Source organism: Candidatus Nitrospira bockiana (assembly GCF_965152565.1).
Map to the genome: position 1 here is coordinate 3273684 of NZ_OZ224215.1, position 109314 is coordinate 3382997.

General features: G+C 66.1%; 117 protein-coding genes and 1 other RNA gene (2 of these 118 running past the window's edge). 31 read left to right on the top strand and 87 right to left on the bottom strand.

Annotated elements, in window-relative coordinates; genetic code table 11:
- The 13 genes from ACWHYV_RS15895 to ACWHYV_RS15955 all read right to left on the bottom strand — a co-directional run.
- Positions 1 to 210, bottom strand: the 5' portion of a protein-coding gene (locus ACWHYV_RS15895; RefSeq protein WP_447977471.1) for a hypothetical protein. It extends 135 nt beyond the left edge of the window; only the first 210 of its 345 coding nucleotides appear in the window; the start codon lies at positions 208 to 210; its stop codon lies off the left edge, out of view.
- A 123-nt stretch (positions 211 to 333) separates the two neighbouring features.
- Positions 334 to 528: a hypothetical protein gene (locus ACWHYV_RS15900; protein ID WP_447977472.1), complete on the bottom strand. Its 195-nt coding sequence runs from the start codon at positions 526 to 528 to the stop codon at positions 334 to 336.
- Positions 529 to 627: 99 nt separating this feature from the next.
- On the bottom strand, positions 628 to 1416 hold the full coding sequence (locus ACWHYV_RS15905) for a DUF547 domain-containing protein (RefSeq protein ID WP_447977473.1): 789 nt from the start codon (positions 1414 to 1416) through the stop codon (positions 628 to 630).
- A gap of 28 nt (positions 1417 to 1444) precedes the next feature.
- On the bottom strand, positions 1445 to 2272 hold the full coding sequence (locus ACWHYV_RS15910) for a DUF3047 domain-containing protein (protein WP_447977474.1): 828 nt from the start codon (positions 2270 to 2272) through the stop codon (positions 1445 to 1447).
- Positions 2260 to 3804 carry a mercuric reductase gene (locus ACWHYV_RS15915; protein ID WP_447980737.1) on the bottom strand — a complete coding sequence of 515 codons (1545 nt, stop codon included), beginning with the start codon at positions 3802 to 3804 and terminating at the stop codon, positions 2260 to 2262. Before ACWHYV_RS15915 ends, ACWHYV_RS15910 begins: the two co-directional genes overlap by 13 nt.
- Before the next feature lie 38 nt (positions 3805 to 3842).
- Complete coding sequence (locus ACWHYV_RS15920) at positions 3843 to 4574, bottom strand: TVP38/TMEM64 family protein (RefSeq protein ID WP_447977475.1); 732 nt, start codon at positions 4572 to 4574, stop codon at positions 3843 to 3845.
- 286 nt (positions 4575 to 4860) lie between these two features.
- Entirely contained in the window at positions 4861 to 5142 is a 282-nt protein-coding gene (locus ACWHYV_RS15925; protein ID WP_447977476.1) for a zf-HC2 domain-containing protein, read from the bottom strand.
- 1 nt (position 5143) lies between these two features.
- Positions 5144 to 5893: an RNA polymerase sigma factor gene (locus ACWHYV_RS15930; RefSeq protein ID WP_447977477.1), complete on the bottom strand. Its 750-nt coding sequence runs from the start codon at positions 5891 to 5893 to the stop codon at positions 5144 to 5146.
- The gene (locus tag ACWHYV_RS15935; protein ID WP_447977478.1) at positions 5890 to 6156 is read right to left on the bottom strand and encodes an STAS domain-containing protein; all 267 of its coding nucleotides are present in this window, start codon (positions 6154 to 6156) and stop codon (positions 5890 to 5892) included. The genes ACWHYV_RS15930 and ACWHYV_RS15935 overlap by 4 nt, the downstream gene beginning before the upstream one ends.
- A gap of 181 nt (positions 6157 to 6337) precedes the next feature.
- Complete coding sequence (locus ACWHYV_RS15940; protein WP_447977479.1) at positions 6338 to 9205, bottom strand: sigma 54-interacting transcriptional regulator; 2868 nt, start codon at positions 9203 to 9205, stop codon at positions 6338 to 6340.
- A 46-nt stretch (positions 9206 to 9251) separates the two neighbouring features.
- Complete coding sequence (locus ACWHYV_RS15945; RefSeq protein WP_447977480.1) at positions 9252 to 9518, bottom strand: anti-sigma factor family protein; 267 nt, start codon at positions 9516 to 9518, stop codon at positions 9252 to 9254.
- A gap of 14 nt (positions 9519 to 9532) precedes the next feature.
- Positions 9533 to 10795, bottom strand: coding sequence for a hypothetical protein (locus tag ACWHYV_RS15950; RefSeq protein WP_447977481.1), 1263 nt, complete (start codon positions 10793 to 10795; stop codon positions 9533 to 9535).
- A 92-nt stretch (positions 10796 to 10887) separates the two neighbouring features.
- Entirely contained in the window at positions 10888 to 11379 is a 492-nt protein-coding gene (locus ACWHYV_RS15955; protein ID WP_447977482.1) for a HugZ family pyridoxamine 5'-phosphate oxidase, read from the bottom strand.
- A gap of 93 nt (positions 11380 to 11472) precedes the next feature.
- On the opposite strand from ACWHYV_RS15955, the gene ACWHYV_RS15960 reads away from it, so the two are divergent.
- Entirely contained in the window at positions 11473 to 12036 is a 564-nt protein-coding gene (locus ACWHYV_RS15960; protein ID WP_447977483.1) for a hypothetical protein, read from the top strand.
- Between the two features lie 46 nt (positions 12037 to 12082).
- On the opposite strand, the gene ACWHYV_RS15965 is transcribed toward ACWHYV_RS15960, so the two are convergent.
- Both ACWHYV_RS15965 and ACWHYV_RS15970 read right to left on the bottom strand, forming a co-directional pair.
- Positions 12083 to 12337, bottom strand: coding sequence for a hypothetical protein (locus tag ACWHYV_RS15965; protein WP_447977484.1), 255 nt, complete (start codon positions 12335 to 12337; stop codon positions 12083 to 12085).
- Positions 12338 to 12377: 40 nt separating this feature from the next.
- Positions 12378 to 12827, bottom strand: a complete 450-nt coding sequence (locus ACWHYV_RS15970; protein ID WP_447977485.1) for a TOBE domain-containing protein — start codon at positions 12825 to 12827, stop codon at positions 12378 to 12380.
- Between the two features lie 190 nt (positions 12828 to 13017).
- Here ACWHYV_RS15970 and ACWHYV_RS15975 point away from each other — a divergent pair, with 190 nt between their 5' ends.
- Both ACWHYV_RS15975 and ACWHYV_RS15980 read left to right on the top strand, forming a co-directional pair.
- Positions 13018 to 14064, top strand: a complete 1047-nt coding sequence (locus ACWHYV_RS15975) for an NAD(P)-dependent alcohol dehydrogenase (protein ID WP_447977486.1) — start codon at positions 13018 to 13020, stop codon at positions 14062 to 14064.
- A 409-nt stretch (positions 14065 to 14473) separates the two neighbouring features.
- Positions 14474 to 15001, top strand: coding sequence for a hypothetical protein (locus tag ACWHYV_RS15980; RefSeq protein ID WP_447977487.1), 528 nt, complete (start codon positions 14474 to 14476; stop codon positions 14999 to 15001).
- Positions 15002 to 15124: 123 nt separating this feature from the next.
- On the opposite strand, the gene ACWHYV_RS15985 is transcribed toward ACWHYV_RS15980, so the two are convergent.
- From ACWHYV_RS15985 to ACWHYV_RS16000, 4 genes are all read right to left on the bottom strand, one after another.
- Positions 15125 to 16228, bottom strand: a complete 1104-nt coding sequence (locus ACWHYV_RS15985) for a glucose 1-dehydrogenase (RefSeq protein WP_447977488.1) — start codon at positions 16226 to 16228, stop codon at positions 15125 to 15127.
- A 153-nt stretch (positions 16229 to 16381) separates the two neighbouring features.
- On the bottom strand, positions 16382 to 17032 hold the full coding sequence (locus ACWHYV_RS15990) for an MOSC domain-containing protein (RefSeq protein ID WP_447977489.1): 651 nt from the start codon (positions 17030 to 17032) through the stop codon (positions 16382 to 16384).
- 78 nt (positions 17033 to 17110) lie between these two features.
- Entirely contained in the window at positions 17111 to 17317 is a 207-nt protein-coding gene (locus ACWHYV_RS15995) for a DUF3565 domain-containing protein (RefSeq protein WP_447977490.1), read from the bottom strand.
- A gap of 49 nt (positions 17318 to 17366) precedes the next feature.
- Positions 17367 to 19070 (bottom strand): tetratricopeptide repeat protein, encoded by a 1704-nt coding sequence (locus tag ACWHYV_RS16000; protein WP_447977491.1) that lies wholly within the window; start codon positions 19068 to 19070, stop codon positions 17367 to 17369.
- Positions 19071 to 19375: 305 nt separating this feature from the next.
- On the opposite strand from ACWHYV_RS16000, the gene ACWHYV_RS16005 reads away from it, so the two are divergent.
- The 3 genes from ACWHYV_RS16005 (at position 19376) to ACWHYV_RS16015 (ending at position 21759) form a co-directional block, all read left to right on the top strand.
- On the top strand, positions 19376 to 20482 hold the full coding sequence (locus ACWHYV_RS16005) for a dipeptide epimerase (RefSeq protein WP_447977492.1): 1107 nt from the start codon (positions 19376 to 19378) through the stop codon (positions 20480 to 20482).
- A gap of 159 nt (positions 20483 to 20641) precedes the next feature.
- Positions 20642 to 21541 carry an NAD(P)-dependent oxidoreductase gene (locus ACWHYV_RS16010; RefSeq protein WP_447977493.1) on the top strand — a complete coding sequence of 300 codons (900 nt, stop codon included), beginning with the start codon at positions 20642 to 20644 and terminating at the stop codon, positions 21539 to 21541.
- Complete coding sequence (locus tag ACWHYV_RS16015; protein ID WP_447977494.1) at positions 21529 to 21759, top strand: tetratricopeptide repeat protein; 231 nt, start codon at positions 21529 to 21531, stop codon at positions 21757 to 21759. The genes ACWHYV_RS16010 and ACWHYV_RS16015 overlap by 13 nt, the downstream gene beginning before the upstream one ends.
- A 285-nt stretch (positions 21760 to 22044) precedes the next feature.
- On the opposite strand, the gene mddA is transcribed toward ACWHYV_RS16015, so the two are convergent.
- From mddA to ACWHYV_RS16045, 6 genes are all read right to left on the bottom strand, one after another.
- On the bottom strand, positions 22045 to 22815 hold the full coding sequence (gene mddA, locus ACWHYV_RS16020; RefSeq protein ID WP_447977495.1) for a methanethiol S-methyltransferase: 771 nt from the start codon (positions 22813 to 22815) through the stop codon (positions 22045 to 22047).
- A gap of 31 nt (positions 22816 to 22846) precedes the next feature.
- On the bottom strand, positions 22847 to 23404 hold the full coding sequence (locus ACWHYV_RS16025) for an OsmC family protein (RefSeq protein ID WP_447977496.1): 558 nt from the start codon (positions 23402 to 23404) through the stop codon (positions 22847 to 22849).
- 103 nt (positions 23405 to 23507) lie between these two features.
- A complete protein-coding gene (locus ACWHYV_RS16030; protein WP_447977497.1) occupies positions 23508 to 23942 on the bottom strand; it encodes a hypothetical protein in 435 nt (144 codons plus the stop codon).
- 210 nt (positions 23943 to 24152) lie between these two features.
- Complete coding sequence (locus ACWHYV_RS16035) at positions 24153 to 26114, bottom strand: sigma-54-dependent Fis family transcriptional regulator (protein WP_447977498.1); 1962 nt, start codon at positions 26112 to 26114, stop codon at positions 24153 to 24155.
- A 58-nt stretch (positions 26115 to 26172) separates the two neighbouring features.
- Positions 26173 to 26484 carry a hypothetical protein gene (locus tag ACWHYV_RS16040; RefSeq protein ID WP_447977499.1) on the bottom strand — a complete coding sequence of 104 codons (312 nt, stop codon included), beginning with the start codon at positions 26482 to 26484 and terminating at the stop codon, positions 26173 to 26175.
- Positions 26485 to 26534: 50 nt separating this feature from the next.
- Complete coding sequence (locus ACWHYV_RS16045) at positions 26535 to 27812, bottom strand: cation:proton antiporter (protein ID WP_447977500.1); 1278 nt, start codon at positions 27810 to 27812, stop codon at positions 26535 to 26537.
- Between the two features lie 293 nt (positions 27813 to 28105).
- On the opposite strand from ACWHYV_RS16045, the gene ACWHYV_RS16050 reads away from it, so the two are divergent.
- On the top strand, positions 28106 to 28624 hold the full coding sequence (locus tag ACWHYV_RS16050) for a hypothetical protein (protein WP_447977501.1): 519 nt from the start codon (positions 28106 to 28108) through the stop codon (positions 28622 to 28624).
- A gap of 70 nt (positions 28625 to 28694) precedes the next feature.
- Here the strand turns inward: ACWHYV_RS16050 and ACWHYV_RS16055 are convergent, their stop codons facing one another.
- From ACWHYV_RS16055 to ACWHYV_RS16080, 6 genes are all read right to left on the bottom strand, one after another.
- Entirely contained in the window at positions 28695 to 28820 is a 126-nt protein-coding gene (locus ACWHYV_RS16055) for a hypothetical protein (RefSeq protein ID WP_447977502.1), read from the bottom strand.
- Positions 28821 to 28931: 111 nt separating this feature from the next.
- On the bottom strand, positions 28932 to 29666 hold the full coding sequence (gene mtnC / locus ACWHYV_RS16060) for an acireductone synthase (protein WP_447977503.1): 735 nt from the start codon (positions 29664 to 29666) through the stop codon (positions 28932 to 28934).
- A complete protein-coding gene (locus ACWHYV_RS16065; RefSeq protein ID WP_447977504.1) occupies positions 29659 to 30186 on the bottom strand; it encodes a 1,2-dihydroxy-3-keto-5-methylthiopentene dioxygenase in 528 nt (175 codons plus the stop codon). Before ACWHYV_RS16065 ends, mtnC begins: the two co-directional genes overlap by 8 nt.
- Positions 30140 to 30814 (bottom strand): methylthioribulose 1-phosphate dehydratase, encoded by a 675-nt coding sequence (gene mtnB, locus ACWHYV_RS16070; protein ID WP_447977505.1) that lies wholly within the window; start codon positions 30812 to 30814, stop codon positions 30140 to 30142. Before mtnB ends, ACWHYV_RS16065 begins: the two co-directional genes overlap by 47 nt.
- A gap of 135 nt (positions 30815 to 30949) precedes the next feature.
- A complete protein-coding gene (locus ACWHYV_RS16075; RefSeq protein WP_447977506.1) occupies positions 30950 to 31150 on the bottom strand; it encodes a hypothetical protein in 201 nt (66 codons plus the stop codon).
- Entirely contained in the window at positions 31147 to 31491 is a 345-nt protein-coding gene (locus ACWHYV_RS16080; RefSeq protein WP_447977507.1) for a hypothetical protein, read from the bottom strand. Before ACWHYV_RS16080 ends, ACWHYV_RS16075 begins: the two co-directional genes overlap by 4 nt.
- 182 nt (positions 31492 to 31673) lie before the next feature.
- On the opposite strand from ACWHYV_RS16080, the gene ssrS reads away from it, so the two are divergent.
- The 3 genes from ssrS to ACWHYV_RS16095 all read left to right on the top strand — a co-directional run bounded on the left by ssrS (position 31674) and on the right by ACWHYV_RS16095 (position 32378).
- Positions 31674 to 31749: non-coding RNA, 6S RNA (gene ssrS, locus ACWHYV_RS16085), on the top strand.
- A 174-nt stretch (positions 31750 to 31923) separates the two neighbouring features.
- On the top strand, positions 31924 to 32106 hold the full coding sequence (locus ACWHYV_RS16090) for a hypothetical protein (RefSeq protein WP_447977508.1): 183 nt from the start codon (positions 31924 to 31926) through the stop codon (positions 32104 to 32106).
- On the top strand, positions 32106 to 32378 hold the full coding sequence (locus tag ACWHYV_RS16095) for a hypothetical protein (protein WP_447977509.1): 273 nt from the start codon (positions 32106 to 32108) through the stop codon (positions 32376 to 32378). The genes ACWHYV_RS16090 and ACWHYV_RS16095 overlap by 1 nt, the downstream gene beginning before the upstream one ends.
- A gap of 88 nt (positions 32379 to 32466) precedes the next feature.
- On the opposite strand, the gene ACWHYV_RS16100 is transcribed toward ACWHYV_RS16095, so the two are convergent.
- From ACWHYV_RS16100 to ACWHYV_RS16115, 4 genes are read right to left on the bottom strand one after another with little or no spacing between them, the layout of a single operon-like run.
- On the bottom strand, positions 32467 to 33834 hold the full coding sequence (locus tag ACWHYV_RS16100; protein ID WP_447977510.1) for a cytochrome P450: 1368 nt from the start codon (positions 33832 to 33834) through the stop codon (positions 32467 to 32469).
- On the bottom strand, positions 33825 to 34127 hold the full coding sequence (locus ACWHYV_RS16105) for a hypothetical protein (protein ID WP_447977511.1): 303 nt from the start codon (positions 34125 to 34127) through the stop codon (positions 33825 to 33827). Before ACWHYV_RS16105 ends, ACWHYV_RS16100 begins: the two co-directional genes overlap by 10 nt.
- 1 nt (position 34128) lies before the next feature.
- Positions 34129 to 35016 carry an MBL fold metallo-hydrolase gene (locus ACWHYV_RS16110; RefSeq protein WP_447977512.1) on the bottom strand — a complete coding sequence of 296 codons (888 nt, stop codon included), beginning with the start codon at positions 35014 to 35016 and terminating at the stop codon, positions 34129 to 34131.
- Between the two features lie 56 nt (positions 35017 to 35072).
- Positions 35073 to 36209, bottom strand: coding sequence for a PAS domain S-box protein (locus ACWHYV_RS16115; protein WP_447977513.1), 1137 nt, complete (start codon positions 36207 to 36209; stop codon positions 35073 to 35075).
- Between the two features lie 277 nt (positions 36210 to 36486).
- Between ACWHYV_RS16115 and ACWHYV_RS16120 the strand changes: the two genes are divergently transcribed.
- The 5 genes from ACWHYV_RS16120 (at position 36487) to ACWHYV_RS16140 (ending at position 42680) form a co-directional block, all read left to right on the top strand.
- Positions 36487 to 37149, top strand: a complete 663-nt coding sequence (locus ACWHYV_RS16120; protein ID WP_447977514.1) for a polysaccharide biosynthesis/export family protein — start codon at positions 36487 to 36489, stop codon at positions 37147 to 37149.
- A 142-nt stretch (positions 37150 to 37291) separates the two neighbouring features.
- Positions 37292 to 38425: a FecR domain-containing protein gene (locus tag ACWHYV_RS16125; RefSeq protein ID WP_447977515.1), complete on the top strand. Its 1134-nt coding sequence runs from the start codon at positions 37292 to 37294 to the stop codon at positions 38423 to 38425.
- A 121-nt stretch (positions 38426 to 38546) separates the two neighbouring features.
- Positions 38547 to 39710, top strand: a complete 1164-nt coding sequence (locus ACWHYV_RS16130) for an SEL1-like repeat protein (protein ID WP_447977516.1) — start codon at positions 38547 to 38549, stop codon at positions 39708 to 39710.
- Positions 39711 to 39752: 42 nt separating this feature from the next.
- Complete coding sequence (locus ACWHYV_RS16135; protein ID WP_447977517.1) at positions 39753 to 40670, top strand: formylglycine-generating enzyme family protein; 918 nt, start codon at positions 39753 to 39755, stop codon at positions 40668 to 40670.
- A 96-nt stretch (positions 40671 to 40766) separates the two neighbouring features.
- Positions 40767 to 42680: an acyl-CoA dehydrogenase family protein gene (locus ACWHYV_RS16140; protein WP_447977518.1), complete on the top strand. Its 1914-nt coding sequence runs from the start codon at positions 40767 to 40769 to the stop codon at positions 42678 to 42680.
- A 114-nt stretch (positions 42681 to 42794) separates the two neighbouring features.
- Here the strand turns inward: ACWHYV_RS16140 and ACWHYV_RS16145 are convergent, their stop codons facing one another.
- The 10 genes from ACWHYV_RS16145 to ACWHYV_RS16190 all read right to left on the bottom strand — a co-directional run bounded on the left by ACWHYV_RS16145 (position 42795) and on the right by ACWHYV_RS16190 (position 53077).
- Complete coding sequence (locus tag ACWHYV_RS16145; protein WP_447977519.1) at positions 42795 to 42926, bottom strand: diguanylate cyclase domain-containing protein; 132 nt, start codon at positions 42924 to 42926, stop codon at positions 42795 to 42797.
- Positions 42923 to 44035, bottom strand: a complete 1113-nt coding sequence (locus tag ACWHYV_RS16150; protein ID WP_447977520.1) for a diguanylate cyclase domain-containing protein — start codon at positions 44033 to 44035, stop codon at positions 42923 to 42925. The genes ACWHYV_RS16145 and ACWHYV_RS16150 overlap by 4 nt, the downstream gene beginning before the upstream one ends.
- A gap of 138 nt (positions 44036 to 44173) precedes the next feature.
- Positions 44174 to 44839, bottom strand: coding sequence for an alternative oxidase (locus ACWHYV_RS16155; RefSeq protein ID WP_447977521.1), 666 nt, complete (start codon positions 44837 to 44839; stop codon positions 44174 to 44176).
- A 30-nt stretch (positions 44840 to 44869) separates the two neighbouring features.
- On the bottom strand, positions 44870 to 45559 hold the full coding sequence (locus ACWHYV_RS16160; RefSeq protein ID WP_447977522.1) for a TVP38/TMEM64 family protein: 690 nt from the start codon (positions 45557 to 45559) through the stop codon (positions 44870 to 44872).
- Entirely contained in the window at positions 45556 to 46626 is a 1071-nt protein-coding gene (locus ACWHYV_RS16165; RefSeq protein WP_447977523.1) for a VOC family protein, read from the bottom strand. The genes ACWHYV_RS16160 and ACWHYV_RS16165 overlap by 4 nt, the downstream gene beginning before the upstream one ends.
- Complete coding sequence (locus ACWHYV_RS16170; protein ID WP_447977524.1) at positions 46623 to 48188, bottom strand: GMC oxidoreductase; 1566 nt, start codon at positions 48186 to 48188, stop codon at positions 46623 to 46625. The genes ACWHYV_RS16165 and ACWHYV_RS16170 overlap by 4 nt, the downstream gene beginning before the upstream one ends.
- Positions 48189 to 48321: 133 nt before the next feature.
- Positions 48322 to 49350, bottom strand: a complete 1029-nt coding sequence (locus ACWHYV_RS16175) for an SMP-30/gluconolactonase/LRE family protein (protein WP_447977525.1) — start codon at positions 49348 to 49350, stop codon at positions 48322 to 48324.
- 335 nt (positions 49351 to 49685) lie between these two features.
- Complete coding sequence (locus ACWHYV_RS16180) at positions 49686 to 51347, bottom strand: SMP-30/gluconolactonase/LRE family protein (RefSeq protein WP_447977526.1); 1662 nt, start codon at positions 51345 to 51347, stop codon at positions 49686 to 49688.
- A gap of 199 nt (positions 51348 to 51546) precedes the next feature.
- Complete coding sequence (locus tag ACWHYV_RS16185; protein ID WP_447977527.1) at positions 51547 to 52494, bottom strand: heme-binding protein; 948 nt, start codon at positions 52492 to 52494, stop codon at positions 51547 to 51549.
- 91 nt (positions 52495 to 52585) lie between these two features.
- Positions 52586 to 53077 carry a hypothetical protein gene (locus ACWHYV_RS16190; protein WP_447977528.1) on the bottom strand — a complete coding sequence of 164 codons (492 nt, stop codon included), beginning with the start codon at positions 53075 to 53077 and terminating at the stop codon, positions 52586 to 52588.
- Between the two features lie 146 nt (positions 53078 to 53223).
- Here ACWHYV_RS16190 and ACWHYV_RS16195 point away from each other — a divergent pair, with 146 nt between their 5' ends.
- Positions 53224 to 53478, top strand: a complete 255-nt coding sequence (locus tag ACWHYV_RS16195; RefSeq protein ID WP_447977529.1) for a SemiSWEET transporter — start codon at positions 53224 to 53226, stop codon at positions 53476 to 53478.
- A 49-nt stretch (positions 53479 to 53527) separates the two neighbouring features.
- On the opposite strand, the gene ACWHYV_RS16200 is transcribed toward ACWHYV_RS16195, so the two are convergent.
- The 6 genes from ACWHYV_RS16200 to ACWHYV_RS16225 form a co-directional block, all read right to left on the bottom strand.
- A complete protein-coding gene (locus tag ACWHYV_RS16200; protein ID WP_447977530.1) occupies positions 53528 to 54325 on the bottom strand; it encodes an MIP/aquaporin family protein in 798 nt (265 codons plus the stop codon).
- Positions 54318 to 54518, bottom strand: coding sequence for a hypothetical protein (locus ACWHYV_RS16205; protein WP_447977531.1), 201 nt, complete (start codon positions 54516 to 54518; stop codon positions 54318 to 54320). The genes ACWHYV_RS16200 and ACWHYV_RS16205 overlap by 8 nt, the downstream gene beginning before the upstream one ends.
- Positions 54519 to 54702: 184 nt before the next feature.
- A complete protein-coding gene (locus tag ACWHYV_RS16210) occupies positions 54703 to 57390 on the bottom strand; it encodes an MGH1-like glycoside hydrolase domain-containing protein (protein ID WP_447977532.1) in 2688 nt (895 codons plus the stop codon).
- Positions 57387 to 59402, bottom strand: a complete 2016-nt coding sequence (locus tag ACWHYV_RS16215; protein ID WP_447977533.1) for an amylo-alpha-1,6-glucosidase — start codon at positions 59400 to 59402, stop codon at positions 57387 to 57389. The genes ACWHYV_RS16210 and ACWHYV_RS16215 overlap by 4 nt, the downstream gene beginning before the upstream one ends.
- Before the next feature lie 249 nt (positions 59403 to 59651).
- Positions 59652 to 59837: a hypothetical protein gene (locus tag ACWHYV_RS16220; RefSeq protein WP_447977534.1), complete on the bottom strand. Its 186-nt coding sequence runs from the start codon at positions 59835 to 59837 to the stop codon at positions 59652 to 59654.
- A 124-nt stretch (positions 59838 to 59961) separates the two neighbouring features.
- The gene (locus ACWHYV_RS16225; protein ID WP_447977535.1) at positions 59962 to 61017 is read right to left on the bottom strand and encodes a pectinesterase family protein; all 1056 of its coding nucleotides are present in this window, start codon (positions 61015 to 61017) and stop codon (positions 59962 to 59964) included.
- Between the two features lie 50 nt (positions 61018 to 61067).
- On the opposite strand from ACWHYV_RS16225, the gene coaE reads away from it, so the two are divergent.
- From coaE to thiI, 4 genes are all read left to right on the top strand, one after another.
- Positions 61068 to 61865 (top strand): dephospho-CoA kinase, encoded by a 798-nt coding sequence (gene coaE / locus ACWHYV_RS16230; RefSeq protein ID WP_447977536.1) that lies wholly within the window; start codon positions 61068 to 61070, stop codon positions 61863 to 61865.
- Positions 61866 to 62445: 580 nt separating this feature from the next.
- Entirely contained in the window at positions 62446 to 63372 is a 927-nt protein-coding gene (gene trxB, locus ACWHYV_RS16235) for a thioredoxin-disulfide reductase (RefSeq protein WP_447977537.1), read from the top strand.
- A 353-nt stretch (positions 63373 to 63725) separates the two neighbouring features.
- Entirely contained in the window at positions 63726 to 64670 is a 945-nt protein-coding gene (locus ACWHYV_RS16240) for an IS110 family transposase (protein ID WP_447977538.1), read from the top strand.
- A gap of 30 nt (positions 64671 to 64700) precedes the next feature.
- On the top strand, positions 64701 to 65888 hold the full coding sequence (thiI, locus tag ACWHYV_RS16245) for a tRNA uracil 4-sulfurtransferase ThiI (RefSeq protein WP_447977539.1): 1188 nt from the start codon (positions 64701 to 64703) through the stop codon (positions 65886 to 65888).
- Here the strand turns inward: thiI and ACWHYV_RS16250 are convergent.
- Positions 65791 to 66447 carry a DNA-3-methyladenine glycosylase I gene (locus ACWHYV_RS16250; RefSeq protein ID WP_447977540.1) on the bottom strand — a complete coding sequence of 219 codons (657 nt, stop codon included), beginning with the start codon at positions 66445 to 66447 and terminating at the stop codon, positions 65791 to 65793. The two genes, thiI and ACWHYV_RS16250, sit on opposite strands and share 98 nt — an antisense overlap.
- Before the next feature lie 133 nt (positions 66448 to 66580).
- Between ACWHYV_RS16250 and ACWHYV_RS16255 the strand changes: the two genes are divergently transcribed.
- Positions 66581 to 66892: a hypothetical protein gene (locus ACWHYV_RS16255; protein ID WP_447977541.1), complete on the top strand. Its 312-nt coding sequence runs from the start codon at positions 66581 to 66583 to the stop codon at positions 66890 to 66892.
- A 28-nt stretch (positions 66893 to 66920) separates the two neighbouring features.
- Here ACWHYV_RS16255 and ACWHYV_RS16260 read toward each other — a convergent pair whose 3' ends face one another.
- Complete coding sequence (locus ACWHYV_RS16260; RefSeq protein ID WP_447977542.1) at positions 66921 to 68036, bottom strand: DGQHR domain-containing protein; 1116 nt, start codon at positions 68034 to 68036, stop codon at positions 66921 to 66923.
- A 162-nt stretch (positions 68037 to 68198) separates the two neighbouring features.
- Here ACWHYV_RS16260 and ACWHYV_RS16265 point away from each other — a divergent pair, with 162 nt between their 5' ends.
- The 6 genes from ACWHYV_RS16265 (at position 68199) to ACWHYV_RS16290 (ending at position 75980) form a co-directional block, all read left to right on the top strand.
- Positions 68199 to 68615 carry a hypothetical protein gene (locus ACWHYV_RS16265; protein ID WP_447977543.1) on the top strand — a complete coding sequence of 139 codons (417 nt, stop codon included), beginning with the start codon at positions 68199 to 68201 and terminating at the stop codon, positions 68613 to 68615.
- Positions 68612 to 69577 carry a tRNA epoxyqueuosine(34) reductase QueG gene (queG, locus tag ACWHYV_RS16270; RefSeq protein WP_447977544.1) on the top strand — a complete coding sequence of 322 codons (966 nt, stop codon included), beginning with the start codon at positions 68612 to 68614 and terminating at the stop codon, positions 69575 to 69577. Before ACWHYV_RS16265 ends, queG begins: the two co-directional genes overlap by 4 nt.
- Before the next feature lie 148 nt (positions 69578 to 69725).
- On the top strand, positions 69726 to 71126 hold the full coding sequence (locus ACWHYV_RS16275) for a sigma-54-dependent transcriptional regulator (protein WP_447977545.1): 1401 nt from the start codon (positions 69726 to 69728) through the stop codon (positions 71124 to 71126).
- Positions 71127 to 71252: 126 nt separating this feature from the next.
- Positions 71253 to 73256, top strand: a complete 2004-nt coding sequence (locus ACWHYV_RS16280) for an ATP-binding protein (protein ID WP_447977546.1) — start codon at positions 71253 to 71255, stop codon at positions 73254 to 73256.
- A 50-nt stretch (positions 73257 to 73306) separates the two neighbouring features.
- Positions 73307 to 74584 (top strand): ATP-dependent Clp protease ATP-binding subunit ClpX, encoded by a 1278-nt coding sequence (gene clpX / locus ACWHYV_RS16285; protein ID WP_447977547.1) that lies wholly within the window; start codon positions 73307 to 73309, stop codon positions 74582 to 74584.
- A gap of 73 nt (positions 74585 to 74657) precedes the next feature.
- Entirely contained in the window at positions 74658 to 75980 is a 1323-nt protein-coding gene (locus tag ACWHYV_RS16290; protein ID WP_447977548.1) for a response regulator, read from the top strand.
- Positions 75981 to 76010: 30 nt separating this feature from the next.
- Here the strand turns inward: ACWHYV_RS16290 and ACWHYV_RS16295 are convergent, their stop codons facing one another.
- The 13 genes from ACWHYV_RS16295 to ACWHYV_RS16355 form a co-directional block, all read right to left on the bottom strand.
- On the bottom strand, positions 76011 to 77645 hold the full coding sequence (locus ACWHYV_RS16295) for an SUMF1/EgtB/PvdO family nonheme iron enzyme (protein WP_447977549.1): 1635 nt from the start codon (positions 77643 to 77645) through the stop codon (positions 76011 to 76013).
- Positions 77642 to 78463 (bottom strand): Tll0287-like domain-containing protein, encoded by an 822-nt coding sequence (locus ACWHYV_RS16300; RefSeq protein WP_447977550.1) that lies wholly within the window; start codon positions 78461 to 78463, stop codon positions 77642 to 77644. The genes ACWHYV_RS16295 and ACWHYV_RS16300 overlap by 4 nt, the downstream gene beginning before the upstream one ends.
- A gap of 83 nt (positions 78464 to 78546) precedes the next feature.
- On the bottom strand, positions 78547 to 79047 hold the full coding sequence (locus ACWHYV_RS16305) for a hypothetical protein (RefSeq protein WP_447977551.1): 501 nt from the start codon (positions 79045 to 79047) through the stop codon (positions 78547 to 78549).
- Positions 79048 to 79090: 43 nt separating this feature from the next.
- Positions 79091 to 79252, bottom strand: a complete 162-nt coding sequence (locus tag ACWHYV_RS16310) for a hypothetical protein (protein ID WP_447977552.1) — start codon at positions 79250 to 79252, stop codon at positions 79091 to 79093.
- 22 nt (positions 79253 to 79274) lie between these two features.
- A complete protein-coding gene (locus ACWHYV_RS16315) occupies positions 79275 to 79433 on the bottom strand; it encodes a hypothetical protein (RefSeq protein WP_447977553.1) in 159 nt (52 codons plus the stop codon).
- 31 nt (positions 79434 to 79464) lie between these two features.
- Positions 79465 to 79842, bottom strand: a complete 378-nt coding sequence (locus ACWHYV_RS16320; protein WP_447977554.1) for a hypothetical protein — start codon at positions 79840 to 79842, stop codon at positions 79465 to 79467.
- A 172-nt stretch (positions 79843 to 80014) separates the two neighbouring features.
- Entirely contained in the window at positions 80015 to 80323 is a 309-nt protein-coding gene (locus tag ACWHYV_RS16325; protein WP_447977555.1) for a hypothetical protein, read from the bottom strand.
- Positions 80324 to 80415: 92 nt separating this feature from the next.
- Positions 80416 to 80895, bottom strand: coding sequence for a hypothetical protein (locus tag ACWHYV_RS16330; RefSeq protein WP_447977556.1), 480 nt, complete (start codon positions 80893 to 80895; stop codon positions 80416 to 80418).
- A gap of 181 nt (positions 80896 to 81076) precedes the next feature.
- On the bottom strand, positions 81077 to 81721 hold the full coding sequence (locus tag ACWHYV_RS16335; RefSeq protein ID WP_447977557.1) for a response regulator: 645 nt from the start codon (positions 81719 to 81721) through the stop codon (positions 81077 to 81079).
- Positions 81696 to 82874, bottom strand: coding sequence for a two-component system sensor histidine kinase NtrB (locus ACWHYV_RS16340; RefSeq protein ID WP_447977558.1), 1179 nt, complete (start codon positions 82872 to 82874; stop codon positions 81696 to 81698). The genes ACWHYV_RS16335 and ACWHYV_RS16340 overlap by 26 nt, the downstream gene beginning before the upstream one ends.
- 90 nt (positions 82875 to 82964) lie before the next feature.
- The gene (locus ACWHYV_RS16345) at positions 82965 to 83138 is read right to left on the bottom strand and encodes a hypothetical protein (RefSeq protein ID WP_447977559.1); all 174 of its coding nucleotides are present in this window, start codon (positions 83136 to 83138) and stop codon (positions 82965 to 82967) included.
- 66 nt (positions 83139 to 83204) lie between these two features.
- Positions 83205 to 84146 (bottom strand): hypothetical protein, encoded by a 942-nt coding sequence (locus ACWHYV_RS16350; RefSeq protein ID WP_447977560.1) that lies wholly within the window; start codon positions 84144 to 84146, stop codon positions 83205 to 83207.
- A gap of 229 nt (positions 84147 to 84375) precedes the next feature.
- A complete protein-coding gene (locus tag ACWHYV_RS16355; protein ID WP_447977561.1) occupies positions 84376 to 86775 on the bottom strand; it encodes an endonuclease MutS2 in 2400 nt (799 codons plus the stop codon).
- Between the two features lie 130 nt (positions 86776 to 86905).
- Here ACWHYV_RS16355 and ACWHYV_RS16360 point away from each other — a divergent pair, with 130 nt between their 5' ends.
- Both ACWHYV_RS16360 and ACWHYV_RS16365 read left to right on the top strand, forming a co-directional pair.
- Entirely contained in the window at positions 86906 to 87175 is a 270-nt protein-coding gene (locus ACWHYV_RS16360; RefSeq protein WP_447977562.1) for a hypothetical protein, read from the top strand.
- A gap of 119 nt (positions 87176 to 87294) precedes the next feature.
- On the top strand, positions 87295 to 88737 hold the full coding sequence (locus ACWHYV_RS16365) for an Rqc2 family fibronectin-binding protein (protein WP_447977563.1): 1443 nt from the start codon (positions 87295 to 87297) through the stop codon (positions 88735 to 88737).
- A gap of 58 nt (positions 88738 to 88795) precedes the next feature.
- Here the strand turns inward: ACWHYV_RS16365 and ACWHYV_RS16370 are convergent, their stop codons facing one another.
- Positions 88796 to 89332, bottom strand: a complete 537-nt coding sequence (locus ACWHYV_RS16370) for an FKBP-type peptidyl-prolyl cis-trans isomerase (RefSeq protein WP_447977564.1) — start codon at positions 89330 to 89332, stop codon at positions 88796 to 88798.
- Positions 89333 to 89522: 190 nt separating this feature from the next.
- Here ACWHYV_RS16370 and ACWHYV_RS16375 point away from each other — a divergent pair, with 190 nt between their 5' ends.
- Positions 89523 to 90020 (top strand): response regulator, encoded by a 498-nt coding sequence (locus tag ACWHYV_RS16375; protein ID WP_447977565.1) that lies wholly within the window; start codon positions 89523 to 89525, stop codon positions 90018 to 90020.
- 50 nt (positions 90021 to 90070) lie between these two features.
- Here the strand turns inward: ACWHYV_RS16375 and ACWHYV_RS16380 are convergent, their stop codons facing one another.
- Positions 90071 to 90385 carry an RNA recognition motif domain-containing protein gene (locus tag ACWHYV_RS16380; RefSeq protein ID WP_447977566.1) on the bottom strand — a complete coding sequence of 105 codons (315 nt, stop codon included), beginning with the start codon at positions 90383 to 90385 and terminating at the stop codon, positions 90071 to 90073.
- A 263-nt stretch (positions 90386 to 90648) separates the two neighbouring features.
- Positions 90649 to 91056: a hypothetical protein gene (locus ACWHYV_RS16385; protein WP_447977567.1), complete on the bottom strand. Its 408-nt coding sequence runs from the start codon at positions 91054 to 91056 to the stop codon at positions 90649 to 90651.
- Positions 91057 to 91147: 91 nt separating this feature from the next.
- Here ACWHYV_RS16385 and ACWHYV_RS16390 point away from each other — a divergent pair, with 91 nt between their 5' ends.
- The gene (locus ACWHYV_RS16390; RefSeq protein ID WP_447977568.1) at positions 91148 to 92485 is read left to right on the top strand and encodes an MFS transporter; all 1338 of its coding nucleotides are present in this window, start codon (positions 91148 to 91150) and stop codon (positions 92483 to 92485) included.
- 40 nt (positions 92486 to 92525) lie between these two features.
- On the opposite strand, the gene ACWHYV_RS16395 is transcribed toward ACWHYV_RS16390, so the two are convergent.
- The 18 genes from ACWHYV_RS16395 to ybgF (ACWHYV_RS16480) all read right to left on the bottom strand — a co-directional run.
- Positions 92526 to 93317: an ABC transporter permease gene (locus ACWHYV_RS16395; RefSeq protein WP_447977569.1), complete on the bottom strand. Its 792-nt coding sequence runs from the start codon at positions 93315 to 93317 to the stop codon at positions 92526 to 92528.
- 90 nt (positions 93318 to 93407) lie between these two features.
- Complete coding sequence (locus ACWHYV_RS16400; RefSeq protein ID WP_447977570.1) at positions 93408 to 94136, bottom strand: ABC transporter ATP-binding protein; 729 nt, start codon at positions 94134 to 94136, stop codon at positions 93408 to 93410.
- 98 nt (positions 94137 to 94234) lie between these two features.
- Entirely contained in the window at positions 94235 to 94942 is a 708-nt protein-coding gene (locus tag ACWHYV_RS16405) for a cytochrome c3 family protein (protein WP_447977571.1), read from the bottom strand.
- Positions 94939 to 95433 (bottom strand): molybdopterin-guanine dinucleotide biosynthesis protein B, encoded by a 495-nt coding sequence (gene mobB, locus ACWHYV_RS16410; RefSeq protein ID WP_447977572.1) that lies wholly within the window; start codon positions 95431 to 95433, stop codon positions 94939 to 94941. The genes ACWHYV_RS16405 and mobB overlap by 4 nt, the downstream gene beginning before the upstream one ends.
- Before the next feature lie 55 nt (positions 95434 to 95488).
- Positions 95489 to 96778, bottom strand: coding sequence for a molybdopterin molybdotransferase MoeA (locus ACWHYV_RS16415; RefSeq protein ID WP_447977573.1), 1290 nt, complete (start codon positions 96776 to 96778; stop codon positions 95489 to 95491).
- Positions 96779 to 96847: 69 nt separating this feature from the next.
- On the bottom strand, positions 96848 to 97801 hold the full coding sequence (locus ACWHYV_RS16420; RefSeq protein WP_447977574.1) for an Mrp/NBP35 family ATP-binding protein: 954 nt from the start codon (positions 97799 to 97801) through the stop codon (positions 96848 to 96850).
- Positions 97802 to 97949: 148 nt separating this feature from the next.
- Complete coding sequence (locus ACWHYV_RS16425; protein ID WP_447977575.1) at positions 97950 to 98432, bottom strand: MogA/MoaB family molybdenum cofactor biosynthesis protein; 483 nt, start codon at positions 98430 to 98432, stop codon at positions 97950 to 97952.
- 15 nt (positions 98433 to 98447) lie between these two features.
- On the bottom strand, positions 98448 to 99377 hold the full coding sequence (tatC, locus tag ACWHYV_RS16430; RefSeq protein ID WP_447977576.1) for a twin-arginine translocase subunit TatC: 930 nt from the start codon (positions 99375 to 99377) through the stop codon (positions 98448 to 98450).
- A gap of 22 nt (positions 99378 to 99399) precedes the next feature.
- Positions 99400 to 100902, bottom strand: coding sequence for a DegQ family serine endoprotease (locus ACWHYV_RS16435; RefSeq protein WP_447977577.1), 1503 nt, complete (start codon positions 100900 to 100902; stop codon positions 99400 to 99402).
- A gap of 350 nt (positions 100903 to 101252) precedes the next feature.
- Complete coding sequence (locus ACWHYV_RS16440; RefSeq protein WP_447977578.1) at positions 101253 to 101708, bottom strand: c-type cytochrome; 456 nt, start codon at positions 101706 to 101708, stop codon at positions 101253 to 101255.
- A 329-nt stretch (positions 101709 to 102037) separates the two neighbouring features.
- Entirely contained in the window at positions 102038 to 102907 is an 870-nt protein-coding gene (locus ACWHYV_RS16445) for a helix-turn-helix domain-containing protein (protein ID WP_447977579.1), read from the bottom strand.
- A gap of 5 nt (positions 102908 to 102912) precedes the next feature.
- Positions 102913 to 103599 carry a tetratricopeptide repeat protein gene (locus ACWHYV_RS16450; RefSeq protein ID WP_447977580.1) on the bottom strand — a complete coding sequence of 229 codons (687 nt, stop codon included), beginning with the start codon at positions 103597 to 103599 and terminating at the stop codon, positions 102913 to 102915.
- Positions 103596 to 104510 carry a PfkB family carbohydrate kinase gene (locus tag ACWHYV_RS16455; RefSeq protein WP_447977581.1) on the bottom strand — a complete coding sequence of 305 codons (915 nt, stop codon included), beginning with the start codon at positions 104508 to 104510 and terminating at the stop codon, positions 103596 to 103598. Before ACWHYV_RS16455 ends, ACWHYV_RS16450 begins: the two co-directional genes overlap by 4 nt.
- Positions 104510 to 105403 (bottom strand): S-methyl-5'-thioadenosine phosphorylase, encoded by an 894-nt coding sequence (gene mtnP, locus ACWHYV_RS16460; protein WP_447977582.1) that lies wholly within the window; start codon positions 105401 to 105403, stop codon positions 104510 to 104512. The genes ACWHYV_RS16455 and mtnP overlap by 1 nt, the downstream gene beginning before the upstream one ends.
- Positions 105404 to 105421: 18 nt before the next feature.
- Positions 105422 to 106447, bottom strand: a complete 1026-nt coding sequence (gene miaA / locus ACWHYV_RS16465) for a tRNA (adenosine(37)-N6)-dimethylallyltransferase MiaA (RefSeq protein ID WP_447977583.1) — start codon at positions 106445 to 106447, stop codon at positions 105422 to 105424.
- A 16-nt stretch (positions 106448 to 106463) separates the two neighbouring features.
- A complete protein-coding gene (gene mutL, locus ACWHYV_RS16470) occupies positions 106464 to 108323 on the bottom strand; it encodes a DNA mismatch repair endonuclease MutL (RefSeq protein WP_447977584.1) in 1860 nt (619 codons plus the stop codon).
- Positions 108324 to 108465: 142 nt separating this feature from the next.
- Positions 108466 to 109224: a tol-pal system protein YbgF gene (gene ybgF / locus ACWHYV_RS16475; RefSeq protein WP_447977585.1), complete on the bottom strand. Its 759-nt coding sequence runs from the start codon at positions 109222 to 109224 to the stop codon at positions 108466 to 108468.
- Between the two features lie 57 nt (positions 109225 to 109281).
- Positions 109282 to 109314: the 3' end of a tol-pal system protein YbgF gene (ybgF, locus tag ACWHYV_RS16480; protein ID WP_447977586.1), read on the bottom strand. The gene runs 1476 nt beyond the window's last position; the window shows 33 of its 1509 coding nt (coding positions 1477–1509); the start codon falls outside the window, past its right edge; it ends in the stop codon at positions 109282 to 109284.

Here is a 109314-nt window from a genome sequence, read left to right on the forward strand (position 1 = left end):
CACCAGGGCGAGGTAGGCCTGCGCCTGCCCCCGCAATCCCTCCGCGGAGACCTCACCGGCCGCGATCGCGCGCTCGAGGATGCGCGCGCCAAACGCATGATGTGCCTCTTCTTGCTTGAGTAGCACCCACCGGAGGCGCGCAAACGGGGCGCCGCGTTTGGCGAGCCCTTCTTCGATCCGCGACAGGATCGACTCCCCCAGGCCTTCCAAGATGACCTGTTCGGCCAGGAGGGACTCATACCAATCGCCGCGTGCAAGCGCCGCGTCGAGGAGCGTGCGGCACTCTGCGAGGGGCCGAAGCAGCGGTGCGTCGCCGACCTGGCGCGGGGCGAGTCACGCAATCGCTCCATGGAACACGAGCGCGTGAGCCGCCTCTTGCCGCGCCTGCGAAAGGAGGAAGCGGCGCTGCCGAACATCCGCGGCGAGGTCCGCCTGGGCCCGCGCGCAATCCCTCGCCAGCAGCTCTCCCTGCATCAGGAACGTGAGGAGCCGCGCGATCGGCACCCGCTCGTCAGGCCGAATCACCATGAATAGTGATAAGGGTTATGCGGTCGAGGGGTATGTGGGGAAAAGATGTCCTTTATCCATACCCCTATACCCCTTTATCACATACCTCTCATAACCCATTTACCCCTCTATCCCTCTACCCGCTACCCCGTTGAGGCTCCAATCGTAGTCGAGGAACTCGACCCGATAACCGGGGAGCTCTCGGGCGAGGTCGGGGTCGGACACGTACTGCGCGACGTACTTGAGCAGCGAGCCCGAACGCCGGGCGAAGTCCTGCTCGAACCACCGAAAGATCATCGACAGGTGCGCCACCTTCCGATCGCGATCGAACCGATTCCTGGTCGGATCATTGACGAACGCGCGGGCGCTTGCCTCCAACTGCTCGTTCAGCCGCTCCGCGGAGTAGACCTCGGAACGGAGCTTGGGGCAGGACCGAGAGGCGCAGACGATCGCAAAGTGGACGCGCGGATCCTGGAAATCCGGAATCAACAGGTCCCGTTCCAGATCGTAGAGGTTGATCCGGCGGCCGCCGATCTCGTGGTCGACGCTGATGAAGTACCGGTACCGGCCCCAGAGCGTCCGCGGGGAATACCCATCAAGAATCCCTTTGATCGCATACGCGTTGTAGACGTTGATCCAGAAGGTCAGGCTGTGTGCACGGGACGGCAACGAATTCGGATCGAACCGCGCGAGCCGGCGGAGGTGCAACCGAAAGCGATCGTCACGGGCGATCGCCGGATAATCGACGACGCCGTCGGCGACGTGGGCGTGGAGGACTTCGTTGAAGGGCTGCTCCGAGAAGGCCTCCAGAGGAATGGGATCCCGCGGGGAAAAGGCGCGCGGAGCCGACGAGCAGCCGGCGGCCATCAGCACGATCAGGATGAGTGAGAGACCAGGAGCTGCGCGCATACCACCGTGCGTATAGGAGATTGAACACTCACCGGGCTCGAAAGACGATGTCGCCGTAGTAGGCCGTGGCCGACTCCCCGGTATTGTCAGTGTCGGTCATGATCGCGACCCCCGAGATCATGGTCGGCTCGTCGCCGAACGCGCGCCGGTAGTCCTCGTAGACGTCGCGCTCTTCATCCACCCATTGATTCAGGCGGGCGGCGCCGCTCTCCACCACGATCATGCGCGCGCGGTCGGTGAACGGGTTGGGGACGATGGTCCCCACGGACGCGTGACTTTCCCAGATGTAGTTCAAGGCGGCCGTCGGGGGATATTGTCCGTACACCAGCCGCGCCACCTCGTACTTGGCCTTCTCGAACAAGCCGACCTTCGCCGGATCGTACGCGAACGTGATGTAGAGCCGCGCCGGGTAGTCGTCCCCGTCCTTTCGCGTCACGTCGCCCGCCTGAATGAGATTGCCGATCTTCCAGCGCCATTGGACGACGGGATACTGCCGTGGATCGATCGTGATCTCCCTCGTCAGACCCGACGACGATCGGTTGCTCACCGCTTTCACGACGACGGTGTCTCCGTCCCGCACCAATACATACTCCGTATGCCGTTTGATCTTCGGAAACGTCAACGGCCGCCAGCCGGGCGGCCATTCGGTGCCCGGCGCGGCCTGCGAAAACGCCCCGACCGGCAAGACGCCTCCTTCTTCCGCGGAGACGAATCCGGCCGGCATGGTCGCGACGACCCAAAGAACCCAGCCGGCCAGGAGGCCGAGACCACGGTACGAGACCGGCTTGGATTTGAAACGCACGGGGCCGACCCGGCGACGCCCGAGCCGCCTGCCCCCCTCGTTCATCGGGTCCATTCAAACCACTTGCTCAGCACCCGCTTCTTCCCCTCGGTGAACGTCGTCTTCCGCCAGGCGTTCGCCACCTTCTTCACGACTTCGGCCTGGGTGGGATACGGATGAATCGTGCCGGCGATCGTGCTCAAGCCCAGCCCGGCCTTCATCAGCACGGAGACCTCGTTGATCATGTCTCCGGCATGAGCGGCGACGATCGTGGTGCCCACGATCGTGTCCGTGCCCTTCTTCACGTGCACGCGCGCGAACCCGTCGTCCTCGCCGTCGAGGATCGCCCGGTCCACCTCGTCCAATGTGAAGGTGAAGGTGTCGACCGCCATCCCCTTGGCCTTCGCCTCGGCTTCGTACAACCCCACGTGGGCGATCTCGGGCTCGGTATAGGTGCACCAGGGAATAATCAACGCAGTGGTGCTCGCGTACGCGAGACCGAACGGATGGGGAAACAGCGCGTTCTGGATCAGGATCTGCGCCATCGCATCGGCCGTGTGAGTGAACTTGAACGGAAAACAAATGTCCCCCGCGGCGTAGATCCGCGGATTCGTCGTCTGGAGCCGATCGTTCACCTTCACGCCGCTCGTGGTGTCGTATTCGACGCCGGCCGCTTCGAGGCCCAGCCCTTCGACGTTCGGGGCGCGGCCGATCCCGACGAGGATCTCGTCGACCACGACCTCCTTCACGCCGCCGTTCATCTGGTACTGGAGGACCTTCTCGTTCCCTCGGATGTCGACGCGGGTGACCTTCGCGTCGAACACGAACCGCACCCCGTCCCTCCGCATCTGCGCCTGGACGATCTCGGCCGCATCGGCGTCCTCGCGCGGCAGGATGTGGCCCATGCGCTCGAACAGCAGGACCTCGCTCCCGAACCGGGCAAAGCTTTGCGCCATCTCGCACCCGATCGGTCCGGCCCCGATCACGGCGAGCCGGGGCGGCAGCTCGGTCAAGGAAAAGATGGTTTCGTTGGTGAGGTAGCCCGCCTGCTCGAGCCCGGGAATCGGCGGCGCCGCCGCGCGAGCGCCCGTGCAGATCGCGGCCTTCTTGAAGCGCAGCCGGGCGCCGCCGACCTCGACGGTCTCGGGCCCGGCGAATCGTCCCTCGCCGATGAAGACGTCCACGCCCAGCTTGCGATACCGGTGCGCCGAGTCGGTCTGGCTGATGCGCGCCCGCAGCTTCCGCATCCGGGCCATCGCCGCGGCGAAATCGTACTTGGTGCCGGCCGGGACGTGGAGCCCGAACGCCTCCGCGTCCCGGACCTCCGCCCAGGCGCGGGCCGCGCGGATGACTCCCTTGGAGGGCACACACCCGACGTTCAGGCAATCTCCGCCCATCAGATGTTTTTCGATCAACGCGACCTTGGCCCCCAAGGCCGATGCGATCGCCGCGGTCACGAGCCCGGCCGTCCCCGCGCCGATCACGACGAGGTTGTACCGGCCCTTCGGCTCGGGGTTGACCCATCCCGGCGGGTGCACGTTCTGCACCAGCGCCCGATTATGCTCGTCGTCGGGGAGTACGAGTGTGTGGCCGTCGCGGGGCATCATCATGGCAGGCTCCATCCTCTTCACGACATCCGTCCACATCAGGCCCGGCCACCGCTCACGCGCCGGTAGACGACCGGTACCAGCGCGAGCAGTCCGAGCAACGCAAAGGCACCCAAGACGCGGGGCGAGGCGATTTCGCTCAGCGAGTTGATCGAGCCCAGCTGCCGGCCGGCGTTGGCAAAGACGAAGCTGCCCGGGATGATCCCGATCGCGGTCGCCGCGACGTACGTCCCCACCTGGATCCGGGTGAGGCCCGAGACCAGGTTGACGAGAAAGAACGGAAAGATCGGGATCAGCCGCAACGTCAGCAGGTAGCTGAACGCGTTCTTGGCGAACCCCTCTTGGATCGGGCCCAAGCGGTCGCCGAACTTGCGCTCGACCCAATCGCGCAGCACATAGCGGGCGGCCAGGAATCCCAAGGTCGCCCCGGACGTCGCCGCGACATTGACGTAGAGCGTCCCCAGCACGCTCCCGAATAGAAAGCCTCCGGCCAAGGTCAGGATCGCCGCCCCGGGCAGCGAAAAGGCCGTCTGCACGCAGTACAGCAGGATGTAGGCGGCGACCGCCGACACGTAGTTCGCCTCGGTAAAGGCCAGCAGGCGGTCTCGATTCGCCTTCAGCGCCTCCAGCGAGAGGTACTGCTTGAGGTCGAAGTAGAAAAACGCCAGGACGGCCGCCGCAAAGACCGCCACGAGCAGGATTTTCCCGGCGGCGGAAGGGCGGGCCGTCATGGCCGGCGTCGACTCGATGTTCACCGTTGTGTGGTTCATGTTTCGCTCCTTGCTCATCAGTCTCGGTGGACTCGAGTCCGTTACAGGCATTCGGTCAGTTGAGTCCGTTAGGTCGGTTTGGTCCGTTAGGTCTGTTTGGATGACGGTCTCAACGAACGCTCCGCAGCCTGCACCTCATACTAGATCAGAACCCCCGGCTCTGTCTCCCCCTGGGAAACGTTAGGTCCGTTGTGTCCGTTGACCCCGGAACAGACCAAACGGATCCTACGGACTAAACGGACCAAACCGCCTAACCAACCAAACGGACTTATGAGGCCGTCCGAGCTCACGGGCGCCGGGCCGCCTTGAACCGCCGTGCGAGCTCTTCGCGCACCGTCGGAGGTGGCGGCTGGGGCGGGAGCGCCCCCAGCGTCCGGATACTGTGGCGCATCTGCTGGAGGTAGTTCCGGCAGCCGAGGCAGAGGCCGAGATGCAGGTGAAAGCGGAGCCGTGCGGGCCATCGCATCGTCCCGTCCAGATAATCGGTGACCATGTCGACGAACTCCTTGCAGGTCATCCGCCCCGCCAGGTAATCGAGCACGTAGATCTTGATCTCCTCCCTGGTCATCTTATCGTCCGCCTCCTTCCAGGTACCGTTCCAGTGCGCGTCGCACCCGTGAGCGAGCCCGATGCAGGAGGACCCGCTGGTTCCCCTCGGTGATCGCCAGCAGATCGCACACGTCCTTGGAGCTCAGCCCCTCGACGTCCCTGAGCACGAGCACCTGGCGAAGGTTCGGCGGCAGCGCGGCGATCGCACCTTCGAGATACGCCGTGCCTTCTTTGGTGAGGAACACCTTCTCAGGGGTCTCGTCGTCCCACTGCGCGGGATACGCCTCCCAATAGTCGGCCCAATGTCCCGTGGCCCGAAAGCGGGACGGATCCACGGCCGGCTCGTCGCCGTCCTCGTCGCCGGCGGGAAGCGGCGACACCGACATATGGCGGCTTTCGCGGACCCCCCGCGTCTTGGCCTTGTTCGTCAGGACCCTGAACATCCACGTTTTCACCGAGGACCGCCCTTCGAACCGGTCCAGTCCCTCCAGCACCGCGAGCCATGTTTCCTGGACCACCTCTTCGGCGACCGACTGATCGGCGACGTGCGCACGCGCCAGGCGGATCAGCGAGCCGTGATAGCGATCCACCATCCACGCAAACGCCTGCTCATCGCCTCGCCGCAGCCGTTCGACCAGCTCGGCGTCCGCGGCGGTCGCGCTCCCTTCGTCCGGCCGATCGAGCTCCGCCGCACAGAATCCATCGACGCCCGTCGCCGCCAAATAGGCCGTTCCTTCCATGGCCTCCGCTCTCGCCCTGACCTGACTCATGACTGTCCTCCCCTCAGCAGCGCTTGGAGAAATGCGGGACAATTGACGAGACGCACGGAGCCCTGTCGCATCTTCCTGACCAGGTCGACGCCCTCGCGGTCGATATAGGACACCTGTAAGAGATCCAGCACGACGCGTTTTCCCGCCGCGCTCAACTGCAGGCATTCTTGCTCGAGCAAGGCGACCCACTCCCGGTGGATCTTTCCTTCGAGCCTCAGGCTCACCGTGGCTCCATCGTCGGCGGATCGCGAGATGCGCAACATGCCGGCCTCCGAACGTCGAGATGGCCGTAGACATGGCAAGGCGCGTGCCGATCGGGTGACCCGAGGGGACGAGAACGCGGCCTTGCAAGACGAGGGGTTTTCGGAGGTCGCGGTCAGGACTCCCCGGCCGGCGCCGGATCGACCTCCCAATGTTGTTGGGAACGTCCCAGCGAGGTTGGGACTATCGGCTGCGGACGATGCCGAGCTTCTTCATGCGGGCTTCGAGCGTGGTCGGCTTCAGACCGAGGACCTCGGCCGCCCCCTTCGGGCCGCTGACGCGCCAACCGGTGGCTTCGAGCACGGTAAGGATGTGGGCGCGTTCCTGCTCCTGCTGCGCGTGCGCCAGGTCCTCGAGCGTCGCGATCCGACCGTCGCTCGAGACGGTCCCGCTCTTCGGCGCCCAGTCGCCGAGCTCGAGCCTGGTGCCCGGCGTGAGAATCATGGCGCGCTCGATGACGTGCTCGAGCTCGCGGATGTTCCCCGGCCACTCGTAGGCCTGAAGAGCCGCCAAGGACGCCGGTGAAATGGTCTCGATCTGATTGCCCAGCCGCGCCCCGTACTTGCCGACGAAATACCCGACCAGCAGCGGAATGTCCTCGGTACGATCGCGCAAGGGTGGGAGCGGGATCGGGAAGACATGGAGCCGATAGTAGAGATCGGACCGGAATCGTCCCTCGCGCACTTCCTTCTCGAGGTTGCGATTGGTGGCCGCAATCACCCGGACGTTCACCTTCCACGTCTTCGTGCCGCCCAACCGCTCGAACTCTCCTTCCTGCAGCACCCGCAGCAGCTTGGTTTGCAGATCCAGCGGGATCTCGCCGACCTCGTCGAGAAAGATCGTCCCCTGATCGGCCAACTCGAAGCGCCCGATCTTCCGGGTCAGGGCTCCGGTGAACGCGCCCTTCTCATGCCCGAACAACTCGCTTTCGATCAAGCCCGCCGGAATCGCGGCGCAGTTGACCTTGACCAGCACGCGGTCCTTACGGGCGCTCAGGTCGTGGATCGCGCGGGCGACCAGCTCCTTGCCGGTTCCCGTCTCGCCCGTAATCAACACGGTGGCCTCGGTCGGCGCCACTTTCTCGATCGCCTGGAGCACCTTCTTGATCGCGGCCGACGTCCCGACGATCTCCTTGAAGTTGTGCTCGGTCGCGATCTCTTCCTGGAGATACGTGTTCTGTGCTTCCAGCCGCGACTTCTCCTGCTCCATCAGCACCCGCTCGGTGATGTCGAGAAACATCGTGCGCGTGTAGGTGCCGCTCGGGTCCGGCTTCGACCACCACTGGATCCAGAGCGGCTTTCCCGTGTCCTTGCGGCGCAGCTCGAGCACGACCCCGCTGGTATCGGTGCCTCGGCCGATGGACTCGAACGCCTCGCGCAGGCGGCGCTGCGCCTCGGGCGTGTCGGGAATGAACGACTTCCCGTAGGTGCCTTCGACCTGATCCGGCGCAAGACCCAAAATCTTGAGCGCGGCCCGGTTGGCGCGGATGAAGCGGGAATCGAGGCCTTCATGGACGTACGCGATCGGCGCCTCGTCGAAGAGGTCGCGCAGGCGCTCCTCGCTGTCCTTGATCTGGGCCATCATCCGTTCCCGCTCGAGCTCGGCGCCCGCCCGGACGCCGAAGATCTTGAACACGGAGAGGACGCGCGGATCTTCGCGCATGGGCTTGGTGTCCATCACGGCCAGATGCCCCAGGACGGTCCCGGCGCGGTCCAGCACGGGAATCGCCAGATAGCTCTCAACCTCCAACGCGGCCAGCGCGTCCCGGTGGCGGGGGAACCGGTCCTGCACCCGGTTCGGAAACACACATACGTTCCCGGCGAGGACCTGCTCGCACGGCGTCGAGGCCACGTCATAGTCGAAGTTGTCGAGGAAGCCGTCTCCCTTCCAGAAGGCGAGCGTGCGCACCCGCAGCCGATCGTCCCCGACGAACCTCGAGACGAACGCGTACCGGGCCTCGAGCGCCTCCGCGAGGGTCTTGACCAACGAATTGAAAAACTCCGTGCCCGTCGTCGCAGCCGTCCCCTCGTCGATCTTCCGGAGCGCGAGATCGCTCCGTCGCATCGCCTCCTCGAGCTGCGTGCGGTCGAGCTCCGCCCCGGCCCGCGAACCGAAGATCGTGAAGATCGAGAGGTCCTCGGGGGCGAGCGGCATGGGCTTGACGTCCAAGGCGGCCAGGTGTCCCAATATCCGCCCGCCGGGACCGACGAGCGGAACGGCGAGATAGCTCTCGGCGGCGAGCTTCACCAAATCGGGGTCGCGCGGAAACAGCGCCCGGACGTCTCGCGGATAGTGGCAGACCTCGCCGCGCAGCACGGCCTCGCACGGCGTCCCGTCCAGGTCGTACTCGAAATTCTCCTCGAACCTGTCCCCCGTCCAAAAGGCCAGCGTCTGCACTCGTTGGTCCGATCCCGGGACGAACTCCGACACGAAGGCGTACCGCACGCCGATCGCGGCGGCGAGGTTCCGGACGAGCGAGCCGAAGAACGCCTCCCCGACCGTCGACGCGGTTCCTTCCGCGATCGCCCGCAACGTCCGGTCGCTCCGGTGCAGCCGGTGCTCCAGGCGCATGCGCTCGAGCTCCGCATGGACCCGCGCGGCGAACGTCTTCAGGATCGTCACGGCCCGGGAGGCGTCCGGCATGGGGTTCTCGTCGAGAATGGCGAGATGCCCGAACACGCCGCCCGCGGCATCGGCGATCGGCACGCCGCAGTAACTCACCACCCCCCAGTCGGCGATCACCTGGACATGGGGGTAGAGCGCGGGCAATCGATCGGGATGGTGGACGATCTGTCGCGTGAGGACGACCTCGCACGGGCCGCCGGCGGGCACGGCGAACGAAGGCAGGAATCGGCCGCGCCCCCAGGCGGCGCGGGATCGGAAATGCGTCTCGTCCTCGCTCAATTCCGAGACATAGGCGTACTGGACGCCGAGCGCGCGAGCGAGATGCTGGACCAGCGAGGTGAAAAAGGCCTCACCGACCTGGGCCTCCACGCCTTCCACGATGGCGCGCAGGGCGGCATCTTCCGGAGACGGCGGCCGTTCCATCATCAGCGGCGATCACGAGGATGACAGGTGGCGCCAGCCTAGCACCGGCCTATCCGGAAGGCAACAGACGCGAGCGGGCCGCCTCGTCCTTGGCTTTCCAGGCTCTGAAGTCGGCCATCAGCCGATGACGCAGCGACGGGGGAAGCGGGCGGCCCGGGAGCCCCCGGAGCAGCGCCACCGTCGCGCGCAGTTGCGCAACATAGCGGCGGCAGCCTCCACAGAGCAGCAGATGCGCGTGGAGGCGCACGGAGCGAGCCGGCGGAAGCGCCCCTTCCAGGTAATCGGTCCCCGCCTCCACGAGCTCCCTGCACGTCATCCGCACCTCGCCGCTCACCCGCCCTTCGGGATCGAGATGATGGGCGTCTTGGCGCCCGACACATCGGTCACCGTCATCTGGAAGAGGTTGGCCAGGACCGCGAACGCTTCCTGATTCCAGCTCGGCACCATCCCTTGGCTCAGCGGCACCTTCCGGATGAAATAGGCTTTGCCCTCGAACTCGACCGCGAACTCCGCGTCGGCGGGCGCGCGATCCGCCTCCTCGACGTCGAGGACATGCGCGGGATTTCGCGGGACGAACCCCGTCCGGGGATCGGGGTCCACGTGGAAGCCTGGCTCCTCGGCGATGCCCCGGGCGACGAACGCGAGGATCGCGTTGAAGCTGCGGAGCTGGATCGTGCCGCGCATCGGATAGTCGCCGCCCGGAAAGCCGGGGCGGATGTCGACGAACACGGAGTCGCGGGAGTACCGCTCGATGGCTTCGTTGAGCCGGTGCCGCTCCTCATTGCTCAGCAGCGTCACATCGTAGTTCGTGATCGCGATTCGGCCGACGACCTTCTTGATCAGCGCGGCCGGCCTCCCGTCGGCCGGCATGCTCCAGCGGTACCCGTGCTCGAGCGCGGCCACGGCGTCCGCCGGCGACAGCGGGCGATCGCCCGCCAGCGGAAACGCTTCTTCATAGGTCACCGGCTCGATGAAGAGCCGGCGTGCCTCGTCGAGGCCGGCGAGATGGAGCAGCCGCCGGCGGAACTCCTCATAGGAGCCGCCACGGGAGGCCGCGTTGAACAAGACCCTCCGGCCTCCATGGCTCTCCATAGTGATGGAGCGGGCCATCAGGCGCAGGATCATGTTGATGTCGAAGCCTTGGTGCGCGAGAAACTCGACGTGCGCCTCTTCGAAGGGCCGGAGGACCCGCTTCGTGAATTCCTCCCCGGTGATCGGGATGATCGTGATCGTCGGATTCTCGGCCACCGTCGTGGAATAGTCCAAGGTGATCGGGCGCTGATCCGGGTCCACCGCGCGTCCGATCGAGCCGGAAATTCCGGCATTGACGCGGAAATCAAAGGTGGCCGCGACGCTCGACACCGCCGTGAAATGCAGCGGGCGATAGTGCCGGGCCCGGGCAATGTTGAGCAGGAGCAGCTCCGCCTCCACGCGACTCGTCGTCCGGTCGTATTCCAAGACGGCGCGGTGCATGGCGATCGGGGAGAGGCAGCCGGTCAACCCGCCCAGGGTGAAGAGGAGCACGGCCTGGAGCAGGCGCCGGGCCCTGCCTGGCCAGGCGGGTGTCTCCTCCGGCGGCCGCTCGGTCCACACACGGGTGCCCTCCTCACTCTTGATGTCTCATCAGGCTCAGCATCGTTACACGGGGGCCGACAGCGAGGAGCGTCCCTGCGGACCGAGGACGATCAGGGTCTGGGCGCAGGGCGGCCTTGGTGGCGCCAGGCGGCGGGGGCCTCGGCGAGGGCCGTGTACGCCTGGCCGAAGCCCGCGATGAGCTGGGCGCGCCGCATCGCCAGACGCCAAAGCTGGAAATCCATCAGGCTCATCGTGACGGCCGCCTCAGGGAAGCGGTCGGTGAAGCGACGCGCCAGGGCGGCGTACTTCGGGTCCTCGCGATCCACGGGCCTCGCCGATCCTTCCAAGACAAGCCGGGTCAGGGCGAGCGGGTTCTTGTCGGGGTGATCGGGTTCGACGAGCATGAGCGCCAACCGCGGATTACGCAGCAGGTTCCGGGTATGCGCCGCGAGCGTGCTCAGGTGAACGAGCAGATCCGTCCACCCGTCCAAGACGACAAGGGGAACGGCGGAGGCGAGGGGAAACTCCTCTCCGAGCGTCGCGAGCATCCCGACTCGGCTCGACGCGAACAGGCGCTGGACCTCGGCATCCGGAGCGGTCATGCCGACAGTATAGACGATCCGCGGCTGCGCCCGGGCGCTCAAGCTGGAGCAGGCATCGACCGATACGGCAACAGACCCGCGCAGAGGAGGACCATGGATCAGTCTGACTTGCTCAACGATTTGGGCCGGCTCACCCGGAACATTCAGAAGGCGTTGACGACGCTGAGCGAAAGCAAGGAGCCGATGAACGCGAGCGCCGCGCAGCTCCCGCTCGCGAAACAGTACTTGGCGGATCTCAAGCGCATGACGGAAGAGGGCACGCATGTCGTGATGGACGTGACGGAGGCCCTCCAGGAGGCGCAAGGACGCATTCGTGAAGCCGTGCGCGCCCATCCCGGCGATCGGGCGGTCCAGACGATCGAGGACGTGCTCCGGGAAAACGAGACCCGCTTCGTCCAGATCTTCACCGCGCTGTCGTTCCAAGATCTGGTCGCCCAGCGGATCGCCGCATTATGCCGCCTGTTGGACGACGTCGAAGCGAAGCTCCGGACGGTGATCGACCTGTTCGGCGTCCAGGCAACCGGCACGGACGCGCTGGATGACAGCGAAGCGGGCGCCGTGCTCAAGCGCCTGGCTTCGGCCCGAAGCGCGCTCTCGCAGCTCGTCGTGGACGAGGTCTTCACGGAATACAAATATTCCAGCGACCGCGACGGCTAGATCACGGGTGGCGGGGTCGGGAGGACGCGGGCCTCCGGTGCCGCGCTTACAGCTTCGCCAGGTGGCGGACCGGCAGCGCCGGCTCTATGGTCCAGCCGACCTGCTCCTCCGTCTCCCGCCGGTGCCGATGCTTGAGCTTCAGCATCACCCAGCGCTTCGCCTCCTTGATCGCTTCCTCGTACTCCACGGCCGCCTCGATCGGCCCTAATTGCTCCACCTCCTGATCATCGTAATTGATGAACGTGTCCGTGACCTTCCACCGGTCGCCGACCGGTCCCAGGAGGATCCGCACCTTTACCATGAGGTTCTCCTTCCGCCTTACCGCTGCCCATCAGCGGGTCTCATCCCTTCTGCAGCACGACGTCGGTGGCCTTGACCAGCGCGACGACGCGGTCTTCGGCATTGAGGTGCAGATCCTCGGCGGCTTGCTTCGTGATCGAGGCCGTGAGTTGAAACGGGCCCGCATCGATATTGACGACCGCCATGGCCGCCCCCTTCTGCACGCTCGTGACCCGTCCGGCGATCTGATTCCGGGTGCTCAGCTTGACGTCGCCGGGATCGCCTTTCAGCACGGCCAGCTCGGTGGATTTCACGATCGCCGTCACCGGCTGGTTCGGCTGCAAAGCCAGATCGCTCGCCGCCTGCCTGGTGATGGCCGCCGTCAATCGATGCCCTCCCCCCTCGACGGTCACCACGCTCATCGCCTGCCCATGCTCGATGTGGGTGATCTGCCCGCGGACCTGGTTCCTTGCGCTGATCTGTGGGTTCGCTCGCGTCACAACCGTGGCCATACCCGCCTCCTTTCGGCCTCACGGTAGTCGACCCGGAAAACCCTGTGAACCAGTCGGCCGGCCCATCGGTCGTCCGCCTTCCGTGTACGAAGAAGTGCAGGGGTACTCGGCGGCCGGCCGCCCGAAGCACCTTGCAGCGCACGCTTCCCGCACGTCACAATGCAGGCAAGACATGGAGGAGGACGACTCGATGCCGACGACCAGAGGCTACGCCGCGATGAAGGCGGGCTCGCCCCTCGAGCCCTTCACCTTTTCACGCCGGGAGGTCGGCCCTCACGATCTGCTGATTCGCATCGAGTACTGCGGCATCTGCCACTCGGACCTCCATCAGGTACGGGACGAATGGGGCGGCTCGATCTTTCCGATGGTGCCGGGTCACGAGATCGTGGGGACGGTGGACCGCGTCGGGGACGCCGTCACGGGCTTTCGCGTGGGCGACCGGGCGGGCGTGGGATGCTTCGTCGATTCGTGCCGGAAGTGCGAGCCCTGCCAAAAGGGGCTCGAGCAATACTGCGAGGACCATCTGGTCCTCACCTACAGCGGGACCGAGCGTGATCGCCGGACGCCGACCTATGGCGGCTACTCCACCCAGATCGTCGTGGATGAGCGTTATGCGCTGCGGATTCCCGCGGTGCTTTCCCCGGAAGCCGCGGCGCCGCTCCTGTGCGCCGGCATCACCACCTATTCTCCGCTTCGCCATTGGGGTGTGGGGCGCGGGCACCGCCTGGCCGTCGTCGGACTGGGCGGTCTCGGTCATCTGGCCGTGAAACTCGGCGCGGCCTTCGGCGCCGAGGTCGCCGTCTTGAGCCATACCGACCGCAAACGGGACGATGCCAAGCGGCTGGGGGCCGCCGAATTCTTCACGACCTCCGCGCCCGAGACCTTCTCCTTGCTCAGCCGGCGCTTCGACTTCATCCTTGACACCGTCTCCGCTCCGCACGATTACAACGCCTACCTGGAGCTGTTGAAGACCGACGGGACGATGATTCTCGTCGGCGCACCCGAGACGGCCATGCCCTTGGAAGCGTTCCCTCTGATCCTCCGCCGCCGTCGGCTGGCGGGCTCGCTGATCGGCGGAATTCGGGAAACCCAGGAGATGCTCGACTTCTGCGCATCGCACCGGGTCGCCGCCGACATCGAGGTGATCCCGATTCAGCAGGTGAACGCCGCCTATGACCGCCTGCTCCGCGCCGACGTGCGCTACCGCTTCGTCATCGACCTGAGCTCCCTCGCCTAGCGTCGGGCGGGCGACCACCCACGGAACGGCTCCGCACACCGCGGCGAAGTCGCCGTGTCGGTCCTGCCCGCGACAGAGCGCGTGCGGCCGCCTGCGACCATCGTCCCTCCGCCTTGCACCTACACCCGCCTACTCGCGACACCGATTAATTTCTTAAGTATCTCGGTCTATAGGGTGAGAGGGTAGCGAGGACGGGCGCCCCTGGCTCTAGGAAGGAGCGGGCCATGCGTGACCGCAGTCGGGCACCGCCGGGCTTCATGGCATGCAGCACGCCCGCGAAATGCACGCCCGAGAGGGCTCGGGCACCCTGGACGCGGCGAACGATTGGCTGCTTCCGGCGGCGCGAGGGCGATCATCAGCAGGCCCGCAGCGCGCGCTTGGACGGCGCGAGCCATGACATGAGGCCAACATGGGATACGGTCGAACCCTTCATTCCTTTGCGCTCATCACCTTCCTGGGCCTGTGGGGATGCGGCCACGGGGGCTATGCTTCGGAGGCTGAAACGGCGCAGGTCCATGGACAACGATTTCACGCCTACTTGACCCGGGAACTGGTGGAGGCGGCCGTCCACGAGAACCAAGCGATCGAGCTCCTCGGCGCCCGGCTGAAGGCCAACGCCCAACCCGCGACCGACAGCCGAGCCGTGAGAGACCTGGAAGCACAAACCGCGCTGATCGAACGCTTGCGGGAGCAAGCCGCACAAAATTGGTTCTCGCTGGCTCAATATTTCAGCACCCACCATCGATTTGCTCAGGCCCGTGCCGTCTACCACCGTATCGTGGATACCTACTCAAAGGGCGCGGAGCGGCTGTACGCCGACTACGCGCTCACGGCGCTGCGCGACCTCGACATCCTGACGCTGGACGGGACGGGGGATGACGTACGCGGGCAGCCTGCCTCGCTGTCCGCGCGACAGCAAGACGCCGCCCCGCGATAGCGGCGCCGTCGACGCGGCTGTTGGCACGGCAGCCGGGCGCCGGCGACCTGCGCCCGGCGTTCAGGGGTCGGACTCGGCGCGCGCAGGCCGGCGGGACGCCGAGCGCGGCCGGCGGGGCATAAATCAGGGCCGCCCGACGTTGACGAAGACCTTGATCGCCCCCTTGGCCTCGGTAAGGAGCCGCATCATCTCCCGGTATCGCTCGAGCCCGTCGACCGGGTGGGTGAGGAGCTTCGACAGCCAGCCGGGGAATTCGAGCTCGGCGCGCGACAGATCGTAGACGCCGGCCTCGAAGTAATCGCGGTTGGCATTGACCGTGCCGACCATGACCTTGTTGCCCAGCACGAACCCCAAGTTGATCATGTCGGCCGGCACCTGGATCTGGCGCCCGCCGCCCGTCACGCTGGACAGGATCAACACCCCGTTCTTCCCCAGGTGCTCCATCGCCTCGAAGACGATCGGAGCATGGCCGGTGGCCTCGAACATGACGTCGAACGGCCCGTACCTCGCGGCGGCCTGCCCGAGGGACATCTCCGCCGTCGACACATAGCGCGCACCGAGCTCGGCCAGCAGATCCGAGTTCTTGTATGGTGCGGGGCTTCGGCCAAAGCTCGTCACCTCCAGGCCCCGCATCCGGAGCGACATGGCCGCCAGCAGCCCGATCGTGCCGGCGCCCAGCACCGCCGCCCGCCGGGGCCGCCAAATTTTCAACCGGCGCTGAATCTCGTACGCTTGAAGAATTCCCTTCTCAATGACCGAGGTGGGCTCCAAGAGGACCGCGACGTGCTTCAACCCCCGCGGCACCTTGACGAGGTACTCCGGCTCGTCGACGACGTACTCGGTCAAGTAACCGTGGCGCAGGTTGATCCCGCGCTCATAGTAGACCTCGTCGGTCGTCATGTCGTACTGCCCGATCGCATCGTACGGGCTCGTGCCCGGACGGCGCACCGTCGGGACCACATAGTCGCCGGGCGCAAGCTCGGTGACGTGGTCGCCGACTTCTACGACCCGCCCGAAACACTCATGCCCGATGACGAGGAAGTCGAAGCCCGGCGGCGCCTGGCCGTATTCCGCGGCGTTGATCTCCTTGTCGGTCCCGTCCACGCCGACCTGCAGCACCTGCACCACCACGCCCCGCCCATTCGGAACCTCGGCGAGAGACGGCTTCGGCAACTCGGCCAGGTGCAGTGAATCGGCTTTCCCCGGTAGCACGGCAACGGCTTTCATCTGGTCCTCCGATCCTCTTCGTGTCCGGGCTCGATGGACAGGGCGGTCGCCCGCGCTCCCCTCTTTCTCCCCGGTCCTGGCAGAGAGTCCTTCCTTCGGATCAAACGTTACGACCGAGGTCGAGCGCCGCTTCGGCACAAAGATCGGATGCGGTCAGGAGGTCGTGGGGGCGGACAACCGCGCCGCGAGCCGTTCCCGCCAACCTTCGGACAGGCCGCGAGCCCGCAGCGCCTTCTGGATCAGGCCCCGATTGTCCTGATCGAAGAACATCACGTCCACCAACTCCGCGACGGTCAGCGTTCCCGACTCCATCCCATTGGGTCGGATGGTGTCGCCGGCGGCCACCTCGCCCTCCTCGAGGACTCGGGCGTAGAAGCCCAATCGCCGGCTGTCCAAGAACCGCTTCGGAAAGGCCTGAGATCCCATCTTGGCCCCGAGCTTGTAGCACGGTACCCGCGACTGGCTGATTTGAATCAGAGCCGACCCGATCCGGAACGTCTGGCCGACGCGGACCGCCGCTTCCGTCATCCCTTCCACCGTGAGGTTCTCGCCGAACTGTCCGTAGGCCAGGTCCGTCCGTCCCAACACCTCCGACCAATAGGCGTAATGCTCGGCGGGATAAAGATAGACCGCCTGGTCCACGCCGCCGTGGTTCTCCTGATCGGCCTGGTGGTCGCCGTCCAAGCCGAGCGCGCGGAGCCTGACGGGCCGCGCCACCGGCTCTTTGAAGATGCCCGTCGGAACGGATTTGCCGCGATACGACAAGCGCTTGATCGGCGAGACATTGACGGAGACGAGTTTCATGGGCTCCCCCGACTGGGCTGCGGAGAAAAGGGTCGACGACGCGGTTCAACTCCTATCGTCTCGCACGATGCCCGTCCGTTACAACGACGATTCCGTCCCCGCTTCTTCGCATCGCGTGCAGTTCAGCATCCGCCCCAGATGATCCCTTCGGCCCGCCTCGGTGAGGACCCAGAGGCGGCTGACGAACGGCGGCTGGTGCCGCACGTGCTGTCCATGCCCGCACGCGAGGTCGGCGACCCAGTCCCCGTGCTCATCCTGGTGAAACCCGACGATCGGCTGCTGCACGCGCCTGTCCGCCCTCGATGGGTACTGAGCGCGGTCGCGAGCCGGAGACTCAGCGACCCGCCGGCGACGAAGCCAGGAACGCCTCGAACCGTGACGGGTAGAATTCCAAGTCCGCGTTCGCCCACGCCCGTTGGAACCGTTCCTCGACGGCCTTGGCTTCCTTGTTGGCCTTCCGCGCCCGCAGGCTCTGGGCCAGGCCATACAGGGACCAGGGGTTCTCCGGGGTGCGCCGGAGGTCCTCGCGGAAGACCGCTTCGGCTTCCCGGTATCGGCCGGCCGTCAACAGCACCGCGCCCAACGATTCCCGCACGGGATAGTACCAGTCGGGCGGCTCGTAGTACCGCAGGTCGTCCTGGAACCGGACGGCCTCCTTGAAATGCTCGACGGCCTCATCCATCCGCCCTCGCCTGGCGGCGAGCTGGCCTTCGACGACCTTGGAGGCGATCGTGAGCAGCCGCCGCCCGGAGTTCAACCCGATGATCCGATCGGGCGGCATCTCGTCGACCAGGCGCGAGAGCTGCCGGTGCTCCTGCTCCGCCTCGTCCACGCGCCCCTGGGCCACGTGGGCCAGAGCGCGTGCGTAGTGCCACAGGGCCGTGCTGTACGTCAACTCGCTCGGCGGCGCCGGCTCTGCGAGGACGTCGTCCCATTGACCGAACCGGACCAAGGCGAACAGCAGCGTCGGGACGAAGAACTCGATTTCAGGCACCTGGCGCACCGCGTCGAGCGACACGTTCCGCATCAAGTCCCGGGCGGCCAACCGGGCCTCTCCGCTTCGCCCCTGCATCGTCAGGGCGGCCCACAAGAAATGGATGTTGTGGGGATAGTAGCCGACGGGATAGATCCCCGAGAGCGGCCGGCCTTGGAGGTAGTGACGATCCGCGGTCACCGCGTGGGTGTTGTACTCCGCCGCGTCGGCATAGCGCCCCACCCGGATGAAGATGTGCGACGGCATGTGGACGAGGTGGCCCGCGCCGGGCGCGAGCGAGGGCAGACGCTCGGCGCAAGGGACGGCCCGCTGCGGCTCCCACGCCTCCACGGCATGGATGTAATAGTGGCAGGCGCCGATATGATCCGGATCGCGTGTGAGGACGTCCTCCAGCACGGAGACGATCTCCATCGTCCCGGGCTGCGGCCGGCCGTCCTGCGTCCAGTAATCCCACGGCCGGAGGTTCATCAGCGCCTCCGCCAGCATGGTGGCGGCATCGGTATCCGCCGGATCCTGCTGATGCAGCACCCGCATCGCCGCGGCATAGGCGGCGTCCAAGGCCTTGCGATCGGCGTCGGGCGCGGTCGAGTAGCGCACCGCCAACGCCTCGATGTAGGCCTGCTCGCGCGGGCTCACTTTCTCAGCCCGTCGCCGGGCCTCCTGGATCGCCTCATACGCCCGGCGCTCCTGCTCGCGCCCCATCGGGGCGTTGATGTTCGGCCCCAAGGCGTACGCGATCCCCCAGTACGCCATCGCCGCGTCCGGATCCAGGCGCACGGCTTCCTCGAACGAGCGAACCGCTTCTTCGTGGTTGAAGGCATAGATGAGGCGCAGTCCTTGATCGAAGTACTGCTGCGCCTTCGGGTCGCTCGTCGTGATCGGATGATGCAGCCTCCCGAGGTTGTCGAACAGGATCACCGGTCCCGTCGGTGAGGGATGGCTCTCATGGGGCTCCGGCGGCTCGGATCCGCGAACGGCGGGAGCGCCTATGAAGGACCAGACGAAGAGACAGAGAACGAGCATGAACACGACGGTCGATCGCATGACGGCCTCCTCGAAGGTTCAACGGCTTCTCAGCCGGTGCAGACAGGCTGTGCTCCACAGTAAAAGAACGTCTCCATGACGCGGCACCACGCGCTTCCAACCGTACCCTAGGGCATCCGAGCTTCGCACGCAAGCCGACTTCGCATCTTACGGCCTGGAATCGCGCGTCCTCCTGCGGCACGCTCCGGCAACCGTTGACTTCACCGGACGGGGTCGCTACCGTACGCCGCGACCGCCGGCATGTCTCCTCCCTGACGACCCGTGCCGCTGAGCCGATCAATGAAGCGGGACTCCTCACGATGACCATGTACCGGATCACGCGGATCGAGGTGGATCGTCTCGACGTCCCGATCACGGACGCGTTCGTCGTCGCCACCGGCCGGCTCACGACCGCCCGGAACCTGATCGTTCGGCTCACGCTGGACGGGGGCGCCGTCGGGTATGGGGAGATCGCGCCGTTTCCCGAGGTCGGCGGGAGCGATCGCGAGAGCTGCGAGCGGGCGGCGGCCAAGCTGGCGGCGATCGCCCACGGCGCGACGGCCACCGAGTACAGACGGCTCGGCCGGCTCTGGAGCGAGGCGACCCCGGAGCACCCCGCCGTCGTGTGCGGCTTCGAAACCGCCTTGCTCGATGCGCTCTGCCGGACCTTGGCCCTTCCGCTGTGGGCCCTGTGGGGCGGAGCCGACGTGAGGGCGCGCGAGACCGACATCACGATCCCGATCACGACGGCCGAGCGCACCGTCGAGCTGGCCAAGGATTGGTACGGCCGGGGCTTTCGGTTGCTCAAGACGAAGGTCGGGAGCGACCTCGACCAGGACCTCCGGCGCCTGGAGATGCTGCACCGGCAGCTCCCGGAAGTGGCGATCATTGCCGACGCCAATCAAGGATTCACGGAAGCGGAGTGCCGTCGCTTCGTCCAGGAAGCGCGCCGGATCGGAAGCCGACTCGTCCTGATCGAGCAACCGGTGCAAGGCGACGACATCCAGGGCATGGCGGCGTTGCGACGAGAGCTCGGGATTCCGATCGCCGCCGACGAATCGGCGCGATCGATCCAGGACATCCAACGCCTGGCGGCTCACCGCGCCGCCGATATGATCAACATCAAGATCATGAAAAGCGGCCTCCTGTTCGGCATCGAGATGGCGGTCTTCGCCCGGGCCCTGGGATTTCGCCTCATGATCGGCGGCATGGTCGAGACCCGCGTGGCCATGGGATGTTCCTTCGGGCTCGTGCTCGGCCTTGGAGGCTTCGAGGTTCTCGACTTGGATACGCCTCTCTTGCTCGCGGCCGATCCCGTCCGCGGCGGGTATCAGTACGACGGCCCAACCCTTCGACCCTGGACGGGTCCCGGCTCGGATCTCCGGTTCGACCCCGCGACCCCGCTCGTCCCGGTCGTGTCGTACGGTCACTGATGCGGCGTTCGACCGTCGCCCTCCGGCACCAAGCCGCCCCGCATGGACGCCATGGGCGATCGGCAAGACCGCGCTCGAGGTCCCCGTGTCTCGCTGAGACCGCCCGAGTATGCTAGACTCCCTCCGCTCTCCTTCCTTCATACACGTGAGGCACGCTCGATGGTGAACACGGGGACGACGACCGGGTTCGTGGGCATCGGCCGCATGGGCGCCAACATGGCTCGCCGGCTCAAGGAGCAAGGCGTGGCCGTGACCGCGGTCTACGACGTGGACGCGCGAAAGACAGCCGCGCTCGCGGACGAACTGGGCTGCGAGGCGGCGACGAGCCCGAACCGGGTCGCCGAGCGCGCCTCCACGGTCTTCACCGTGGTCACCGACGACGCTGCGATGCGGCGGCTTTTTGACGGCGGCCGGCCCGATGGGCTGTTGCATCACGCCAAGGACCGCCTGTTCATCAATTGCGCGACCGTGTCCCCGCAGGTCCACGTGGAGGTCGAGCGCGCGGTCGAAGCGCAGGGGGGACGGAGCCTCGAGGCCTGCATGGCGAGCAGTATCCCGCAAGCCCGGAACGGCACCCTGTACCTGATGTGCGGAGGGCGGCCGGCCGCCTTCGAACGGGCAAAGCCCCTGCTGGCGCTCCTCAGCGCACATCTCCGCTACATCGGACCGGCCGGCGAAGCGGCCAAGGTCAAAGCCTTGGTCAACATGGTCATGAACATCAACACGGCCGGGCTCGCCGAGGGACTCGGGCTCGGTGCGGCCTTGGGGCTCGACCTCACGATGTTGCGCGAAGTCTTCGCACAGACCGGTGCGGCATCCCGGGTATTGGAGACCGACGGTGAAGACATGCAGCACCGGGCCCATGACTGTTACTTCTCGGCCGCTCATGCGGCGAAAGATTCGGGGATCGCGGTCTCGCTCGCCGAGGCCGCCGGGCTGGCCCTTCCGCTTGCACGGGCGACGCACGCCCAGTATCAGCGGCTCGTCGCCTTGGGGAACGGCGAGCTGGACAAATCGGCCATCGCCGAGCTGACCTTCAAAGACCGATGCGGTTCTTGACGCCACTGCCCGTCCTCATCCTTCTGCTCGGCCTAGCCGGCTCCGGCTGCTCCGACAACCGAGCACAGGAGCTCTACATGACCGCCCAGTTCGAGGAGCGACAGAACAATCTCACGCATGCCAAGGAGCTGTACCAGGAGATCCTCGCGAAGTACCCCGACTCTGAGTACGCCAAGGCCGCGAGCAGCCGGCTTGCGGCCTTACAGGCGGCGCCATGATCCCCGCTCGTCGCTCTCGCGTATCGCGCCAAACGGTCGCTCTTCGCACCCGCACCCGGTGACCCGTTCCTGCTCCTGACCGCGGTGCATCGGAACATGGCCAACACGAGCGGGACGATCAGCCACAGCAGCCCCTTGGCGAGGAAGAACCCACATCCCGCGAATCCGATTCGCTTCCACCAGCACGGCGGCCGGCGGTCCGGTTTCCCATCGAGGGCACTCGGCCTCATTCGCGCCTCCTTGGAGCATCGGAGCGGCGTCGCGCCGCCCCGATGCCCTTCCCGGCTACAGAGTTGGCGAAGACGCCGTCACGGCGCTCGGCTTGCCATACCGGACCGACGGAATCAGCATCGGCACCCGCTCGCGATACTCGGCGTACGCGCGGCCGTGCACGGCGACCAGATCACGCTCCTCGAACCGAATTGCCAGGAGGATGTACGCCGTCGTCGCGATCGCGAAGACCAGATGCGCGACCGTCATCGTCGGCGTCGCCCAGAACGCGAACAGCCAGCCCACGTACAAGGGGTGCCGGACGTACCGATAGAGCCAGGGCGTCTTGAACGGGAGCGGGGTGTAGGGCTGGCCCTTGAGGTGGAGCCAGACCTGTCGCATCCCGAACAGATCGAAGTGGTTGATCAAGAACGTGGCGACCAGCACGAGCAGCCACCCGAACCCGAACAGGCCGTGGAGTACGGCACGACTGATCGGTTCCTGCACGTCCCAAATGGTCCCGCCCATCGGTTGCCAGAGATGAAAGAGCAGGAGGAGCGCGGCGCTCGAGAAGAGGACGTAGGTGCTCCGCTCGACCGGTTTCGGGATGACGCGGGTCCACCAGCGCTTGAAGGCGGGTCGCGCCATCACGCTGTGCTGGACGGCAAAGAGTCCGAGCAGCAGCAGGTTGATCACGATGGCCTGCCCGACGGGGACCTGCGGCGCGCCGTCGATCGTGCGGGCGACGCCGATGTTCCCGACGAAGGCCAGGGCATAGAGAAACGTCGCCAAGAAGATCACATAGGTGAGGCTTCCGAACGCGAAGGCGATGAGGCGGCTCGTCATGATGTCCTCCTTGTGCAGCGCGCACGGCTCGTTACAGGTTTTCCACGATGACCGAGACGGGCACGGGATTGGAGACGATGTCGAAGACCGGTGAGAACGTGCAGAGGTCCTTCAACGCCTCGGCCGGAGCATCGGATTTCACCCGGAACTCGACGCGAATGCGCTGATAGCCTCGTCGCACGTCCTCCGCAAGCCCCAGGAAACCACGAAGATCCAGCTCGCCTTCCAGGCGGGACTCCACCGCCTCGACCCTGATCCCGCGGGCCGCCGCATGATAGACGAGCGAGGTAGTCAAACAACTGGCGAGGGCATGGAGAACGTATTCCGCCGGGTTGGGGCTGCTATCCTGGCCCAGGAGGATCTCCGGCTCATCGGCCTCGAGCCGGAACGCGTGTGGGTGCGTGACCTCCTGTCCCGCGCCTGCAAACCCGCTGATGGTCGACCGGTTGCGCGATCCATCGACCCACCGGTTCTCCAGACGGAACCTGAACGCCCCGAGACTCGGCGTGCCCGAGACCGCTTGGATGGTCTCCGTCATTCGGTCGACGCTCACGCCATTGACCGTTCCTGTCACCGTTGCCTGTGCCATGACACACCCTCCTTCAGGTTGATGATGACCGATGAGCGAGCGAAACAACGCTTGATCCGCCCTCCGACAGAGCTCTTGCCACCGCATCCCGACTCCTGACGACCTACCGTGACGCTGCAGGGGCGAGCTCCCACCCCTCCTCTTTCGCTCCACTGCAGGACGGGGCGCGGGGAGAGAGCAACACCCGTCGAAGGAGCCGGGCCGACATGGGCTCGAGCCGATTCCAAGGGGCGAGCAACAGCAGGCGGGCGAGGAGGCAGTAGTTGGCCAGCACCCTCGCGGCCGTCCCCACGGCCATCAACCAATACAGGCCGCCCAGCGGAGCCCATTGCCCTGCGAGCAGAAGCCCCAGATAGACCAGACGGACCTGCACGGGAAACGCCGACACCGAGCGCTCACGCGAGAAGAAGTGCGCGAGTTGGACCACGCACAGGGCGATCGCGAGGCTGCCCCCCCACGGGCGACCCGTCAGCCCAACGACCAGGAGCACTATCGTGACCAACCAGTACCACCAACCGATGTCACGCCGCGTCTTCATGTCCCCCTCTGGCTCATGGCTTCTTTTGCCGGGGCTCAAAGCAGGCTGGATGCCAGAAGATCGTGCGAGCGAGGCACAAGAAAATCGAGGAGTTAGGAATCGGCAACGGCGACGCGTCGTCGCGAGATCTCGCCACTTGCGGGATCTCGCGATCGCGCTCGTGGGATCTCGCGAGTGTGGGAGGAGGCCGAGAAGAACGAGAAGAAGGGGTCAGGACGGGCGCTTGATACCGAGGGCTTTCATTCGGGAGCTGAGGGTCGAGGGATTGATGCCGAGCAGCCGCGCGGCGCCCTGTTCACCGGCGACGCGCCACTGGCATGCCTGCAGGGCCGCGAGAATGCTCTCTCGTTCCAAGGCTTCGAGTTCGTTGATCGTCCGAATGCGTGTCGGGGAAGAAGCCGCGGGCGGCGGCTCCGGATCCACGGGCCGGGCCACCTCGGGAAGAGCACGGTCGAAGTTCAGGCGACCATCTCGGGCCGTGATGACCGCCCGCTCGATGACGTTCTGCAGCTCACGGACGTTTCCCGGCCACGAATACGCCCGAAGGCGACGGATGCAGGCCTCGGTGAGGGGCTCGATCGTACGTCCCATCCGCTCGGCCACCCGCCGGGCGAAGGCCGCCGCCAGCCGGCCGATGTCGTCCCCGCGGTCGCGGAGGGGAGGAAGCTGGATGGGAAACACGTTCAGCCGATAATACAGATCCTGGCGGAACCTGCCGTCACGCACCGCCTGATCGAGATCGCGATTCGTCGCCGCCAGCACCCGGACGTCGACGCGCCGGGTCTGCGAGGTCCCGACGGGCTCGAACTCCCCTTCCTGGAGGATGCGAAGCAGCTTCACCTGCAGGTCCACCGGCAGCTCCCCGATCTCGTCCAAGAAAATCGTGCCGCCGTCCGCCAGCGCAAACCGCCCCTCCCGCTTCTTCGTCGCCCCGGTGAACGCGCCCTGCTCGTGGCCGAAGAACTCGCTTTCGATCAGCGTCGCGGGGATCGCGGCGCAGTTGACCTTGACCAGCGGCTTGTCCCCCCGGCGGCTGGCCGCATGGATGGCTCGGGCGATCACTTCTTTTCCCGTGCCCGTCTCTCCGAGAATCAGCACGGTGGCATCGGTGCCGGCGACTTCCGCCACGTCGCGAAGGACGCGCACCATGGTCTCACTCTGTCCGATGATCTCGTCGAACCGATGGAGCGCCTGCAGCTCCTCCTTGAGCAGCTCGGCTTCGGCGGACAGCGACCGGATCTTGCGCTCGGCTTCGAGCCGGTCGTCCACGTTGCGCAGGATGAGGGTGTAGCAGGTGCGGCGGTGCACTTCGAAGCGGGACAGCGTCGCCTCGGCTGGAAACGGGGTGCCGTCGGCGGCCCGCGCTTCGAGTCCGCCCGGGATCCACAGCGCCGATCGTCCGCCGGGCCCGCCCCCCGTCCCTTCCGACGAGGCGCCGTCTTGCAGCGTCTTCATCAGGTCGGCCAGCTTGCGCACGCTCCCCGGCGCCAGAAAGCGCGCGAAGCTCGAGCCGCGCATCCCATCGGCCGTCGTGCGAAACGCCTGCTCCGCGGCGCCGTTGACGTGTGAGACGCAGAGCGCACCGTCGAGCTCGATGATGGCATCCATCGCGCTTGCGACGAGACGCGAGAGCTTTTCTTCCCGCAGGCGGACCTCCGCCTCGGCGCGCAACCGTTGAAGCTCGGCCGCCGCCCGGGCGGCAAAGATCTGGAACAGCGCGTGAACGCGCGGTTCATCCGGAATCGGCCGGCGATCGATCACGGCCATGTGTCCGAGAATTTTTCCATCCACGTCGAGCAGCGGGACGCCCAAGTAGCTGACGGCGCCCGTTTGCTTGATGTCCGGGTCTTCGGGGTACAAGGTCAGGAGGTTGTCGGGGAAATGGACGAGCCGACTCGTCGTGATGACCTGTTCACAGGGCGTGCCGGCGATGTCGATCTCGTAGTCCTGCACCCAGGCGCCGTCCATCCAGAACGCCAACGCCCGCAGCCTGCGGGCATGCTCCAGATACTCGGTCACCCATGCACCGTGCGTCCCGAGCGCCTTGGCGAGGTTCTCGACGACCGCGTGGAAGAAGCGCGAGCCGGTCTCGGTCGCCGTGCCTTCGAGAATCCGTCGAAGCGCGGCGTCTTGGTCGAGGTGTCGAAGCGGGAGCGCGTCGGGCGCGCTCATGGCCGGACTCCTTCAGGCGGGGGAGCTGGAACGACTGAAGCCGCTCCGCACGCGCGTGTCAGCCTTGCCGGGCACTGTCGTCCGGACACGGCTCGACACCGCCGGTCACACCCGTGGGCGCCGAGAAGAGGGCCGAGTCGGGCGGCAGGCACGCCTGCTCCTCGGCGACCGGCACATCGTCCAGAGTCAAGGGCGGGGCGGCAGGGACATCATAATGCTCGCGGACCCACAGGGTCGCGGAGACAAAGATGGCGACGAGCACGTACAACGACAGCACCGCGCCGCCTTTTATGCACCGTCGATTCTTCTCGGCCCGATCCAAGTCACGATCATGGCCGCGTTCGGACCGTGCCAGCTCCCGGATCAGCATGGGAGGAAACTACTGCAAACGCCGGGAACATGCAAGGCGCGAGAGGCGCCTCATCCTTCGACCACATAGCCGGGCGCCTTCTTGATCTGACGCTCCGGCGCCGCGGCGCTCGGTCGAATGAGCTTCCCGAGTGTCAGGCCCTGGACCAAAATGGAGAAGACCACGACGATGTACGTGATCGTCACGATCGCGTCACGCGTGTCTCCCGCCGGGAGCGAGAGGGCGAGCGCGACCGAGATGCCTCCCCGGAGACCGCCCCACGTGAGGATCAGCGTCGCCCGCCGGCTGAGCTCCCGAACCAGGCTGAAGAGCTGGACGGGGACGCCGACACTCAGGAACCGGGCCAGCAGCACGATCGGGATCGCCAGCAGGCCGGCCTCCAGGTACTGCGTCTTGAAACTGAGCACGAGCACTTCGAGGCCGATCAGCACGAACAGCACGGCGTTCAACACCTCGTCCACCAACTCCCAGAAGGTATCGAGATATTCCCGGGTGGTGTCCGACATGCCCCACCGGCGTCCTTGATTGCCGATGAGCAGGCCGGCGACGACGACGGCGATGGGGCCGGACGTGTGCAAGGCGTCGGCGAGCCCGTACAGGCCCATGACGAGCGCCAACGTGATCAGGATCTCCACCTGATGCGCATCGACGCTCTTGATCATCGCGTACGCCCCATACCCGATCGCCAGCCCGAGCGCCGCGCCACCGAGGGCTTCGACGACGAACAGCGTCACGCTCTCCCCGACGGTGACGCCCCCTTTCGTCGCCAGCGCGAACAGGATGAGGAAGACCACGACGCCGATGCCGTCGTTGAACAACGACTCACCCGAGATCTTGATCTCCAGGGCCTTGGGCACCTTGGCCTGCTTCAGGATGCCGAGCACCGCGATCGGATCGGTCGGGCTGATGAGCGCCCCGAAGAGCAGACACATCACGAAGGGAAGATCGAGCCCGAGCCACCCGAACCCCCAGTAGCCGAGCAGCCCGACGATGAGCGTGGACAAGAGGACTCCGGCGGACGCCAACGTGGCGATGATCCACTTGTGGTCGAAGAGATCGTCGAGATTCACGTGGAGGCTGCCGGCGAACAGCAGAAAACTGAGCAGGCCGTGCAGGACGGTTTCATTGAAATCGATGCCGCGGATGAAGCGCTCGGCCTCCTGCTCCACGCCGAACCCCAACTTGCCCAACAGGAGCAGGACGAGCGACATCGCCAGCGCGATCGCCATCAGCCCGATCGTCAACGGCAGTTTGATCCACCGGTGATTGACGTAACTGAATCCGGCGGACAAACAGATCAGGATCGTGATCGTCTCAATCAACGTCATCGTCAACCCCCCGGCGTTGTAACAGAAGCCCCCGCAAAGGGGAAGGGCGGTCTCCCATCTGGCCGTCCACCGTCGGGCGCACCGCCGGTCCGAAAGAGGTCACGCCCCGGGCTCCACGTGAGGTTGATCCGGCACGCTGGTCCGGCACACCATCGACTGCCGCCTGGAGGCCGCCGAAGAGCCCCGCGTCAGAGCGGCCGGCACACGCGCCTGCCGTCCGGCCGATAGGTGACGCCGCGTCGGCTTGGGTATCGTGAATCAGGCGTTGAACTCCCACTCTCGCGGAGGAGGTCATGAACAGGTTGAAGGCGATCATGCACGTTGGGTTCGCGATCATGGTCCTGGGAGCCTCATCGGCTGTGGCCCAAACCGGAGGAGCGGTGGGCGGAGGGCCGAGCGGAGGAGGGGGCTCCGGCGGGGCGATAGGGCCGAGCGGCAACGCCGGCGCCATTCCTCCCGGCGCCGCGACACCGAATCCCGGAGGCCTTTCCGGGAGTCCCGGCGTCGGCACACCCGGCCCGGGAGCGCCGGGAGCAGCCGGTCCGGTCCCCGGCGTCGGCCTCGGCTCTCAGCCGGGAATGTCGTTTGGCGCCCCTCGGTCCGGACTGGAACGAGGGGTCACCGGCAGGCCGGGGGAGTACGGCTCCGGGCTGGGAGCGGATGTGGGAGCCAGCGGCGGTGCGGAGATGGGAGCCGGCTCTCACGTCGACCGTTCGGACATCGGTTCCCGATCATCGTCCCCGTCCTCGACGACGCCGGCGATCGAGCCGGGCCCTTTCGCGAATCCGGGCTCGGGAACGGTTGGTCGGTGAGGCGAGTGGAACGGTCTGGAAGGAAGAGGGGCACGCAGGAGGAGCGCACGAACGAGCGCCGCTGGCCGGATCACCAGAATCGGCGCTCGCTCCACCGCACGGGCCGCATGTAGGCAAAGAGGGCGGCGAACGCACAGATGGCGAGGAAGAGACCGAAGGCGAGCACGAGCGCGGCAGAAGCTTTGAGGTGCTCCATGGTGACGCCCTCCGGAAGTAGCTGGCCTCACTGTACCGCAGGCAGGCGGGGACGGCAATGGACCAATGGTCGTAGACGAGGCCTCGGGCACGGCATCGCGACCCGGACGCCCTACCGGGGCCGGCCGCGACCGGCGGCCGATGCCCGGACAGGCGGAATCTCGAGGCTGGAAAGATCACCGCTCACCGGATGGCGAATCCCGGCTTTTCCCCCCGACCGGACGATGTGGGTCGTGGCCAGACCGGCCGTTCGCGCCGCATCCAATTCGGCTTCGATGTCGGAGAGGAACAGCACGGCCTCCGGACGTTGGTTCCAGTGCTCCACGATCCGACGATAGGAGCCGGCCTCTGTCTTCGCCCCCACCCGGGTATCGAAGAAATGTGAAAACAGGTGGGTGAGATCGCCTTGCGCGGTGTGCGCAACGAGGAGACGCTGCGCCCGTTCCGAGCCGGACGAGTACAAGGCCAGGTCGAGCCCCTTCGCCCGCCACTGCATCAAGGCCGGGAGCACGTCTTCATAGAGCGCCGGCGCAAATGCGCCGGCTCGGTAGCCCTCCTCCCAGATCAATCCCTGGATGCCTTTGAGGCCGGGCTCCTTTCGGTCCTCATCGATCCAGCGGGCGAGGACCCGGGCGAGCTCGTTATCGGTCGGACGAGCGCCTTCCACGCGCATCACCGCGTCGCGGGATCGGTCCAACCAGTGACGAACCTCCGGCTCGTGGCCGCGTGCGCGGAGGAACGACGCGAGGCGCGACTTCGCATACGGGAACAGGATCTCGCGCACGAAGGCGATCGAGGTGATCGTCCCCTCGATGTCCAGCAGCACGCAACGAATCGTCTCACTCACGGTAGCGCTGCTCGATCCCCGAGTCGGTATAGTGCGGCACCCACCCGGCTTGATCGGTGAAGATCCGGATCGCCCGCACGTGCGGCTCGGGCCCCAGATCGAACCAGTGCTTGGTGTTGGCCGGCACCGACAGCAAATCGCCCGCCGTGCAGGTCACCGCGAAGACTTCGTCACGCGGCCGCTCCCGGTGGAACCAGAACACGCCCCGGCCGCTCACGAAGTAGCGGACCTCGTCCTCGCTATGGGTGTGCTCGCGAAGGAACTTGTCCCGGATGACCGTCAGGTTCGGCGTTTCGGGCGTCACGGCGACGACGTCGGCGGTCCGATACCCGCCTTTCGCCATGAAGGGCCTCAACCAGTGCTCGACGGAGGCGAGAACGGCGGCATCGTCCGCGTCGAGGCCGAGCGAAGAGTCCGGCGCCCAGCGCTGATAGAAGACGCCGCGTTCATCGAGAAACGCCCGAATGTCGGCTTCATCCGAGAGAAACAGTCGATGGTCGGGAACCCGTAGCGTAGCCATGGCTTCGTACCTCCCGCTCGCACTCCAAGAGAAATTCGAATACTTCCAGATGTCGCTTGGCCTCCGCCAGGTCCTTCCCCCAGGCATAGAGGCCGTGACCGGCGAGGAGAAACCCGTAGCAGGGCCCTTCCCCGCGAAGCTTGGGCGCAATGACCGCGGCGAGCGCCTCCATGTCCTGGGAGTTTGGGAAGACGGGGAGATCGACCGCGCACGCATGCGTCTCGATGCCTTGGAGTCCCTTGAGCAACTCCCATCCCCCGAGCCGCACGCGGCCCTGCGCTTCTTCCAGCCGGGACAACAGGGCCGCCGGCAGCGAGTGCGTGTGGAGCACGGCGCCCGCGTGCACGGTCTCGTAGAGCATGAGGTGCAGGCGCGTCTCGGCCGACGGCCGGCGTGCGGCGCCTTCCAGGCATCGGCCCTGGCCGTCCACGACGACCACGTGCTCGGGTTCGATCAGTTCCTTGTCCACACCGGAGCTCGTGATCGCACAGACCGCGGGCGAGGCGGCGCCGGGGAGCCGGATGCTGTAATTCGTGCTCGTCCCGGGCGCCCATCCCTTGCGGTAGGCCCACCGCGCCATCTCCGCGAGCTGATCGGCGTACAGCTTGAAATCCAGACACGTCTTCATCGTCCCTGCTCCGTCAACGACGACGTGCTTGTACCGGAACGAGGGCGAGAGAGACACTGGCGGTTCCGCCAGGGAGCGAGGAGCGACGGCCGCAGATTGCCGGGGTGGATCACGGGCCGTCCTCCGCGTTCGGGGTCAATCGCCTGAGCCCACCGACTCGATCGGCGGGATGTTGTAGCACAGCTCGAGGTCGAATTCGTCGATCAGGTCGTTGGCGGCTTCCTTGCCGTGGTCCCCGCGTACCTCTTTCACGATCAGGTCGATGGCCATGCCGGCGTGGGGCCCGAATTGAGCGATCGCGGATTCGATGCGCCGCCGCGCTTCGTCGAGTGTCATGGCCGAGGCTCCTGGACGGGCTTGCAGACGGCCTTCGTCACGTCGCGTCGCCCGTCCTTCCAATGGGTGAAGGTTTCGGTGTAGTAGCCCGTGCGGCGGTGCAGCGAGTTCGTCGAATGGCCGTAATCATCATGCTCCGCCCATTCCAGGTAGGTCTCGTCGAGTCGAGTCAGCGGGTACGACTTCTCGCTGTTGAGGTAGGTCACCGTTTTCTCGCTCAGGTCCACCCGGGCCGTGAAATTGACTTGCCCGTGGCACTCGACGATGAGCACCTCCCCGGCCGCGGCGGAGGACGAGGCGAGAACGGCCACCACGGCCGCTATCACTGTTGGAACGCTCATATCCACCTCCTTGCCGGCCGTTGTCACGCCCCGGAGCGGCTTACGTTACCAGATTGCCCGCCGCCTCGCATCATTTCTCGACGGGCTTTGCACCGACGATGAGGCCTTGACTCCGTGCCGCGGAGAGCATATGTTGACTCGTGGGGAGGAGTTGAACGCGCCCGAGGGAACATTGTCCAACAGGGGGTCGAGCGCTGAAGACGGTGTGCAAGCCCAGCATTGACTGGGAAGCCTAAAGTCCTCACCAAGACCTCCACCGTGACCCAACGCTCTCGCAAGGAGCGTTCTCCTCCCTCTCTTCATACCGTCCCGCGACCTCGTATCGGCGACCTCGTATCGATTGACTTTTGGCCTGTCGTGTTTATTGGATCCCCGTCGTGCACATCTGTTCTATCCGTCGATGTGCCGGAGAATGGCGATGGGTGATTCACCATGTTCTTCATGCACGGCCTCGAGCTCGAGCGGGTCTTCGGTCGGGCCGACTCGTTTGCCCTCCTCGTCGCGGCGCTGACGTTCCTCCTGTGGGCGGGCGGGGCCTGGCTCACCTGGTGGACGCAGGAGCGCCGGCGCCGGCCCCGTGAAGGGGTGTCCCTCGAGCACCGGCGAGCCGCCTGATGACCGGGAGCCGTGAGGACGACGCGGGGACGCGCCGGGCCGACGTCAATCGAGTCGCTCTTTCGCAACTGGCCTTGCGCGTCGTCGTGGGTGTCGAACGCGCGCCGGGGATCGCAGAGCGGCGTCTGATGCTGCTCCGAGCGTTCGGCCATGCCCATCAGCTCAACCCGGCAGTCCCGGAGGATCCCGACATTGCCTTGCTGGACTCGTTGCTCCAGCATCCCGACCGCTTGCTCCATACCCTTGAAGCGCTCTGGACGACCGGTTTTTGAGAGGCTCTCCCCGGGGCGACCAGGCTCGGACGGCCGATCCATGGTCGACCTGGCCGATCCGCTCGATGGCGCTCGTGCATGACCACCTTCATGAAACCCGCTGGATCGTCATCTTGATGCCGTGCCGAGGGCGCAAGGTGATCGCGACCTCCGGCTCGACCGGGTGCCCCGGCACGAGCGCAAGCGTGTAGCGCCGGGCGATGAGCGCCAAGAGCAGCACGGCCTCGAGCATGGCAAAGTGGCTGCCGATGCAGCTCCGTGGCCCGGCGCCGAACGGGAGGTACGCCAGTCGCGGGCTTGATCGGGCCGGCATCGACAGGAAGCGCTCGGGCTTGAAGCCTTCGGGGTCGGGCCACCACGCCGGGTGGTGATGGATGTTGTAGATCCCGACGACGACGATCGTGCCGGCCCGCACCGGATGTCCGCCCAGCGTCGTGTCCACGGCGGCACGCCGCTGTACGGCCGGGGCCGGGGGATAGAGGCGAAGCGCTTCCTCGAATACGGCGCGCGTATAGTCCAATCGCCCCAGAGCCTCGGCCGAGGGGGGCTCCTCACCCAGCACCGACCTCACCTCTGCCGTCACCTTCCGGGCGATCTCCGCATGCCTCGCCAAGAGGTACCAGGTCCACGCCAGCCCGTTCGCGGTCGTTTCGTGTCCGGCGCTGAAGATCGTCACCAATTCGTCCCGGATCTGTCGATCGGTCAGCCCGGGGCCCCCTTCCTCGGACTGGCCGTAGAGCAGCAGATCGAGCACATCGTCATGACGCACCCCGTCCCTCCGGCGGGCCTCGATCAGCCCGTAGATCATGCCGTCGAGCACCGCCGTGGCCCGGCGGAAGGTCCGGTTGTCGGCGGTCGGAATCCACAGGGGCAGACGAAACGGATTATGGAACGCGTTGAAGGCGAAGCGAAGGAGCACTCGCAGCATCGGCTCGAGGGTCCCGATGTGCTCCAGCACGGTCGTCTGCGCCATCGTTCGCGTGATGATCTCCAGCGTCGCTCGCATCATCTCCGAGGCGACGTCGATCGGCTCGTTCGGGCCGTGCGTGTCCCATCGGTCGATCACGCGTTCAGCGACCTCCACCATGCGCCCGACCAGGGACGGCAGGCGGGCCCGATGGAACATGGGCTGGATGAGGCGCCGGTGCCGCCGCCACGTCTCGCCGGTCGCCGTCAACAGGCCTTCACCGAGCACGAGCGCAAGGCCCGTCGGCCGCGCCGGATCGTAGACCTTTACGAAGACGTCGGACTTCTCGAGCAACACTTCCTCGGCGAGGGCCGGGTGGCTGACGAGATAGAACGTGCGCGGGCCGAGCCGAAACCGCACGAGATCGCCGAGCTCACGGTGCCACGCCGCCATCGTTTCGAGCGGCCGGCGGCGGAACTCCGCAAGGTGGCCGATGAGGAAACGGCCCTTCGGGACGTCGCGAGGGTGAAAGGCGGAGGTCAGACCCACTGCTCGCAGGGCAGGACGAAGACGTGAAACGGAACGCCGACGGCTTTGCGCCGACCCTCCAGCTCGCCCTCGAATCGACCAATCCGGGCGCGCAGTCCAGGAAGCCGGTCGTCCGGAACGGCGATGAACAGGATGGTGTTGGCGCCACCCCATGTCACGGACCCGGGGACGGTGCCGGTCGCGCCTTTTCCTTGGACGTTGTCGATTCGGGTGTAGGCGAGGCGCTCCTCCTCGATGAGGCGGAGCACCTCGTCCTCGAACGACGTTCGAAACACCATCATCACCATGTGCATGTCATGCCCTCACGTGCCGTGTTCGAAGCGCCCGAACGGCGAGGAGCCGCGTCAACGCGGCCTGCATCGCCTCGGCGGGAAGCGAGATGCGGTGGCCATGGCCCGGCAGCACCCATTCGAATCGAAGGTCGCGCAAACGTTCCGTGGACGCGTACAGGCGCGATTCCGACCAGACGTACACCGAGGGCATGGCCAATTCGCCGCGGTCGGGCTCCCACCAGAGATGGTCCCCGGTGAACAGGTACCGGTGATCGGCGAACAGCGCCGTGCTCCCGGCGGTGTGCCCCGGGACCGGAACCGCCAAGAGGCCGTCGGCGAGAGGGGACGGAGCCGCCCCGCGGATCAGGCGCTCGACGCCGGGCATGGCCCAGGCATCCGCTTCGTGCATGACGCGGACCGCACCAAACCGCTCGGCATACCGGGCCGCATCCGCGACGTCGTCGGCGTGCGTCAGAAAGATGCTGCGGACTCCGCCCAAACGGGTAAAAGCCTCGACCAGGTGCCCGGTGTAGCGCGGGGCATCGATCAGCCAATTGCCGTCCGGACGTTGGAGGAGATAGCTGTTCGCGCCGAACGATTTCTCGGAATTGAAGCCGTTGTAGTACAGCCCCGGCGCGATCGGGAGGGGGAAGCTCGCACGGGCCGTCCGCAGAGCTGGCTGCTCGGCCCGGTGGGTCCCGATGGAACCGACCGGACAGGCGATGAGCGCTTGATACGCACGGAGGGTCGAGTCGCCGTCGGGCGGTTGACGCCAGACGACCGAGTAGTCGTCCTCCTCGCGAAAGACGTCAGGAGCGAGCTGCCGGCACGTGTCGCAATTGATGCAGGTGGAATCGACGAAGAACGGCCCCTCGACGTTGGCGGGCAAGCGCTTGGCGGGGTGTGCCATGCGGGGGATCGTACACGTCCTCGGCCCGCCGTGCAACGCGGGGCGTCGTCGATCGGCTAGCGACCGGGCCCCGCCGGTGCCCGGCGCTTGAGTCGCTCGAGCTCCTTCTCCAATTCCATCATCTTCAATTCACGGCCGATCACGACGTCCTCGAACTGTTGGAGCTCGGAAACCTTGTCCTGCAGGTCCGCCTTGGACTGTTCGAGCGCATGGACGAGATCCTCGTACTCCCGGACCTTGTCGACCAGCGCGCGATTCAACTTCTGGATCTCTTCCTCGGACTGCCGCCGTTGAATTCCGATCGCGATGTAGTTCGCGATGTGCTGCGCGTCCCGCAGCTCCGCCGCGGTAAACGCGTGGGGCTGGTCGAAGTAGATCATGAACTTGCCGAGCAGTTGGTCGCCCGACAGGAGCGGGATGAACGCCAGGGCCCGGATGCCTTCAGCGAGCAGCACGTCCCGCAACGGTCCGAGTCCCGGTTCTTGCTCCACGTCCGCCATGCTGATGGGCTCCGGGCGGCGGGGGCCCGACCAGGGAGAGTGGCCTTCGACGGCGCGTCGATAGCCGTCGCTCAAACCCACCCACGCCCGAAAGGTCATCCGTCCGGTCCCGTCCATGAGCAGGATCGACACGCGGTCGGCTTTGAGGACGCGTTGGATCGCCAGGATCGCTTGTCGCTGGATCTCTTCGAGCGGGCAGGAGGCGCACAGGCTCTTCGTCAGCTCATACACGGCATGCAGCTCCTCGTACCGCCGCTCGAGCTCCCGCTCGTGCTGTTTGCGCTCGGTAATGTCCCGTTTGATCCCGACATAGCCGGCGATCTCGCCATCCGCGTTCAAAAGGGTAAACGCCGACAGCTCGATCGGCCGCAGGGCGCCCGATTTCGTCCGGCAGAGAAGCTCTCCGCGGTACACACCGTCCCGTTGCAAGGCCGCGATGACGGCGGCGAACTGCTCCTCGCCCATGTGCACCGACGGTCGCTCATGACTCAGCTCCTCCGAAGAGTACCCGAGCAGGGCCGCATGGGCGCGGTTCTGCTGCACGTAATACCCTTGAGCATCGAGAATGCCGATCCCGTCGCTCGAAAAGTGAAAAATGTGCTCGTAGATCGAGGCATCCTTCTCGGGGTGCACGTCGCGCCCTGACACCTCGACGGCACCTTCATTCTTGACCTTCATATTGGCATCGCCCATGGACGTTCTCCTTGAGACGATCGCAACCGCCGCTCGCCGCCCGCCGTAGCAGAAACATCTTAGAGCAAGGGCGCTCGGGAGGTATGTCGGCTCTGATATTACGTACTTGGGGGCGCTTCGGCCGGTGTTCGCCCTGTTGGTCCCCGGCCGTCGAAAGGTCCTTTCCATGCTGCTGCCCGTCCGGTCGCCTTGACGGCTCCCCTGTAAGACCCTCACCGATATCCCGTCAGGGTCACCTCGCTTATGATCGGGCGTGACCGATTGATTGAAGGAGACGATGCGGCGCTCGATTTCCCGACGGGCTCTCTGGCTCTGTACCGGAGTCGCCGTGGCGCTTGGCCGGCCGCCGGCGCCTCCCGCTCAGGCCGTCACGGTCGACTCCCCGTCCATGGGGCGGGCGGCCTCCGAGCGCTCGTCCCCCGTCGTCACCCCCCGCTTTTACATCGGCCCTGAGGACGTGCTGGAGGTCAGCGTCTGGCGCAACCCGGATCTCTCGAAGGTCGTCACCGTGCGTCCCGACGGCCGGATCTCACTGCCGCTCATCGGCGACCTCCGTGCGAGCGGACTGACGCCGAGCGAATTGACCTCTCTGATCACCTCCAAGCTCGCGACCTTCATGGAATCCCCCAACGTCTCCGTGATGCTCCAGGAGGTCAAGAGCTACAGCATTTACGTGATGGGGCAGGTCAAGGAACCGGGGCGGTATTTCCTCAAGAGCAAGACGACCCTGCTCCAGGCCATCACCCTCGCCGGCGGCTTCACACCGGCCGCCGATCGGACCCGCATCGTGATCTTCCGCTGGGCGGGCGGCAACAAGGAGATCAAGCTCAAAGCCAGCTACCCGGACATCGTGCTCAAGGACGGGGCCGACCAGAATATCGTCCTGAAACCCGGCGACACGGTCGTCGTCCCCCCGGAAACCCACGTCATCCTCCATTGAGTCACGGCCCGCCGCCATCCTGGCGGCGGGGCCGCCTGCACGCCGTTCTCAGTAAGCAGTCCTCCGGCGCTCGAATTGTGGAGATGCCGACAGTGCCGGGGCGGGTTTCTCGCTATGCTCTCCTCATCCAGGGGTGCCGCTCATGAGCGCTGCACACAAGTCCGCACAGCTCGCCGGCGTCCTCTTGATTCTCTTCGCCGGCTCGCCCGCTGCCGCCGATCCATTCACGGCACCCATCGGCGTCGTCACCGCAACTGAGGGGAACGTCTACGTCGCACGCACGCGGGAGGCGAAGCCGCGCCCCCTCACGGTCGCCGAGCCCCTCTATGCCGAGGATATCCTCGAAACCCAGCCGCGCAGCCGTGCGCAACTGCTCCTCGACGACGACACCTTGATCGCGTTGGCCGAAGACACCCGCTTGGTCCTCTCCGGGAGCGGCGCATCCGGCCGTCGGGCCCTTCTCGAGCCGGTCCGCCTGGAACGCGGACAAGCACGCGTGCTCGTCTCCCGGGCCACGGGCCTGCGCCCTTCGACGTTCCACCTGCGCGCGTCGCATCTGGAGGTAGCGATTGATCACGCGTACGTCGCGCTTTGGCTCCAGGCCTCGGCCCCGCCGACGATGGATTCGACGGGTCCGGTCGAGCAGCCGGCCGCCGCCGCGGTCGGCGTGGCGAATATCGGCACCATCGGGCAGGTGGAGGTCTCATCCGCCGGTGAAACGATACTCCTGCCTCCGGGATCGTTCTCGGTGGCTGCTGAGCGCATGCGCCCTCAGCCGCCGGTCGCTAGTGCCGACGGCGATGCGGTCCAGAGGGTGTTGGCCGCCACCGAAGTCAAACCGATCCCCAAGCCGGACACGGCACGAGCCCTGGTCGCGGCTCTTGAACAGGACCGCCCCCTGCTCGCGGCGTCCGATGCCGCGCGCGAGGCCGTCGCCATGGCGACAGCCAAGCTCCCGTCCGGGCTTTACACGCCGCCGGCCGTCATCTCGGGCGCGATCCCAGGAGGGAGTCCGGCGACGGGCACGTTCCCCTCTCCGGCTACGACCTCGACCGCTCCCTCATCACCGCCCGCTGCTTCGCCGCCTGTCTTTGCGCCGACTCCGGGTGCGCAGCCTTCTCCGCCGGCCCCCGCTCCGCCCCCGGCCACCGTGATCCCGCCCGCCGCTCCGCCGCCCGCACCGCCGGCAGCGCAGCCTCCTCCGTTTCCCAAGTTCGATCTGGACGACATCGTCGCGAAGCTGAACGGGAAGCATGGGAAGAAAGGGAGGGACTGACCGCGACGGGGCGGAAATCAAGCGGGACAAAGGTCGTATGCCAAAAGACGACTTGCGGGCGTTCTAGACCCTCCCGGATTATGCGGGTCGAGCCATGTGTCACTCCCTCCAACAAGCCTCCATGCCGCACCCCGCCGCCTCCCGTGGTCCACGGGACGGGCGGCCTGCACTCATCCTGTGGCTGTGTGCCATTCTCGGCTGCAGCGTCCCCCTGACCGCCGCGGCCAAGGGCGCCTCACACGCTGACCCCCGCTCCACCCAGCCGGCATCCGTCGCTGCCGAGACCACGGCACTCGCCGAGACCCTCCTTGGGAAAGCCTATGAAGACGGGGCCGGGGTCAAGCAGGACCCTGTCGAGGCGGCGCGCCTCTACCGACAGGCCGCACAGCAGGGCTTCGGGCTCGCCCAGTACTATCTCGGCCTCCTCTATGTGAGCGGACGGGGCGTGCCTCAAGACTACCGGGAAGCAGCCGGCTGGCTCGCCCGGGCCGCCGAGCAGGATGTCGCCGACGCGCAAGTGCTGATGGGCGTCCTGTATTACAACGGGCAGGGCGTCGAGCGCGACTACCGTCAGGCGCTGATCTGGTTTCGACGAGCCGCGACCCACGGCAAGGCCCACGCGCAGTACAGCCTCGGCATGATGTATTCGTTGGGGCAGGGCATCCCCCGTGACGAACCGACCGCCGTGGCGTGGTATCAGGCGGCGGCGGCCCAGCACCATCCCGCCGCGTCGCACAATCTCGCGCTGAAATACTTCCAAGGCCACTCGGTGGCCAAGGACGTCGGGACCGCCCTGCGGCTGTTTCACCAGGCGGCCGAGTCCGGCCTGGCCGAATCGCAGTACGTGCTGGGGCGCCTCTACCTCAACGGCGAGGAAATCGCGCCCGATCATGCGGAAGCGCTCCGGTGGTCCCGGCAGGCGGCCGCCCAAGGACATCCGGGCGGCCAAGTGAGCCTGGGGCTGATGTACGCGCGGGGTGACGGCGTCGCGCAGGATGGCGCCGAGGCCGTGCGGCTGTTTCGTGCCGCGGCCGATCAAGGCGATCCCGCAGGACAACTCAATTTGGCGCTGGCGTACTGGATGGGTCTCGGCGTCACGCCGGATCCGGTCGAGGCGTATCTCTGGGCTACGCTGTCCGCAGACCAACGGAACGAGGAAGCCAAGGAGCTCCAAGCCGCCATCCTCAAGGAGATGACGCCCGCGCAGGCGGTCCGCGCCCGCCGCCTCTCACGGACGACGAAGGCCAAAGTCCTGGCTCCCCTGCCCGCCCATGAGCGCCGGTAGCCGGCGATTGTTTCCCACCCGGCCTTCCTGTATACCAACCCGGTGAGCCGCCCTCGTCCCCGCCGCGTTCGACACACGGGTTCCGTCTCCTTCCAGGCGATCTGGCAGCCGGCCTGCCTTCTCCTCGCCCTCATCAGCCCAGTCCTCGCCGCGCCCGCGCCGTGGCCCGAGCTCGCCCGGCATTTGCAAGAGATCGCGCGGCTGGCGCACGCCGGCCCGATGATCACGATCCCCCCGGGATGGTTCCTGATGGGGACCAACCGAAAAGACGACGATCCCTATGGCTTGGCGACGCAGTACGACAACACCGAGCTGCCCCAGCACCGGGTCTGGCTCGACGGCTTCGCGATCGACCGGGACGAGGTGAGCATCGCGGAATTCCTCGCCCACGTGCAGGCCCGACATCGGCATCCGCCCGAGGAGCTCCAACGCTTGATCTGGCACGTCATCACGGTCCACTACCTGCCCGATCCCGTCATCGCGAGCTGGCCGGTCCTGTACGTGACGTGGGAAGAGGCGGCGGAGTTCTGCGCGGCCCACGGGAAGCGCCTGCCGACGGAAGCCGAATGGGAGAAGGCGGCGCGCGGCCCGGACGGCAATCTCTTCCCATGGGGAGACAGCCCCCCGGAGGCGGGCTTGGCCGTCTTCGGACAGTATCACGTGCACGAAATCCCGCTCGTGGCGGCCGTCAACAGCGGCGAGGACGGGCAGAGCCCGTACGGCGTGCGGCACATGGCGGGGAACGTCGCCGAATGGGTGCACGACTGGTTCGGGTTCGACTATTACTCCGTCACGCCGGATCGAAATCCCCGCGGGCCGTCCACCGGTCGCTACAAGGGCGTGCGCGGCGGCTCGTGGAAAAGCCGGCCGAATCTCTTGCGCACCGCCAGCCGCAACGGCGCCACGCCCGACCAACGCTCGGCGACCGTCGGCTTTCGCTGCGCCAAGTCCCTTCCCTGAGCTCCCGCCCCACACCGGCCGGGCGCCTCGATGCGTTTCCTGGTAGAATCGGACGGAGCCTTCGTCATCGTCGGTTCACCCGTCACGAGGTGACCCATGGCAGAGCTGTTCACGGGATTGGAGCGGATCGAAGAAGCCCGGGAGCGACTCATCGGCTCGAGCTTCATGGCCGGACTCTTCCTCGGCCGGCCCGACTTCTCCCTCCTCCTGCCGCCCCCCGAGCCTCCGGACGAGATCGCCGCCGGCGACGCCTATTGTCGGACGATCGAAGCTTTCCTGCGCCGGGAGGTCGATCCGGACGAGATCGAGCGGACCGGCCGCATTCCCGAGCGGGTCCTCAAAGGTCTCTTCGAGCTCGGCGCCTTCGGCATGAAAATCCCGAAGGAGTATGGCGGCCTCGGGCTCTCGTACACCAACTACGGGCGGGTGCTCACGCTGATCGCGAGCTGGAGCAATATCCTCTCGCTCACGGTCGCGGTGCCCCAGTCGATCGGGATCGCCATGCCGATCCTCCTGTTCGGCAACGAAGAGCAGAAAAAGACCTATCTGCCGCGGGTGGCCCGGCAGGAGATCTCGGCGTTTGCCTTGACCGAACCCGCGACGGGGTCGGATGCCGCGAACGTCCAAACCACCGCCGTCCTCGATGCCGCCGGCCGGCACTTCATCGTGAACGGCGAAAAGCTCTGGTGCACGAACGGCCCCATCGCCCGCTTCATCACGTTGATCGCCCGGGTCCCCGCCAAGCGGGTGCAGCACGGTGCGTCCTGGCGATGGATACCCGTGCGCGCCGGGGAAACGCCGGACGACCGGGTGCACACCGCCTTCATCCTCGACATGACGGCGGCCGGGGTGGCGGTACGCGAACGCTGCCAATTCGAAGGCTGCCGGGGAATCGAAAACGGCTGGATCACCCTGCGCGACGTCCGGGTGCCGACCGACAACGTCATCGGCGAGGTGGGCAAAGGGCTGAAGTATGCCTTGACCATCTTGAACGTCGGGCGCGCGATCAGCATCCCGGCCATCTGTCTGGGGATGGCGAAGCAAGCCTGGCAGCCGACGCTCGATCGCGCACAGTCCCGACGAACGTTCCAAAAGCCGCTGGCCGAGCGTCAGACCCAGCAGATGCGGCTCGGGCGGATGGCGACGGACCTGTTTGCCATGGAGTCGCTCGCCTTCCTGGTCTGGCGGATGGCCGACGCGAAGCGCTACGACATCCGGATCGAAGCCGCCATTGCGAAAATTTTCTGCTCCGAGCAGACGATCCAGTTCCTCAAGGACGCCCAGACGATCTTCGGCGGCATGGGCTACGAGACGGCCGACTCCAAGCGGGTCCGGGGGGAGCCGGCCTTCAACATCGAACAGCTCGTCCGGGACGCCGAGATGTATCGGATCGGCGAAGGGGCGACGGATGTCCTGCGCCCGTTCGTCGCCCGCGAGGGGCTGGCCCCGCACCTGGAGCGCGTGGGATCGTACGTCGGCGGCGGCCGAGCGGGGCGGCCGGGCGAGCTGCTGAAGCTCCTGCGCTACTACGTACCCTGGTACGGCCGGCGGCTCAAGCGGCAAGCGCTCCCCGACCACCCGCCCTTCCGGCATCCGAGGGTCGCGCCCCGGTTGCGGTACGTCGAGCAGGCGAGCCGCCGCCTGGCGCGGGCGATCCTCTACGCCATGGCTCTGCACCGTGAGGCCCTGCGTGACGATCAGGGCCGGCAGAATCGGATCGAAATGGTGGGGGAAGATCTGTTGACGATCGCCGCGACGGCGCTGACCGCGCGGGAGAAGGAAGACCGCACACGGGACGGGTCGGCATGGGAGCTCAGCGATGAGTTCTTCCGACGGGCCAAACGGCGGATCGCGGAGAATATCCGCGGCCTGATTTCCAACGACGACCGCCGCCCGGCCGGCGTCGGCCGACGGGCGGTTCAAGGCGGCTTCGGCTTCCTCTCCGACGGGATCGTCCGCCGGGGCCTCGAGGACTATCGCGAGCCCAAGCCGGCGCGGCCGGCCGACTGACGAGGACTGTATCGAGACCGCGGGGCCGCTGACAGAAGCGGGGCGAGGAGCGGCCCGAGTCATCCTTCACGGCGGGTGAAAGCTCGACACAGCGGAAGCCGCCTCGGTCCCCGCCTAGGCCAAGGCGCGGACCTCGTTACGGCCGGCCTGCTTGGCCCGTTGCAAGGCCTGTTCGGCTTGCCGGAGTACCTGCTCCGGCTTCACGGCCTGCGGCGTCGTCTCGGCGGCCCCGATACTGACCGTCACGGCCAACGAGCCGCTTTCCCAAGGGGCATCTCGAGCGGCGATCGCTCTTCGGAGACGCCGGCGCCAGGGCAGGCGGACCGAGGCCCCTGCACCGCGACCCTGAGCGCCTCGAGACGGGGAAGCACGTCGGTGAGCCGGCGCCCCCGAAAGACGATCACGAACCGGTCGCCTTCGTCGCGGAATACCTCTCCTCCGCGTACCCCCGCGACACACTCCGCCACGACACGCAGCGCCCGGTTCCCCACCGACTCGCGATAGTGGGCATTGATCCGCTTCAGCTCGTCGACGTCCACGACGGCCAGCGCGTACCGCCCCGAGAGCGTGCTCAAGACGGAGCGCAGCGCCTCTCGATCTCCGAGGCCCGTCAACTCGTCGTAGTGACTGACCCGATATTCATCCGCGTAGAGCGCGACGATCAGGATCAGTCCCGCGGTGGCCAGGAAATTCGTCGGCGACCAGCCGCGGCCGGCCCCTTCGAGCGCGAGCAGCACGGCCACGAGCGCCCAGGCGAACCCCCGGTCCAGGCGCCCGCCCCAGGTGCAAAACCGGATCGTCATGAGCGCCAATGCGGCGGCAAACGCCAACACCGACGGCTGGGGCAGCCGGGTCCATTGCGTCCAGCGGGGGTCGGTGAACGCGAAACCAAGGGCCGCCGACACGGCTTCGACCCACCCGGCCTTCGGCGAGCGGCACACCGAGAAGATCAGCATCGCCTGCGCCAGGATCAGGGACAGCCAGAGCAGCTCCCGGCGGACGAGGCGCGCGCGCTCCCGGATCAAGGCAAGCGCCAGAAATTTCAACGGCAGGAGCAAGGCCACCGCCTGGAAGGCGGTCTGCCGCGCGTCCGGCTCCAGATTGGCGATCGAGACGAGCGGCCCGAGCGCGCCGTCGGCGACGACCAGCCACAGCGTGGCAAAGACGACCCGGCTCAGGCCGATGTACCAGGCCAGCAGGACGGCCGCGCACAAGACGACGTAGTCATAGGTCAACACCAACGGGCCGGTCCATGTCGGCAGTCCGGTGGGACGAAGGAAGGCCAGCGCGAGAAGGAGCAGCAGTCCGTCGGGAAACACGATGGTGGTGAGGGACTTCAATGGTGCGAGTCGCATGGTACGCGGGATAGGCTAAGTGTAGCCGAACCGAGGTGGGCGAAAAGCCGCGCATTTCCTCTGCTCCCCGTTACCTGGGGCGTGAGCCCGGCGCGTAGAATGACCGGCGCGACACGGTTCGCGCCGTACCCGTCGCCGCTAGCCGAACCGCGCCATGCCGGCCTTCCGCATGCTCTCCTCCTTGTGCACCCGCTCGTCGTACCCGATCTGCCGGAGCACGTCGGCTATCGTGGGCAGGTCGCCGTAGTCCTTCTTGAACGCGCTCTCGAACGGGACGTGCTCCAGCTCGGGATGCTCTTGGGCGAACGCCATGTATTCGTGCTCCGCATGGTCTTCGAATTCGACGTTCAGCCGGTAGCTCCACTCCGGCTTCAGGACGTAGAGGAGCCAACTGACCTGGTAATACAGGAAGGCGACGACCTGCGGGATGAGCCGATGGCGCAGGAACCCTTCGCGGATCCGCCGCCGGTGAATCCATTCTTCCAGGATCAGCAGATGCCACTGTTCGTTGTCCTGGTGCCGGCGACTCTCCTTGACCCGCTCGAAGATCCGGCGTGCGAAATCCTCGTGCTCGTAGCGGTGGGTGATCGCGATATAGGCGACGTGTTCCCAGGCTTGGTACGGCACCCGGGCGATCAGCTCCAGCACCTTGAACTTGCTCCAGCTCCGCCGCCGTCCGTACAGCACGTCCATCATCGTGAAGAGGACCAGGGCCAGCAGACCCGGGCGATGCCGGGGCGCCGAGAGGGTCTTCGCCTGTTCCTCGCGCAACCGTTCAGCGCTCAGCCGCAGCATGTCGTTCATCTCATCGTTCCTTTCTACGCCGACTCGGTTTCACCGAAGAGTCCCAGGCCCGACCTTTTCGTGACACGGGGCGGTGAGGCCCCGCGCGAACAGGCGGCCGAGAGAGGCCCCCAGCGGCCCGGCGAGTGGGATGATGATCAGGCCGGCGAGCAGCCAGGTCCAGGCGCCCGCGGCCGCACTCTCGCCCAGATAGCTCAGGGCCAGCGTCGGAGGGAGCATGCCGAGGAGCGTGGCGATCGCGAACCACCCGAGCGGGAGGGACGACAGCCCGGCGCCGTAGCTGACCGCGTCGAAGCTGAGCACCGGCAACAAGCGCGACGCGAAGACCAGCAGCATCAGATGCCGGCGGGAACAGCCGAGCCAGATGCGCAGCGGCGGCCCGAGACGCGTGGCGAGCAGGCGCCGGCCGAAGGCCCGGCCGATCGAGAAGCTCGCGACCGCCCCCAGGAGCCCACCCAGCACCGTGTAGAGCGCGCCCCACCCGGGGCCGAACGCGGCTCCCGCGGCAACGGCCAGGGGAAGGTTCGGGATCGGCGCGATCACGACCGCGAGCGCCATGACGGCGATGAAGAGGATCGGCGCGCTGCCGCCCCGGGCCTCTACCAACGCATGCAGATCCTGGCTCGGCACCATACGGTCGAGAGCTGAGCCGTAGGACCAGGCAACGACTGCGAGAAGCGCCGCGCCCACGGCGGCTTTGCAGGTGGCCGAGCGCATCATCGTCCCTGCACAGCCGCGTGACGGTCCTCGGTGGACAGTTGCAACACGTGCCCGTCCGGATCACGGACCATGACGGCCTCGGTGAACCCCAACCTGTTGTCGGTGAAACGGACGACGCCGGGCGAGATGAAGGGCGCGGCGTGCTCGCGCAGCCGCTCCGCCGCCAGCTCCAGCCGCTCGACCACGAAGCGGGTTTGCCAATGCATGAGATCGTTGGCCCGCTCGTCAACGGGGATGGGACGGCCATCGCGGGGCGCGAGGTATTCCAGGCACTCCACCGCCGGACCCGCCGCGCCCTTCAGCGTCGTGATCCGCAACCGGGCTCCGAACACGTTGTTCAGGTGCTCTTGCTCGGTCCCGTAGTTGTCGCTCTCACCGATGACCGTCATGCCGAGCACGTCCCGGTAGAACGCCAGACTGGCTTCCGTGTTCCCGACGACGATCGCCGTATGGTCGATTCCCAAGAAAAGCCGATCGCTGGGACGGTGCCATTTGGGCTGCCCCTTGTCCGGCGGAAACCAGAGCAGCTCCAGGTAATGCCCATCCGGGTCACGGAAATAGAACGCCCGGATACCCGCCGCCTGTCGGTTCCAGTCCGGGATCCGCTGGGGGCCCGTGGACGCGTGCTGGACCTTGTGACGGCGCAGCCATGCATATGCACGGTCCATGTCGCTCACGATGATGGCGATATGCTGGAACCACCGGTCCTGGCTGCGGGTATCGACGGGTACGGGACGGCCCTTGGGGGCCAGATACTCGGTCAACTCGATCATGTCCTCGCCGAGCTTCATGCGTACGACCCGCATCCGCGAGCCGAAGACGCCTTCCAGATGCTCGTAGTCCGCTCCCCACACTTCCACATCCGAGACCGCCTCGAATCCGAGCACCGTGCGGTAGAAGTCGATCGAACGGTCCATGTCGCTCACCGTCATCCCGATCGCCTCCACCGCGACGGCCAGCGGGGCGTTCCGTCCGTCGGCGGCCCACGCCCCGCCCGCCAGCGTGAGGCAGACGTAGCAGGCCGCGAGGGCGACGACATGCCTGACACGCAACGGTGTCCGGCTCATGTTCCGTCATCCTTGCCGTTCAGGCGGCGCAGGAGATGATCGCCCACGCGGAGCGCGTTCGCGATGATCGTGAGCGACGGGTTGACGGCGGAGCTGGACACGAAGAAGCTCCCGTCCACCACGTAGAGGTTGTCGAGGTCGTGCGCCTTACAGGTCACGTCGAGCGCCGACGTCTTCGGATTCCGGCCGAACCGGATCGTCCCGCACTGGTGCGCGGTCCCTGCGATCGGGATCTTCTTCCCGAGATAGAGATACGACGGCAGGAGGCGCTCCTCGCATCCGAGCCGTCCGAGCATGCGCTTGAGCCGTGCCGCCAAACGCCGATGCCCCTCCAGGTTGTTCTCGGTGTAGTGGAGCGCGATGTCGCCGGTCTTGGTCAGCGTCACCCGGTTGCTCGGGTCGGGCAAGTCCTCGGACGTCATCCAGAAATCCAAGGAGTGCTTGGCGAGCACGTCCAACGCCAAGCCGGGGGCGAATGCCGGGGCCCCGGCGCGCAACATCTCCAGATCCTGCTTGCCGACCATCGAGATGTGCCCCATCGGGTAGTCCCAGTCGTCCGACCGGAAGTAGAAATCGTTCAGCCCGATCGTCTTCTGGAACTGCGTCGGGTTGGGCTCTTTGGAGATCGCGAGCAGGACCGAGTTGTTGTGGCACATATAGTGGCGGCCCACGACGTCCGAGGAATTGGCGAGACCGCGCGGATGCCGGTCGTTCGCGGATCGCAGGAGCAGCGCGGCCGAATTGATCGCGCCGCACGAGACGACGACGATGTCCGCCGAATACAGCTCCCGCTCGCCCCGACGCGACACCTCGACCGTGGTCACCCGGCGCCCCGAGCCGTCGGTCTGCAGGCGCGCGACCAGCGCGTCGGTCAACAGGGTGACGTTCGGACGGCTGAGGGCGGGGTCGACGCAGACGACCTGGGCGTCGGCTTTGGCGCCGAGAAGACAGGGAAAGCCGTCACAGGTGCTGCACCGGATGCACCGGCTGCGCTCGGGCTGCTCCTCATCCAGCATGACGCCGATGGGGAGGTGAAACGGCCGATGGCCCATCCTCGTCCAGTCATCGTGCAACCGCTGGATCCGGGGCTCGTGCCGCACCGCCGGGAAACGGTAGGGGGCGGTCGCCGGGGGCTCCGTGGGATCTTCCCCTCGCGTGCCGTGCACGTGGTACAGGCGCTCGGCCTCGGTGTAATACGGCTCGAGGTCCTCATAGGTGATCGGCCATTCGGGCGAGATCCCGCCATGGTGCTTGACCTCGCCGAAATCTTCCTTCCGAAAGCGCAGCAGGGCCGCGCCGTAGACCTTCGTGTTCCCGCCGACGCAATAATGAATGCCGGGATGAAAGGGCCGGCCGTGCTGATCCTCCCACGTCACCTTGGCCTTGTAGCGGCTCTCGACGAAGACGGCCCGGGAGCTCCAGTTGTCCTTCTCGCGCGGGAGATAGCCGCCGCGCTCCAACAAGAGGATCCGCCGCCCGGACGGCGCGAGACGGTACGCCAACGTGCCGCCGCCCGCCCCGGTGCCGATGATGATCACATCGTAATGAATGGTGTTCGCCACGGACGCCTCCTTGGCAGGACGTCGCCCTCACGTGCCGCGCCGGCGTCGCCTCGAGAGGCTCGTCGCCGGATCGAAGCCGAACGCTACGGGACAGTCTGCCGGGAGAAGGGATCGTTACAGCGGCGGGCGGGACTCAGAAGTCGGGTCCCTTGGTCGCCAGTCGCATCCGGTAGACGGCGTCGCCGGCGGTGATGTAGAGCGTGAAGCCGTCGTCGCCCCAATTGAGATTCGACGTCGCGGCGCCGATCTCGATGTCGCCGAGATGGGTCCCGTCCGGCGCGAAGATGCTGACGCCGCCGGGCCTGGCCCCGAAGACGTTCCCGGACTGGTCGACCTTGACCCCGTCGGGACCGAAGTAGGGGTCCTTGCGCCAGCGGGTCGCGTCGAAGAAGACGCGGCCGTTCATCACCGTCCCGTCGCTCGTCACGTCATAGGCCAGCCAGGCGGCCCGGCGGGGATCGACGTCCGTGACGTACAGCGTCCGTTCGTCGGGCGAGAACGCGATGCCGTTCGGTGCCCGGATGTTGCGGATGAGGAGCGTCAGCCGGCCGTCCACAGAAAGCCGATAGACCCCTTGGAACGGCAGCTCTTTTCCAGGATCGGCGAAGCGCTCGGGCAGACCGAACGGAGGGTCGGTAAAGTAGATCTCCCCGGTGGACGCGACGACCAGATCATTGGGGCTGTTCAAGCGCTTCCCGTCATACCGATCGGCAAGGGTCGTGAACCGGCCGTCGGCCTCCAGACGCGCCAGGCGCCGGTCACCGTGCTGGCAGAGGATCAGCCGTCCCGCACGATCGAACGCCAAGCCGTTGGAGCCCGGCTCCCGGCCGGGAAACGGCGCCGCTCCCGTATAGCCGCTCGGCTGCAAGAACCGGCTGAGGCCCCCGCCGGCCTTCCACTGCTGCACGACATTGTTCGGAACGTCGGAAAACAGCAGGAACCCATCCGGACGACTCCACACCGGCCCCTCGGTCCAAGCAAAGCCGTCGGCGATCTTTTCAAGCTTCGCGTCCTTCGGGATCAGCCGATCGATGCGCGGGTCGAGACGCGTGATCACCGTCCCCCGGTCGGAGGACGCCTCGATCCCGCCCACTCCGGCAAGCACCGTTCCAAGCGCGGCCAGCAGGAGACCTGCGATGACCCATCGCGCCTTGTTCTTCATCGCCAGGCCTCCCAAGACACCCGAACCGAAGAGTGCAGGTGAATCTCGGTTTCGCCGTCTCTCCTTGTCTCCACTTCACTTCTTTTCAATCGCCCAGCGGGCGGGGCCGGGCGTGCCGGCGCGTCATCGGGGCCGCGGCGGCCTCACGTGAAGGGACCCGGAGCGGGCGCCGCCGCGGCGCTGGCGGATCCTGTTCGAAGCCGCACTCCTGCACCGCAGGGGGTGCGGCAAGTTGATCCGCCAAGCGGAGGCTCCGACCGCCGCCGCGGCCCTGTGGCGTCGAGCGCAGGGCACGCCCGGCCCCGCCCGCCTCCTCATCCTGTGCTTTCGAATCTCTACTTCCCAGCAGCCGATGCCACAGTCGCCTCTCCAAACCCGACGCCCGGCACATTCAGACGGATCCGATAGATCCCCGTCTCCGCGGTCATGTAGAGCGCCTTGCCGTCGTCGTCGCCCCACGCCATGTTGTGCGGGTGCTCGGGCCCCACGATCGTCCCCAGCACCTTGCCGTCCGGTGAGATGATCCACAGACCTCCCGGCCCCGTCACGTAAACGTTCCCGTGCCGATCGACTTTCAAGCCATCCAAGGCATCGTCTCCCGGCACCTGCGTCAAATCCAAGAACACCACGCCGTTGGACAGCGTGCAGTCGGGACGCACGTCGTAGCGCAGGATGATCTTTCGGCCCGGATCCCAATTATCGACGTAGAGAGACTTCTCATCGGGTGACAAGGCCAGGCCGTTGGGACCGTTGAGATCCGTGCTCACTAGCCGCACCCGCCCCTCCTTCCAACAGAAGACGCCGCTGTACGGCAGCTCCTTCCGCGGGTCGTCAAACCCCTTCGGCAGCCCGAACGGAGGATCCGTGAAATAGAGCGCGCCGTCGGAGCGGTAGACCAGGTCGTTGGGGCTGTTGAGACGCTTGCCGTCGTAGCGGTCGGCGAGCACGGTGAGGTTCCCGCGCTTCTCCACCCGCGTGACGCGGCGGTTGCCGTGCTCGTTGATCGTCAACCGGCCTTCTCGGTCCAGTGCGAGGCCGTTCGATCCCGGCTGCCGGTATTCCCCGATATCAAGGCCGGTATAGCCGCTCTTCGTGCGAAACACCGACACCTGGCCATCCGGCGACCACCGGTAGATCGTGTTGCCGTTGGGATCGCTGAACAGCAGATACCCTTCGCTTTCGCCGGTGCGCGGCACCCAGACCGGGCCTTCGGTAAACAAGAACCCGTCCGCCAGTTTCTCGAGCGTGGGATCCGGGGGCACGATGGCCTCGAGGGCCGGATCCGCACGGTGGACCTGGACCGGCACCCGCTCCACGCCCTCCGCTAGAGGCCCGGCGAAGAAGTCGAGCGTGGCGGAGCGGATCCAAATGAAATTACCGGGCGGGTTCGACAGCGGGCCGTTGATGCCGAACACGGCCAACTGGAACCGCTGGCCCGGCTTCGCCTCACGGGTCAAGACGACGCGATTGGGGGCGTTGAACCCCTTGACCGCCCGGCCGCCCGCCTGGCCGAGCACCAGCGGGAGCGCCCCGTTCACCCAGACTTCGGCATAGTCGTCGACGACGATCTCGAAGATCACGGTCGAGCCGGACGGATCGAACCGGCCGATGCGCTCCGGGATCGTCACGGTGATGCGGTACCAGTTGAAGCAGAGCCGCCCGGTGGACCGGCGGGTCTCCAGCTCATCCGGGGTCAGCGTTTGCCACCCCGAGTCATCGAACTCGGCGGCGCCGGCATGCGGCTCATAATCGTAGGTCCTGTTCGGCGGCCCCGATGGGCCCAAATCCGCCCCGGGGCCGTGGTGCGCCACTTCGACGATCTTCGTGTCGCTGTAACGCCACTGCCCGGCCACGAGCCGCACGCCCTCGTCGGTCTTGAGGTCGATGACGGCATCCGGGCGGGGTATCTGCGCCTCGGGCGTCGTCTTGGCGGCGGCGAAGAGCGGGGTCATGAGGCACAGCGCGACCACCGCCACACTCGGTCCTCTTCGGCTCATGTCGCTCCCTCCTGTGCAGTGTCGTCCATCCAGCCATACCCTGAAGAAGACCTCGTGCTCCCGCGGCTGCGAGCCCACTGATCCGGGAGCGCTTCTCCTGCAACAGCCGAAACGCCGCGTGCGACGCGCCGGGGAGGGTTCACGCGGCCAAGCGCCTGGTGTCGCGACGGCTTCGTCGACCCGCCATGAATCATGCGGGCTAGCGGGAAGCCGCCTCCGGGCTCGGGCCGTGCCGCCCGGCGTCCCGCACCTTCACCACGTAGTAATCGAACGGCGCTTCCACCTCGGTGAACCAATGGGGCACGCCGTTGGGAATGATCATGACGTCGCCGGGCGCCAGACGGCGACTCTCGCCGTGCTCCACCGAGCTCGCGCGGAGCTCGTGGGGAGCGATCGTCTTCGTCCCGATCGGCGTCCCTCCGGTCACGACCGTCGCCGTCCCTTTCAACACATAGACGATGTCCGTATCCAACTCATGGATCTCCACCACACCCGGCTTCTCGCGATGGCTCGCGTGGACCATGTAGTTGCGGCTCGCGTGCATGGGGCGCTCATCCTCCCCGATCAGGACGGCCCCGTGTTGAAAGGCCGCCGCGACCGTGCCGCTTCCGATGTAGGTCACCGGCAGAGCGCGGCTCCCGTCCTCGCCGGCCGCCTGCTCCATCGATTCGAGCGCCTTGGCCCCCGCGATCGCCAGATCCTCGTCCTGTTGGGCGCTGGCTGCGCCGCTCACCCCGACGGCTCCGATCACGTGGCCCTCCCAATGAAGCGGCACGCCTCCTTGGAGCGGAGTGAAGTCGTTCAGCGCGACCATCGTCGTGCGGCCTTCGTTCACGATCTCTTCGAAGACCTTCGTCGGCTTCTTGAACAGCGCGGCGGTGCGCGCCTTCCCGATCGCGATGTTGGCTCCGGCCGCGAACGTCCCATCCATCCGCTCGACCGCCATGAGGTTCCCGCCGTCATCGACGACGGCGATCACCCCGCCCGGTGCCTGAACCCGCTTCGCCTCGGCGACCGCCGCGGCGATGACCCGCTTCGCTCCTTCGATGGTCAGCGCCCGCTTGTCCGACACGGAATCGGCATGGGCCGCTCCGCCCGTCAACAGCGCGACCGCGCCGATCGCCCACACTGTCCTGATCGCGTTCATGGTCTTCTCCTTCCCTGCGAATGAGGCCGGCGGTCGGCCTCAGCTCCACCTCCGAGAGGGAAGCCGAGCGCCGACCGGGGCTCCCCCTTCGTTACCGCCCCATCGCCATCCCGTCGGCGTGCGCCAGGCTTCCCGCGTGCTTCATCGCGGCTTCCCCGGAGGCCGTCATGATCGGTTTGGCGAAGCTCGCTTCTCCGAGCAGCGCTTCGGCCCACGCGCACCAGATCTGCACTTTGGCGACGTCATGGACGTACGGCGGCAGGACGATCGTCCGGTTGTCCTTCTCTCCGCTGAGGAGGCCCCCTTTGATCCTCAGCCGGTTCAAGAGGTAGACGTGGCCTTTCGAGTCCACCACCTGCCAATGCGGGGCCGGCGTATCGGGGATCTTGAAATCATCCGACCAACTGAGCGTGTCCTTGTCGCCCTGGCGGGCGTGCATCGCGGTCCCGGCATTCGCCTTGACCCCTTCGAACTTGGTCGTCGTGTGGCCATCGGCGGCAAAGCCGGCGCCCGAGCCAGCGAGGACGAGTGCCAGGGCCGTGACGATGAGACGAGAACGACGAGCGAGTGACTGCGTCCACATAGGGTCCTCCTTTGGAAAGATGGTCCGCCGCGCCATCGGCGCTCCGCTCGGTAGTCTCGATGCCGGTGGGTTCGTTACAGACCAGCGAGCGGCCTTGGTCGGGACCGCTTCACTTCGCCCCCCTCGATGCCGTATAACGGCTCTCCATGGATCTCTCCACGACGATCGGGCTCATCGCCGGCACGCTCACGACCATTGCCTTTCTCCCGCAACTCACGAAGACCTGGAAGTCCAAATCGGCCAAGGACATGTCGCTCGCCATGCTGGCCACGTTCACGACCGGCGTCTTGCTCTGGTTGATCTACGGTCTCCTCGTTCAGGCTCCGCCCGTGATCGCCGCGAACGTGGTCACACTGATCCTGGCCGCGACGATCCTGGTGTTGAAGCTGCGCTACGGCTGAGGGGAGCCGTCACCTGCTCGTCGCCGAGCCGGGCCGCGCCGACTGCGGCTCAACGAGCGTGCGGCTGGCTGTGCTCGAAGTAGCGGCAGCGGAAGATGCACCGGCTGGCCGCATCGTGGTAGAGCTTCGCGCAGCGGACGGTGCGGGCGCGCCCGCCGCGCAGGTAGCATTCGGCCGCGAGCAGCATCCCGATCGGCGGAGCCGTGAAGTAGACCCACAAGGCGGTCCAGAGCCGGGCGGGGACGGCGGACGCAAAGGTCCGCGCCGGGTTCATGCTGAAGCCGGACAGCGGCGATTCGAAGACGACGTACGCACTGACGAGCGCTCCCGCCAGGAACCCCGTCCACCGAGCCGCGCGGCTGTTCGACGCCCACAGCACCGTCAGCATGAGGACGAAGGAAATCGCGATCTCGGCGATGAAGGCGACGCCGGGCCCGTCCGGACCCGGAAGCGTAGCCACGTAGTTGACCGCCGGATCGGCCAGATAGCGGCCGATGAACGCGTGGAGCAGCAGGATCCCCAAGATCCCGCCGAGAAACTGCCCCGCGATGTAGCCGACGGCATCTCGCCCCGCGATTTTTCCGAGCCGGAAGAAGGTCAGCGTGACGGCCGGGTTCACGTGTGCGCCGGACCGGCGGCCCCACGGGGAATAGATCAAGCCGATCGCCGTCATGCCCATGGCGAGTCCCATGAGCACCCGCCGCAGGAACGGATCCGCGACGGCACGATGGACCGGGGACGCAGGATGCTCGAGGATGGCGGCGAATCCCGCGGCCGAGACCATGAAGAGACCGAGCCCGAGCGCTTCCATCGCATACTCGGGCCAATGCCGTCCGACGTCAGCCACGGGCGGCCGCCGCGGACGCCCGGACGGCGTAGACCATCCGGCGCCGCTCCCCACGCAGGGGATGGGACGAAAGCTCCTCCGCGACCTCTCCACATCGGTGACATCGCCACGCCCGCATCGTCAGCCGCTCGGCCTCGTCCAGGACCACGTCACACGTCTGGAGCATCGCGCCCCGGCACCGCTGGCATCGCATGGCCTCCTCCTTGGACGTCGCTCGAGCACCCGGCCGCTCGGCCGGCGCTCAACGCCGGCCCTCGACGAGCAATCCAAGCGATAGTCCAGTAAGAGGGAGCTTCGTTACGAGGCTCAGCGGGGATGGACGGCGATCAGGCAAGCCGTCGCGGGCGGGCCTCGATCCTTGGGCTATCGGGCGGGTGTCAGGCTGATCCGTCGGGTCGGCCTTTGGATCGGTGACGGGCGAGCAGGTCGAGACATTTGGCGACCAGCGCGGTCCATCCGGTCTGGTGACCGGCGCCGATCCCCGCGCCGTTGTCGCCGTGGAAGTACTCGTAGAACAAAAGCAGATCCCGCCAATGAGGATCCTGCTGGAACTTCTCGGTCCCCCCATACACCGGCCTCCGGCCGTCACCGTCCCTGACGAAGATGCTCGTCAGGCGGCGCGACAGATCCAACGCGATCTGCTCGAGCGTCATCGTCCGGCCCGAGCCGGTCGGGCATTCGACGGTAAAGCCGTCCCCGAGGTAGTAGTGGAACTTCTGGAGCGACTCGATGATCAGATAGTTGACCGGAAACCAGATCGGCCCGCGCCAGTTGGAATTGCCGCCGAACAGGCCGGTGCTGGACTCCGCGGGCTCGTAGTCGACGCGGTAGTCCATGCCCCCGCAGTGGAGCCGATAGGGATGATCGCGGTGGTGCCGCGAGAGCGCGCGGATCCCGAACGGGGCCAGGAACTCCCCTTCGTCGAGCATGTAGCGCAGGACCTTCCGGAGCCGCGTGCGGTTGACGAGCGAGAGGAACCGGCGGACTCCGCCGTCGTGCGATTGGGTTTCGACGTGCAGGCTGAAGTCGGGCCGGTGCTCGATGAACCACTGCATCCGGTGCTTGAAGCGCGGCAGCGCGTCGACGATCTCGGAGTCCAAGGTTTCGACGGCGAAGAGCGGGATCAGCCCCACCATCGACCGCACCTTCATGGGGACATTGGTCCCGTCCGGCAGATGGAGCACGTCGTAGAAGAAGCCGTCGCCTCGGTCCCAGAGCTCGATCTTCTCGTCCCCGATGTTGTTGATGGCCCGGCAGATGTACACGAAGTGCTCGAAGAACTTGCTGGCCACGTCTTCGTACGCGCGGTTGTCCTTGGCCAGCTCCAACGCGATCTGCAGCATGTTCAGGCAGTACATCCCCATCCAGCTCGTCGCGTCCGACTGCTCGATGTGCCCGCCGGTCGGGAGCGGCGCGCTCCGGTCGAACACCCCGATGTTGTCCAGACCCAAGAACCCGCCTTGGAAGATGTTCTTCCCCTCGGCATCCTTCCGGTTGACCCACCAGGTGAAGTTCAGGAGCAGCTTGTGGAAGACGCGCTCGAGGAACAGACGGTCCCCCGCGCCCGTGCGTTTCTTCTCGATCTTATACACCCGCCACGCCGCCCACGCGTGCACGGGGGGATTCACGTCGCCGAAGGCCCATTCGTACGCCGGGAGCTGGCCGTTCGGATGCAGGTACCACTCGCGCAGCATCAGCACGAGCTGCTCCTTGGCGAAGGTCGGATCCACCATGGCGAGCGGAATGCAGTGGAACGCGAGGTCCCAGGCCGCATACCAGGGGTACTCCCACTTGTCGGGCATCGAAATGACATCGGCGTTGTAGAGATGGGTCCAGTCGGCGTTTCGGCCGCGCAGGCGGCCGGGAGGCGGCTCGGGCCCCGCGGGATCGCCTTTCAGCCAGCGACTCACGTCGTAGTGATAGAACTGCTTGCTCCAGAGCAGCCCGGCGAACGCCTGCCGCTGCACGCGGCGCTCGTCCTCGGAGAGACCCGCCGGGGTGACGGCGGCATAGAACTCGTCCGCCTCACGGCGCCGCTGCGCGACCATCCGATCGAAGGACGGGTCGAACGGCGGCGCCGGGTCCAGGTCCGTCAGCCTCAGCCTGATCGTCCAGGCCTCCCCTGGTGCCAGCGTGTGGACATACTGCGCGGCCGCCTTGGAGCCGATCCGGTCGGGATTCACCGCCTCCTTCACCCCGTGGACGACATAGTCGTTGATCCCGTCCTTCGCGAAGCGCGGTCCGTCCGGAACCTGGTACAGGCGCCGCAGGTTCGTCTCGTTTTCCGTGAACAGGAGCTCGGGGGCGCCCTCGCACGACAGACGGCGCCGCCCATAGTAGTCGTGGCTCAGCTCGATCACGCTCGCGTCGACCCCGCCCGCCTGCGCCGCCATCCGCGGGCGCCGGACGTCGAGGCCCCAGGACCAGGTGTTCCGGAACCAGAGCGTGGGGAGCACGGTCAGCTCGGCCGCGTCAGGTCCCCGATTCACCACCTCCACGCGGATCAGCAGGTCCTCGGGCGTCGCCTTCGCGTACTCGACGAACACATCGAAGTAGCGATCGTGGGCGAACACGCCGGTGTCGAGCAGCTCGAACTCGAGCTCGCGCCGGCTGCGCCGGCGGTTCTCTTCGACCAACGCCGCATAGGGGAACGGCGCCTGCGGATACTTGTAGAGCGCCTTCATGTAGGAGTGCGTCGGCGTCGAGTCGAGATAGAAGTAGTATTCCTTGACGTCCTCGCCGTGATTCCCTTCGTTCCCGGTCAGGCCGAACAGGCGTTCTTTCAGGATCGGGTCCTTGCCGTTCCACAAGGCGAGGGCAAAGCAAATGTACTGATGGCGGTCGCAGATCCCGGCAATCCCGTCCTCGTTCCAGCGGTAGGCCCGCGAACGCGCCTGATCGTGCGGGAAGTACTCCCACGCCGTGCCGCCCGGGCTGTAGTCCTCGCGGACCGTTCCCCATGCCCGCTCACTCACATAGGGCCCCCATCGCTTCCAGTGCCGCTGCCGACGGGCGCTTTCCTCGAGGCGCCGCGCTTCAGCGCTACGATCGTCCGGCTGCGTCATCGCCGTCCTCTCTGTTCACGCCCGTGCCCCCGCGTCGCCCCGGGAGCGGCCAAGACACCGTGCAAGAGCCGGAGCACTTCGCCCAAGGACCACGCCTGAAACGGGCAGCCGCGCGGTGTGAACGGCGCCTCGGCATCAGCCAGCTCCGACACGTGACCGAGACCGGCGGCCTGGAGGTGATCCAGCAAGGGCTGCACGTAGCGCGTTCTCGCCTGCTCCACCACCTCGCGACGAGACCGGCGTACCCGGACCCACGCTTCGACGAACGGTCCGGCCAGCCACGGCCAGACCGTTCCCTGGTGGTACGCCCCATCGCGCTCACGGACGCCGCCCTCATAACGGGGAGCATACCCGGGCTCGCCGGGCGCGAGCGAACGCAGCCCCATGGGCGTCCAGAGCCGCGCCTCGACCAGATCGACGATCCGCCGAGCGCGCGGACCCGTGAGCAGTTGACGGGGAAGTCCGCCGACCGCAAAGATTTGGTTGGGACGGCACCGCGCGTCCACCTTCCCGGGGACGTGGTCCACGTCGACCACGTCGTAGAGCGACCCGCCGTCGGGATTCCAGAATCGCTGGCCGAACGCGGTGGCGCCCCGCTCGTAGACGCGCGTCCACTCGGGCGACACCCGGCTTGCGATCCAGAGCGCATTCAGCCACAGCGCCTGGACCTCGACCGGCTTTCCGATTCTCGGCGTCACCACCCAGTCGCCGACCTTCGCGTCCATCCAAGTCAGCTGCACACCGGGTCGGCCCGCCGCGAGCAGGCCGTCGGCATCGAGATGGATCCCATAGCGGGTGCCCCGCGCGTAGCCGGTCAGGATCGCCTGAACCGCTTCGAGCAACCGGCGGCGATCGGCCGGTTTGGTCCGGGCATTGGAGCGGGCCGCCGCCGCCAAGTACTCGTGCACCGCGGCCACGTACCACAGCGAGGCATCCACGGCATTGTACTCCGGCTCACCCCCGGCATCGGGAAACCGGTTCGGCAGCATGCCCTCGGACACCGTCTCCGCCCACGCGAGCAAGACGGCTCCCGCGACGTCGAGCCGGCCGGTCGCCAGGCAGAGGCCCCGCATCGCGATGAACGTGTCACGCCCCCAATCGGTGAACCAGGGATAGCCGGCGATGATCGTCCGGGCAGGCGCCGCCGCAGGGTCTCGCGTCGGCGGCCGCCGATCGGTCTGCACCACGTAGGCATCGGCGGCGCGATGCAACGGCGACGGGAAGCGATGACGGCGCCGATGCTCGGCCGACCGCCACGCCTTCACGCTGGGCTCGAGCGCCAGACGGGACCGAAGGAGCGACTGCCCAGCGCGCTCCGTGGTCAGCACCCAGACCGCTTCCCCGGCCGACAGCGTCCACCGCAAGACTCCCGGCGACGCCAGATCTTCGACGTCGTCGAGCCCGCGGGCTCGTTCTTCTCGGTACAAGAAATTGCGATACCAGAGAGGGTCGTGGCGGTAGTCGCCGTTGGCGAGGGAAAGGACGCCCGGCACGCCCGGATAGGGACGCCAGACGACGCCGCTTGGCTGATAGGCCGGTTCGAACCGAAAGATCGGATTCTCGCGATGGAGCGCGTGGTACTCCCGGCCGGACAGGAGCGGGCGGACGCAGAGGACGACGTCGTTCGCGGGGTGAACCAGCCGCCACGCCAAGACGGCCACCGGCCTTCCGTGGGTGACGAACAGGTCGTGCTCGACCTCTACGCCGTCATCCACCCGGTATCGCCAGCACGGCCAGGGCTCGTGCGTGAAACTGACGAGGCGCTGAACACCGTCCGGGTGCAGAAGTCCCGGGTGGTAGGACTGGGACGAGAGGGCGCAGCGCCGGCCCGCGTGCTCTACCCAGGCTTCGCAACCGTTCACGAGAACCATCCGGCCGGTCGGGGGCGAGGTCGCGGCCAGGAGCAGCGCGTGATACCGGCGGGTCCTGACGCCGGCCGCGGTGCCCGATGAGAAGCCGCCGAGCCCATCGGTCTCCAGCCACTCCATGGTCATCAACCGATCCACATCCATCGGTCGCTCCGATCACCCGTACCGTCCCGTACAGCGCCGGGCGAGCCAAGGCCCGGCCAGGCAGGTCGTAACACGGCCGGCGTGAAGGCCGGCCGCTCCACCTGTGGTCTTCAAAGCCCTCAGTGTGTTACAGGGCCTTCTCGATGGCAAGAGGAAAGGGCGGAGGATCGTTCTGAACGAACGATTGAAGGAAGGAACGTCCCCAGGGATGAATGGATCGTGACGAGGCGACGGCGGGCCAAGCCGTCGTCAGTTCCAGGTGACCGTGTCTTGGTTCAGGAGAAAGTCCACCAGCTCGATGCTGTCTCTCAGGGCGATTTGAGCGTCTTCCGACATGGGCAGGATCGCTCCGACCGGTTTCCCCACTTCCATGTCGTCGAGGGAAGGAATGCCATCGGGCTCGAGTCGCTCGAATTCCGACCGGTAACTGGCCATCCATAACCTCCTGAGAGCCCCGGGATGTAGTGCGGCTCTGAGTTATCATACCACAGCGATTTCGAGCGGTGGGCACGCCCCGATGGCAAGCCCACATGCGGACGATGAGCGCGGTGAACGAGCGCTATTGAAGAGACTCGACGGGCGGAAGGGCGCCAAGATACGCGAACTTGCCGACACCGACCAAGGCGCTCCCGGGTCGGAGACGAAAATCATCGCGGGTCGAATCGACGAACGACGGCTCGACCGCGAGGTCCGTCTCGGGTTTCAGGTCGAGCGCCGGGGTGGGCGGGGAGAGCCCGGGTCTGGAATAATTCGCCTGGCTGTTGTGGACGGCGTTGTAGGACAGAACCGGACGGCTGGACGGCGCAACGACGAAGCCGACCGTGTTCAGGCTGATCACGTTGCCCGACGCTTCGCCCCGGGATGTCTGCAAGAAGGCGATGCCGCCCCCGTTCTTGGCGATCGTGTTGCTGACGACGACGGCCTTCGCCGAGTCGGTGACGAGAACGGCCTCGAAGAGGTTCCGGGTGATGACGTTCCGCTCGATCCGGACATCCGACTGACCGGCCACCGTCACCCCATGGTCGTTGTCGTGGATGATGTTGCCGGTCAGCACGGCCTCTGAATCCGCAAACTGGACGCCGGTCGTCTCGCTGTTCCCAATGCGCGAGTTCTCGATCCGCACGTCCTTGACCTGCTGGCCGAAGACCATTCCCTTGATCCACACGTCGCGCAGCACGATGCTCCGTCCGTTGAACATGCCGAGCGCGAGCCCGCCGTGCTCATGGATCGTCACCCCGCTGATCTCGACGTGCGTGGCGCCGTAGGGCCACTTGCCGATATGAAACGTCCCGACGCGGTTCAAGCCCAGGATCGTCACACGACCCGCGCCTTCCCCCTGCAGCGTCAGCCGATCCTTGCTGTGAATCGTGACGTCCTCATGATACTCACCCGCCTTGATCACCACGGTGTCGCCGCGGCGGGCCTCGTCCACGGCCTGTTGGATCGACGTGTACTGCCCGCTCCCGTCGTGCGAGACGACGAGCGTCCGGGGCGCGGGCGCCTCCGTCGACACCGCGCGTTCTTCGGCGCGGAGCGACGGCCCCTGGACCAGGAGCCAAGGGAGGCCGAGCACCGTGGCCGCGGCGACCAGGAGGAATGGACGGACGAGAGGCATGGTGCGTGATACAGGGAAGCGTCCGATGAAGTCAAGCACGACGGTGTGTTGTGAGCCTTCCGGAGCGCGTGCTATCCTCGCGCATGATCTTGGTCGGGCTCACGGGCGGGGTGGCCACGGGCAAGAGCACCGTCGCTCGCCTCTTTCGCGACTGCGGAGCGGCGGTGATCGATGCGGACGTCCTCGCGCGGGCAGTCGTCGAGCCGGGGAAGCCGGCCTGGCGGGCCATCGTCCGGACCTATGGGAAGGACGTCCTCCTGGAAGACGGGACGATCAACCGGCAGGCCCTCGGCCGTCTCGTCTTTCGAGACCCCGCCAAGCGGCGGACGTTGAACGCCATCATCCATCCCCGCGTCGCCCGTGAACAAGCCCGGCGCACGCGCGTGCTGGCCGAACGACAACCGGCGGGCGTCATCCTCTACGACGTGCCGCTGCTGTTCGAAGCCTCCATTGACAACCGCGTGGACCGCATCATCGTCGTCACGGCCGACCGCGAAACCCAGATCGCACGGTTGCGCGAACGAAACGGGCTGTCGCGGAGCGAGGCCGTCCGGCGGATCCGGAGTCAACTGCCGCTGAGTCGGAAGATCGCCCGTGCCGACTACGTCATCGACGGAACGCGTCCGCTGGGCGAGATCCGGGAACAGGTGCGGCGGATTTACGGAGCGTTGAAACAGGCGGCGGAAGAGCACGCGGCGGTTATTCGGCTTCGGAGACGCCGGTCGTCTCCTCGGGGAGCAGCACGGTCAGCGCGAACGGAGCCGTCGAATCGCGATGCGCGATTGCGACGAACGAGCAGAGCTGCGGCTCATCGTCGGGCGGAATCGCCAACAGTGCGGGGAACTTGATCCAGGGCGACGTGATCTCGGTCTGTTCGATGTGAAGGCGGAGAGCCAGCAGGACATCGCGCACCCGCGCGCGGCATTCCCCTTCGGTCAGTTGACGCGATGCGGAGATCCCCAACTCCCAGAGCGGTTTGCTGATGCCGACGGAGAGCTTGAGACCGACCTGCTCGGCGATCGGGGACACATCGACCAGGATGCCGGCCTCGACGGCTTCCTGCCGGTTGAGCAGCCGCGCGGCCGGTTGAGACGCCTCGTCGGAGACGGTCGGCCCTGACTTGTCAGAGGCATCCGCCACGTCGCTCGGCTCGGCCTCTGCCGGTATTGGGTCGTCGATGGACAGCGGCGAGTGCCTCGCGAGCGCGTTCAGGATTCCGTCGTAGACGCCGCGCGCCGCCGCCGACCAGCTTGGATCGAACGGCAGCCCCCGAAACGCCGCCTCCGCCGCCTTCTTCTCGTCATACGTCAGCTCGCGCGCCGCCATGCTCCAAAGATAACGCCCCACCCCCCCTTGTCAAGACGCGCCCACGGCGTGGATGCAGGCCGAACCGTGCGTTCCAGAAAGAACCTGTGTTAGAGTGCCGACATGCGCAAGGTGATGATCATCGGGTCGGGGCCGGCCGGTCTGACCGCCGCTATTTACACCGCACGGGCCAATCTGAAGCCCGTGCTCATCGAAGGGAGCCAGGCCGGCGGGCAATTGACCCTGACGACCGAGGTCGAAAACTACCCGGGGTTCCATCATGCGATTCTCGGCCCCGATCTCATTCGAGAGATGCGCGCCCAAGCGGAGCGTTTCGGCACCGAGTTCGTCTCGGGCGACGTCACGCGGGTCGACCTGACCGGCCGGCCCCTCCGGGTGACCCTGGAAGACGATCGACGCCGGGAGTGTCTCGCGCTGATCATCGCGACCGGCGCGTCCGCGATCTGGCTCGATGTGCCGGGGGAGTCTCGGCTGATGGGCCACGGGGTGTCGAGCTGCGCGACCTGCGATGGATTCTTTTTTCGGGGCCAGGAGCTCCTCGTCGTCGGCGGCGGCGACACCGCGATGGAAGAAGCGATCTTCCTCACCCGGTTCGCGACGAAGGTGTCGGTCGTTCACCGCCGCGACAAGCTGCGGGCATCGAAGATCATGCAGGAGCGCGCCTTCAAGAACGAGAAGATCGCCTTCATTTGGAATTCGGTCGTCGAGGAGATCCTGGGGGACGAGACGGTGACCGGCGCACGGTTGCGCAACATCGTGACCGGCGAGACGTCGGACGTCAAGGCCGCCGGGGTCTTCGTGGCGATCGGTCACCGGCCGAACACCGGTCTCTTCGCCGGGCAGGTCGAGATGGACGCGCGCGGCTACATCGTGACCCGCAACGGCATGGGGACGAACCTCCCCGGAGTGTTCGCGGCCGGCGACGTGCAGGATGCACGCTATCGCCAGGCCGTGACAGCGGCGGGCTCCGGCTGCATGGCGGCGCTCGACGCGGAGCGGTACCTGGAGGCGCTGGAAGCGGAACGGTGAAGACAAGGTTAAGGTTGAGGCTAAGGTTGAGGGTCGGAATTTTGAGAAGAAAGATTAATTAAGGTCGAGGCTGAGGGTCGAAAAGAACGGTCCTGACCTGCCTCCCGGCTCTCTCCTCCTCCTCAACCTTAACCTAAACCTAAACCTGAACCTTGTATCTTTCACCTGATCTTTTACTATGACGCGAGCATGAACCCCGGACGTGATAGGCCGATGAACCTTCGGTCCCGTAGACCGTGGTTGAGCGTGGTCGTCACGTCCTTGCCTCCCCAAGCTCGTACAGTTGCCGGGGCCGTGAGCCCGCATCGTGGCAAGGCCGAGCGAGTCGGAGGCCTTCACGAGGAGGAGCACCCATGACTGACACGCCTCGCTTTGTTGGCATTGACGTCTCCAAGGAGCAGCTTGACTGCGCCGAGCGGCCGTCGGGGGCGCGGCAGGTGGTGCCGTACACCGAGGCCGGTCTCAAGGCGTTGGTGGAGCAGTGCCACGCCGCGCGTCCGGTCGCCATCGTGGTCGAGGCGACGGGGCGCCTCGAACTGCCGCTGGTGAGCGCCCTGGCGGCTGCGGGGCTGCCGGTCTGCGTCGTCAATCCGCGGCAGGTGCGCGATTTTGCCAAAGCCACCGGGCGGTTGGCCAAGACCGATGCGCTGGATGCCGCCGTCCTGGCGCAGTTTGCCGAAGCGGTCCGGCCGGCGCCCCGGCCGATCGCCGATCAGGCCACCCAGGAGCTGCGGGCGCTGCTGACCCGCCGGCGGCAGCTCCTGGACATGCGGACCGCCGAGCAGAACCGCCTGGGGACGGCGCCCCGGCGTGTGCAGCGCCAACTCGAGGCCCATCTCGCCTGGCTGGACCGCCACCTTGCCCAGGTCGATGAGGAGCTCTCGCAGTTGATCCAGTCGCTGCCGCTGTGGCGCGCAAAGGAGGATCTGCTGCGCAGCGTGCCGGGCGTTGGCCCGGTGATGAGCCGCACGCTCCTGGCGGAACTCCCGGAACTCGGCACCCTGAGCCACAAACACCTGGCGGCCTTGGTCGGGGTGGCGCCGCTCAACCGCGACAGCGGCACGCTGCGCGGCCGGCGCACCTGCTGGGGCGGCCGTGCCCCCGTGCGGCAGGTCCTCTATATGGCGACGCTGGTCGCGGTGAAGTGGAATCCGGTGATCAAGGCGTTCTATGGCCGACTCCGGGCCGTCGGCAAGGCGCCCAAGGTCGCCCTGGTCGCCTGCATGCACAAGCTCCTGACCATTCTCAACGCGATGGTCAAACATCAATCACCGTGGCGAGTCAGCTCGCCCGCTTGACAATCAAGACAGTTGCTCAACCTGCATCCCATGCGTTGCGCGATCCTCCACTATCATGAGCTGGGCCTGAAGGGGCGGAACCGGCCGTACTTCGAGCAGCGGCTGGTGCGTCACCTGCGCCTCGTCTTGCGCGGCACCGGGGCGAAACAGGTCGATGCGCTTCATGGGAGGATTCGGGTGATGCTGGGGCCTGAGGCCTCGTGGGACACCGTGCGCGACCGACTTCGCCGCGTATTCGGGATCGCCCATTTCGGTCTCGCGCAATCCGTGCCGCTCGATCCCGATCCCGCGCAGGCACTCGATCGGCTCAAGGCCGCGGTCGCGGCGGCCCTGCCTGCACGCCCGTTCGCCACGTTCCGCGTGTCGACGAAGCGGGCCGACAAGCGGCTCCCGTTCACCTCGATGGACGTCGACCGCGAGGTGGGAGCCCACGTGTGCGCGACCACGGGCAAGAAGGTCGATCTGCGCAAGCCCGAGCTCACGATCTCGATCGAGGCGCTCTCCAAAGAGGCCTACTTTTCGCTGGACCGCGAGCCCGGGGCCGGCGGCCTTCCCATGGGGACGAGCGGCAAGGTCGCGTGCCTGCTGTCCGGTGGGATCGACTCGCCGGTGGCCGCGTACCGGATGATGAAGCGCGGCTGCAAAGCGGTCTTCGTCCATTTCCACGGCAGGCCCTACGTCTCCCGGGCGTCCGAGGAGAAAGTCCGCGACCTCGTCGAGCTGCTCACCGCCTATCAACTCCATGCGCGACTCTATCTGGTTCCGTTCGGCGACATTCAGCGGCAGATCGTGCTCGGTGCGCCGGCCGCGTGTCGCGTCGTGCTCTATCGCCGGATGATGGTGCGGATCGCCGAGGAAGTGGCCCGGCGGGAGCGCTGCTGGGCGTTGGTGACGGGAGACAGCCTGGGGCAGGTGGCCTCGCAAACCCCTCAGAACCTCTCCGTCGTCGAGGAGGCCGCCGGATTGCCCGTCCTTCGCCCGCTGATCGGGATGGACAAGATCGAGATCACCCAGCAGGCGGAATCGATCGGCACGTTCGAGACGTCGATCGAACCCGATCAGGACTGCTGCCGGCTCTTCGTCCCGCCGCATCCGACGACGCGGGCGGACCTCGAGCACATCAAGAAGATCGAGCGCGCGATCGATCCGACGGCCTTGGTGAAGCAGGGCCTCGAGCAGATCGAGGTCGCGGAGTTCGCCTTTCCGCGTCCCCTCTAGCGGCGAGCTCCGCCCGGCGGAAGCAGTCCACGAGATGGTCGTTGACCATGCCGACGGCCTGCATGAATGCATAGCAGATCGTGGAGCCGACGAAGCCGAAGCCGCGGGCGATCAGATCCCGGCTCAACGCGTCGGAGTCCGGCGTGCGGGAGGGGATCTCCGCGAGCGACCGTGGGGCATGATCGATCGGACGGCCGCCCACGAAGGCCCAGACATACGCATCGAAGCTCCCGAACTCTTTCTGAACCGCCAGGAACGCCTTCGCATTCCTGACGGCCGCCGTCACTTTCAGCCGGTTGCGGACGATGCCCGGGTCGGCCAGCAGGCGATCGATCTTCGGCTGTCGATAACGGGCGATCTTCGCGGCGTCGAACCCATCGAAGACCCGCCGGTAGTGGTCTCGCTTCTTCAGGATCGTGGACCAACTCAATCCCGCCTGCGCCCCTTCGAGGATGAGGAACTCGAACAGCCGACGGTCGTCGTGAACGGGTCGGCCCCACTCCAGGTCGTGGTAGGTCATCATTTCAGGCTCGGCCCTCGCCCAGTCACAGCGGATCATGCTCACCTCTTCGAACGTCCTGTCCGACAGGCGGTCTTCGCCCCGTCGGCGACGGCGCCGTCCTCTTGTCGGCCGCGAAGAATTCGGTTACGATGCCGCACGACCATAGGAGCCCCCTCTTCAGAAGGTCACGATGTACGAAGCCTATGCCGCCACGCTCGTCGGTGTCGTCAGCGCCGCGGTCGCCATTTGGGCGCTCCGGCTCAGTCGATCGCTCGCGCCCCTGCCCTACACGGCCGTCCACGTGGCGGCGATCCTGATCATGATCCTGCTCGTGACGTGGGGCTACGCCAAGGTCCCCGTCCTGCACCGCTATCCGCACGACCTGATCTCGCGGCTGATCTATATCGGCGTGAGTTGGCTGATGTTCGTCAACACGCTCGTCGTGCATTGGAGGTTGAATCGGCCGAAGCCCGCCGGCACGCCGACGGTGTTGCCCGAGTAGCGGCCAGCCGCTCCGGACGCGGCGGGGGCTAATTCCCAAGCAGCGCATCCATCAGCCGGAGCTGAATCTTCCGCACCCGCTCCACCTGCCCTTTCGCGGCAAACCGCTCGTAGAACCCCTCGGCCCGGAACTCCTTCGCGAGGCTGGCCCACGGCTGGACCGTGTCGGCAAACGGCTTCGGCGACCGCTGCTGCTCCCACTGCCCCATCAGCTTGCGGTCCACGATCAGGTCGTCGAGCACGCGGATCAGCGCCTTGAGCGAGACATCGCGGGTGAACATGGACCGGTCGTTCTGGCCCCACACCTCGCGCATCACTTCTTTGACGCCCTTCAGATAGTCGCGCACCAGCTCGTAGCACCGCTCCGCCTTCGCCTCCAGATGGCTCTCGATCCATCGCCAATGGTGGTCCGCCACCTTGTGCAGCTCGTTGAACAGCTCGGACTGGAGGATCCACTTCTCCTGCTTGCTGCGCCCGCCCAGGCGGTTGATCTTGTACTGCAAGGGCGAATCGTCCCGCTCGTAGAGCAGCGTCACGACCCGCGCGGCGAACTTCTTCTGCGGGCTCTCCCACGAGACCTTCTCGTAGAGGTCGACCAGGTGCGAGCGATTGATCCGGGTATGGGTGGAATTGATGATAACGAACATCTCGGTGGCAAAGTCGGCGCTTCGCCCATCGAAGAGCACACAGGGCACATCGACGCGGGCCGTCTCGTCGGGATGACGCTCCCTGAAAAAATGGAGCCCCGCGATCCGGTGCTGCCCGTCGATGATCAGATATTTCTCTTTCGGCTCGCTCAGGAACCCCACCGACTCGTGCTCGCCCATCCGCTGGAATCGCAGGGTCTCATCGGTGAAGAGCAACACCGTGCCGGGGACCATGGGCTGGGTCACGGCCGTTTCGTAGAAGTTGACGATCTGCTTCAGCTTCTGCCGGCTCAACGTGCGCTGGAAGCCCTTTTCGCTGCGCTCGATGCCGGCGATGAATCGCCCGACCTCGTCGTCCTGGCGCAGCGACTCCTGCTCGATCTGCTCCCCTTCGAAATAGTAGCGACTCGTGAAACGGACCCGGTCGAGCAGCTCCGAGGCCTTGTACGAGATGAAGTAGAAGACGCTGTCCTTCTGACGAACACGCGTGGCGAGCATACGCCCTCCTTGGGTTGAGCGGCCGGCTGCCGCAGCCGGCCGCGGCGCGGGCCGGCGGCATGGGGCCGGTACGAGATTGTAGCTAAAAACGGCCACGAGGGCACCTGCGCCCGCCGCCTTCTTCCCGTTCACCCGGCCGGGACGGTGTGCTAGGATGGCCGAATGGTGTTCCCGATCTCAGGAATCCGCGCCTGGGCCTTGGTTGTGGCGATGGCCGGGCTCGCCCTCGTCCTCGACCTGGCCGCCGCCGTGACCTTCGGCGATTCATCGGCCACGACCGAATCCTCCTGCAACTTCGGGATGGAAAAGGGCGAGCTCAGGCAGAGCTGCCGGGTTCCGATTCCTCCCGGGTGCGTCGTGGCGAACTTTCCGGGCTCCCAGAAGCCGTGGACCAATATCTCCAAAGGCGGCGCCACGACCTGCTCGTTCAATCCGAAGGAAACCGACTGGAAGACGCGGATCACGGGAAGTTGCACGCGGTGCGCGACGGAGCATTGTTCGGCCCGCTTCGCGGTCGTCTTCGACTGCTCCGCCTCGATGCCCCCTCCGACCAATCAACATCCCCCCCGAACGCCATGAGTCTCACGGCGGCGATCAAGGACGAAGCCAAGCGGCTCGGCTTCGATGCCGTCGGCATCGCGTCCGTCGGCGAGGACGACGGGACCATCCGGACCGGACTCGGCCGCTTGCGGGCATGGCTGGCACGCGGGTACCAGGCCACGATGGCCTGGATGGCGCGGCAGCCCGAGCGGCGGGCGGATCCCCGGCTGGTCCTCCCGGGCTGCCGTGCCGTCATCTGCGTCGGCCTGAATTACTACACCGACCAGCAGGCCGATGAAACGCCGGGACACGGCCGGATCGCCCGGTACGCCTGGGGCCGCGACTACCATGAGGTCCTCGGTGAACGCCTGAAGGCGTTGGCGACGCATGTCCAGACGCTGGCGCCGGGGGCCGGCGTGCGCTGGTACGTGGATACCGGACCCGTGATGGAAAAGGTCTGGGCCCAGCGCGCGGGGCTCGGCTGGATCGGGAAACACTCGAATCTCGTCTCGAGCGAGTTCGGCTCATGGCTCCTGCTCGGGGAGATCCTCACGACCCTGGATCTGGAGCCCGACGCACCCGCCGCGGACCTTTGCGGGTCGTGCACGGTCTGCCTGCGCGCCTGCCCCACCGGGGCAATCGTCGAGCCCTACGTCGTGGATGCGGGACGCTGTGTGTCGTACCTGACCATCGAGCGGCCGCGCGCCGGCGAGCCGATCCCCGCCTGGGCGCAGCGTCCGCTGGGCAATCGAATTTTCGGTTGCGACGATTGCCTCGACGCCTGCCCATACAACGTTCACGCGACGCCGACCCGGGAGCCGGCGTTCACCGGCACGCCGCACACTTTGTCTCCGGACCTTGGGGCTCTGTCCCGGCTGAGCGAGGCCGAGTTCGCCGCTCGGTTCGCCGAGAGCCCCGTCCGTCGAGCTCGATATCCGGGCTTGTTGGAGCAGGTCCGGGTCGCCATCGAGAACGCCCGCCATACCTGCGCCGTGCAGTGATCCCGCCGCTCCGCCTATTCAGCTCGCTGCCCGCCGACGCCGTCGGCGGCGGCTTGAACGGCATGCCGCCGAGGACTATCATCATCGGTGAGCCACCGGCGGTCCGGGTCACGCCACCGCCCCGTGGGTCCACGATGGATGCCGGCTGATGCGGACGCCCACCCTGCTGATCGTCGAAGATGAAGAGCGCATGCGCCGGCTGCTCGCGCTGGTCCTGGAAAAAGAGGGCTACGCGCTGCTGCTTGCCGACTCCGGCGAGCAGGGGATCCGGCTTCTTCAAGACGGCGCCGACGTCGACCTGATCATCACCGACCTTCAAGTCGGCGCCACCTCCGGGTTGGACGTGCTCGAAACCGCCAAGCGCCAGATGCCCGACGTGCCGGTGATCATCATCACCGGTTACGGCACCGTGAAGTCCGCCGTGGAGGCGATGCGGAAGGGCGCCTACGACTACATCTCGAAGCCGGTGGATCACGACGAGCTCAAGATCGTGATCGCCCGAGCGCTGGAGGCCAGGCGGCTGACGCAGGACAACCAGGCGCTCCGCGCGGGCCTCCACGAGCGGTTCGGCTTCGACGGCATCGTCGGCCGGTCGAAGCAGATCGAAGAGGTCAAGCAACTGGCCATGGAAGTGGCGAAAACCGACGCGACGGTCCTGATCACCGGCGAGAGCGGGACCGGCAAGGAGCTCCTGGCGCGGGCGATCCACTATGCGAGCCCGCGGGCCACGGGGCCGCTGATTGCGGTCAATTGCGGCGGAATTCCCGAGTCCCTACTGGAGTCCGAGTTGTTCGGGTACGAGAAGGGGGCGTTCACGGACGCCAAGAAGGCGAAGCCCGGGCGCTTCCAGCTCGCCGACGGCGGGACGCTCTTCCTCGACGAGATCGGCGAGATGAGCCCGGCGGCGCAGGCCAAGCTGCTGCGGGTGCTGGAGGACCACACCGTGGAGCCCCTCGGCTCGACGCGCGGGATCCGGGTCGACATCCGGGTCATCGGGGCGACGAACCAGGATCTCTCGGAATTGATCAAGAAGAGTCGGTTCCGGGAGGACCTCTATTATCGCTTCCACGTCTGCCCGCTCTCGATCCCCCCGCTCCGCGAGCGCAAGGAGGACATCCCGGACCTCTTGAGCGCGTTCGTGAAGAAGGCGTGCCAGGAAAGAGGGCTTCGCATCAAGGGCGTCTCCCGAGAGGCCTTGGCCATCCTGGAGCGGCACGACTGGCCGGGCAATGTCCGCGAGCTGCACAACGTCGTGGAGTGGGTGACGATCAGTTGCCGCGAGGGGGAGATCAAACCGGAGCACTTGCCGTCCTATTTGCGCGCCGGGACCGGCGCCAGCTTGGACGCCAACAAGGGAACGACCGCGCCCGTCTCGCTCCTGTCGCTGGGGCTCTCCGTCGAGGAGGTCGAGAAAGCGATGCTGAAAGAAGCCCTGGAGAAGGCCGAGGGCAACATCTCCGAGGCCAGCCGTCTGCTCAAGATTACCCGGAATACGCTGCGTTATCGAATGGCGAAGTACAATCTGTCTTCGCCGAACGGGGATCGGTAGTCGAGGCAGGATCTGCTTGACTTTCTTCTCGGATGCGCATGATGATCTAGACAAGAGGGGCGCGTTGGACTCGGCCTTCGGTTCCGCGGGCCCCGGTCATGGTCTTCCGGCGTTCCGGGGTCCTTCATGGAACACTCACCCAGGACCGGCGGCCTCCAGCGCAAGTTCTTCATCGCCCTGCTGATCGCCGGAATCGTTCCCGGCATCGTCGCCCTGATCGCCACTTACCTGTACAGCACCGAGAGCCTCAAGCACTCGATCGGCAGCAGCTTCCAGGAAATCGCCCGGTCCACCTCGATCCGCATCGCGGCGGCCGTCGACATGGAAATCGACCGCGCGGTCCAACTCGCCGCCACGCCGGTGGTCGTCCAGCGGATCGTCGAGCTCGCGAATCAGCGCTATGCGGGCAAGACGGAAGCGGAGATCGAGGCGCTGCTCAAGGAAGGCCCGACCCCGTCCCTGCTCGCGCAGCTCGACCAGGGCCCGCTCCCGCTCTCGCAGGCCGTCAGGTACCTGGAAGAATGGGCCCGGAAGGACGGCCACTACGTCCGCGTCGTCCTCGCCGACAGCCGCGGCGCCCTCGTCGCCTCGAACGACCCGCACGCGCAGTTCATGAACGAGGACGAAACCTGGTGGGAAGAAGCGTTCGACAACGGGGCCGGCGTCGCCTACGTCAGCTCCCTCCATCTCGATCCGGACCTGAACGAGTACGTCTTCGAAGTGTCCGTCCCGGTACCCGGTCAGGATGACGCTGAGCCGATCGGCGTCGTCGGCCTCATCATCAGCCGTCAAACCTTGATGGATACGATCCTGCCCATCCGCGTCGGCGAGACGGGACACGGCATGCTGCTCGACACCGCCGGGACTCCCTTGGTCTGCCCGGTCCTGCCGCCCACCGAGCATCTCATCCAGCAGGCCCTGCTCAGCCAGCTCGCGCAGGACCGCCCCTCGTGGCTCGTCGTGGACGACGACGCCCACGGCGGGCACAATTCCATCATCGGCGTCGCGCCGGTTCGCTTTTCCCACCGTCTGACCCCCCTCAGCCTGGGCGGACAACGCTGGTTCGCCTTCGTCCGCCAGCAGCCCGAAGAGACGTACTCCCCGATCTACTCCTTGCTCCTCACGGTCGGCTTGATCGGGTTCGGGTTGGTGGTGGTGCTCGCGTCGCTGGGCTTCGTGCTGGGGCGTCAGATCGTCAGCCCGATCCTCGCGCTCCGCCGGGAGGCCGACGCCTTGCGCCGCAATCTGATCGCGCTCTCGTCCGCGACGACGACCCAACCGGCCGAGATTCGAAGCGCCCTCCCCGACATCCGGACCGGCGATGAGATCGAAGACCTGGCGAAAACGTTCGAGGCGATGCGGCGCTCGCTCGAAGACAGCCTGCACACGATCCGGGTGCAGCACGACGAGCTCGTGCGAAAGGAAAAATTGGCGTCCGTCGGCCAACTGCTGGCGGCCCTTGCCCACGACCTCCGCAATCCGCTCGGCGTCATCCGAAGCTCGGCCCAGCTCGTGCTGGAGGAGCATCAGCCGGACGACATCAAGCAGGAGGTCACCCGGTACATCATCGACGAGGTGGACAAGCTCACGCACCGCATCAACGACTTCCTGCGCTATGCCAGGCAGAAGCCGCCCGAGCCGAAACCGATTTCGCCGGAGGCGCTGGTAAAGTCGGCCGTGTGGCAGTGGAAGGCCCAAGGCGGACATGAACGGCTCTCGGTCGTGACCCAGTTCCAGGACGGCTTGCCCGACCTGTGCGTCGATCCGGACCAGGTGAAAGAGGCGCTGGTGAATCTGCTCGTCAACGCGCGAGAGGCCATGCCCAACGGCGGCCGGGTGACGATCCGCGCCTACACGGACGGGAACGCCGTGCTGATCGAGGTGGCCGACACGGGGTGCGGGATCTCCGAAGCGCACCTGCACCGCATCTTCGAGCCGTTCTTCACCACCAAAGACTACGGCACGGGCCTCGGCCTCACGAACGTGAAGCGCCTGATCGAGGACAACGGCGGCGCGATCGAGGTCGAGAGCGAGCTCGGGAAAGGCAGCCGGTTTTCGCTTCGGTTCGCCGCGCCGCACGCCGTGCCCCGCGCGCAAGACCGGCTTGAGTTGGATCGGCAGGCAGGGTAAGATGCGCCGTTTTTGTCAGGGCCGCCACTCTTAACCACCAGGAGTACCACGTGTTCTGGGAATCACGGCAGAACAAGGATCGACGGGACCGGCAATGCTCGTTTTGCGGGAAGCGGGAGAGCGTCGTCAAGAGCCTCATCGAAAGTCCTGCGCCCTACCATTGCCAAACCTGTCAATCCGGCTCGAACCTGCTCATCTGCAACGAATGCGTGCGGCTGTGCAACACCTTCCTGGCGGAAGGGGCGGGCGGTGCGGCCGCATCCTTTCCTCACAACATTCAGCTCCCCAAGCCTCCCGAGATGAAGCGGATCCTCGACGAATACGTCATCGGGCAGGAGCGGGCGAAAAAGGTCCTCTCCGTTGCGGTCCACAACCATTACAAGCGCATCCTGAGCCGCAACCGGCTGCGTGAGGTCGAGCTGCAGAAGGGCAACATCCTGATGATCGGCTCGACCGGCACGGGGAAGACCTTGCTGTCCCAGACGCTGGCCAAGATCCTCCACGTCCCCTTCGCGATCGCCGACGCGACGACGCTCACCGAAGCCGGGTACGTCGGCGAAGACGTCGAGAACGTGGTGCTCAAGCTGCTCCAAGCCGCCGAATTCGACGTCAAGCGCGCGGAGACGGGCATCATCTACATCGATGAGATCGACAAGATCAGCCGCAAATCGGAGAGCGCGTCCATCACCCGCGACGTCTCCGGGGAAGGCGTGCAGCAGGCGCTGCTCAAGCTCGTGGAAGGGACCATCTGCAACGTACCGCCGAAGGGCGGCCGGAAGCACCCCGAACAGGACTACATCCGCGTCGACACGACGAACATCCTGTTCATCTGCGGCGGCGCGTTCGTCGGGCTCGACCAGATCATCGGCCAGCGGACGACGCAGCGGCGCATCGGATTCGGGGCCGGCGTCACCACGCGGGACGGGCTCAATGGATCCAACGTGCTCGAGCTCGCGCAACCGGAAGACTTGCTCAAGTACGGGCTGATCCCGGAGTTCGTGGGGCGCTTCCCCGTCATCACCACGCTGTCGGACCTGGACGAAGCGGCCCTCGTGCGCGTGCTCAGCGAGCCCAAGAACGCCCTGTTGAAGCAGTACCAGGCCTTGTTCGAGTTGGAGAACGTGACGTTGCAATTCACGCCCGAAGCGGTGCACGCCATCGCCCGGCGGGCCGCGCCGATGAAGACGGGCGCCCGAGCGCTCCGGGCGATCCTCGAGGAAGTCATGCTCGATCTGATGTACGAGACCCCCGCCCTTCAAGGCGTCAAATCGATCGTGATCACCGAGGACGTCATCAACGGAACGGGCCAACCAACGATCGTCAACTAGCCGGGCGTGCGGCCCGGTCCGATAGTCGAGGGGCGGGGAGCGGCCGCTCTTCCCAAGATCAGACGAGGTGTCCATGGCCAAAATCCTCGTCGTCGATGACGAAGCCCACCTGCGGCGGGTGGTCTCGCTCTACCTTCGCGGCCGGCACTATGACGTCGAGACCGCGGAGAACGGGATCGAGGCCATCGAGAAGGTGTCGACCGACCGGCCGGACCTGATCATCGCCGACATCGGCATGCCCGGCATGGACGGCTACGAGCTGTGCAGCCGGCTCCGGCGGCAAGCCGAGACCCGCACGATTCCCTTCATCTTCCTGACCGCCAAGGACCAGGACACCGACCGCATCCGGGCCAGGAAGATCGGCTCCGACGATTACCTCACCAAGCCCTGCCCCCTGGACCAGCTCGCCGAGCGGGTCGAGATGATGATCGATCGCATCGAACAGGCCAAGCGGATCCCCTTGGACCGCATCGGCTTGAGCGGCCGGTTGGACGAGGTCGATGTGCTCGACCTCGTCCAGATGCTCGAGTTGAGCCAGAAGACCGGCGCCTTGGTGCTCAGCCACGGAGAACGCACCGGCACCCTCTACTTCAAGGAGGGCGTTATCGTCGATGCCGACATCCGCTCCCCGAAGCGGGAGGAGCCGCTCTTCGTGCTCCTCGGCTGGAAGGCCGGGCGCTACCTCTTCCTTCCCGACGCGGTGCCGGAGCGCATGCCGATCACCGCGAGTCTGGCCAATCTCCTGTTCGAGGACCTCCGCAAGCTCGAACAACACCAGCAGATGCTGCACCGCTCGGACCGCCCGTCGGCGTCCCAGCCCGGGAGCGGGGACGTGATCGGCCGCCTGCAGAGGGTGAGCCGACGCCTGCGCGCCGCCCGCACGGGGGCGTCCGAGCCGCACACCGTCCGGGTGCTGATCGCAGGAACGGCCGGCGCGGGGAAAAGTGAGTTCATCTGCGGGCTGATCCGCGATCTCTCCCCCTCCTGCTGGTCGGCCACGGGCTCGGACGAGCCGCAGACGGACGGCCGCACGGACTTCGGCTTGATCCGCGTGTCCGACGACACCGTGCTGCATTTGGTCGCCGTCCGCGCGGAAAAGCGCTTCCGCCCGCTCTGGGAGCACAGCCTCCCCTCGGCCGTCGGGATCATCGTCTTGGCCGGGCCATCGGGCGAGAGCGAGCTCAGCCACCTCCAGACCTTCCTCAAAGCTCGCTCGGCCCTGGCCCCGTCGCTGCCCGTACACGTGATCCTGCCGAAAGCCGAGGACCTCTCCCATTTCCCGGGCCTCGCCGCGGCGGACATCTCCATCGGCTCGATCGAGGATCGATCGGTTCGCCTGGCCGCATTCACGCGCCTGTTGGATCAATGGCTGGGGAAGCGGGACAGGGACGGCTGAAGCGAGGACCGTGTTCCAGCTCGACGTGCGTCAGGGGGCGTCAGCCGCGCAGCGGAATCCGAGCGTGGGTCCCCAATAGGTCATCTCGTCCCATCCGCGGTAGCTCGCGCGGAGCTCGAGCGGCCCCTGGCTCCAATCGCCGCCCCGCAGCACGCGGAACGTGCCTCGCAACGGGCCTTGCGGGTCGCGGGGCGGCATCATCGCGTAATAGTCCTCCGCATACCAGTCGCGGACCCACTCCCATGCGTTGCCCGAGAGGTCGAACACCCCGTAGGGCGACACGGCCTCGGGCACGCTGCCGATGGGCAGCGTCCCGTTCCCCATGCTCATCACCCGCTCCTTGAGCCAGGTGGTGATCGGCTCGTCCGTGTTCCCCCATGGATAGCGGCGGCCGTCGATGCCCCGCGCCGCCTTTTCCCACTCGGCTTCGGTCGGCAACCGAGCGCCACGCCACTGGCAGTAGGTATAGGCCTGCTTCCACGTGACGTTCGTCACGGGATGGTCCGCGTGCCGCGGGTCGTCGAACGCCCGGCGGTCCTTCGGGGGTGAACACACGCTCGGCTCCACGCAGCGACGATACTGTGTGTTGGTCACTTCGTAGCGGTCGATCCAGAACGAGCTGAGCGTGACCCGGTGCATCGGCCGCGCATCGGGCAACCCGGTGTCGGTTCCCATCCAGAAATCGCCGGCGGGGATCAACACCATGCCCTCGGGCACCGGGCTCCCCGCTTGGGTCAGGCGTTGCAACTCTTCCCGCTGCGCGGCGGCCAGTTGCTCGCGCACCGCGTTCGTCTCGGTCTGGTCCCGCTTGCCGTCGTCCTTCTTCTCGGGCTCACCGTGCGGTGCTGAAGGCTCCGGCGGCTTGGCGCCGCCCTCGTGGAGCTCGCCCTTGCCGGCCCCGACGGCCGGCTCACGACGCGCCTGGGCCGCGGCCGTCTCCGTGCTGCGCAGCGTCTCGATTCGCACCGTCATCCGGCTGATCCCGCGCACGAGGTCCTGCTCCACCGACTGGCCCTTCTTCTTCCGGCCCTTGGTCTTGGCGGCCGCCCCTCCTTTGCCGATGGCGGAGAAGTCGAAATCGGGGATATTGGCCAACAGCGGGAGCGCATAGCTGATCGGGACGGCAAAGCTCAGCCCTTCCGGCACGATGCCGGACGGATGACTGAACTTCGTCGTCACGAGGCCGATGACTTCCCCGTCACGGGTGAAGACGGGCCCGCCGCTGTTTCCCGGATTGATGGGAGCGTCGATCTGGAAGACCCGTTTGACGCCCTTGGTGCGGACGGCGGAGACCCGGCCGCGGGAGATCGACACCTCGCGGAGCCCGAAGGGGAAGCCGCAGACGATGACCTCTTGATCGAGCCTGACGGCCCCGGCGTAGCCGATGGGGGCTTCGGAGAGGCCGACCGTCTCGACCTTGAGCAGGGCGAGATCCTGCTCGGGATCGGAGGCGACGAGCAACGCCGTGGTGCGGAATTCTCCGGGCGTGACGACGGCGATCCGGCGGGCCTGACTGACGACATGGAGCGCCGTCAGGATGTACCCGTCGCGATGGACGATGACGCCCGTGCCGGCCGGTCGTTCGAACGGACCGATCGGCTGCGCGCCGAGCGGCTCGGCCGGGAATCCGATCGCGATCGCCAGCAGCAGAAGGAGGCGGCTCATTTCGACAGCGGGATCACCACGCTGATGGCCCCGGCGTTTTGACCGATCCGGAGCCCCTCCCGACGATACCCCATTGTATCCGGTTGGCCTTTCGGCTCGCCATGGCAGGCCAGACACTGGCGGGTGGCATACAGCGGGTACATGAGCCGCAACGCCCCGCTTTGCGCCGTGACCTCGCTGATCGCCTGCTCACGGGCGTGCCCCGGATCGGCGAAGGCCTGGAGAGCCGCCTGCTCGAACGCGTCCGGCGCATTGGCGGGGTTGCGCGGGGTCAAGGAGGTCTGCTTGAGCCGGACTCCGGTCGCTGCGCTGAAACGCGTCGCCACGCGCGATCCGAACACGGCGGGGATCAACGCCAACGGGGGACGGGCCGGGTCGCCGGACGATGGAGCCGCCGAGAGCGCCTGTGCAGCCGCCTTCATGTCCGACTCGGCCACGACTTCCTTGCTGATCGTCACCATCAGAGGGAGCCAGCGTTTGACCTTCTCGGGCGCCCGGCTCTCGTCGAGCTCGCGCAGATCGATCCCCGACCGTGCCCGAAACATGTCGTTGAGCTGCTGCTCGAAGAGGTCGGGCGCAAGGCCGGGGCGCTCACCGCCTTGGTACAGCTCCGGGTGCTCGTTGACGACGGCCCTGCCGGAATCCAAGAGGACGGCCAGCAGACGGGCGGTTTGCTCCAGCTCGAGGAGGCTTTGAAACGCCGGCCCGGCCGGCGAGGCCGCGCTTCGCGGCCATCCGGGGCTTGCCGTCGCCCCCGCGATCAGGCCGGCGATCAGAAGAATCGCCCACGCGGATCGTCGAGCACACCCACGAGCCATACAGGCACAAGGCTCCACCTGCAGTCGCTTGGCGTCGGCTCACCGGGTCACGGAGCCCCTCCCCCGCCCGAGCGGCCGGACGCTTACCGGCGACGATGAATGTCGATCAACATGTTGTCTTCGTCGAGCTCGACCACCACCGAGGCGCCTTCGGGAATCACCGCGATCTTGCTCCCGATCAGCGAATCGACTTCGAACCGCTGGGGCCCGTCCGGCGTGGAGAGCTTGACCTCGCCCCAATACGCGTCGGCGAAATCGAGCGCGCCGTTGATGAGGCGGTGCCCCGGCGACGGAACCGACGGCCGATGGGCGTCCACGAGCAGATTCCCCTCATCCACCACCAGCGTCACTTCCTCGCCGACCTTCGTTTGATGGAGCCCGACGCGATCGGCCTTGGCGGGGCTGATCGCACGCGGCCGCAGCCCTTCGAACGGCTCGACGAAGACGAACCCCGAGGCGATCTTCGTCACGATCGTATTGACCTCGTGGTGGGTCCCGGGACCGGCTCGGCCGTCTCCTCCACCGGCGAACACCGGCGTCACCACGCACAACAATCCGCTCAGCAGCAGTAACATGCGCTGCATGGTCCCCTCCTGCCTGTCGATCACGGCGGAGGTAATGAGCAGGTTAGGCCGCATCCCGGCGTTCGGCCGTTCCGGACGCGAGGACATCGCGCGACCGATCTCCGGCCGATTCACGCCTGTGCTCGGCGTCGCTTTCGTTGGCCATACCGGATGCCAGCACCCAACTCATCGCCACGATCGTGATCACTCCGATCAGCTCGACCATAACTCCCCAAACTCCGAACGTCTCACCGGATGCGAGCCGCAGGAGCGTTCGTCTCCCGCGTCTCTTGGTGTGTGTTGCCGGAGGGCTCCCGTGTAGTCGGGAAGAGCACCTCCAACCCCGCGAAGAGCACGAGGAGACACCCACTCACGACGATCACGATCGCCCACTCCGCGCCAGACATATCGCCTCCCCGTGCCCGCCGCCGCGGACGGTTACTGTCCGAGACCGATCGGCGAGACCGAAATCCCGTATTCCTGCAGCGGCGTCACCATGACCGCGAAATTGAACAGCTCGTCGGCCGCCACGTCATGGATGCCGTGCTCGCGGTTCCGCAGCATCTTGAACCACTTGTTCATCTCCACCCGAACGGTCCGCTGATCGCCGCGGCTCAAGGCCTCCCGGACCAGGTTCAACTTCTGCACGTAGGGGGCCCAGTTGGAAGCGGGATAGTTGGCTTGATAGAAGCTCAAGGAATTCGCCAGCTCATCCGCCCAGCCCGTCTGAGCCTGCGCGGCCGCGGGCGGCATTGCGACCGCCACGATGAGCGCGAACAACCACATGAAGAGCCATATCGGGCGCTGCCTGCTCATAGAACGCCTCCCAAGCGCGTGATCCGCCGGGTGAGAGCATGCTAGGAAGCTTGCTGGACCCGCTCCATTGCCCGACGGATGGATTTTGCCTCACCCATTCGGGTGAGATGTTCCGTCCTTCCTCAACCGACAGACACCCGGCGCTCGCCGGTTACGAGCCGGCGCTCCCCGGTTACGGATAGAGCACGAAATCGTGATCCTGCACGACCTCTTTCTTCTTGCCGGGTTCGGTGCTGATCGCGGTGCTCGAGCCCTCCGACGAGGCCGTATCAGGCATCGACATCGGCTTTTCCGTTCCGCCTCCCATGTCCCGGGCTCCCGACTCCGTCGCCGTCGTCGGCTTGCCTTGGTCGACCGGCGCCCGTTTTTCGATCATCTTGCCGGAGTCTTCCTCGGCAGCGGACACGGCTGCCGGCAAGACAGAGGGCACCATCCACAGTCCCGCTGCCAGAGCCACCCCTATGACCACACGGCACTTCATCGCCAACCTCCTTGCTTTCGGCAGTGGAGCCTCGCCCCTGGCTCGGCACCGGCTGCCTGGCTTCCAACCGTGTTCCCATGCCGATCCCTCTCTCATCGGGATCGGCCCTTCTCAAGCCACTCATCGCACCCCGCTTCATGACACCGGGCGATCGGCTCGGCCGGGGCCCTCATGGGCCGCTCGGCCTCAAGGCTCAGTTCCGTCGAGCTCGCCGCGGAGTCCACCCTCGCGTCCAACGGACTATAGGCGAACACCAGCCGTTCCAACTCATCGGCCGCGTCACCGCGGATGCCGTGGGCGCGCCGCTTCAGCATGTGCAGCAATTCCTTAGCCGCCGCACGGACCGCCTCCCTGTCCCGCCGATCTTCCGCCCGCTTGATCGCATCGAGCCGATCGATGTACGGCTGCCACTCTCCTCCACGCTCATGCGCTTGGTACAACGCGACCGAGTTGGCCACTTCATACACCCACAGGTTCTCGGCGCTGCCGGGGAGGACCGGAATCACGGGCAGGAGGAAGAACGCGAGGGGCAGGAATACTCCGCGCCGCCATCGTCGATCCGGATGCGTCATCTCGAACCTCCGCTTCGGGTGTGCTCTCCAGCCGCTTCCGCACGTGCTGGATGGCACGATACGATTGGACGAGCCGGGAGACCATGCCCACCTCGGAGGATTTCGTATCGCCCGGTCGGGTGAGTCGAGGGGAAGAAGGTCCGAGCGAAGAGGGCGGAAGAATCCGAAGGGGTCGAAGGAGCTATTTCCCGCTCAGGTACAGCAGGATGGCTTCGACCCGACCGGTCACATTGAGCTTACGGTAGATGTGATGCAGATGCGTCTTGACGGTATCGGACGACACGCAGAGGTGATCGGCAATCTCTTTGTTGCCTTGCCCTCCCGCGGCATGTGCGAGGATTTCACGTTCCCGGTCAGTCAGCAGCGCCAACCCGCCGACCTGCCGACCGCCGCCTTGAGCCAACGCGCGGTAGGTATGCCGGGCCAGGCGGTCCGGCAGATAGGGCGAGCTCACCGCCTCCCCCCGATAGGTACCTCGGATGATGCGGAGGAACTCCGCATGGTCGGCGTCCTTGAGGATGTAACCGCTCGCCCCGGCTTGGACGGCGGCGACGATCCGGGTGTCGTCGTCGTGGACCGACAGCATGAGGACTTTGATCTCGGGAAGGCATCCTTGAATCAGCCGGGTCGCCGTCACGCCGTCCAGCTTCGGCATGTCCACGTCCATCAGGACCATGTCGGGCTTCAGCTCCATCGCGAGATTGAACGCTTCACGCCCGTCGGTCGCCTCACCGACGACGCGCAGATCCGGCTCTCGCTCGAGCAGGCAGCGCACGCTCTGGCGAAACAAGCGCTGATCCTCAGCGATGATCAGGCTGATCGGCATCCGCGTGTCCCTTCAAAGGGAGCGCCATCGAGAACTGGGCGCCCCCGTCCGTGCGGTTCGCCGCCCAGATCCGCCCGTGGTGCGCTTCCACGACCAATCGGCAGAAGTGCAGGCCCAGGCCCCGTCCGATCCGCAGATCGTGGCCGTCCTTCTTCCGGAAAAACATCTCGAAGAGGAACGGGAGGTCCTCGGGAGGAATGCCGGGTCCCTCGTCCTCCACCCGCATGAGCAGGACCGGGTCGCCCGGTTCACCCATGCCGATCGGCAAGGCTCCCTCATGGGTATGGCGCACCGAAATCGTGATGGTACCGTTCGGCGGCGAGTACTTGAGCGCATTGTGGAGCAGATTGATGCCGACCCGCTGGAGCCGCCGTCGGTCCCCGCACATCCGGATCTCCTCCTGCGGAAATTCCAGCCGAAAGCTCACGCCCTTCGCATCGGCCTCCGAGCGAAACAGGTGGATCGCCTCCTGGAACAGGACCCGTACGGAAAACTCCGACATGATGAGCGGCAGCCCCGAGTAACTTTCCTGGTAGACGTCGAGCATGTCGTTGATCATGCCCAAGAGCAGATCGGTCGTGAGCTGCAGGTCCGCGAACCACTGGGCGATCGGCGGCGCGTGCAGCTCGGGACGCTTGCCGAGCAATTCGAGGGTCTTCTTGATCCCCGCGAGCGGGTTCCGGATATCGTGCGCGAACATGGAGGCAAACTGGCTCAAGGAGGCGAGCCGTTCCGATCGGAGCAACTGCTGTTCCAACCGGCGCTTCTCGGTCACGTCGCTCAGCTGCAGCAGGACCTCCTTGATCCCCGCGCAGTTCTCCACCGGGACCAGGTCGACGTCCATGACCAGCACCGCGCCGCCGTCCGTCGGGACGCGCAGGTCGGTCGCACGCAAATCCTTGCCGGTGCTCAGCGCATCGGCGAGGAGCTTCGTGAACCGCGGGCGATCAGGGTCGAAGAAGAGTTTCGCGGCGGCCGTCTCCAGCAAATCTTCTCTCAGCCGGCCGAGCTTGAGCTCGGCTCGCCGATTGAGCTCACGGATCCGGCCCGCCGCATCGACGATGAGCTTGGCGTCGACGGCGTGGTTCCACAATGTGCGGTAGTAGTCTTCGGAGCTGACGACGTCCCGACCGGCGTCTACAGGTTCGCTCATGAGCACCTCGTCCGATCCGGCGCCCGGGGACACGACTCTCTCGACGGGACCCGTCGGTACGGTGTTCGAAGCGCGCGGCCCGACCGCTCGTCAGGCCGCGTGCTTGGTGCCGGTCGAGGTCATGGTGTCGCGCGCGCCTTCTCCGCCGGTCTTCTCGGCCTCTATGATCGTGTTCGGCTCGCGGTAGAACAGATCGAGGCAAAAGAAGAACAGCGTCACCAGAACCAGGATCCCGGACACGATCCCCCAGTATCCCCACGACATGATGGTCTCCCTGCCGTCCCCGCCGCGCGGTCCGGGCGTTCGGCCCGGACCGCGCGATGGACGGCGCTAGGCCGTCTTACGATACGTGAATTCGGGCGCGACCTCTGCCGTCTCGATCTCCGGCCGCATGGCGGGGATCAGCAGCCCGGCGAAAAAGATCCCGATGAGACCGATCGAGCCGGCCGCCATCAGGCCGAACGGGATCTCCGGCCAGGTCCGCGGCTCGGAGAAGATGGCATGATCGGGGCCCGCCTCCGCGCGGGCCAGCATCTCGAACCGCTCCGCGACCTGCTCGCCGTGCAGCGCCGCCACCGTCACGAGCGCCAACTGGCGTTGCGCCTCTCCCTTGCGTTCCAGGTAGCCGTCTTGCACCGAGGCCACACGCACGATCGCCTCTCCCAGACGACGCTGGGTCTCACTCGTGAACCGGTCCGCGGCCGTTGCCGTGCTCACGACCGCCATCCCGACGATCGGGTCCCGCATCTCGCGATACTCCGCCGTCATGGCATCCCCGCGTGCGGCGGTGACGTCGATCATACGGCGGTTGTAGGCCCCGTCCATCTGATCCGCCGAGACCAGGCCGGACCGGACCCCGTGCGACGTGAACCGCGCGATGCTCTGTCCGAGGACGAACTGCACCCGTGCGGCATGATCGGCGTCCATCTGTTCCACGGCTTGAATGGCTGTCTGGCCGACGATGCCCGGCAGAGCTTCCTCGGCATAGCGGCCGGCCATCATGGCACGAGTGAGGTCCCACGCCGCGGCGTGCAGATCGGCATTCGAATCGCGATCCAAGAGATAATTGTCAACCAGCGCCTGCCCCAACGCAGGCTGCACCCACTCCATCGCGGCGTCGGGCCCGACGGTCGTGGCTTCGGCCACCGTCGCTTCCGCCTGCACGGGCTCCACGGTCCCGTTGACCGCGATGAAGAGACCGTATCCGCCCAGGATCGTCGCAAAGACACCGATCGCCACCATGAGATCCACTGGTTCCAAATGCCGTTTCATCGCGCCCTCCTTTGCTGGCAAGACCACTCGTTGCCACGACGAGTCGCAAGCCGAGTGCCAGCGAGGAAGGCTCCGTTTCCAAGTACTTAGAAGTGCAGCCGGCAGGAGATCGATTGCCGGATGGTGGAGTTCAGCCAGGGGACGTGTCAAATGCACCAACCGGTCGTGCAGAGCCATCCGCACGCGCGGCAAGGGGTGGACATTCAGTCCAACGACGAGGGACGTCGGCTTATTTCAGTTCGACGATCGTCACCCCGTCGCCGCCTTCGGCGCGCTCCCCGGCCCTGAACCCGGCTACGTAAGGGGAGTCCCGCAAGTACGCACGCAGCGAGGCTTTCAACCGCCCCGTCCCGTGTCCATGGATGAGTCGCAGAAACGGAGTGCCCGCCAGGGCGGCGCGATCCAGAGCGGCCACGGTCAGGTCCAGGGCCTCGTCGGCCGTCTTTCCTCGTAGATCGAGGACGGCGACGCCCTCGCCGTGCGTCGCCGCTGGAGAGCGCGGCCGGAAAGGCGGAGCGGGCGCCCTCGGCGCCTCGGGGAGCGCCGAGTCGTCGGTGCCGAGCAGTGAGGAGACCTCCACCGACATCTCGCGTCCCCCCATTTGCACCCTCACGCGTTTCTTGCCTCCGGGCGCTTCGAGCAAGACGGCGCGCGCGCCGAGTCCGATGAGCTCCACGGAATCGCCCGGACGAAGGCGCTCCAGGGGCACGCCATGGTCGCCCTCGGCTAACCGACGGCTCACGTCCGCGTGCAGCTCGCTCACCCGCTGCGCGGCCTGTTTCGCGTGGGTCCGGGTCTGCTCCTTCTTCAAGGCCTCCAAGGCCGCGTGAATCTCGGTGCGCGCCCGCGCCAACTCCTCGGCCCACTGCTTCTTGAGCCGCTTGCGCTCCTCGCGTTCGGTTGCCGAGAGCCGCGCCGCCACCGCCTCGGATTCCCGTGTCGCACGCTCCGTCCGGCTCTTTAAGGCGGCGATTTCCGCCGCATCCGCTTCGAGCCGTCGCTGCTTCTCCTGCAGGTCGCTCAGCATCCGCTCGAGCGACCGGTCCTCCCGGCGGACCAGGCGCAGCGCGTCCTCGAGAATCGATTCGTCCATTCCAAGCCGACCGGCAATCTCGATCGCCGAGGAACCGCCCGGCACGCCCATGATCACCCGGTACGTCGGCGAGAGCGTGCTCACATCAAACCCGACGCTCGCGTTCATGAAGGCGGGCGTCGTCTGCCCCAGCGCCTTCAGCGCATTGTAATGAGTGGTCACGACGACCTTCAGGCCGAGGCGGGCCAAACGACGCAGCAGCGCCTCGGCCAGCGCCGCCCCTTCGGCAGGGTCCGTCGAGGTCGCCGGCTCATCGAGCAGCACGAGGGCCGGCGGGGCGCCGGCCGGCCGCGATTCCGCCTCCTTGAGCAGATCGATCATCTGGGTCATGTGCGCGGAGAAGCTCGACAGATTTTTGGTGAGGTCCTGCGCATCCCCGATGTCCGCATAGACCTCGGGGAAGAAGCCCATCTCGGAGTCCGGCCCGCACGGCGGCTGCAACCCGGCCCGAACCATCAAGGCAAAGAGCCCGAGGACCTTGAGCGTGACGGTCTTCCCTCCGGTATTCGGGCCCGAAATGATGAGCACGCGGACGGGAGCATCGAGCACGAGGTCGTTCGGCACCACCTCGTCCTTGGCGAGCACCAACAGGGGGTGACGGGCGGCCGTCAGGGCGATCCGTCCTTCCGCGCTGAGGGTCACTGGACGGCCCCCGATCCTCCCGCTGAGCGCGGCCTTCGCGGCGAGACAATCCAGCCGACCCAACACCTCGACCGCGGTCGAGAGCGCGACGCTGTCGCGAGCGACGTCACCGGACAGGTCCTGCAAGATCCGCCGGACCTCCCGGTCCACCTCGAGCTCCGCCACCTTGATCGCATTGTTCAATTCGACCAACTCGCGGGGCTCCAGAAATACGGTCGCGCCGCTGGACGAGACGTCGTGGACGATCCCGGGAATTTTGGCGCGCATGTCGGCTTTGACCGGCACGACGTAGCGGCCCTCACGCTGCGCGAAATACTGCTCTTGCAGCACGTCGGCATAGCGGCTGGAGGCCAGAATCGTCTCGAGGCGCCGGCGCATGTGCTGCTTCAGGTCGCCGGCGTGCTGCGACAGACGCCGCAGCTCCGGCGTCGCCGATTCCTTGATCTGCCCTTCCTCATCGATGCATCGCTCGAGATGCTCCTTCAGGCGCTGTAATGCCGCCAGGTCGGACAAGGGCGCGGCGAGGTCGGCGACGGCCGGTGCCTCCGCTCGATGGCGCGCGATATAGCGAACGACCTCGAGCCCGACCGCGAGCGCCAGCCCCACATCCCGCAACTCGTGCGCCTCGAGCACCGCTCCTTTGGCCGCGCGGCTCAGGACGCCGCGGATATCGGGACATGCCGGGGAAGGGAACGGGTCCTCACCGGCCTGAAGCGCGACCATGTCCTCGGTTTCCCGTAGACGCAGGACGGCCGCGTCGAAGTCGGCTTCGGGGACCAGGGTGCGACAGTATTCCATCCCCAAAGTCGATCTCGCGTATCCGGCGAGCGCGTCGAGCAGGCGCGGCCACTCGACCACGACCGCCGCTTGCTGCAGGAGGTCGGCTCTACTCATGGCGACTCATTGTCGGGCACTGTACCGAAAGCCGGCTGCAGACGGCAAGGCGGCGAGGAGCGCCCGCCCCCGACAGGGCCCGGCGAGACCGGCGTTGCTTTTCTGTTCGTGCTGGCCTAGGGTACGCGCCATGCCGATTCGTCCCTTGGCATTCGCCCATGCGCTCGGTGCGACGACTGCGGTCCTGGCTCTCGTGTTGATCCTCCTGCGGCTCGCCGCCCCGTCCGTGTTCATCTTCGTCTTCAACGCGCAATTCTTCGGCGCCGACGTGGCCTCGTTGCTCCCCGGTGACATCCAACCCCTTCGGCTGTTCGGAGAGACCGCGGCCTTCGTGGGCGGCGCCTGGGGGTTCGGGCTGCTTGGCGCCGTCATCTATAACCGGCTGATCAGGACCTCATAGCCGCACCGGTGGTCGCCGCCTACACCGGGTGCCGGCGCCGTATCGTGCCCGAGCCCCGCCCGTCTTGCAATTGCCGGGGGCTCCCGTCACACTGCCTCTGGTACGGAGAGGCTCGAGCGATGGGGCTCTCGCTGGAAGAGCTGACGGCGGTCCTTGAAGAAATCGCGCCGGCCGTCCAGGGCGGCTGGGTCCAACGAGTCTCTCAACCGGCGGCTCGGGTGATCGTGCTCGAGATCCGGACGCCGGGACAGACACACCGGCTCTTGCTCTCGGCGGACCCGGACACCGCCCGGCTCCATCTACTCAGCCGGCGCTTGGCCAATCCGCCAAGCCCGCCGCCCTTCTGCCAGTTTTTACGCGCCCACATCCACGGGGCCAAGATCGAAGGACTCGAGCAACTCAACCAGGATCGGCTCGTCCGGCTTCGTATGACCGCGCGGGACGGCCCCTGCTCGCTGATCGCCGAGCTGACCGGCCGAGCCGCGGACCTCGTCCTGGTCGACGGCGACGATCGCATCCTGATGTCGCTCACCAAGGGACGCGCGCATGCCGGGGAGCCCTACCGCCGGCCCGCTCGTCCTCCTGGTCCCGGTCGGAGCCGCGCGGCAAGCCCGAATGACGCCAGCGGCGACGGTCCGTTCCCGATCTCCTCATGGATCGACGCGCGGTACGAGCAACGCGAGGCCGACACGGCCGGCACACGCGCGCGGGAGCGGCGGCTCGCGGAGATCAGCAAGCGGTTGAAGAAAGCCACCCGTCGCGCGGATGCGCTTCGGGCCGACCTGGACAAGGCGGCGCGCTATCGCGACTACGCCCGCTACGGCGAGCTGCTGAAGGCCAATCTCCACGCCGTGACCAAGGGCGCCGAGCGCATCACGGTCATCGATTATTTCGATCCGGCCCTGCCCGAGTTGGTCCTGCCGTTGGACCCTGCGAAGAGTCCTCAGGGCAACATGGACGACTACTTCAAGAAGCACCGGAAATACGTGACCGCGGAACGGGAGATCCGCCCGCGGTTGGCGCAGGCCGAGGAGGAAGTCCGCATGCTGAAAGAGGAACGGCGGCGCGTCGAGACATCCGAGTGGCAACCGGACACGTTCGAGGCCGCAAGGGTCTCCACCCGAGTCCCGGAACCGCGCGGGCGGCAGACCGATGAACCACGGCAGGCCCAAGGCCCCTTCCGCCGGTTCGTGTCGAGCGACGGCCTGCCCATCTATGTCGGGCGAAACGCGCAGGAGAACGAACGTTTGACCTTCGGAGAAGCGCGGCCGGATGATCTCTGGTTGCACGCCCGAGGCGTGCCGGGATCGCACGTCGTCGTGCGGCTGGACAAGGGGACCGAGCCGCCCCCGGAGACGCTCCGGGACGCGGCCATCCTGGCGCTGCAGTACAGTGACTTGAAGAAGAGCGGCAAGGGCGACGTCCTCTACACGAGGCGCAAGTATGTTCGCAAGCTCAAGGGGAAGCCGCCCGGAACCGTGGCGGTCGATCACGAAAAGAGCCTGTTCGTGACACTGGACCGCGCCCGCTTGGAAAGCTTGAAAATGCGGCGGGTGCGCTAATCCAGGCGCGCGGCTCTCATGGCAATCCAGGGCCCGGCCGCGGGGTCAACCCCGATGCTTATTTCGTCCGCTTGTCCTCCTGCTCGACCTTGAGGATGTTGATGTCGAACTCGAGGGTCTTCCCGGCCAGCGGGTGATTGAGGTCGACGACGACCCCGTTGCCCTCGACGGACACGACCGTCGCCTCCATACCGTTCTGCGCCCGAAGCCTGGTCCCGGCCTTGACGTTCGGGGGCACCTGGTCTTTCGTCACGGTCATCTTCTTTTTCTCGTCGTACCGTCCATACCCGTCGTCGGCCGAGACCGTGACGTGCTTCTTGTCACCCGCTTTCAACCCGGCCAACGCCTTCTCCAGCCCCGGCAGAATCTCCCGGCGGCCCTGCACGTACGAGACCGGCTCCTTCCCGACGGTGGTCTCGATGACGGTCTTGTCTGGAAGCGCCAACGTGTAGTCCAACGTGACCTTGGTGCCTTCCGCAATCCGGATGGCCTGGTCCCCCGCCCAGGTCAGGGTGCCGGAGACGGCGGCCCAGAGCAGCACCACCGAGAGAAGCCAGGCCGCTGCTCGTGTCGATTGCACCGTCCGCTCATCCATGCTCCGCCTCCTTGTCGTGTACGGCCATGGCAATAAGTAAAACCCGGCTCGGCCACGCGGCCGAGCCCGGCGTCTCGATTTCTTACGCGATTCGACGTATCCTAGCCCCGCACAGCCATTCCGGACGGAGAGCGCCATCCGAACCTCAAGCTGAGGAGTTCTTCAGCCGATCTAGAGAGGAGGAGACAGTATGGCCGATCCGATTCCATCCGCCGTCCCACCGACCGTCTTGGTCGTCGACGACGACCCCTCGATGCTGCGCCTCTGCGCGCAACGGCTCGAAGAGCAGCACTTTCGGGTTCTCCAGGCCTCGGGCAGCACGGAGGCGCTGAAAATCTGTGCGGAGCACAGGGCGCCGATCCACCTGTTGATCGCCGACCTTTTCCTGCCGCCCCCCGGCCTCCAGCTTGCCGGAGACAATCCCGCGTTTCCTCGGGTGCACGGCTCCGAGCTCGTGCATCAGGTGCTCGCCCGACGCCCCGAGACGCGCGTGCTGCTGATCAGCGCCTACTCCGAAGCCGATCTCAACAATCGAGGCATCACCATGGATCCGCTCCCATTTCTCCGGAAGCCGTTCAGTGGAGACGCGCTCATCCAGGCGGCGCGTGCGGCGTTGAGCGGGCCGCCGGTCGTGCTGAAGGAGAAGAAGAAGGCCGCGGGAGGACAAGAAATCGAATGGTTCGATTAACGGATCGAGGGCGGCGGTCCATGACCGCCGCCCCCGGTATGCACCCTGGCTTACCAGCGTTGGCCGCCGCGGCCGCCGACACCGCCGCGCCCGCGCCCTTCACCGCCTGAGCGGGCTTCCTGAGGACGCGCTTCGTTGACCGTCAGTGTTCGGCCGCCGAACTGCGTCCCGTTGAGGGCTGCAATGGCCGCCGAGGCTTCCTCCCCCGAGGCCATTTCGACGAAGCCGAAGCCCCGCGACTGCCCGGTAAACCGGTCCGTGATCACTCGGGCCGACTCCACGGTGCCGTGGGTGGCAAACAGATCGTTCAACTCTTGGTCGGTCGCCGAATACGGCAAGCCGCCGACATAAATCTTCGAACCCATACGGGTCCCTCCTTAGAGAAAATGATATTGTCTTGGACTCGAGGACGCGGGAAGGAACGGGCTGAAGACGCGAACAACGAGCGGCTTAGCGACGGCTTCCGATCACACTCGGACAAAACAACATCGGTTGAGGCCCTGCTGTCTGTACGCTCCCACACCGGGCCGCGCGGGGAGTGGACGTATCGTACCACGGGTACCGAGGCGGCACAAGCGAACCGAAAGAGCTAGGCCGGCCATGACGCGTCAGTGCGATCACGAGGCGCTCACTCGGGGACTTTCGTCCTCACCCAGCGGACGTACCAGGGGGCTCCGATGATCGGGACGACGAACAGCACGACGACGGTCGCGGCGAGGTCCGGAGGCGAGCTCAGCCAGCGCGTGGCCCAGGCACAGATCACGTCATACCAGGCGAGGCCCAGACCGAGCATGACCAAACAAATGCGGCGCGCCTTTTCGGAATACCCGGAGACGGTGGCCGCGACCCGAGGGGTGACCGTCATTCCATAGACGGCAGCCAGGCCAAGGTCTTCGAGGGCGCCGCTGGCCAGGTCCTCCCAGGCGATCAATCGGGCGGGACCTCGCGCGGCCGAGATCACCGCGATCCAGTCATAGGCCAACAGCGCGACCAAGCACGGTCCGGCGATCAGCAGCGCAAGCCAGAGGCGTCGCATGCGGTATTATGGCGCGAGGCCGGCGGGATGGGAATAGCCGCCACGCGCCGAAGTCGACCGATCGGCCGGAACACGAATTTCCTGGGAGGCGATGACGCCGCCGCGCGACCGAGACCAACTCCTGACGCCGATCGTAGCCGCGCGTGGAGCGTGGGCGTGGACCCACGGGGTGACGCGTTACCAATGGCTGGTCCTGGGCGTCGCCTGGCTGGGCTGGGTCTTCGATTCCATGGACGCGACGATTTACGCGCTCGTTCTCCATCCGGCGCTCGCGGACCTGCTCGCGGGATCGACCGGCGATCCCGTCCCCTCCGCCAAGATCGGTTGGTACGGCGGCGTGATCTTTTCCGTGTTCCTCGTCGGCTGGGCGGTCGGCGGGATCCTCTTCGGACTGATGGCGGACTGCGTGGGCCGGACCAAGACGTTGATCGTCACGATCCTGCTCTACGCGGTTTTCACCGGCGCTGCAGCCTTGTCGCAAGACTGGTGGCACCTGGCCGTCTATCGCTTTCTGACCGCTTTGGGGATCGGCGGCGAGTGGGCGGCGGGCGCGGCGATCGTCGCCGAGACCTGGCCGGAGGACAAGCGGGCACGCGCGGCGGGGATCCTTCAGTCCGCGTGGGCCGTCGGATTTTTTCTCGCCGCGGCCTTCAACCTGCTGCTGGGTGGGGTCGGCTGGCGAAGCCTGTTTCTTGTGGGAGTCGTCCCCGCGTTCGTCGTGCTGCTGATCAGGGCCTGGGTCAAGGAGCCGGAGCGGTGGACCAAAGCCCATGAACAGGAGCTCAAGTGCGGACCGCAACGGTGGATGAAGCTGCCGGACCTGTTCCACGGGGAGTTGAAACGGCGGACCCTCGTCGGCTCGGGGCTGGCCTTCATCGCCGTGTTCGGCCTCTGGGGCGCGACCAATTGGGCTCCCACCCTCATCCATGCGCTGCCCGAGCTTCAGGGCCTCTCAGCCGGCGCCGCCGCCCGATCCGTCAGCTACGCGATCATGGCGCTCAATGTCGGCGCCGTCTTCGGCTATCTCAGCTTCGGGCCGCTCGCCGATCGCCTCGGTCGTCGGGCCGCCTTTGCACTCATGTGCACGGGAAGCCTGATCATGCTGCCCGTCACGTTCTCGACCCCGCACAGCTTTGCGCAGGTCCTGATGCTGCTTCCCATCCTCGGATTTTTCAACAACGGCATCTTCAGCGGCTTCCCCATCTATCTCCCCGAGCTCTACCCCACCCCGCTGCGGGCGACCGGCGCCGGCTTTTGCTTCAATGCCGGCCGGGTCCTCGCCTCCGTCGGCCCGTTTCTCACCGGCCTTCTGGTCTCGACGCTTGGCGGCTTCGGGCATGCCGTCGCCGCCGTGTCGCTGATCTATCTCGCCGGCCTGTTGATTCTCCCGTTCGCCCCGGAAACCAAGGGACGGCCGCTGCCGGAGTAGGGCCGGGCCCGCGCCTGAACGAGTACAGCCGCCGGCCCGATTATTCGCCGACCCGGACGAGCGAGCCTTGCTCCTTGCAGACGTTGAACGTGTGGTGGAACCAGGCGATCATCGCGGTGAGGTAGACGAGGTTGAGCGCGACCGCCCAGGTGAAATGGATGTGGGAAAAACCGCCGGTCGCAACGACCGTCCGCATGCCTTCGAAGACGTGCGCCGCCGGATTGGCCCATGCGACCGGTTGCAGCCAGGCGGGCAGGACCTCCATCGGATAGAAGACGCATGAAATCGGTTGGAACAGGAAGACCATACCCCATGCGAGCACTTCCGCTTCCTGGCCGAAGCGCATGATCAGCGAGGTCGTCAGGACCCCGATCGTCCAGCCGGCGATCAACAGGTTGAAGACGAACGGGACGAGCGCCAAGCCGATTTTGAAGATGTTGTAGTCATAGAAGACGAGGGCCGCGACGACCATGACGATGGAGACGGCGGTCACCTTGAACACGCTGAGCGCCATCGTGGCCGCAAGGAACTCGCTGGGCTTGAGCGGGCTGGCAAAGAGGTTCATCAGGTTGCGGGCCCAAATCTCCTCGAGAAAGGAGATCGTGATGCCCTGTTGCGCCCGGAACAGCACGTCCCAGAGGATCAGCGCGCCGAGGAAAAACGTGACGACCCCGGGCAATTGTCCCTGAAATCGCATCAAATAGACGGTGATGAACCCCCAGACGACCAGGTCGAGGAAGGGCCAGTAGAAGATCTCCATCAGGCGGGGCAGGCTCCGCCGGTAGAGGTAGAGATGACGCGCGATCAGCGCCGAGATCCGGTGCAGTTTCATCGCTGAATGGAGGTAAAGGGGTATGGGGTAAGGGGATAAGGGCAGAATGTCTTACCCCCTTAACCCACTATCCCATACCCCCTGTCTTACTCACTGCTCTCTCGCCAGCTTCAGGAACACTTCCTCCAGGTCCTGTTGGCCGAACCGGTCGACGATCTCTTGGGCGGTCCCTTGCGCGACGATCTTGCCGCGCTGCAGGAAGATGATCCGATCGGACATCTCTTCCATCTCGCGCATGTTGTGCGAGGTGTAGAGGATGCTGAGCCCCGTGGAGCGCCGCACCTCTTTGAGGACGCTCCGGATCTTGTGCGCGATGTCGGGGTCGAGGCTCGCCGTCGGCTCATCCAAGAACAGGACCTTCGGCTCGGTCAGGATGGCCTTCGCCAGCGCGAGCCGCGTCATCTGCCCGGACGACAGCTTTCGCGTGACCTTGTGCCGAAACTCCTCCATTTCCAGAATCTTCACCACCTCGTCGATCCGCCGCATGATCTCATCCATCCCGTACAGCCGCGCGATGAACCGGAGGTTTTCCTCGACGGTGAGCGCGTACGGCATCGAGATGTACGTAGAGGAAAAATTCACGCGGCTCAGGATCGATTCGCGATCGCGCTCCAGATCCAGCCCGAACATCCGGATCGATCCCGCACTCGGCGTCACCAACCCGAGCAACATCTGGATCGTGGTGGTCTTCCCGGCCCCGTTGGGGCCGAGCAGGCCGAGGATTTCCCCCTCCCGGATCTCGAACGAGATCCCGTCGACGGCGGTGAAATCCCCGAAGCGCTTCGAAAGGTCGGTGACCTGGACGATTGGAGGGGGCATGTGCGGGTGTCCGGCTGTCACGGCCGGTACGGATCGATCGTCAACGTTCGATTCTACACTATGAAACGGGCGGCTGAGGGTCACCGCCGTATCGCCTCTCAGTTGAACAAAAAGTTCTGGATCCTCTCGGGAAGATGGCACGTCTCGCACTTCTTGCTCAGCGTCTTCCCTTCATACTCCGTCGTGCCGTCATGACAACGGAAACAGTCGGCCAGCGCCTTGGTGCGCAAGGTCGTGCCCTCGGGGTGAGGCGGGAAGTAGGGCTGGCCATCCTCGGCTACGTGACCTCGAGGGATCACGATCGGATAGCCTTTGATCGGCGTCCCGTGCACCACGCGGGAATGACAGGTCGTACACCCTTCTCCCTGCCCGCGCTTGGCGAACGCGGCCATGTGCTTGCGGTGGCTCATCACGAGCCCCACGTCCTGCACGGGAGGCGGTAAATCGCGCGGGGCGACCTCCGAGACGCGGAGGACCGCCTGATGACAGCCGATGCAGACGCTGGAATCGACTCGTGCGTCGAGGTTGTCCGGCTCGGTCGGGGTCCCGAAGAGATAGATGGCCAAGTCCTTGCTGCCGTTCCAGGCCTTGTCGTGCAGCCAATTCTCAATCCCGGGGCGGACGTGACACGCGACGCACGTAACCTCCCTGTGCGTGGAGACCTTCCACGTGTCGTAGGCGGGTTTGATCGTATGGCAGCTCGCGCAGAACTCGGGATGGTTGGTGATCGGGACCGCTGCCCCCCCCAGGATCACGGCGCCGGCTACGATCGCCAGTATGACGAGAGCCTGGGGTCTGCGTCTCATTGCTTGGGAAAGCGGCGGACGATCAGCTCGCAGAGTCCTTTGACGTCATCCGGATCGAAGACGGGCACCGAGACGTCGACCGGATGGTTCGACACGACGGCCAGGATCCCTTCAGGCGAGACCGGCACTTCTCCGATTTGGTCCCGGACGACGACGATCTTGGGGAATCCCTCGCTCTTCCAGCCCTCGGCGATGATGAGGTCCAGATCCCGGCTCAAAAAGCGCTCGCGCAGCTCCTCGACGCGAATCTCGCTCGAGACATCCGAAAACAGGGCCAGGCTGCCCTTCGACACGACGATGACGCTGCTGGCTCCGGCGCGCTTGTGCCGCCAACTATCCTTGCCCTCGGTGTCCAAGTCGAAGCCATGCCCGGCGTGCTTGATCGTGGCGACCCGATAGCCGGCCAGGACCAATTCCGGAATGAGCCGCTCGATCAGCGTGGTCTTGCCGCTGTTCGAGCGACCGACGAAACTAAGGATCGGAACCGCCATGATCCCTCGTCACTCGCCCCTAGGCGCAGAAGTGAATGCGTCAAGCACGCCGACGTCAGCAACAATCAGCGGGATGGCCGGTCGCAGCCGCCTGATGCTCGTTGGACCAGATCCCCGGCGCCAGAATCTGCACCGTCACCCGGTCCCCCGGGGTGAGGCGCTCCACGTGCTCCGGCACATCGATCAAGCAATTGGCCTTGACCATCGACGTCAGGATGCCCGACCCCTGATCCCCGGTGGTCCGTACCTTCAAGACGCCTCCCTCGCGGCTCAGGACCCCGCGCAGGAAATGGCGCCGGTCGGCTCGCTTGGAAAACGTCTCTTGGAAGACGGCCTCGACCACCGGACGACCGAGCGTGCGGCGGCCGGACATCTTGAGCATCGTCGGACGGACGAGCTGCTCGAACGTCACCATCGAGGAAACCGGGTTACCGGGAAGCCCGAAGGCGAGCTTCCCCTGGATCTTGCCGAAGGCGAGGGGTTGCCCGGGACGGATGGCGAGCTTCCAGAAATTCATCTCGGCCCCCAACTCCTTGAACACGGCCTTCGTAAAGTCATAGTCGCCCATCGAAACCCCGCCGGAGAGCACGAGGATGTCCGCATTCAATCCGTGCCCGATCTTCTCCTTGAGGGCCGCCGGATGATCGGGCGCGATCCCGAGCAGAATGGGAATGCCTCCCGCTTCCTGGACGGCTGCGGCGATCCCGTAACTGTTCGAATTGATGATCTTGTCCTCGTTGAAGCGTTCATCGAGATCGGCCAGCTCGTCTCCGGTCGAGAGGATCGCCACCCGCGGTCGCTGGTACACGAGCACGAAGGACTTGGCCAGCATCGCGAGCATGCCGGCCTCGGCCGGGCGGATCGGCGTCCCCTTGGGGATGATGCAATCCCCCCGCTTCACGTCCTCCCCCTGGGGTCGGATGTTGGCGCGCGGCTCGACGGGCTTGAAAATCCTGACGGCGTCCGCGGACGGCTCCGTCTCTTCCACCTTCACGACGGCATTGGCCCCTTTGGGGATCGGCGCACCGGTCATGATCCGAATCGCCTGACCCGGCCCGACGGCCTTGGTCGCCACCTTGCCGGCCGGCACTTCCTCGATCACCTTCAAGACGACCGGCTTGCCGATCGCGTGCTCCTGCTTGAGATCCTCCCAGCGCACGGCAAAGCCGTCCATCGCCGAATTGTCCCACGGCGGATTGTCCCGTGTGGCGACGATGTCCTCACCCAACACCCGGCCGAGCGCATCGAGGAGACCGATCTTCTCGAGCCCGAGCGGTCGTGCCGCCTCCAGCACGATCTTCTGCGCCTCGTCCAAGGGCGTGAGATCAGACTGTTTCAGATCCATGACGTCCTGCCAGGTCTCGAGCAAAGAGGAGGCTTGGGTGCCGCGCTTCGAAGCATGTCGCCTGTCCCGTCAGTGATGGTGCCGTGGTGCGACGCGCAGCAAGGAGCCGCTCTTCTTACAGAACGCGTCGACCTTGTTGGCGATCGTGTGATAGGCCTCGGCGGTCGGCGTGTCCGAGTAGAACATGGCGAACGGCTCGCCGGCGTCGCTCTGGGTGACGACCTCCGGGTCGAGCGGAATCCGCCCCAGAAACGGCACGCCCATATCCATCGCCGACGCCTCCCCGCCCCCCTTGCGAAACACCTCGATGTGCTTTCCGCAGTGGGGGCAATCCAGACCGCTCATGTTCTCGACGATGCCGATGATCGGGACCTCGCTGTCCTTGCAGAAGGTGACGGACTTCCGGGAGTCGAGGAGCGCCACCTCTTGCGGAGTGGTCACGATCACCGCCCCCGTCACGCTCCCCAACAAATCGATGGTCGTGACCGACTCATTGCCCGTTCCCGGCGGTAGATCGATCAGCAGGAAGTTCAAGTCCTGCCACTCGACACCGCCGAGCAACTGGTTGATGAATTCATATTTGTACGCATCGCGCCAGATGATGGGATCGTCGGGATTCTGGAGCAGGAACGACATCGAGGCGATTTTCAGATTGTACGCCTGGAAGGGGATGATGCCGCCGGTCGTGCTGATTTTGAGCTTCTGCCCCTCGGCGCCCACCATCTTGGGAATGTTGGGGCCGTGGATGTCCATATCGCAGATCCCGACCTCATACCCCTTCAACGCCAGGCTCACGGCAAGGTTGGTCGTCACCGTGCTCTTGCCGACCCCTCCTTTGTTGCTCATGACGAGGACCTTGTGCTCGATCCGCTCCATCCGCTTCGCCACGAGCCACCGGCTGTGCCCTTCCTTGTCCTTTTGACAGCGCTCCGTTTCGTCGCAGATCGCGCACGCCCACAAATAGGTGCAGGTATCTCCGCTCCCGGCGCCGGACGGTTGGATGATGTTCAGTTCTTTCGGCATTGCGCGTCTCCGTTCCGATCCTGTGATCCCCTCAGGCGATTGTCCGACCGCCACTCAGGCGGCCCTCCCCGTGCCGCCCCTGCGCGGCGCGACTGCTCCCGACCTCCTCGCCACTCAGACGGTTCGCTCCAGACGGTCGTTCGACACGTCACTCGTCACGTCGGTCGGACCGGATCTTCTCGACGGCGTGATCGAGCACCGGCAGGATGACCGACAGGTTCTCCTTGACGCCTTTGGGGCTCCCCGGGAGATTGATGATCAGCGTGTGTTTGCGAATGCCCGCCGTCGCCCGTGACAGCATGGCCGTTCGCACCTTCTTCAAGCTCTCCTGTCGCATGGCTTCGGCCATGCCCGGGATCTCCTTGTCGATCACGTCCCGCGTGGCTTCCGGCGTCCAGTCGCTCGGTCGGACGCCGGTGCCGCCGATCGTCAAGAGCACGTCGGGCCCGTGGTCGTCACAGACCCGGATCAATTGATCGCGAATCCACTTCCGGTCATCGGGCACGACGTCATACGAAATCACCGTCGCCGGCAGATTCCGCACGATCTGCTCGAGGTCGTCGCGCCCTCGATCCGGCTCTTCCTGTGCGAGGATCTTCGTGCTGACGACGAGAATCGAGACGCGAAGCATGGCGCGGCGGCTCCATCACCGCCGCCGTGAGGAATCCGGAACGGACACGTAGTCCCCGGTGCCGGCCATGGCCGGCTTCGGAATCGGGATGCCGGCTCCGGCGCGCGACGGCGCGGCCGATGCCTGGTCCTCCGCCTTCGGCCGTCTCCCGAAGATACCCGCGCTGATGATCCCCACCTCATAGAACACGTACATGGGGAGCGCCATCAAGCACTGATTGAAGGGATCCGGGGTCGGGGTGAGGATCGCGGCGACGAGGAAGGCGCCGAGAAACGCCCACTTCCGGTAGCGCTTCAAAAAGGGGGCGGTCACCCAGCCGAGCTTCGCCATCAGCGTGATCGCCAGCGGGACCTCGAAGATCAGCCCGAAGACGAGCAGAAACCAAAGCGCGAATCCGACGTATTGCGCGATCGACAGTTGCGGGATGAACCCGGAGTTCACGCCATAGGAGATCAGGAAGTTCAGCGCGAACGGGAGCACGAAAAAGAACGAAAAGAGCACCCCCGAGTAGAAGGCGGCGGTGCTGATCAACACAAAGGGGCCGACGAACCGCCGCTCGTGGCTGTGCAACCCCGGCACGACGAACTGCCAGACTTCCCACAACACGTACGGGGTGGCGAGCACGAGGGCGAAGAGGCCCGCCACCTTGACGTTCTGCCACAGCGCCTCGGCGGGCGCCAGGAAGACGAATGGGATCGTGGGGAGATCGGTCGGCACCCACTCCAGCTTTCCGGGCACGAACATGTTCTGGAGCGGCACGCGCAACCACTGCACGAGAGTATCGGCGAAGAAAAAGGTGGCGACGAAGACCAGCCCCACCACGATGACGGCACGCGTGAGCCGAACCTGGAGCTCGACGAGGTGCTCCATGACCGGCATCTTCTTGTCTTCGAGCGGCGCGAAGACGGAGTCCTGGAGCCACTTCCCAAGGTGCTTGAAATTCACGCGTGCCCTCGGTGCCGTCGCACTACTTCGGGTTCACCGCCACGAACAAGTTGTTCCCTTGCCGGCTCAGCAGGAGGACCGCCATTTCCTCTTTCTTGATCTTCGCCGCCGCCTTCTGGTAGTCCTCCAGCGACTTGACCGGCTCGTGATTGATCTCCTGGATCACGTCGCCCCGCTGCAGCCCGGCCTGCTCCGCCGCGCTGCCCGGCTCGACTTGGTTGATCACGACCCCCGTCGTCTTGCTCGGCAAGTTCAACTGGCTCATCATCGCGGCATCCAACGCCTGCACGCGCAACGCGGCGAGGACGTTGTCCGGCGGCTTGACGGTTTCTTGCGGGGGAGCGGCCGGCTCCTTGCGGGCCAGCATCTCATCCGACGGTCGCTCCCCGACCTTGACCGTGAGGGTCTGTTCCTTGCCCTCGCGGAGAATCTTCAGCCGGGCCGACCGGCCGACGAGCGTGCGCGCCACCATGTTGCGGAGCTGGCTGACGTTCTTCACCTCCTTGTCGTCGAAGGCGATGATGACGTCGCCACGCTTGAGCCCGGCGCTGGCCGACGGGCCGTCCTCGTTGACATCGCTGATCAGGACACCGCTTCGCTTCTGCTCGGGCAACTTGAAGGACTTCGCCAGCGCCGGCGTGATCTCCTGGATCGCGATACCGAGCCAGCCGCGCACCACTTTTCCGGTTTTCATGAGCGATTCGGTCACGTCCATCGCGATCGTGCTGGGAATCGCGAACCCGATCCCCTCCGATCCGCCGGTCCGGGAGAAGATCGCGGTGTTGATGCCGATCAGCTCGCCGTTCATGTTGACCAAGGCGCCGCCGGAGTTCCCGGGATTGATGGCCGCATCCGTCTGGATGAAGTCCTCGTAGTCGGCGATGCCGACGTTTCCACGGCCGAGGGCGCTGATGATCCCGAAGGTGACGGTCGAGTTCAGCCCGAACGGGCTGCCGATGGCCAGGACGAAGTCGCCCACCTGCAACTTGTCGTAGTCCGCCCACTTCAACGCGGGCAAATTGTCCGCTTCGATCTTGATCACGGCAAGATCGGTCTTGGGATCCGCCCCGATCACCTTGGCTTTGAATTCCCGGCTGTCGCTGAGCGTGACCGTGATTTCGGTGGCGTTGTCGACCACATGATTGTTGGTGAGGATGTACCCATGCGGATCGACGATCACGCCGGAGCCCGCGCTCTGCTCGGGCCGGCCGTGGGGTCCGGGGATCGGAGGCGGCCCGGGCGGCTCCATGCCTGGCGGCTCTTCACCCGGAGGCCCTCCACCGGGCGGGCCTCCAAACGGACCGGGCGGGAGCGGGCGGCGTCCAGGCCGGCCTTCTCCCCCACCGACGACGGCCACGTTGACGACGGCCGGGGTCACTTTCTTCACGATGTCGGCGAAGCTTTGCAGGCCGGCCGGCGGGATCGCAGCATCCGAGGGCACCGAAAACGGGCTGATTCCGACCATGCTGACGCACAGCAGGGCGGCCGCGAGGCGACCGGGTAGGGCCTTCCAGAGACACGTCATACGCACACGTCCACGGACGATGGTTTCCATTGTGGGATCCCTCAATGACTATGGCGGTGTTGGCTGGTCTCGCTCGATTGCTTGTGGAAAACGGATCAATTTTACACTAACCTCTCGTTCCCGTTCAAAGGCAAAAACCTGGGAAACCGAGCACGACCCCGCTGTCCTGATCGTTGGTTCAGCGCTCGAGCGGCTCGAAGTGCGGGACGAAGAAACCGGCGAACCGAAGTCGCCGTCGAGGAGAAGGAGCAGGAGCAGCGTTGGAAGCGGATGAGACCGCCGGATCAGGAAGAGGCCAAAAAAAGAGCGGAGAGGATTTCTCCCCTCCGCCCGGTACGCTGAGCGAGATCTTACTCGCCGCCCTTATCCTTGCAAAAGCTCCGCTCGTAGTTGATGATCGTCCACGCTTCTTCTTCATTGATCGCGGCCGGAATCAGCGGGACCATACCGGTCCCCGGGCTGCCGTTCTTGATCACCCAAAACAGCTCGCCGTCCTTCCGCTTCTTATGGAACTTACAGTTGGTGAAATTCCGTGGGCTGGGGTTCAGGATCTGACCGGCCGGGCCATCGCCCTTGCCTTCCTTGCCATGGCAATTGAAGCAGGTGCCCTTCCCCTCGAACAGCGCCTTCCCCTTGGCGATGTTCTCCGGCGTCGCGGCGACCGGATTCTTCAGGCCCTTGGCTTCTGCAATTTGATCGGGCGGGACGCGCGGCTTGAGTGGGTCACGCTCCTCCGCGACCGCCACAGTCGCGGCAACGAACATGAGTGCGGACAGCACACCGACGGACTTCGCAAAGTACCCCATCACGGCTCCTCCTTTGTGTGAAATCACCGATGTAAAATGGATGTTGATAAATAGGCTGGCAGCTCTACTCAAGCCAAAAGCGGCGGCACTATAGCAATGCCCCTTCGCCTTTGTCAAGCAAAACGCCGCCTCCTCCGTCCCCTTCGGAAGCCACCTCAAACATCATGCCATCGGGTAGTCCCGGGCGGCTAGGCGCGAGATGCGCAAGGGCTCTTCTTCTGTTGGGAAACTCTCTTGAGAGAGGGGAAGAGACGGCGGCTGCCTGACTCACCTACACGATTTCGCCCCAGCCGCTGTGGCCGCACGGGACAGAACCGCCCCACGACGAGCTATTTTTTCAGCACAATGTCCCGCGCCACCTTTCCGCTGGGCCCAAACGGGCCCTGTTCCTTGCCGTTGAGCGCAACCCGGACGCCGCCGGCATTTCCGAGGGTCAACGTAAAACGATCGTTCCCTTTCCACTGGACACGCTCCCCGGGCCTCATCAAGGCCTCCTCCGGGCTGCCTCCATCGACTTGCACGACGACCCAGGTCAACTCCAACGCCTCGACATCGAGAACCAGCGGGCTGTCCGAGACGACACTGCCGAGCAGCGAGTCGGTTCGCACTTTGGTAGGAATACTCTCGTCGCCCGGGGGAAGCACCGGCGAGACGGGAACGAGCGCCGACGGGGGCGCGGATACAGCCGGCACGACGGCCGGAGCTTGATCTTTGCCCGCCTCCGAGCCCTTCACTTCGGCCGGCGTCGGCGCGATCGGCGGGGGCGCCGGCTTGCTGCTCGACTCCGTCTCGATGCCGTGATGGACGGGGACCGATCCCGTGCGCTCCTTGGACATCAGGAGCACGAGTCCCAGGAGCGCCACCCCCAGCGCGGCCAAGACGACCTTTCGGTTGGCCTTCCGCCGCCGGTCATCCTGCACCTGTTTGAGGCGCAGCAGCTCCCGCTCGGCTTGCTTTTCATAGAAGGCGCCCGCGGAGCCCTCGAACCGCCGCATGGCGTCTTCTTCGTCCAATCCCAACGACCGGGCGTAGGATCGGACGAATCCCTTCGCGAACACCTGATCGGGCAGCTTGGTGAAGTTGCCTTCTTCGAGCGCGATCAGGAAGTCCGGATGGATGCGCGTCTTGGAGGCCACATCGTCGAGCGTGAGCCCCTTCGTTTCTCGAACCTGCCTGAAAAACTCCCCAATGGACTCCATGGTCGTTACGGCTTGAGCCGCTCCATCAACCTGCCGGCTTCCGCCGCGTATTGCCCTCCCTTGTCGAGTGCTTGGACTCGGGCCAGCGTTTCCCTGGCCTTCGCCTGATACCCCAGACGAGAATAGACGCGCCCCAACTCGAGGTTCAGCACGGCTGCCGGGACCGAGGCGGGGCTGATGAGCAGTGCGTCCTCGAATGCTTGGGCGGCGTTCTCGATGTCGCCTTCATGCGCGAGGGCTCGCCCCAGATTGAACCAAGCCTTGTCGGGCGTGGCATAGAGCGGATTGGCCAGCGCGCGGCGATACTCCTGGATGGCTTCGGGCCATCGCTGCTGCCGCTCGAGCACCTGTCCCAGATAATTGTGCGCTTCCGAGTAATCGGGATCGATGCGCAACGCTTCACGGAACGACTCTTCGGCCTGCGGGTACTTTCCCTGGAGCGCGTACAGATGTCCGAGCGAGTAGTGGGATTCTTTGTGCTTGGGATTGAGCTGGATCGCCTTCTGGAACGCGACGAACGCCTGTTGCCGGTCGCCGTCGAGGAAGGCCAGGCCCTCCTGGTAGTGCCCTTTGGCCATCTGCATCTTCTCTTCGCTGGCGCACGCCCCCAGCAGCAGAAGGACGCAGACGGCCCCGAGGACGCGGAGCGACCGCTCGGGCGGGCGGGACGCGGCGCTCGTTGGTCGGCTCACGTAAGGTCCTCGAAATGCGTCAATCGCTTGAATTCCCGGAATCGTGCCTCGATTTCCTTGTAGTCCAGATTCCGGAGGCGGTCAAGGCTGAAGGCTTCCACGGTGAACGACGCCATCACGCTGCCGAAGATGATCGCCTGCCGGATCGCGGCATCCGAGTCATTCCCGGTCGCGGACAGATACCCCATGAACCCGCCCGCAAACGTGTCCCCGGCCCCGGTCGGGTCCTTGACCTGCTCCAGGGGGTAGGCGGGAGCACCGAACGCCTGTTTCTCGTTGAACATCAGGACCCCATATTCTCCGCGCTTGATGATCAGATGCTTCGGACCCTTGGCCAACACGGTCTTGGCCACCTGCACGAGGTTGGAGTCCTGGCCCAGCAGCCGAGCCTCGCCGTCGTTGATGATCAAGACATCGACGTGCTCGAGGACGCGCCACAGCGCCTCGCGCTTGCCTTCGATCCAGAAATTCATCGTATCGCACGCGACGAGCGACGGCCGCTCGACCTGTTTCAGCACGTCGAGCTGGAGCTCGGGATCGATGTTGCCCAGAAACAGCATATCGGGCGAGCGATAGCGCTCGGGAATCTTGGGACGGAACGTCTCGAAGACGTTCAAACGTGTATCGAGCGTGCGGGCTTCGTTCAACTGGTAGGTATACTCCCCCTTCCACCGGAAGGTCTCCCCGGGTCGGCGCTCCAGCCCGGCAAGGTCGATCTGCCGGCTCTTCAAAAAGGCCACGTGCTGCTCGGGAAAATCCTGACCGACCACGGCGATGAGCTCGACGTTGGTGAAGTAGCTGGCGGCGACGGAAAAATAGGTGGCCGAGCCGCCCAAGACCTCTTGCACCTCGCCGAACGGGGTGCGAACGGTGTCGAGCGCCACGGAGCCGACGACGAGCAAGCGTCCCATCACCGGCCCCCTTTCTTCGGCAGATAGCGGCCGATCAGCAGCTCGAGCTTGGCCCGCGTGCGGGGCGGAATGGCCTCGGGCGCCGTCACGACCGCCTGTTTCAACGCCGACCCGCAGCCGCAGTCCCGCGGCTCCCGTGCCACGGCGATCGCCCCGCGGATCACGCGCTTGGCGGCTTCCACGTTCTTGTGCAGGATGGCCAGGATCATGTCGACGGTGACCGCCTCCTCGCTTTCGTGCCAGCAATCATAGTCCGTCACCAACGCCATCGTGGCGTAGCAGAGCTCGGCTTCCCGGGCCAGCTTGGCCTCCGGCATGTTCGTCATGCCGATCACATCCACGCCCCATTGTCGATAGAGGAGCGATTCCGCTTTCGTGCTGAACTGCGGGCCTTCGATGCACACATAGCTGCCGCGCTCGTGGACCGACGCTCCGACGGCGTGCGCGGCATCGGAGAGCGCCCGTTGGACCGTGCGGCAGATCGGCTGGCCGAACGCGACGTGCGCGACGACGCCGCCGGTAAAAAAACTGCTGTCCCGGCGCTTGGTCAAATCGATGAACTGGTCGGGGAGCACGATATCCCCGGGCTTGACCCGCTCGCTCATGCTGCCGACGGCGCTGACCGAGACGACGCGCGTGACGCCGAGCGATCTCAGGGCGTAGATGTTCGCCCGATAATTGATCTCGCTCGGCGACAGCCGATGGCCGCGTCCATGCCGGGCGAGAAAGGCGATGCCGACGCCGTCGAGCATCCCGACGACCAGTGCATCCGACGGGTCCCCGAACGGCGTCTTGACCCGAACCTCCCGGACGCGGTCCAATCCGTCCATCGCATACAGCCCGCTGCCGCCGATGACCCCGATTTCCGCCAGTGCCTGTGCCGCCCGCGCCATGATCCGTCCTCCCGTTCCCTACGCCGACACCGCCGTCGCCCACCCGACCGGTCCATCATCCATCCTTGCCGCCCCACGGTCCCGCACCACTCCAAGAACCCGCTCGGCCGTTCGCTCCGCCGGCTCGTCAGCCGCGACCATGAGCCACACGACGCCTGGTTCTCTCCGAAACCAGGTCATCTGGCGCTTGGCAAAATGCCGGGTATCGCGCTTCAGCCGCCGGCAGGCCTCCTCGAACGAATACTCCCCGGCCAGATAGCCCGCCATCTGCCGGTATCCCAGCCCTTTCATCGACCCGAGGTTCCGGCTGTAGCCGCAGGCGAGCAACCGGCGAGTTTCATCGACCAGCCCTCGGGCGATCTGCTCGTCCACACGGGCATCGATGCGCCGATACAGCTCGCTTCGGTCCCGCACCAGCCCGATCAAGAGCGTCGAAAACGGACGCTCGGCAAACGCATGCTCACGGTGCAGATCGGAAAGGCGCCGGCCGGTGGTCTCATAGATCTCCAAGCCGCGGATGATCTTCGCTTCGTCTCGAGGGTGGAGGCGTGAGGCGAGGTCGGGATCGATCGCGGCCAGCCGACGATGCAGATGCTCGGGGCCTTCGATGCGGGCGAGATCGCTCAAACGGCGCCGATACTCCCAATCCGCGGGTGGCCCTTCCCACAGTCCGCGGACGACCGCCCGAATATAGAGTCCCGTTCCGCCGACCATCAGCGGCACCCGGCCCTCCCGGTGCAGCCGTCGGATCTCGGCCAGCGCCAAGCGCCGGTATTCGCCGACATTGAACGGCTGGTCTGGCTGAACGAGGTCGAGCAAACGATGCGGGACCCCGCCCCGCTCGTCTTCTCGGGGCTTGTCCATCCCGATATCCATGCCGCAATAGACCTGCCGGGAGTCCGCCGTCAGGATCTCGGTCTGCAGGGCCCGCGCCACGGGGATGGCCATCCGACTCTTGCCGACCGCCGTCGGCCCCAGGAGCACGACCAGCGGCTTCGCGTCCCGGGACGGTTCGCCGATCTGCTCTGCCTTCCCTGACAACATGCGCGGTCCGCCCCTCCTACAGACGACCGAAGACCCGCTGCAACTCTTCAGCCGGCAACCGCAACGCGATGCGACGGCCGTGCGGGCAGGTCGTGGGACGGCCCTCCGCCAACCAATCCTCGATCAGTGACTTCATTTCCGGTAAGGCCATCGGCCGTCCCGCGCGAACCGCGCTATGGCACGCGAGCGACGCCAGGATCGGATGGACGCGTTCCTCGAACGAAACCCGGCCGCGAGCCTCAGCGACATCATCGAGAAGCTCGGCGATGAGACTGGACGCCGACACCCGCCCGAGCACGGCGGGCACCGAGCGGACGACGAAGGACGAGGGGCCGAAGGGTTCGATTTCGAGGCCCAGGCTGGCGAGATCGCCGAGGTACTCCTGAAGCAGGGCACCGGCGTGGGGGGGCAACTCGATCGTCTCAGGGACCAGGAGCGCCTGAGAGGCGGGCCTCTCCGCCGTCAGCCCGCGCTTCAGGCGCTCGTAGAGCACCCGCTCGTGTGCGGTGTGTTGGTCGATGACGCACAATTCCGTCCCCACCAGCGCCACCAGGAATGTCTGATGGAGCTGCCCGTACGGCACGACGTCCGCCGGCGGCGGCTCTGTGAGATAAGCCGTCCGCCCTTCTCGAGCCTCGGGCGTCTCGGTCCAGGAATCCAATCGAGTCGCAGACCGAGTAGGACTCCACTCCTGCGCATCGGGCTCAGAGCCTCCGCCAAGACGGGGCTGGACACCAGGAGGTGCACCGATGCCCGCCATCCCCGCACCGACTTCGCGGCCAGCGGACCAGCCAGGGAAAATCCCACGTTCCGCCGGGAGGTCCGACGCCCCGGCGCCGCCGGAATGGGCACCCGTCCCGGCTTCCGCGAGCCCTACGCCAAGCGCCGCGCGCACCGCCCTTCGAACAGTTCGGTGAATGACGTCCTGGTCTGCAAAACGGACCTCGCGCTTGGCCGGGTGAACGTTGACATCGAGCCGGGAGGGGTCTGCTTCGATCCACAACACGAACAAGGGATGCAGCCCTTTGGCGATCGTCCCTCCATACGCGTCGTAGACCGCGTGCGTCACCGTCGCGTTTCGCACGGCGCGGCGGTTGACCAAGAGCTCTTGAGGGCTACGGCCGCCACGCGCGTGCACGGCCTTGATGGTCAGACCCTCGACCTTGAGACCCGGTCCCTCCGCATCCACGGTCACCATCTGCTCGACCATTTGCATGCCGTACACCTGCAGGACGCGCTCGCGCCCGGAGGCGACCGCCGGGTAGTCGAACACGCGCTGCCCGTTGTGTCGGAGCCGAAAAGAGATCTGAGGCCAGGCCAAGGCGGCCTGCTGGACGACCTGACAGATATGGGAGAGCTCGGTCGCCGGCGTTTTCAGGAATTTCTTGCGGGCGGGCGTATTGAAGAACAGGTCGCGGACCTCGATCTGGGTGCCCGGGGGGGACGCCGCATCCTCGAGCACGACACGTACGCCGCCGGCGATCTCCAGCCGCGTCCCGATCGTCTCCCCACGCGGCGTGGTGAGGAGACGGACCTGGGAAACCGCCGCGATGCTCGGGAGAGCCTCCCCGCGAAACCCGAGCGTCCGAATGGAGAACAGCTCGGCGTCCGACTGCAGCTTGCTGGTGGCATGCCGCTCGAAGGCGAGCGGCACGTCCGCCCGGCTCATCCCTTCACCGTCGTCGACGACCTTGATCAGCGTCCTCCCGCCGTCGGCTACCTCGACGGAGATGCTCGTGCTTCCCGCATCGATGCTGTTGTCCACCAACTCCTTAACGACCGCGGCCGGCCGCTCGATCACTTCGCCGGCGGCAATCCGGCTCACGACCTCGCCCGGCAGCACGCGAATTTTTCCGGTGATGACATCGACCTTCATCTAGACCTCAGGGGTGCTCCGGCAAGAACCATCGGTCAGGCAGGGTCTTTGGAAGACCGGACGGCCAGACGTCCGATCGAGACGACGACACCAGGGGGAATCGACCCTTGAAGACTCTCATCACTGACCGCATGGAATCCCACTATCGAATCTCGGCGAGTTTGTTCTTGGCCAGCTTGGCTTCGTCCGAGGTGGAGTACTCCTCGATCACGCGCTTCAAATAGCTGCGCGCTTTCGGGAGGTCGCCCGACTCCGCGGCAACCACCCCCAGTTTGAACAGAGCGGGCGGCACCTTTTCACTGCGGGGGTAGTCGCTGACGACTTTTTGAAACGCCTGCATCGCCTTTCCATACTCTTTCAAGCTCAAGTAGGATTCGCCGATCCAGTAGTGCGCGTTCGGGGCCAGCGAGGTGCTTGGAAAATCCTTGAGGAACCGCTGAAAACCGGTCACGGCCAGGTCGTACCGCCCGTTGAGATAGTCGTTGTACGCGAGATTGAAGGCCGAGGTCGGCGAGATGCCGGGCGTCCCCGGCAGCGGCGCCGGGCTCGAGGGCGATGGCGCCTCGGGAGGCTCGACCGGACGCATTGTTTTCGCCGACACGCTCCCCTCGTCAAGCTTGCTCATCCCGGAAGCGCCCCCGTCCTCGAGTCGCGCCAGCCGGCGTTCCAGCTCGCTCATCCGCGCGCTCAACTCGTTCACCCGCTGCGCCAGGCTCTCGGTCGTCCTGGATGCGTCGTGGCCGATGGCGGCACCGCCCTCCAAGGCTTGAAAGCGGCGTTGAAAAGCGTCCTGCTTCTTGCTGAGGACCGCCACTTCTTCGCGCAAGTCCAAGTAGTCGGCGTGCTTCGCACAGCCTGCAGGGAGCAAGGCGACGATGCCCATCCCTATGTAGAGAGCCATTCCAGTGTGTCGTTTCATCGGGATCATTCACCAGGTTCGAGATGGTCGACGAATCTGTTAACGAATCTGTTTCAATTGTGCGAGCTTCTC

What these genes read in the sequence shown, in the direction of transcription:
- mutL (WP_447977584.1), bottom strand. Translation starts at nt 108,323, where the DNA reads ATGAAGGTCGATGTCATCACCGGAAAAATTCGCGTGCTGCCGGGCGAG.
- ACWHYV_RS16295 (WP_447977549.1), bottom strand. Translation starts at nt 77,645, where the DNA reads ATGAGCCGCCTCCTTCTGCTGCTGGCGATCGCGATCGGATTCCCGGCC.
- ACWHYV_RS16140 (WP_447977518.1), top strand. Translation starts at nt 40,767, where the DNA reads ATGGCAGAGCTGTTCACGGGATTGGAGCGGATCGAAGAAGCCCGGGAG.
- ACWHYV_RS16325 (WP_447977555.1), bottom strand. Translation starts at nt 80,323, where the DNA reads ATGAAGTGCCGTGTGGTCATAGGGGTGGCTCTGGCAGCGGGACTGTGG.
- ACWHYV_RS15910 (WP_447977474.1), bottom strand. Translation starts at nt 2,272, where the DNA reads ATGGACCCGATGAACGAGGGGGGCAGGCGGCTCGGGCGTCGCCGGGTC.
- thiI (WP_447977539.1), top strand. Translation starts at nt 64,701, where the DNA reads ATGCGTTGCGCGATCCTCCACTATCATGAGCTGGGCCTGAAGGGGCGG.
- ACWHYV_RS16150 (WP_447977520.1), bottom strand. Translation starts at nt 44,035, where the DNA reads ATGCGACTCGCACCATTGAAGTCCCTCACCACCATCGTGTTTCCCGAC.
- ACWHYV_RS15945 (WP_447977480.1), bottom strand. Translation starts at nt 9,518, where the DNA reads ATGACGTGCAGGGAGCTCGTGGAGGCGGGGACCGATTACCTGGAAGGG.
- ACWHYV_RS16320 (WP_447977554.1), bottom strand. Translation starts at nt 79,842, where the DNA reads ATGAGCAGGCAGCGCCCGATATGGCTCTTCATGTGGTTGTTCGCGCTC.
- trxB (WP_447977537.1), top strand. Translation starts at nt 62,446, where the DNA reads ATGCGCAAGGTGATGATCATCGGGTCGGGGCCGGCCGGTCTGACCGCC.
- ACWHYV_RS16385 (WP_447977567.1), bottom strand. Translation starts at nt 91,056, where the DNA reads ATGCGACGCCTCTGGCTTGCGCTGCTGATCGCCGGACCGTGCTTGGTC.
- ACWHYV_RS16210 (WP_447977532.1), bottom strand. Translation starts at nt 57,390, where the DNA reads ATGACGCAGCCGGACGATCGTAGCGCTGAAGCGCGGCGCCTCGAGGAA.
- ACWHYV_RS16240 (WP_447977538.1), top strand. Translation starts at nt 63,726, where the DNA reads ATGACTGACACGCCTCGCTTTGTTGGCATTGACGTCTCCAAGGAGCAG.
- ACWHYV_RS16175 (WP_447977525.1), bottom strand. Translation starts at nt 49,350, where the DNA reads ATGAAGAACAAGGCGCGATGGGTCATCGCAGGTCTCCTGCTGGCCGCG.
- ACWHYV_RS15900 (WP_447977472.1), bottom strand. Translation starts at nt 528, where the DNA reads ATGGTGATTCGGCCTGACGAGCGGGTGCCGATCGCGCGGCTCCTCACG.
- ACWHYV_RS16350 (WP_447977560.1), bottom strand. Translation starts at nt 84,146, where the DNA reads ATGAAACGGCATTTGGAACCAGTGGATCTCATGGTGGCGATCGGTGTC.
- ACWHYV_RS16405 (WP_447977571.1), bottom strand. Translation starts at nt 94,942, where the DNA reads ATGAGACGCAGACCCCAGGCTCTCGTCATACTGGCGATCGTAGCCGGC.
- mobB (WP_447977572.1), bottom strand. Translation starts at nt 95,433, where the DNA reads ATGGCGGTTCCGATCCTTAGTTTCGTCGGTCGCTCGAACAGCGGCAAG.
- ACWHYV_RS16400 (WP_447977570.1), bottom strand. Translation starts at nt 94,136, where the DNA reads ATGCCCCCTCCAATCGTCCAGGTCACCGACCTTTCGAAGCGCTTCGGG.
- ACWHYV_RS15965 (WP_447977484.1), bottom strand. Translation starts at nt 12,337, where the DNA reads ATGGTAAAGGTGCGGATCCTCCTGGGACCGGTCGGCGACCGGTGGAAG.
- ACWHYV_RS16130 (WP_447977516.1), top strand. Translation starts at nt 38,547, where the DNA reads ATGCCGCACCCCGCCGCCTCCCGTGGTCCACGGGACGGGCGGCCTGCA.
- ACWHYV_RS16045 (WP_447977500.1), bottom strand. Translation starts at nt 27,812, where the DNA reads ATGACGTTGATTGAGACGATCACGATCCTGATCTGTTTGTCCGCCGGA.
- ACWHYV_RS16265 (WP_447977543.1), top strand. Translation starts at nt 68,199, where the DNA reads ATGGTGTTCCCGATCTCAGGAATCCGCGCCTGGGCCTTGGTTGTGGCG.
- ACWHYV_RS16115 (WP_447977513.1), bottom strand. Translation starts at nt 36,209, where the DNA reads ATGGGCGATGCCAATATGAAGGTCAAGAATGAAGGTGCCGTCGAGGTG.
- ACWHYV_RS16000 (WP_447977491.1), bottom strand. Translation starts at nt 19,070, where the DNA reads ATGCGATCGACCGTCGTGTTCATGCTCGTTCTCTGTCTCTTCGTCTGG.
- ACWHYV_RS16420 (WP_447977574.1), bottom strand. Translation starts at nt 97,801, where the DNA reads ATGCCGAAAGAACTGAACATCATCCAACCGTCCGGCGCCGGGAGCGGA.
- ACWHYV_RS16215 (WP_447977533.1), bottom strand. Translation starts at nt 59,402, where the DNA reads ATGGATGTGGATCGGTTGATGACCATGGAGTGGCTGGAGACCGATGGG.
- ACWHYV_RS16455 (WP_447977581.1), bottom strand. Translation starts at nt 104,510, where the DNA reads ATGGGACGCTTGCTCGTCGTCGGCTCCGTGGCGCTCGACACCGTTCGC.
- ACWHYV_RS16030 (WP_447977497.1), bottom strand. Translation starts at nt 23,942, where the DNA reads ATGAAGACGCGGCGTGACATCGGTTGGTGGTACTGGTTGGTCACGATA.
- ACWHYV_RS15935 (WP_447977478.1), bottom strand. Translation starts at nt 6,156, where the DNA reads ATGTTGCGCATCTCGCGATCCGCCGACGATGGAGCCACGGTGAGCCTG.
- ACWHYV_RS16050 (WP_447977501.1), top strand. Translation starts at nt 28,106, where the DNA reads ATGAACAGGTTGAAGGCGATCATGCACGTTGGGTTCGCGATCATGGTC.
- ACWHYV_RS16185 (WP_447977527.1), bottom strand. Translation starts at nt 52,494, where the DNA reads ATGAACGCGATCAGGACAGTGTGGGCGATCGGCGCGGTCGCGCTGTTG.
- ACWHYV_RS16165 (WP_447977523.1), bottom strand. Translation starts at nt 46,626, where the DNA reads ATGAGCCGGACACCGTTGCGTGTCAGGCATGTCGTCGCCCTCGCGGCC.
- ACWHYV_RS16330 (WP_447977556.1), bottom strand. Translation starts at nt 80,895, where the DNA reads ATGACGCATCCGGATCGACGATGGCGGCGCGGAGTATTCCTGCCCCTC.
- ACWHYV_RS16380 (WP_447977566.1), bottom strand. Translation starts at nt 90,385, where the DNA reads ATGGGTTCGAAGATTTATGTCGGCGGCTTGCCGTATTCGGCGACCGAC.
- ACWHYV_RS15905 (WP_447977473.1), bottom strand. Translation starts at nt 1,416, where the DNA reads ATGCGCGCAGCTCCTGGTCTCTCACTCATCCTGATCGTGCTGATGGCC.
- ACWHYV_RS16090 (WP_447977508.1), top strand. Translation starts at nt 31,924, where the DNA reads ATGTTCTTCATGCACGGCCTCGAGCTCGAGCGGGTCTTCGGTCGGGCC.
- ACWHYV_RS16340 (WP_447977558.1), bottom strand. Translation starts at nt 82,874, where the DNA reads ATGAGCGAACCTGTAGACGCCGGTCGGGACGTCGTCAGCTCCGAAGAC.
- ACWHYV_RS16180 (WP_447977526.1), bottom strand. Translation starts at nt 51,347, where the DNA reads ATGAGCCGAAGAGGACCGAGTGTGGCGGTGGTCGCGCTGTGCCTCATG.
- mtnB (WP_447977505.1), bottom strand. Translation starts at nt 30,814, where the DNA reads ATGAAGACGTGTCTGGATTTCAAGCTGTACGCCGATCAGCTCGCGGAG.
- ACWHYV_RS16190 (WP_447977528.1), bottom strand. Translation starts at nt 53,077, where the DNA reads ATGTGGACGCAGTCACTCGCTCGTCGTTCTCGTCTCATCGTCACGGCC.
- ACWHYV_RS16225 (WP_447977535.1), bottom strand. Translation starts at nt 61,017, where the DNA reads ATGCCTCTCGTCCGTCCATTCCTCCTGGTCGCCGCGGCCACGGTGCTC.
- ACWHYV_RS16425 (WP_447977575.1), bottom strand. Translation starts at nt 98,432, where the DNA reads ATGCTTCGCGTCTCGATTCTCGTCGTCAGCACGAAGATCCTCGCACAG.
- ACWHYV_RS16065 (WP_447977504.1), bottom strand. Translation starts at nt 30,186, where the DNA reads ATGGCTACGCTACGGGTTCCCGACCATCGACTGTTTCTCTCGGATGAA.
- ACWHYV_RS16360 (WP_447977562.1), top strand. Translation starts at nt 86,906, where the DNA reads ATGCCGATTCGTCCCTTGGCATTCGCCCATGCGCTCGGTGCGACGACT.
- mddA (WP_447977495.1), bottom strand. Translation starts at nt 22,815, where the DNA reads ATGACGAGCCGCCTCATCGCCTTCGCGTTCGGAAGCCTCACCTATGTG.
- ACWHYV_RS16375 (WP_447977565.1), top strand. Translation starts at nt 89,523, where the DNA reads ATGGCCGATCCGATTCCATCCGCCGTCCCACCGACCGTCTTGGTCGTC.
- ACWHYV_RS16280 (WP_447977546.1), top strand. Translation starts at nt 71,253, where the DNA reads ATGGAACACTCACCCAGGACCGGCGGCCTCCAGCGCAAGTTCTTCATC.
- ACWHYV_RS16205 (WP_447977531.1), bottom strand. Translation starts at nt 54,518, where the DNA reads ATGCGATGCCAGCGGTGCCGGGGCGCGATGCTCCAGACGTGTGACGTG.
- ACWHYV_RS16075 (WP_447977506.1), bottom strand. Translation starts at nt 31,150, where the DNA reads ATGACACTCGACGAAGCGCGGCGGCGCATCGAATCCGCGATCGCTCAA.
- ACWHYV_RS16335 (WP_447977557.1), bottom strand. Translation starts at nt 81,721, where the DNA reads ATGCCGATCAGCCTGATCATCGCTGAGGATCAGCGCTTGTTTCGCCAG.
- ACWHYV_RS16300 (WP_447977550.1), bottom strand. Translation starts at nt 78,463, where the DNA reads ATGGCTCGTGGGTGTGCTCGACGATCCGCGTGGGCGATTCTTCTGATC.
- ACWHYV_RS15985 (WP_447977488.1), bottom strand. Translation starts at nt 16,228, where the DNA reads ATGAAAGCCGTTGCCGTGCTACCGGGGAAAGCCGATTCACTGCACCTG.
- ACWHYV_RS16095 (WP_447977509.1), top strand. Translation starts at nt 32,106, where the DNA reads ATGACCGGGAGCCGTGAGGACGACGCGGGGACGCGCCGGGCCGACGTC.
- ACWHYV_RS15920 (WP_447977475.1), bottom strand. Translation starts at nt 4,574, where the DNA reads ATGAACCACACAACGGTGAACATCGAGTCGACGCCGGCCATGACGGCC.
- ACWHYV_RS16160 (WP_447977522.1), bottom strand. Translation starts at nt 45,559, where the DNA reads ATGATGCGCTCGGCCACCTGCAAAGCCGCCGTGGGCGCGGCGCTTCTC.
- ACWHYV_RS16345 (WP_447977559.1), bottom strand. Translation starts at nt 83,138, where the DNA reads ATGTCGTGGGGATACTGGGGGATCGTGTCCGGGATCCTGGTTCTGGTG.
- ACWHYV_RS16010 (WP_447977493.1), top strand. Translation starts at nt 20,642, where the DNA reads ATGGTGAACACGGGGACGACGACCGGGTTCGTGGGCATCGGCCGCATG.
- ACWHYV_RS15955 (WP_447977482.1), bottom strand. Translation starts at nt 11,379, where the DNA reads ATGACCGCTCCGGATGCCGAGGTCCAGCGCCTGTTCGCGTCGAGCCGA.
- ACWHYV_RS16015 (WP_447977494.1), top strand. Translation starts at nt 21,529, where the DNA reads ATGCGGTTCTTGACGCCACTGCCCGTCCTCATCCTTCTGCTCGGCCTA.
- ACWHYV_RS16025 (WP_447977496.1), bottom strand. Translation starts at nt 23,404, where the DNA reads ATGGCACAGGCAACGGTGACAGGAACGGTCAATGGCGTGAGCGTCGAC.
- ACWHYV_RS16355 (WP_447977561.1), bottom strand. Translation starts at nt 86,775, where the DNA reads ATGAGTAGAGCCGACCTCCTGCAGCAAGCGGCGGTCGTGGTCGAGTGG.
- ACWHYV_RS15960 (WP_447977483.1), top strand. Translation starts at nt 11,473, where the DNA reads ATGGATCAGTCTGACTTGCTCAACGATTTGGGCCGGCTCACCCGGAAC.
- ACWHYV_RS15940 (WP_447977479.1), bottom strand. Translation starts at nt 9,205, where the DNA reads ATGATGGAACGGCCGCCGTCTCCGGAAGATGCCGCCCTGCGCGCCATC.
- ACWHYV_RS15980 (WP_447977487.1), top strand. Translation starts at nt 14,474, where the DNA reads ATGGGATACGGTCGAACCCTTCATTCCTTTGCGCTCATCACCTTCCTG.
- ACWHYV_RS16110 (WP_447977512.1), bottom strand. Translation starts at nt 35,016, where the DNA reads ATGGCACACCCCGCCAAGCGCTTGCCCGCCAACGTCGAGGGGCCGTTC.
- ACWHYV_RS16005 (WP_447977492.1), top strand. Translation starts at nt 19,376, where the DNA reads ATGTACCGGATCACGCGGATCGAGGTGGATCGTCTCGACGTCCCGATC.
- ACWHYV_RS16035 (WP_447977498.1), bottom strand. Translation starts at nt 26,114, where the DNA reads ATGAGCGCGCCCGACGCGCTCCCGCTTCGACACCTCGACCAAGACGCC.
- ACWHYV_RS16415 (WP_447977573.1), bottom strand. Translation starts at nt 96,778, where the DNA reads ATGGATCTGAAACAGTCTGATCTCACGCCCTTGGACGAGGCGCAGAAG.
- ACWHYV_RS16105 (WP_447977511.1), bottom strand. Translation starts at nt 34,127, where the DNA reads ATGCACATGGTGATGATGGTGTTTCGAACGTCGTTCGAGGACGAGGTG.
- ACWHYV_RS15925 (WP_447977476.1), bottom strand. Translation starts at nt 5,142, where the DNA reads ATGACCAGGGAGGAGATCAAGATCTACGTGCTCGATTACCTGGCGGGG.
- ACWHYV_RS15975 (WP_447977486.1), top strand. Translation starts at nt 13,018, where the DNA reads ATGCCGACGACCAGAGGCTACGCCGCGATGAAGGCGGGCTCGCCCCTC.
- ACWHYV_RS16315 (WP_447977553.1), bottom strand. Translation starts at nt 79,433, where the DNA reads ATGTCTGGCGCGGAGTGGGCGATCGTGATCGTCGTGAGTGGGTGTCTC.
- ACWHYV_RS16310 (WP_447977552.1), bottom strand. Translation starts at nt 79,252, where the DNA reads ATGGTCGAGCTGATCGGAGTGATCACGATCGTGGCGATGAGTTGGGTG.
- ACWHYV_RS16040 (WP_447977499.1), bottom strand. Translation starts at nt 26,484, where the DNA reads ATGCTGATCCGGGAGCTGGCACGGTCCGAACGCGGCCATGATCGTGAC.
- ACWHYV_RS16395 (WP_447977569.1), bottom strand. Translation starts at nt 93,317, where the DNA reads ATGAAACTGCACCGGATCTCGGCGCTGATCGCGCGTCATCTCTACCTC.
- ACWHYV_RS16260 (WP_447977542.1), bottom strand. Translation starts at nt 68,036, where the DNA reads ATGCTCGCCACGCGTGTTCGTCAGAAGGACAGCGTCTTCTACTTCATC.
- ACWHYV_RS16250 (WP_447977540.1), bottom strand. Translation starts at nt 66,447, where the DNA reads ATGATCCGCTGTGACTGGGCGAGGGCCGAGCCTGAAATGATGACCTAC.
- ACWHYV_RS16220 (WP_447977534.1), bottom strand. Translation starts at nt 59,837, where the DNA reads ATGGCCAGTTACCGGTCGGAATTCGAGCGACTCGAGCCCGATGGCATT.
- ACWHYV_RS16155 (WP_447977521.1), bottom strand. Translation starts at nt 44,839, where the DNA reads ATGAACGACATGCTGCGGCTGAGCGCTGAACGGTTGCGCGAGGAACAG.
- miaA (WP_447977583.1), bottom strand. Translation starts at nt 106,447, where the DNA reads ATGTTGTCAGGGAAGGCAGAGCAGATCGGCGAACCGTCCCGGGACGCG.
- ACWHYV_RS16365 (WP_447977563.1), top strand. Translation starts at nt 87,295, where the DNA reads ATGGGGCTCTCGCTGGAAGAGCTGACGGCGGTCCTTGAAGAAATCGCG.
- ACWHYV_RS16125 (WP_447977515.1), top strand. Translation starts at nt 37,292, where the DNA reads ATGAGCGCTGCACACAAGTCCGCACAGCTCGCCGGCGTCCTCTTGATT.
- ACWHYV_RS16305 (WP_447977551.1), bottom strand. Translation starts at nt 79,047, where the DNA reads ATGCAGCGCATGTTACTGCTGCTGAGCGGATTGTTGTGCGTGGTGACG.
- ACWHYV_RS16290 (WP_447977548.1), top strand. Translation starts at nt 74,658, where the DNA reads ATGGCCAAAATCCTCGTCGTCGATGACGAAGCCCACCTGCGGCGGGTG.
- ybgF (WP_447977585.1), bottom strand. Translation starts at nt 109,224, where the DNA reads ATGGCTCTCTACATAGGGATGGGCATCGTCGCCTTGCTCCCTGCAGGC.
- ACWHYV_RS16370 (WP_447977564.1), bottom strand. Translation starts at nt 89,332, where the DNA reads ATGGATGAGCGGACGGTGCAATCGACACGAGCAGCGGCCTGGCTTCTC.
- ACWHYV_RS16080 (WP_447977507.1), bottom strand. Translation starts at nt 31,491, where the DNA reads ATGAGCGTTCCAACAGTGATAGCGGCCGTGGTGGCCGTTCTCGCCTCG.
- ACWHYV_RS15970 (WP_447977485.1), bottom strand. Translation starts at nt 12,827, where the DNA reads ATGGCCACGGTTGTGACGCGAGCGAACCCACAGATCAGCGCAAGGAAC.
- ACWHYV_RS16445 (WP_447977579.1), bottom strand. Translation starts at nt 102,907, where the DNA reads ATGGAGTCCATTGGGGAGTTTTTCAGGCAGGTTCGAGAAACGAAGGGG.
- ACWHYV_RS15990 (WP_447977489.1), bottom strand. Translation starts at nt 17,032, where the DNA reads ATGAAACTCGTCTCCGTCAATGTCTCGCCGATCAAGCGCTTGTCGTAT.
- ACWHYV_RS16275 (WP_447977545.1), top strand. Translation starts at nt 69,726, where the DNA reads ATGCGGACGCCCACCCTGCTGATCGTCGAAGATGAAGAGCGCATGCGC.
- ACWHYV_RS16440 (WP_447977578.1), bottom strand. Translation starts at nt 101,708, where the DNA reads ATGGGGTACTTTGCGAAGTCCGTCGGTGTGCTGTCCGCACTCATGTTC.
- ACWHYV_RS16435 (WP_447977577.1), bottom strand. Translation starts at nt 100,902, where the DNA reads ATGACGTGTCTCTGGAAGGCCCTACCCGGTCGCCTCGCGGCCGCCCTG.
- mtnP (WP_447977582.1), bottom strand. Translation starts at nt 105,403, where the DNA reads ATGGCGCGGGCGGCACAGGCACTGGCGGAAATCGGGGTCATCGGCGGC.
- queG (WP_447977544.1), top strand. Translation starts at nt 68,612, where the DNA reads ATGAGTCTCACGGCGGCGATCAAGGACGAAGCCAAGCGGCTCGGCTTC.
- ACWHYV_RS16120 (WP_447977514.1), top strand. Translation starts at nt 36,487, where the DNA reads ATGCGGCGCTCGATTTCCCGACGGGCTCTCTGGCTCTGTACCGGAGTC.
- ACWHYV_RS16055 (WP_447977502.1), bottom strand. Translation starts at nt 28,820, where the DNA reads ATGGAGCACCTCAAAGCTTCTGCCGCGCTCGTGCTCGCCTTCGGTCTC.
- ACWHYV_RS16390 (WP_447977568.1), top strand. Translation starts at nt 91,148, where the DNA reads ATGACGCCGCCGCGCGACCGAGACCAACTCCTGACGCCGATCGTAGCC.
- ACWHYV_RS15930 (WP_447977477.1), bottom strand. Translation starts at nt 5,893, where the DNA reads ATGAGTCAGGTCAGGGCGAGAGCGGAGGCCATGGAAGGAACGGCCTAT.
- ACWHYV_RS15915 (WP_447980737.1), bottom strand. Translation starts at nt 3,804, where the DNA reads ATGATGCCCCGCGACGGCCACACACTCGTACTCCCCGACGACGAGCAT.
- ACWHYV_RS16255 (WP_447977541.1), top strand. Translation starts at nt 66,581, where the DNA reads ATGTACGAAGCCTATGCCGCCACGCTCGTCGGTGTCGTCAGCGCCGCG.
- ACWHYV_RS16195 (WP_447977529.1), top strand. Translation starts at nt 53,224, where the DNA reads ATGGATCTCTCCACGACGATCGGGCTCATCGCCGGCACGCTCACGACC.